At 46.2% G+C, this 113,498-nt stretch carries 94 protein-coding genes and 3 tRNA genes (1 of these 97 running past the window's edge); 65 read left to right on the forward strand and 32 right to left on the reverse strand.

Annotated features, from left to right (window positions below; all coding sequences use genetic code 11):
- Window positions 1-330 carry the 5' portion of a heavy metal-binding domain-containing protein gene (locus JW727_02670; GenBank protein MBN2094927.1) on the reverse strand. The gene continues 42 nt to the left of window position 1, outside the view, so only the first 330 of its 372 coding nucleotides appear in the window; its start codon is at window positions 328-330; the stop codon falls past the left edge of the window.
- A gap of 83 nt (window positions 331-413) precedes the next feature.
- The gene (locus JW727_02675) at window positions 414-686 is read right to left on the reverse strand and encodes a hypothetical protein (GenBank protein MBN2094928.1); all 273 of its coding nucleotides are present in this window, start codon (window positions 684-686) and stop codon (window positions 414-416) included.
- A 59-nt stretch (window positions 687-745) separates the two neighbouring features.
- Between JW727_02675 and JW727_02680 the strand changes: the two genes are divergently transcribed.
- Window positions 746-1,228, forward strand: coding sequence for a hypothetical protein (locus JW727_02680; GenBank protein ID MBN2094929.1), 483 nt, complete (start codon window positions 746-748; stop codon window positions 1,226-1,228).
- A 35-nt stretch (window positions 1,229-1,263) separates the two neighbouring features.
- Here JW727_02680 and JW727_02685 read toward each other — a convergent pair whose 3' ends face one another.
- The 3 genes from JW727_02685 to JW727_02695 all read right to left on the reverse strand — a co-directional run bounded on the left by JW727_02685 (window position 1,264) and on the right by JW727_02695 (window position 3,647).
- Window positions 1,264-2,022 (reverse strand): exosome complex protein Rrp42, encoded by a 759-nt coding sequence (locus tag JW727_02685; protein MBN2094930.1) that lies wholly within the window; start codon window positions 2,020-2,022, stop codon window positions 1,264-1,266.
- Window positions 2,023-2,089: 67 nt separating this feature from the next.
- Window positions 2,090-2,290: a hypothetical protein gene (locus JW727_02690; protein ID MBN2094931.1), complete on the reverse strand. Its 201-nt coding sequence runs from the start codon at window positions 2,288-2,290 to the stop codon at window positions 2,090-2,092.
- 187 nt (window positions 2,291-2,477) lie between these two features.
- Window positions 2,478-3,647, reverse strand: a complete 1,170-nt coding sequence (locus JW727_02695; protein ID MBN2094932.1) for a translation initiation factor IF-2 subunit gamma — start codon at window positions 3,645-3,647, stop codon at window positions 2,478-2,480.
- 56 nt (window positions 3,648-3,703) lie between these two features.
- Between JW727_02695 and JW727_02700 the strand changes: the two genes are divergently transcribed.
- The 5 genes from JW727_02700 to JW727_02720 all read left to right on the forward strand — a co-directional run bounded on the left by JW727_02700 (window position 3,704) and on the right by JW727_02720 (window position 7,229).
- Window positions 3,704-4,213, forward strand: coding sequence for a small multi-drug export protein (locus JW727_02700; protein ID MBN2094933.1), 510 nt, complete (start codon window positions 3,704-3,706; stop codon window positions 4,211-4,213).
- Window positions 4,214-4,307: 94 nt separating this feature from the next.
- Window positions 4,308-4,517 carry a hypothetical protein gene (locus JW727_02705; GenBank protein MBN2094934.1) on the forward strand — a complete coding sequence of 70 codons (210 nt, stop codon included), beginning with the start codon at window positions 4,308-4,310 and terminating at the stop codon, window positions 4,515-4,517.
- Window positions 4,518-4,572: 55 nt separating this feature from the next.
- A complete protein-coding gene (locus JW727_02710) occupies window positions 4,573-5,148 on the forward strand; it encodes a hypothetical protein (protein ID MBN2094935.1) in 576 nt (191 codons plus the stop codon).
- 13 nt (window positions 5,149-5,161) lie between these two features.
- Window positions 5,162-6,157 carry a radical SAM protein gene (locus JW727_02715; protein ID MBN2094936.1) on the forward strand — a complete coding sequence of 332 codons (996 nt, stop codon included), beginning with the start codon at window positions 5,162-5,164 and terminating at the stop codon, window positions 6,155-6,157.
- A 16-nt stretch (window positions 6,158-6,173) separates the two neighbouring features.
- The gene (locus JW727_02720) at window positions 6,174-7,229 is read left to right on the forward strand and encodes a prepilin peptidase (protein ID MBN2094937.1); all 1,056 of its coding nucleotides are present in this window, start codon (window positions 6,174-6,176) and stop codon (window positions 7,227-7,229) included.
- Here the strand turns inward: JW727_02720 and JW727_02725 are convergent.
- Together JW727_02725 and JW727_02730 are read right to left on the reverse strand one after the other, a co-directional pair.
- Entirely contained in the window at window positions 7,218-8,228 is a 1,011-nt protein-coding gene (locus tag JW727_02725) for a U32 family peptidase (GenBank protein ID MBN2094938.1), read from the reverse strand. The genes JW727_02720 and JW727_02725 overlap by 12 nt on opposite strands.
- A 26-nt stretch (window positions 8,229-8,254) precedes the next feature.
- Complete coding sequence (locus JW727_02730; protein ID MBN2094939.1) at window positions 8,255-9,793, reverse strand: radical SAM protein; 1,539 nt, start codon at window positions 9,791-9,793, stop codon at window positions 8,255-8,257.
- A 101-nt stretch (window positions 9,794-9,894) separates the two neighbouring features.
- On the opposite strand from JW727_02730, the gene JW727_02735 reads away from it, so the two are divergent.
- The 3 genes from JW727_02735 (at window position 9,895) to JW727_02745 (ending at window position 13,394) form a co-directional block, all read left to right on the forward strand.
- Complete coding sequence (locus JW727_02735) at window positions 9,895-10,824, forward strand: radical SAM protein (protein ID MBN2094940.1); 930 nt, start codon at window positions 9,895-9,897, stop codon at window positions 10,822-10,824.
- 128 nt (window positions 10,825-10,952) lie between these two features.
- Entirely contained in the window at window positions 10,953-11,783 is an 831-nt protein-coding gene (locus JW727_02740) for a hypothetical protein (protein ID MBN2094941.1), read from the forward strand.
- Between the two features lie 156 nt (window positions 11,784-11,939).
- Entirely contained in the window at window positions 11,940-13,394 is a 1,455-nt protein-coding gene (locus JW727_02745) for a radical SAM protein (protein ID MBN2094942.1), read from the forward strand.
- On the opposite strand, the gene JW727_02750 is transcribed toward JW727_02745, so the two are convergent.
- The gene (locus tag JW727_02750) at window positions 13,391-14,350 is read right to left on the reverse strand and encodes a hypothetical protein (protein MBN2094943.1); all 960 of its coding nucleotides are present in this window, start codon (window positions 14,348-14,350) and stop codon (window positions 13,391-13,393) included. The genes JW727_02745 and JW727_02750 overlap by 4 nt on opposite strands.
- A gap of 89 nt (window positions 14,351-14,439) precedes the next feature.
- Here JW727_02750 and JW727_02755 point away from each other — a divergent pair, with 89 nt between their 5' ends.
- Window positions 14,440-14,622, forward strand: coding sequence for a hypothetical protein (locus JW727_02755; protein ID MBN2094944.1), 183 nt, complete (start codon window positions 14,440-14,442; stop codon window positions 14,620-14,622).
- A gap of 155 nt (window positions 14,623-14,777) precedes the next feature.
- The gene (hxsB, locus tag JW727_02760; GenBank protein MBN2094945.1) at window positions 14,778-16,232 is read left to right on the forward strand and encodes a His-Xaa-Ser system radical SAM maturase HxsB; all 1,455 of its coding nucleotides are present in this window, start codon (window positions 14,778-14,780) and stop codon (window positions 16,230-16,232) included.
- A 290-nt stretch (window positions 16,233-16,522) separates the two neighbouring features.
- Here the strand turns inward: hxsB and JW727_02765 are convergent, their stop codons facing one another.
- Window positions 16,523-17,137, reverse strand: a complete 615-nt coding sequence (locus JW727_02765; protein MBN2094946.1) for a molybdenum cofactor guanylyltransferase — start codon at window positions 17,135-17,137, stop codon at window positions 16,523-16,525.
- Between the two features lie 22 nt (window positions 17,138-17,159).
- On the opposite strand from JW727_02765, the gene JW727_02770 reads away from it, so the two are divergent.
- A complete protein-coding gene (locus JW727_02770; protein MBN2094947.1) occupies window positions 17,160-19,238 on the forward strand; it encodes a molybdopterin-dependent oxidoreductase in 2,079 nt (692 codons plus the stop codon).
- 84 nt (window positions 19,239-19,322) lie between these two features.
- Here JW727_02770 and JW727_02775 read toward each other — a convergent pair whose 3' ends face one another.
- The 3 genes from JW727_02775 to JW727_02785 form a co-directional block, all read right to left on the reverse strand.
- Complete coding sequence (locus JW727_02775) at window positions 19,323-20,279, reverse strand: hypothetical protein (protein MBN2094948.1); 957 nt, start codon at window positions 20,277-20,279, stop codon at window positions 19,323-19,325.
- A complete protein-coding gene (locus tag JW727_02780) occupies window positions 20,239-21,219 on the reverse strand; it encodes a U32 family peptidase (GenBank protein ID MBN2094949.1) in 981 nt (326 codons plus the stop codon). The genes JW727_02775 and JW727_02780 overlap by 41 nt, the downstream gene beginning before the upstream one ends.
- A 94-nt stretch (window positions 21,220-21,313) precedes the next feature.
- A complete protein-coding gene (locus JW727_02785; GenBank protein ID MBN2094950.1) occupies window positions 21,314-22,330 on the reverse strand; it encodes a U32 family peptidase in 1,017 nt (338 codons plus the stop codon).
- A 22-nt stretch (window positions 22,331-22,352) separates the two neighbouring features.
- Between JW727_02785 and JW727_02790 the strand changes: the two genes are divergently transcribed.
- From JW727_02790 to JW727_02800, 3 genes are all read left to right on the forward strand, one after another.
- The gene (locus JW727_02790; protein ID MBN2094951.1) at window positions 22,353-23,342 is read left to right on the forward strand and encodes a radical SAM protein; all 990 of its coding nucleotides are present in this window, start codon (window positions 22,353-22,355) and stop codon (window positions 23,340-23,342) included.
- Window positions 23,343-23,372: 30 nt separating this feature from the next.
- Entirely contained in the window at window positions 23,373-24,689 is a 1,317-nt protein-coding gene (locus JW727_02795; protein ID MBN2094952.1) for a PQQ-binding-like beta-propeller repeat protein, read from the forward strand.
- Window positions 24,690-24,846: 157 nt separating this feature from the next.
- Window positions 24,847-25,770: a radical SAM protein gene (locus tag JW727_02800; GenBank protein ID MBN2094953.1), complete on the forward strand. Its 924-nt coding sequence runs from the start codon at window positions 24,847-24,849 to the stop codon at window positions 25,768-25,770.
- Window positions 25,771-25,803: 33 nt separating this feature from the next.
- On the opposite strand, the gene JW727_02805 is transcribed toward JW727_02800, so the two are convergent.
- Window positions 25,804-26,163 (reverse strand): hypothetical protein, encoded by a 360-nt coding sequence (locus JW727_02805; protein MBN2094954.1) that lies wholly within the window; start codon window positions 26,161-26,163, stop codon window positions 25,804-25,806.
- 68 nt (window positions 26,164-26,231) lie between these two features.
- Between JW727_02805 and JW727_02810 the strand changes: the two genes are divergently transcribed.
- From JW727_02810 to JW727_02860, 11 genes are all read left to right on the forward strand, one after another.
- Complete coding sequence (locus JW727_02810; protein MBN2094955.1) at window positions 26,232-29,861, forward strand: hypothetical protein; 3,630 nt, start codon at window positions 26,232-26,234, stop codon at window positions 29,859-29,861.
- A 23-nt stretch (window positions 29,862-29,884) separates the two neighbouring features.
- Window positions 29,885-30,991 carry a hypothetical protein gene (locus JW727_02815; GenBank protein MBN2094956.1) on the forward strand — a complete coding sequence of 369 codons (1,107 nt, stop codon included), beginning with the start codon at window positions 29,885-29,887 and terminating at the stop codon, window positions 30,989-30,991.
- A gap of 337 nt (window positions 30,992-31,328) precedes the next feature.
- Complete coding sequence (locus JW727_02820; protein ID MBN2094957.1) at window positions 31,329-31,556, forward strand: hypothetical protein; 228 nt, start codon at window positions 31,329-31,331, stop codon at window positions 31,554-31,556.
- Window positions 31,553-31,816: a hypothetical protein gene (locus tag JW727_02825; GenBank protein MBN2094958.1), complete on the forward strand. Its 264-nt coding sequence runs from the start codon at window positions 31,553-31,555 to the stop codon at window positions 31,814-31,816. The genes JW727_02820 and JW727_02825 overlap by 4 nt, the downstream gene beginning before the upstream one ends.
- Window positions 31,806-43,583: a DUF2341 domain-containing protein gene (locus JW727_02830; GenBank protein MBN2094959.1), complete on the forward strand. Its 11,778-nt coding sequence runs from the start codon at window positions 31,806-31,808 to the stop codon at window positions 43,581-43,583. The genes JW727_02825 and JW727_02830 overlap by 11 nt, the downstream gene beginning before the upstream one ends.
- Entirely contained in the window at window positions 43,584-44,129 is a 546-nt protein-coding gene (locus JW727_02835; GenBank protein MBN2094960.1) for a hypothetical protein, read from the forward strand. It begins immediately after the preceding gene.
- Window positions 44,130-44,141: 12 nt separating this feature from the next.
- Window positions 44,142-47,450 (forward strand): hypothetical protein, encoded by a 3,309-nt coding sequence (locus tag JW727_02840; GenBank protein ID MBN2094961.1) that lies wholly within the window; start codon window positions 44,142-44,144, stop codon window positions 47,448-47,450.
- A 36-nt stretch (window positions 47,451-47,486) separates the two neighbouring features.
- A complete protein-coding gene (locus JW727_02845; protein MBN2094962.1) occupies window positions 47,487-47,822 on the forward strand; it encodes a hypothetical protein in 336 nt (111 codons plus the stop codon).
- 2 nt (window positions 47,823-47,824) lie between these two features.
- Window positions 47,825-48,112: a hypothetical protein gene (locus JW727_02850; GenBank protein MBN2094963.1), complete on the forward strand. Its 288-nt coding sequence runs from the start codon at window positions 47,825-47,827 to the stop codon at window positions 48,110-48,112.
- A 42-nt stretch (window positions 48,113-48,154) separates the two neighbouring features.
- Entirely contained in the window at window positions 48,155-57,091 is an 8,937-nt protein-coding gene (locus tag JW727_02855; protein MBN2094964.1) for a PQQ-binding-like beta-propeller repeat protein, read from the forward strand.
- Between the two features lie 64 nt (window positions 57,092-57,155).
- Window positions 57,156-58,697 carry a hypothetical protein gene (locus JW727_02860; protein MBN2094965.1) on the forward strand — a complete coding sequence of 514 codons (1,542 nt, stop codon included), beginning with the start codon at window positions 57,156-57,158 and terminating at the stop codon, window positions 58,695-58,697.
- A 51-nt stretch (window positions 58,698-58,748) separates the two neighbouring features.
- Here JW727_02860 and JW727_02865 read toward each other — a convergent pair whose 3' ends face one another.
- On the reverse strand, window positions 58,749-61,778 hold the full coding sequence (locus JW727_02865) for a hypothetical protein (protein MBN2094966.1): 3,030 nt from the start codon (window positions 61,776-61,778) through the stop codon (window positions 58,749-58,751).
- Between the two features lie 78 nt (window positions 61,779-61,856).
- Between JW727_02865 and JW727_02870 the strand changes: the two genes are divergently transcribed.
- From JW727_02870 to JW727_02880, 3 genes are read left to right on the forward strand one after another with little or no spacing between them, the layout of a single operon-like run.
- Window positions 61,857-62,933 (forward strand): PKD domain-containing protein, encoded by a 1,077-nt coding sequence (locus tag JW727_02870; GenBank protein ID MBN2094967.1) that lies wholly within the window; start codon window positions 61,857-61,859, stop codon window positions 62,931-62,933.
- Window positions 62,930-64,672, forward strand: coding sequence for a hypothetical protein (locus tag JW727_02875; GenBank protein ID MBN2094968.1), 1,743 nt, complete (start codon window positions 62,930-62,932; stop codon window positions 64,670-64,672). Before JW727_02870 ends, JW727_02875 begins: the two co-directional genes overlap by 4 nt.
- Window positions 64,673-64,675: 3 nt before the next feature.
- On the forward strand, window positions 64,676-64,831 hold the full coding sequence (locus tag JW727_02880) for a hypothetical protein (protein MBN2094969.1): 156 nt from the start codon (window positions 64,676-64,678) through the stop codon (window positions 64,829-64,831).
- A gap of 63 nt (window positions 64,832-64,894) precedes the next feature.
- Here JW727_02880 and JW727_02885 read toward each other — a convergent pair whose 3' ends face one another.
- Window positions 64,895-67,177, reverse strand: a complete 2,283-nt coding sequence (locus JW727_02885; protein MBN2094970.1) for a type II/IV secretion system ATPase subunit — start codon at window positions 67,175-67,177, stop codon at window positions 64,895-64,897.
- 126 nt (window positions 67,178-67,303) lie between these two features.
- Here JW727_02885 and JW727_02890 point away from each other — a divergent pair, with 126 nt between their 5' ends.
- The 13 genes from JW727_02890 (at window position 67,304) to JW727_02950 (ending at window position 76,638) form a co-directional block, all read left to right on the forward strand.
- Window positions 67,304-67,708 (forward strand): hypothetical protein, encoded by a 405-nt coding sequence (locus JW727_02890; protein ID MBN2094971.1) that lies wholly within the window; start codon window positions 67,304-67,306, stop codon window positions 67,706-67,708.
- Window positions 67,686-68,555 carry a hypothetical protein gene (locus JW727_02895; GenBank protein MBN2094972.1) on the forward strand — a complete coding sequence of 290 codons (870 nt, stop codon included), beginning with the start codon at window positions 67,686-67,688 and terminating at the stop codon, window positions 68,553-68,555. The genes JW727_02890 and JW727_02895 overlap by 23 nt, the downstream gene beginning before the upstream one ends.
- Window positions 68,556-68,601: 46 nt before the next feature.
- On the forward strand, window positions 68,602-70,185 hold the full coding sequence (locus JW727_02900) for a hypothetical protein (protein MBN2094973.1): 1,584 nt from the start codon (window positions 68,602-68,604) through the stop codon (window positions 70,183-70,185).
- A gap of 2 nt (window positions 70,186-70,187) precedes the next feature.
- A complete protein-coding gene (locus JW727_02905) occupies window positions 70,188-71,984 on the forward strand; it encodes a hypothetical protein (protein ID MBN2094974.1) in 1,797 nt (598 codons plus the stop codon).
- Window positions 71,985-71,991: 7 nt separating this feature from the next.
- Window positions 71,992-72,354, forward strand: coding sequence for a peptidyl-tRNA hydrolase (locus tag JW727_02910; GenBank protein MBN2094975.1), 363 nt, complete (start codon window positions 71,992-71,994; stop codon window positions 72,352-72,354).
- A gap of 9 nt (window positions 72,355-72,363) precedes the next feature.
- Entirely contained in the window at window positions 72,364-73,080 is a 717-nt protein-coding gene (gene dph5 / locus JW727_02915; protein ID MBN2094976.1) for a diphthine synthase, read from the forward strand.
- 37 nt (window positions 73,081-73,117) lie between these two features.
- A tRNA-Glu gene (locus tag JW727_02920) sits at window positions 73,118-73,382 on the forward strand.
- Between the two features lie 41 nt (window positions 73,383-73,423).
- Window positions 73,424-73,615, forward strand: a complete 192-nt coding sequence (locus tag JW727_02925; GenBank protein MBN2094977.1) for a cold shock domain-containing protein — start codon at window positions 73,424-73,426, stop codon at window positions 73,613-73,615.
- Window positions 73,616-73,826: 211 nt separating this feature from the next.
- Window positions 73,827-74,321: a hypothetical protein gene (locus JW727_02930; protein MBN2094978.1), complete on the forward strand. Its 495-nt coding sequence runs from the start codon at window positions 73,827-73,829 to the stop codon at window positions 74,319-74,321.
- 39 nt (window positions 74,322-74,360) lie between these two features.
- A complete protein-coding gene (locus tag JW727_02935) occupies window positions 74,361-75,044 on the forward strand; it encodes a hypothetical protein (GenBank protein MBN2094979.1) in 684 nt (227 codons plus the stop codon).
- Window positions 75,045-75,089: 45 nt separating this feature from the next.
- A tRNA-Ser gene (locus JW727_02940) sits at window positions 75,090-75,364 on the forward strand.
- Between the two features lie 20 nt (window positions 75,365-75,384).
- Complete coding sequence (locus tag JW727_02945; protein ID MBN2094980.1) at window positions 75,385-75,954, forward strand: threonylcarbamoyl-AMP synthase; 570 nt, start codon at window positions 75,385-75,387, stop codon at window positions 75,952-75,954.
- Window positions 75,955-76,122: 168 nt separating this feature from the next.
- Window positions 76,123-76,638 (forward strand): peptidylprolyl isomerase, encoded by a 516-nt coding sequence (locus tag JW727_02950; protein MBN2094981.1) that lies wholly within the window; start codon window positions 76,123-76,125, stop codon window positions 76,636-76,638.
- 121 nt (window positions 76,639-76,759) lie between these two features.
- Here JW727_02950 and JW727_02955 read toward each other — a convergent pair whose 3' ends face one another.
- Entirely contained in the window at window positions 76,760-77,470 is a 711-nt protein-coding gene (locus tag JW727_02955) for a hypothetical protein (protein MBN2094982.1), read from the reverse strand.
- Window positions 77,471-77,603: 133 nt separating this feature from the next.
- Here JW727_02955 and JW727_02960 point away from each other — a divergent pair.
- Window positions 77,604-77,703: transfer RNA gene (locus JW727_02960), tRNA-Thr, on the forward strand.
- A 109-nt stretch (window positions 77,704-77,812) separates the two neighbouring features.
- Window positions 77,813-83,821, forward strand: coding sequence for a DUF2341 domain-containing protein (locus JW727_02965; protein MBN2094983.1), 6,009 nt, complete (start codon window positions 77,813-77,815; stop codon window positions 83,819-83,821).
- 86 nt (window positions 83,822-83,907) lie between these two features.
- On the opposite strand, the gene JW727_02970 is transcribed toward JW727_02965, so the two are convergent.
- From JW727_02970 to JW727_02985, 4 genes are read right to left on the reverse strand one after another with little or no spacing between them, the layout of a single operon-like run.
- Complete coding sequence (locus JW727_02970; protein ID MBN2094984.1) at window positions 83,908-84,561, reverse strand: hypothetical protein; 654 nt, start codon at window positions 84,559-84,561, stop codon at window positions 83,908-83,910.
- 22 nt (window positions 84,562-84,583) lie between these two features.
- Window positions 84,584-85,393 carry a metal ABC transporter permease gene (locus JW727_02975; GenBank protein ID MBN2094985.1) on the reverse strand — a complete coding sequence of 270 codons (810 nt, stop codon included), beginning with the start codon at window positions 85,391-85,393 and terminating at the stop codon, window positions 84,584-84,586.
- Between the two features lie 2 nt (window positions 85,394-85,395).
- Window positions 85,396-86,145: a metal ABC transporter ATP-binding protein gene (locus JW727_02980; GenBank protein MBN2094986.1), complete on the reverse strand. Its 750-nt coding sequence runs from the start codon at window positions 86,143-86,145 to the stop codon at window positions 85,396-85,398.
- Between the two features lie 6 nt (window positions 86,146-86,151).
- Entirely contained in the window at window positions 86,152-87,126 is a 975-nt protein-coding gene (locus JW727_02985) for a zinc ABC transporter substrate-binding protein (GenBank protein MBN2094987.1), read from the reverse strand.
- 48 nt (window positions 87,127-87,174) lie between these two features.
- Here JW727_02985 and JW727_02990 point away from each other — a divergent pair, with 48 nt between their 5' ends.
- Both JW727_02990 and JW727_02995 read left to right on the forward strand, forming a co-directional pair.
- On the forward strand, window positions 87,175-87,900 hold the full coding sequence (locus JW727_02990; protein ID MBN2094988.1) for a winged helix-turn-helix transcriptional regulator: 726 nt from the start codon (window positions 87,175-87,177) through the stop codon (window positions 87,898-87,900).
- Between the two features lie 174 nt (window positions 87,901-88,074).
- On the forward strand, window positions 88,075-88,671 hold the full coding sequence (locus JW727_02995) for a hypothetical protein (protein MBN2094989.1): 597 nt from the start codon (window positions 88,075-88,077) through the stop codon (window positions 88,669-88,671).
- 99 nt (window positions 88,672-88,770) lie between these two features.
- Here JW727_02995 and JW727_03000 read toward each other — a convergent pair whose 3' ends face one another.
- Window positions 88,771-89,598 carry a hypothetical protein gene (locus tag JW727_03000; protein MBN2094990.1) on the reverse strand — a complete coding sequence of 276 codons (828 nt, stop codon included), beginning with the start codon at window positions 89,596-89,598 and terminating at the stop codon, window positions 88,771-88,773.
- Between the two features lie 147 nt (window positions 89,599-89,745).
- On the opposite strand from JW727_03000, the gene JW727_03005 reads away from it, so the two are divergent.
- The 5 genes from JW727_03005 (at window position 89,746) to JW727_03025 (ending at window position 94,763) form a co-directional block, all read left to right on the forward strand.
- Window positions 89,746-90,498 carry an ABC transporter ATP-binding protein gene (locus JW727_03005; GenBank protein ID MBN2094991.1) on the forward strand — a complete coding sequence of 251 codons (753 nt, stop codon included), beginning with the start codon at window positions 89,746-89,748 and terminating at the stop codon, window positions 90,496-90,498.
- Entirely contained in the window at window positions 90,495-91,925 is a 1,431-nt protein-coding gene (locus tag JW727_03010; protein MBN2094992.1) for a COG1361 S-layer family protein, read from the forward strand. The genes JW727_03005 and JW727_03010 overlap by 4 nt, the downstream gene beginning before the upstream one ends.
- Before the next feature lie 15 nt (window positions 91,926-91,940).
- Window positions 91,941-93,188 (forward strand): ABC transporter permease, encoded by a 1,248-nt coding sequence (locus JW727_03015; protein ID MBN2094993.1) that lies wholly within the window; start codon window positions 91,941-91,943, stop codon window positions 93,186-93,188.
- A gap of 166 nt (window positions 93,189-93,354) precedes the next feature.
- The gene (locus tag JW727_03020) at window positions 93,355-94,536 is read left to right on the forward strand and encodes a hypothetical protein (GenBank protein ID MBN2094994.1); all 1,182 of its coding nucleotides are present in this window, start codon (window positions 93,355-93,357) and stop codon (window positions 94,534-94,536) included.
- Window positions 94,533-94,763 (forward strand): hypothetical protein, encoded by a 231-nt coding sequence (locus JW727_03025; GenBank protein ID MBN2094995.1) that lies wholly within the window; start codon window positions 94,533-94,535, stop codon window positions 94,761-94,763. The genes JW727_03020 and JW727_03025 overlap by 4 nt, the downstream gene beginning before the upstream one ends.
- 7 nt (window positions 94,764-94,770) lie before the next feature.
- On the opposite strand, the gene JW727_03030 is transcribed toward JW727_03025, so the two are convergent.
- On the reverse strand, window positions 94,771-95,364 hold the full coding sequence (locus JW727_03030; protein ID MBN2094996.1) for a hypothetical protein: 594 nt from the start codon (window positions 95,362-95,364) through the stop codon (window positions 94,771-94,773).
- Window positions 95,365-95,432: 68 nt separating this feature from the next.
- On the opposite strand from JW727_03030, the gene JW727_03035 reads away from it, so the two are divergent.
- A complete protein-coding gene (locus JW727_03035; protein ID MBN2094997.1) occupies window positions 95,433-95,663 on the forward strand; it encodes a hypothetical protein in 231 nt (76 codons plus the stop codon).
- 50 nt (window positions 95,664-95,713) lie between these two features.
- Here the strand turns inward: JW727_03035 and JW727_03040 are convergent, their stop codons facing one another.
- Window positions 95,714-96,211 (reverse strand): hypothetical protein, encoded by a 498-nt coding sequence (locus JW727_03040; GenBank protein ID MBN2094998.1) that lies wholly within the window; start codon window positions 96,209-96,211, stop codon window positions 95,714-95,716.
- A 99-nt stretch (window positions 96,212-96,310) separates the two neighbouring features.
- Here JW727_03040 and JW727_03045 point away from each other — a divergent pair, with 99 nt between their 5' ends.
- On the forward strand, window positions 96,311-96,616 hold the full coding sequence (locus JW727_03045; GenBank protein MBN2094999.1) for an MGMT family protein: 306 nt from the start codon (window positions 96,311-96,313) through the stop codon (window positions 96,614-96,616).
- A gap of 2 nt (window positions 96,617-96,618) precedes the next feature.
- Here the strand turns inward: JW727_03045 and JW727_03050 are convergent, their stop codons facing one another.
- Both JW727_03050 and JW727_03055 read right to left on the reverse strand, forming a co-directional pair.
- A complete protein-coding gene (locus tag JW727_03050; protein ID MBN2095000.1) occupies window positions 96,619-97,170 on the reverse strand; it encodes a hypothetical protein in 552 nt (183 codons plus the stop codon).
- Between the two features lie 67 nt (window positions 97,171-97,237).
- A complete protein-coding gene (locus JW727_03055; GenBank protein ID MBN2095001.1) occupies window positions 97,238-98,341 on the reverse strand; it encodes an inositol-3-phosphate synthase in 1,104 nt (367 codons plus the stop codon).
- Window positions 98,342-98,425: 84 nt separating this feature from the next.
- Between JW727_03055 and JW727_03060 the strand changes: the two genes are divergently transcribed.
- Entirely contained in the window at window positions 98,426-98,734 is a 309-nt protein-coding gene (locus JW727_03060) for a helix-turn-helix transcriptional regulator (GenBank protein MBN2095002.1), read from the forward strand.
- Between the two features lie 41 nt (window positions 98,735-98,775).
- Window positions 98,776-99,408, forward strand: coding sequence for a superoxide dismutase (locus tag JW727_03065; GenBank protein ID MBN2095003.1), 633 nt, complete (start codon window positions 98,776-98,778; stop codon window positions 99,406-99,408).
- A 90-nt stretch (window positions 99,409-99,498) separates the two neighbouring features.
- Here the strand turns inward: JW727_03065 and JW727_03070 are convergent, their stop codons facing one another.
- The 3 genes from JW727_03070 to JW727_03080 all read right to left on the reverse strand — a co-directional run bounded on the left by JW727_03070 (window position 99,499) and on the right by JW727_03080 (window position 100,909).
- The gene (locus JW727_03070; GenBank protein ID MBN2095004.1) at window positions 99,499-100,275 is read right to left on the reverse strand and encodes a hypothetical protein; all 777 of its coding nucleotides are present in this window, start codon (window positions 100,273-100,275) and stop codon (window positions 99,499-99,501) included.
- Window positions 100,276-100,342: 67 nt separating this feature from the next.
- On the reverse strand, window positions 100,343-100,564 hold the full coding sequence (locus JW727_03075) for a DUF167 domain-containing protein (GenBank protein MBN2095005.1): 222 nt from the start codon (window positions 100,562-100,564) through the stop codon (window positions 100,343-100,345).
- A 57-nt stretch (window positions 100,565-100,621) separates the two neighbouring features.
- Window positions 100,622-100,909, reverse strand: coding sequence for a PRC-barrel domain-containing protein (locus JW727_03080; GenBank protein MBN2095006.1), 288 nt, complete (start codon window positions 100,907-100,909; stop codon window positions 100,622-100,624).
- 133 nt (window positions 100,910-101,042) lie between these two features.
- Here JW727_03080 and JW727_03085 point away from each other — a divergent pair, with 133 nt between their 5' ends.
- The 5 genes from JW727_03085 to JW727_03105 all read left to right on the forward strand — a co-directional run bounded on the left by JW727_03085 (window position 101,043) and on the right by JW727_03105 (window position 106,628).
- Window positions 101,043-101,654, forward strand: coding sequence for a hypothetical protein (locus JW727_03085; GenBank protein MBN2095007.1), 612 nt, complete (start codon window positions 101,043-101,045; stop codon window positions 101,652-101,654).
- A 101-nt stretch (window positions 101,655-101,755) separates the two neighbouring features.
- The gene (locus tag JW727_03090; protein ID MBN2095008.1) at window positions 101,756-103,927 is read left to right on the forward strand and encodes an elongation factor EF-2; all 2,172 of its coding nucleotides are present in this window, start codon (window positions 101,756-101,758) and stop codon (window positions 103,925-103,927) included.
- A gap of 53 nt (window positions 103,928-103,980) precedes the next feature.
- Window positions 103,981-105,012: an NAD(P)-binding protein gene (locus JW727_03095; protein ID MBN2095009.1), complete on the forward strand. Its 1,032-nt coding sequence runs from the start codon at window positions 103,981-103,983 to the stop codon at window positions 105,010-105,012.
- Window positions 105,013-105,165: 153 nt separating this feature from the next.
- A complete protein-coding gene (locus tag JW727_03100; protein MBN2095010.1) occupies window positions 105,166-106,170 on the forward strand; it encodes a hypothetical protein in 1,005 nt (334 codons plus the stop codon).
- A complete protein-coding gene (locus JW727_03105) occupies window positions 106,167-106,628 on the forward strand; it encodes a hypothetical protein (GenBank protein MBN2095011.1) in 462 nt (153 codons plus the stop codon). Before JW727_03100 ends, JW727_03105 begins: the two co-directional genes overlap by 4 nt.
- A gap of 28 nt (window positions 106,629-106,656) precedes the next feature.
- Here JW727_03105 and JW727_03110 read toward each other — a convergent pair whose 3' ends face one another.
- The 3 genes from JW727_03110 to JW727_03120 all read right to left on the reverse strand — a co-directional run bounded on the left by JW727_03110 (window position 106,657) and on the right by JW727_03120 (window position 108,122).
- Entirely contained in the window at window positions 106,657-107,292 is a 636-nt protein-coding gene (locus tag JW727_03110) for a hypothetical protein (protein MBN2095012.1), read from the reverse strand.
- A gap of 72 nt (window positions 107,293-107,364) precedes the next feature.
- Window positions 107,365-107,835 (reverse strand): GNAT family N-acetyltransferase, encoded by a 471-nt coding sequence (locus JW727_03115; GenBank protein MBN2095013.1) that lies wholly within the window; start codon window positions 107,833-107,835, stop codon window positions 107,365-107,367.
- Window positions 107,832-108,122, reverse strand: a complete 291-nt coding sequence (locus JW727_03120) for a hypothetical protein (GenBank protein ID MBN2095014.1) — start codon at window positions 108,120-108,122, stop codon at window positions 107,832-107,834. Before JW727_03120 ends, JW727_03115 begins: the two co-directional genes overlap by 4 nt.
- A 23-nt stretch (window positions 108,123-108,145) precedes the next feature.
- On the opposite strand from JW727_03120, the gene JW727_03125 reads away from it, so the two are divergent.
- The 4 genes from JW727_03125 to JW727_03140 all read left to right on the forward strand — a co-directional run bounded on the left by JW727_03125 (window position 108,146) and on the right by JW727_03140 (window position 110,660).
- Window positions 108,146-108,319: a 4Fe-4S binding protein gene (locus JW727_03125; protein ID MBN2095015.1), complete on the forward strand. Its 174-nt coding sequence runs from the start codon at window positions 108,146-108,148 to the stop codon at window positions 108,317-108,319.
- Between the two features lie 40 nt (window positions 108,320-108,359).
- On the forward strand, window positions 108,360-109,535 hold the full coding sequence (locus JW727_03130) for an NAD(P)/FAD-dependent oxidoreductase (protein ID MBN2095016.1): 1,176 nt from the start codon (window positions 108,360-108,362) through the stop codon (window positions 109,533-109,535).
- Window positions 109,536-109,635: 100 nt separating this feature from the next.
- Window positions 109,636-110,328, forward strand: a complete 693-nt coding sequence (locus JW727_03135; GenBank protein ID MBN2095017.1) for a hypothetical protein — start codon at window positions 109,636-109,638, stop codon at window positions 110,326-110,328.
- A complete protein-coding gene (locus tag JW727_03140) occupies window positions 110,325-110,660 on the forward strand; it encodes a hypothetical protein (GenBank protein ID MBN2095018.1) in 336 nt (111 codons plus the stop codon). The genes JW727_03135 and JW727_03140 overlap by 4 nt, the downstream gene beginning before the upstream one ends.
- A 21-nt stretch (window positions 110,661-110,681) precedes the next feature.
- Here the strand turns inward: JW727_03140 and JW727_03145 are convergent, their stop codons facing one another.
- Window positions 110,682-112,379: an NFACT family protein gene (locus JW727_03145; GenBank protein MBN2095019.1), complete on the reverse strand. Its 1,698-nt coding sequence runs from the start codon at window positions 112,377-112,379 to the stop codon at window positions 110,682-110,684.
- Window positions 112,380-112,457: 78 nt separating this feature from the next.
- On the opposite strand from JW727_03145, the gene JW727_03150 reads away from it, so the two are divergent.
- Window positions 112,458-113,441: a hypothetical protein gene (locus tag JW727_03150; GenBank protein MBN2095020.1), complete on the forward strand. Its 984-nt coding sequence runs from the start codon at window positions 112,458-112,460 to the stop codon at window positions 113,439-113,441.
- The last annotated feature ends 57 nt before the right edge of the window (window positions 113,442-113,498 follow it).

Here is a 113,498-nt window from a genome sequence, read left to right on the forward strand (position 1 = left end):
CCTGAAAGGCGTTCCTGTGGCTTTTGCAACCATTATGTCTCCTGCAGGGCCCATTGGCTCGGTTCCAGCAGAGTAGCCGACAATTCCGTCGATGTCTCCGTACAGGGCAGAGGCCCGGCTTACCATGTCCTCCTTTGCGCCTTCTACGGCCTTTCTCACCATTTCTTTATACTCTGGGACGCCCATTCCAAATGCGCTCCTGACGTTTGCAAAGAAGTCCCTTATGAAGTCTTTTGAGGTTGCTGCATAGCCCGTTACTTCAGGCATTAATTCGATTTCCTTTCCAGGCATAGTTGGGGTCGTATATACCGGAGGATTATTTGCGTTCATTTTTATCACCTAGATATAGTTACTTTATAACTATAAATGCTTTTCAGGACCTTTTCTTAGATTAAGTATTAAGCCGTTGGGAGTTATCTCTTATTTGAGCCCCTTGCCTTTCCTGGCTGGGAGATTCTTCTGTGCCTTGCGCAGCTGGGGCATACATAGAGTCGATTCTGTGAAGTCAGAAGACCGCTTTCTGCCAAATCCCGCCTGAGACCGGGGTCGGATATGGAAAAGCCCCTCTTCTTGACAAATGTCTTGTATTTAGGCACTCTTTTGCCGCAATAGGAGCAAGGCACTGTAAGCTCATTGCCTCTCCCTTTTCCGTGCTTATGTACCCTTCTATAAGGTGCTCCTGCCATAAATTTGTATGAAACCTTTATATTTAGACCGATATCTTTAGGTTCTGTGTTTTCTAATTATGAGGGGTCAGACTTTTGTCCTTGGCGCAATTTCACTTGCGCTTTCCTTTCTCTTGCTGATGCCGGCAGTCCAAAAAGACCTTTACCTTCCGACTTTGGGCGAAGAATCGCTCCAGAATGTCGCGGGCAGCTATAATTCCTGGATTGCTTACCAGTCGCTTGAGGGCATCGGGGAGACCAGCTCTTTTGGCAGGTTCGTAAAGGGCGAATACCCGCACCTGGAAATATTTTACGTGCTTGCCGATGGAAAAACACTATCTCTCGCAAACTTCTTTGACTCAACGCGGAGCGTTTCCCTTGAAGGTGGGGAGGTTTTGCTTGACAGTGGGGAGGTCAAGAGATTTTCTTGTGGGAAAAGCGTTTCCATGACATTTGAGGGCAGGAATATATCATATGAGCCGCAAAGCGCCCTTTCCGGGGCGATTTTTATAAGCGGGGGCTTGGAAGGCGCCAGACTGGAAATCCTCAGAATCTACAAGTGAAATGAATCTGAATCTTAAAAAAATGTTTGCGTGGATTACTTCATCAAAATATTCCTTAGCTCTTCCTGCTTTTCGGACCCAATCTCGAAAATCTTTTCGAGTTCTTCCTTTGGGATTCCTGCTTCACCCTGCTTTTGCATTGCGCAAATCCTGTCCTTGTCAAGGTAGGAGATTGTGAGGGCATAGTCTATTGCCTGCTCTTCGACGCTGTTGAGGTCGATAACGTATTTCTGATCTATGCAGGAAACAGTCACCATTACAGGGATATTCCTTAAGGGTATGGGCTTGTCACCCCTGCCTACCTTTCCATCTTCTGTAAGCACAGGCATCTTCGTGTTCATAAGCGCCTTTATTGCCGCAAGGTTCAGGGCATCCATGAGATTTCCGTCATAGTTGATTACATACGCATCGATGAATACCGAAAACGCCTTCTCTTTTGGCGTTATGCAAAAATCCTCCATGTTTAGCATTTTGCTTTCCCTTATGCTCCTGTCGACAACCCTCGAAATCTCGACATCCTTGTTCTGAGGAAGTGTCTTGAAGGTTATTGGAACATAGTTAAGGGATACCATAAGCCCGCCTTCGTTTGGGCTGTCCGGGTAGGGGGTAATTACATCGAATTTTATGCCCACAATTACCTTTGTATCACCCATAGAGAGCATACAGCAGCCGTCTGCCTTTTTGAGGGCATTGACGACAAGGTCGGTTTTCCTGTACTCCAACGGCTTTCTTCCGTCAAGCCGATTGTCATTTGAAATCAATTCTTTTACCAATTCTGGAGATGTTACGTCCATAACACTTAAAGCAAGATAATTATTTGTATCCATAAAATCCAGACGGGAGTGGCTTCTTGGCAGAAAATTACTTTTCCTGGCTTTCAATGGATATTGAGGTTGAGGCCTCATCAACCCATTTTTTAATCATTTCCTCAATTACGCTCGACATTTTCATTTCCTTCAGCACGCATAGTGCCTTGAACTTAAGGAACAATTCTTTGTCGACTTCTATAGTAGTGGTAAGCTTTTCGGATACTCCCTTCTTTTCTTCACTGACTTCAGACATTATATGTATATGATAATAAGCTTAAATACTTAATATTGGTATAAATTTAGGTATTTTTATATTAAGATATGAGTTTCGCCTGAAGACTTTATTCCTTTTTGCAAGTGGGGTTCGTAGTCTTTCACAACATAGGATTGAGGTATTTGCTAGGGTCTGCTTGTGAAGATTAACATCCACGACACTATAATCATTCAATCACTCCCCAGCCGATTAATCTCCACTTGTGGTCAATGAGCTTTGAGTAGCTTATCTTGCTTCCCTTGTCGGCGCAAAGGGGGGCATTAAGCTTGCACTTGATTTGCTTCTTGTCTATGCCGCCGACGCTTCCTGTACTTCTGCTGTTTCTGCAGGTTATTAGTATCGTGTCTCCGGATTTAATCTCGTATTTTTCAAAGAGCGTGTATGTGGCCACCAACTCCTGAATGGTGGGGGGCATCTTTCCGTTTCCCGCGATGCACCCCACGAGCTTGTCTGACTTGGCAAGTGATGGGTCAAGGGAGGTCTGTATTGCAACAAGCCCGCCAGACGTCGCCTCTTCATACGCCTCTTCATCCCTCCTTATCTCCTTGATCTTGGTTTCAATTTCGATATATTTGCCACCGATAAGGACAGGCTTTAGAATAATCTTTTCGCCTTTTTTGAGCTTTCCACGTATTACGCTTCCGCCAATTACTCCTCCGGAAAGCTCCTCTGGCTCAATTCCCGGCTTGTTTGCGTCAAAAGACCGGGCAATGAGAAAAAGAGGGTCACCTTCAATTGCGGGGTGCTCCTCAAGAGACATGAGTTCTGATATCAGGAAGTCCAACCCGACTTTTTGCTGGGCGGACAGTGGAATGATGGGCGCGTTTTCTGCAATAGTTCCTTTCAAAAAGTCCTTGATTTGTTTGTGGTGCTTTTCCGCTTCCTCGCGGGTTATGAGGTCTACCTTATTTTGGACCACGATTATGTTTTTTACTTCCCCTACCTGAAGGGCTCTCAGGTGCTCCTTTGTCTGCGGCTGGGGGCAAACCTCGTTTGCAGCGATCACGAGAATGGCTGCATCAAATAGAGCTGCGCCGGAAAGGACAATCGGTATTAAGCTTTCATGGCCCGGGGCGTCAATAAGCGAGAACATCTTAATAGGTGAGCAGTCTGAAAAGCAAGCCATGCATTTTTTTGAAGTGCAGTATTTTTTGCACTTCTGGCATTGGTAGATAGTGAAATCCGTGTAGCCGAGCCGTATGGTTATGCCTCTTTTTTTCTCCTCAGAATACTTTGACACCCATTTGTCCGTAAGCGCTTCCACCAGGGTGGTCTTTCCATGGTCAACATGGCCCATAAGCCCTATGTTTATCTTGGGGTGCATTTTTTCTGCCATAACTATGGACATGTTTTTAACTTTCCTAGAATTAAACTTTCTTTTGGGTTACAGTTATGCTTTATGAAATACTGCTCTTAGTGATTGTTACTTTTATTCCTGGGCTTGAACTCCGGGCAAGCATTCCTTTTGGAATCTGGGATAGGCCACTCCAGCTTCCCTTTGGCTATGTGATTAATGGCCTTGGGATGGACCCCTTTATTGTATTCACCGCATGTGTAGTTGCAAACATATTGCTTGGCGAGCTTGTTTTTTTTGGGCTCAATTATCTCCTGCCCTACGTTTTGAAAATCGGGCTTTTGAAAAAAGTTTATGAAAAGTGCGTAAGAAGAATCCAGAGGAAGGCAAAGCCCCATATTGAAAAATATGGCCCCCTGGAGCTTGCGCTTTTTATCGGAATCCCCTTTCCGGGAACAGGTGTCTATAGCGGCGCGCTTCTGGCTTTCTTGCTTGGATTTCGAAAGCGCGATTTTTCTGTTGCAAATGTCCTGGGCGTCCTTATGGCAGGCATCACGGTAACACTGATTACAGTGGGGGCATTGGGGGCATTTTCCTTTTTGCTCTAAAGCCCTGCTCTGGGCGTTATCATTGACCCCTTTGCTTTTAAGGGGGTATTTTGGGCCAAGAACTCCTTTATTTAACTAAATAAATACTCTATTAATGAAGGAGGAAGCGCAGGTTTACCTTTTCCTTTTTATCGGCTCGCTTTGCCTGCTACTGGCAAGCTTGTTTGCAGGAAATGTCGAATGGGCACTAGGGGCAACTGCAGCATCATTTTACGGTACGATATTTCTCTCGTTTATTTTGATACTGGTTGCAGGCATATTCTGGGTGTCTGCGGCAAAGCTTTTGAGGCCTTTGAGACATTAGGGTTGCCTTTTATATGATTTCAGAGCCCCGTTGCATATATTTAAGAAGTTATATTATGTCTCAGGACGGCATAGTTGTGGAGAAAGCACAGGGCTCAGTCTTAGTGAAGATAGCTCCTAAGATATACCCTCTTCCAATAATTTATCAGGCGGCAGATGTCTTTATAGACAAAAATTATGTTTTTCTTGATGGTGACCCGGAAAAAGAAGTCTTGGTTACTATCAAGCCAAAGGATTCCTCTGCAGATTTGGAGGCGATTGCGGGGGACTTTCATAACGAGCTTCTGAACTATTCGGCCTATTTCGTAAGGGCTGCCACAAACCGGGATTTGAGGGAGCTTATTCTGAAAAGGGCTTTTTTTTCGGTAAAAATGGACGCCCAAGAAGACGAAGCATTTAGGGAAAAGCTTGATGAAAAGGAAGTCATAGATATAGGTACAAAGGTTCCAATCTTTGGGGACCTAGAACAAAATGAGCAAACTCCTTTGGCGGGGGGTTGTGGTTCTCGGTCATCGGACGCAATATGGTCAGAAGAGGATGATTTTGACTTGGACGAGATAAGCAAGCCTTGGGACGAGCAAAAAGGGAAAATGGACTCATTGCCAAAACAATTAAAAGAGAATCACAAATGATATTCCTCTAAATATGCTTGGAAAAGTGGTTACGGTGGATATAAAATTTGGCTATTCATGCAATAATAACTGTGTGCATTGTGTTATTGCCGGGCATAAGGAGAGGCTGAGAAACGAAGGAAAGCCCGTAGACAGAACAACGGATGAGATAATGGGGCATCTTACCGATGCAAAACGGCTTGGCGCAACCTCGGTAGTATTTACTGGGGGAGAAGTTACCATAAGATCGGATTATTTTGAGCTTTTGAAGTTTGCGGCAGATTTGGGACTTTTTATCAGCTTGCAAACAAATGGCAGATCTTTTTGCTTTAGGGATTTTGCAAAAAGAACGCTCATTATTTGTCCAAATATGCATTTTGAGATTGCAATTCATTCGGACAATGCGGCCCGTCATGACGCTATTACTAGGGCAAAGGGTTCTTTTGAACAAACTCTGGCAGGGATAAAGAACCTTAAGGAGGTCGGGGCTAAGAGTTTAAATTTTAAGGTGGTTATTTCAAAATTGAACTTTAGATCTTTGCCGGCTATTATTGACTTGGCAAGGATTTGCGGTGCCAAACAAGTAGATATAGCATATCCTCATGGGATGGGCAATGCGTTAAAGTACTGGCATGAAATCATCCCCCGCTATAGTGAAATCTCAGAATATCTCCTTGCGGCGGCCAGGGTTGGAATTAGCAGGGGAATAGCAGTAACCTATGAGGCAGTCCCTTTTTGTTTTTTAGCGGGATTTGAAACCTGTGTCTCAGAACTTCATTATCTGAGGGGTTATTCGAAGGGAGAAACTTCCTCTCTGAGGCAGGTCGGGGACCCTGAAATTGATTGGCAAAGAAATCGCATCTCCATAAAGGCCAAATCAAAAAACTGTACAAATTGCAAATTTTTCAATATCTGTGAGGGAGTATGGAAAGAATACCTGGAAAAATATGGTTCAGAAGAACTTAAGCCTGTTTTTGGTAGAGCTATTTTGACCTATGAAGGGCTTTTAGATTGCGTTAATAATCCTTAGTTTGGTTACAGATATTATGCTCTATCTGACTTCCTTAGATATTCTTCGAATGTTGATTTTTTCCGTCTTTGGAATATTCCTATCCTATATAGACTTCAAGGAAAAAAAAGTCTACAATCTACACCTGATTTTTATGGCTCTGGCAGGTTTGGTTCTATTCGCTTTTGGAATGTATCCCGATTTGTATGGATCCTTGCTGGTAAATTTTCTCTTTGCCTTTTTTACAGGCATCCTTTTTTGGAAGATTGGGCTCTGGGGGGCAGGCGATGGCAAACTTTTTGCAATTTGCTCATTTTACCTGCCATTTAAGATGTATTTGTCCTTTTTTTACGCTCAGGTTATATTGGTCAACGTTTTCATTTTGGCTTTTCTAATATGGTTTCTGCCATTAATATTAAAAACCAAATTTTCAGAAAAAGTTCAGGCCTTTAAACAAACCTTCACCAGGGATAATGTATTAAACTTAGGATTGCTCATCTTTGGGCTATTTTATTTTGTCGGCACTTTGCTTTCTTTACTTGATTTGGGCCTTTATACAACAGGGTATATTATTGCGTTGTTTATAGGTCTGGCGTCATATGCAGTCTTGAGAAGATTTTTTTCACGTAACCTGACCTACATTCTTTTCGTCTTATGCCTCGCAAGATTTTTTTTTGATATATCCATATTTACTATGTATTTTTGGGAATTGTTTGCACTCACCATGGCAATTTTGCTAATTGCCATGTGGTTTGGTAATTTGAGTATCTATATATCGTATGACGAAAAAAGGCTGTGTGATCTGGAGGAAGGGGATGTGCCTATCGGAGTGATCACTACCAAAGGCACGACAATTGAGCTCAAAAAATGGCTGGATAGGCATCTTGTTGCTGGTGAGCTTATCATGAAGAAAGGGTTTTCCAAAGAAGATCTTGGGCGATTTGGAGGATTGAAGGGTATAGAGGGTTTCTTGACTAAGAAGACAGTATGTTTTACCCCTCTGATAATTGTGGCAGTATTGCTGGTCGCAATCCTCAAGGTAGATATACTGACCTACCTATTGTCTGAGATACACTATCATTTACTTGAATGATTTGCTGATTTTTGAGCAGTCCTCCAAGGCCTCTATGCAATACTTGCCTCTGCAAAGGTCTTTGTCGCATTCAATGATTCTATTGAAGAATCCTAGCTTTTCCAGGCTTTTGTTGTTTATAGACCTACCGAATTTTTTATTAAAGCAGTCTAGATTGGAATCCATGATGTCGAGAAGGTTTCCTTCAAAATTTTCAGAAAGATACGCCTTTGTGGTATTTATGATCCATTCTTTTGAGTGAGATCTTCCGGTTATTTTGAAATAATTGGTGATCTTTCCATAGGTTTTTAGATTTTCTGGATTAATCCACGGGGACATTAAGATTAAGCTTGGCTCGTTTGCGGATAGTTTATGGCAATTGAAAAAGAATGCCTCTTTCGGGTCAATGCCCTCTACTGAACAATGAGATACAAGGTTAAAGTGAAATATCCGGTAGGGGCATTTATAGAGGCATCCTTCATTCACCATTAATTTAAGCTCGCATCCCGTAGAATGCCTTATGTCCTCAAGCAGTCTCAAATTCCGGTTGATGTCCCTATCTGGAGTTATGGTGGATGCTCCAAAACGCTTGAAGAGTACGGCCCTTTGGATGGAATCTATCTGGGACAGTACGGAGGCAGATATTTTAATCTTTGGGAATTCACTGCTTATTTTTTGAATCCATAGAGGGTTTGCGATGGTGACTCTTTCTAAGCCATGCTCCCGATAAAGTGTCTCTACAAGTTTGAGGACTTTTGAAACATTTGATTCGGAATACCCATTTAGACCTTCGCATGTAGAATTCAGAAGCATATTGGCTTTGATACCTTCTTTGTGACAAAATTCGGTAACCTTTGCGATGTCCTTAGGGGTGGTTTTATCCATTACTCTGCCTGAACCACAATGGTCCTGCGGTCCAGAAAAATAAATCTCCTCTATACGGTTTCCGTTTATTTCCTTTATTCTTGCCAATTCTTCCAATAAGGAAAAATCATTATTGTAGGGGACAGAGAACTTCATATTGACCATAATTAGGCATTTGACTTTTATATGGAATATACTCTTTTTTCATTTTCATGCACGATTTCAAAGTTTAAAATTTCACGGGGATTTTTTTCTCTAAATATGCCCAAAGTACAGGATGACTGAAAACAGTCCACCATGTTTTTCCTGAATTGTAGACTCCGTTTGTCAGGTGTTGCAAGGCGGTATTTTATACACCGACTTGCCATAGTTTCTATTTTTTCAGGCAATTTTGGGCCAATTATTTTTTGAGGTTCGTATGTGATGCCATATTCTTCCGGATGCATTCCCATTGGGCTATTCATGTCTAAATAATGTATGCCAAGGCATGCCTCCATACCTTCTTTAAAGCAGTAGTTCAGTCTCCTCAATATTTTCAAATTTCTGATAAACTCTGTTTCAGATTCTCCCGGATAGCCATATACCATGCCGATGCGGCATTCTATTCCGGACTGATGGGTGGCTTCCAGAGTTTTAACCATCTCCGCCACGGTTATCTTTTTATTCATATCCTCCAATATTCTTTGATTGAAGCTTTCAACTCCAAATCTAAGGGTCCTGCATCCGGAACGTTTCATTTTTTTGAGTATTTCCGGAGTTAGATTCTGTGTCCTTGCACAGGCATCCCAGACAATGTCCAGATTTTCACCAATCAAAGCATCACAAAGCCCATTCAGCCACTTAATATCTATGTTGATAGAGGTGTCGTCAAAGCTGAAGATTGCCTTTTTCTTTAGCTTCTCCTTCTGGGTTTTTATCTCTTCGATTACGCCTTCAATATTTCTTTGTCTAAAATTGATGTAGAGATTGTTGCAAAAGGAACAGCTGTAAGGGCAACCGCGGCTACCCATAATAGGCACCAGTTCATATTGGGCAAGGTCTGAGCCATTCCAATCCGGGAATGAAATCTGATCAATATTTATGAGGGGACCAGGTTTATTTTGGATCACTTTGCCCTCTTTAAAATAACTTATCTGGGGGATAAGGCCTATCTTCTTTTTGCCACAGTAGTAGTCTAACAATTCAACTATTGCTTTTTCCCCCTCACCTTGAACAATGATGTCGCACAGGCCAAGCTTCAGAAATAGTTCTTTGTAGAGGTCATAATTGCAGGTCCATCCACCAAAAACTATTGGGATTTTTTCTTCTTCTCGGATTATTTTGCTCAAAATAATGCTGAGGTATTCATTAGATTCATGCAAAGAAAATAAGAGTATATCCGGATTTTTTAACAGTATGGACTTCGAATATTTTTCTGCAAGCTTCCACATACGTTCGATAACCCTTGGCCTATTAGCCCTGCCAGGAAACAATGTGCTCAAGAGAACATTCAAATTCGGCATACCCACAGGGATACGGTCATTAAAATCATGCTTTTTTTTATCCAGTGCAAATGAAATCAGTTCTTGGTAATCTCGCGGGTTATTGTGGAATAGGTCTATATTTAGATCGTGAATCTCTGTGGTATGTCCGCAATTCTGTATGGCTGAGTTTATATACCCAATTCCCAGAGGGGCACAATCCATGTAACCTGTAGGTGCGAATACTATGCTTGCTTTCATAATACTTTTTGCCTATTCAAATACTGCCGGGTCTCTTGGCCCTAAATGCTTCTCTACCCGACATGGGCCTGCAGTATATTGTTTTTTTAAGTCTAAAGCATATGGTAAACTTAATAGTTACCGAGAAATGTAACCAGAATTGCCCTTATTGTTTCTTTGAGAGGGTGGGCGGGAAAGAGCTTTCTTGGGAGAACTTTCAAAAATTTTTGGAATGGTGTGTTAAAAATGATTTGACTAGGGTACAGCTTCTTGGGGGAGAGCCTTTTTTACACAGGGACATCTATAAGATCATTCAGGTGCTTAACAAAACAGGGATTGGTGTGGACACAATAACTAACGGGCTTGTACCTATCGATAAGGACTTGCTGTTGGGGCTTAACCCGCTTTCCTTTTTGGTGAATTATACTGCTTCAAGTACAATGGAGAACAGAGAGGAATTGCGTAAAAATCTTGACATTTTGTCTCGGATTAGCCCTTCAGCACTTACAATGGCTGTGACGTTGTACCGGTTTAATCAGGACCTTGAGGACCTATGGCGTCTTTTAGATCTCTATAGAATTAGAGCCTTAAGGGTTGATTTGGCTCAACCTTCGGCATCGAGGAATAATCTCTTTGTCCCTTTGACCCAGTACTCTGGTTTTAAGGGGCAGTTGGTGGATATTTTCAAGAAATGCAAAAGAAATAAAATCTCTTTGTTATTTGACTGTGGTTTGAGTTGCAGCATTAACCGGATATTTTCGGAGGGCGAATTGAGTCTTTTTAGAAAAAACGTTCGCATTGCGACCCGATTCTGCAAACCCGTAGTGGATATATTCCCAGATTTATCTGCTTCTTACTGTTTTCCACTACAATACATAAAGATCAAAAATTGTTTGGATTACCGGTATTCAGAGTTGGTTGGAGAGTTGCATAACGGAGTTAAGGACTACTTGGACTACGATAGACGGTATCAAGGGTGTTGTATTGCACACCTGGAAAATCTGGGGTTAAAGGCAAGCAAGCCTCTAGACAGAAATGATTCCCGCTGCTGAAACCCCCGGAGTATAGTATTCCATCTGAACAGAGGTTTGTTGCCAGTTAGGCCTCGACGAAAGGTTTTACTCCTGACCTGAATTTGGTTTGGTCAGATAGAATATGCTTGTTGAATGGCTATATACTTATGCCAGGGTACAACTTATCAGAGGTTCTTAAAACTAGCGGGATTCAGGGGGTTGTAGAGAGTATCTATGGGACTTATTATTTGAAAGATGTGGGTGTGGTGAGAGGGGATAATTCATATTTTGTTTTTGCCAAATATTCATCTTCTAACCTTGTTGATGAGGTCACCCGGGAAGAGTTTTATTTCATTTTGGAAACTAAGTTTAATTGCGATAGCAGTTATGGGGTAAACTTTAGGGGAACCTACTTTATAAATACCCATCTGCCCGAACAGAATGTGTTTACATTTAGCATGGCCAATGCCTTTAGAATTTCCTGGCGAGATAAGAACCTTTTAAATACCCTGGTTAGCTTTGATCACTGTGAAGAAGAACTGAAACGGCTGGCGTTCTCTATAATTGATGGGCGAAGAGGCGTTAATCAAGAGACCTTAGAGTTGTTTGCCCGGGTTCCGGAGACTTTTCTTGGATTGAATCTGGCTAAGCTCCAGCAATCATTATGTAGGCTGGTCATTGGGGGCAAGCAGAAAATGTTCAGGCGGCTTTCAGCAATCTACTGCAAGGAGGGTGGCGATTTAGAAATGTATTTCATGCCCGATGCATCCGCTCGGCTTAACAAAGCATTGCTTATTTGGGAATTTTTTGGGGATTTTGCAAAAGAGATTACCTTCCATAACGATAACTACTTTGATCTTGGATCTCACCCAAAAACTACCCCGGGCTACTTCTTACTTGCTAAACCCAAGAATTGCCTCCTTATTGTATGCTCAAAATCCTACCCTAAGCAAAAACTAAGGTCTATTGCCAAAATGTTTTTGGGTTGTTTAATCTGAACTCCTTATCTATCGAGCTCACCCCCAAATTTGTGGCGCGAGATGCTCTAGGCACACTGTCTGGTTAGGGTGCATTTGGAACTGAATTGCAGTATGAAGTCTACAGATACAAGGTCTCTCATTTTGTACAAATAGCTAACCTTTTAGAAAAGGATTATGGAGGTGTCGTCTTGTCAGGACCAGCGTAAACTGAGATATCTGGATAAAGTGTCTTCAATAGTACCTAAGGTTCGTGATCCTGGCTTGAAGGGGAGATTGGGGAGTTTTGAGCATGCTTTGAGTTGCTATAATGAAGTTGGACTGAGAGATGATCCTTTGCCTGCGGAGGCTGTTCCGAGGGATAAAGACTTTGTAAGGGACGCCTGGAAGGTTTGTCTGGAGAGAAGCCCAAATCATCATTTATCACTCTATATCCACATACCTTTTTGCCTTGAGTCCAGATGCAAGTATTGCCGAGAGTATTCCACCATTTTAGAAGACCGAAAAGAGTTGGTGCGGTATCTGGATTACTTGACCGAAGAGATGCAATTTTTTTCTCCGGTATTTTTGAGAAATATCTTTAGCAACCTGTATATTGGAGGGGGAACCTCTTCAATCTTCTCGTCAGAACAATTGGACATTCTCTATACGCGAATTCATAAATATCTCCAGGTAGACACAAAAAAAGAATGCACTGTCGAAATGTCCCCAAGTACTGCTACAAAAGAAAAAGTGGATTTGGTTAAAAGACACGGGTTTAATCGGATAAGCTTGGGGATACAATCTCTGGATGAGGGGGTTTTGAGAGAAAATAATCGTATATTCGTTTCACACACCCGGCTGAAAGACCTATTTGATTATATAAGGAGTAGGAATATTGGATGTTTAAGTGCTGATTTGTTGCTCGGTCTTACTGGTGACACGGAAAAAAGTCTCTTAAGGAGTATTGAGGGGCTTATCAATCTCGGACCCGATGCAATTGTGTTGATTAGGATAGTCAAAAATCCAGTTATGCCCTTCCCGATGGATCCCTTGTCCAGAGCAAATTTATTCAGGAAATTGTATCTGAATCAGAGAGAGAATGTGAATATCGGTATTAATTACCCTGTTGCAGACTATTCTATTCTGGAGGTTCACAAGAAAGCCGAATCTCTGCTGGAGAGTTGCGGATATATTAAAAAATACGGTGGGGTCGAGACAATAGAAACTCACTTTTTCAAGGAAGGTAAGGGACCCCATTTTGAGAATTATAATTTAGATCAATATAATGAACAATCTGTGCTGGGGTTGGGAATTGGCGCCGCCTCAAAAGTTGGCTACGGTCCTTATTATGCAGATATTACGAATATTAAGTCGGATTATTCTTTCAAAACTTCAGTGTACTACTGTAAATATCATGCCCCAAGAGACCAAATGAGGATGTACCTGAGAAGCAAACTCTTTTCTCAAAGCCAATTCCCATTCATCTCAATTCCCGAGTTTAGACGCAAATTCAAAACAGAGCTTCTGGAGGAGTTCGGGGAGGAAATTGATGTCCTGAAATGGCTGGGTCTTGGTGTGGTGCACAAAGATGAGCTTATTCTTTCCCCCAGAGATGATTATGATCGGGTTTTAATGACCAGAATCTTTTAGCTTCTTGCCAATCTCTCTGTTTCTCCGATAAAATTTGCCGTCTGTTTCATACAGTCATAGTCTCTAAGTTTCTCTATGGTTGCTAAAAGAAGTGCTTCCATACAGGATTCATAATCTCTGAATTCTGGGGTGGTTTCATTGTTGCCAACAGTTATGGAGTAGTTGTTCTTGGTATTAGAAAAGGCAATGTTGAAAAATGCTCCGTTGCCACTCTTCTTTATGGGAAGTCCCTTCTGGCTAATATCTGTCCCGGTCTGCTCAATGCTAATTTTGCCTTCGGACATTTTGTAGATAAACCTAAGCACCACATTGAGGTATTTTCCCGCCAGACCATAGTTCCCCTGTATGACTGAAACTAGATGATTTTCACCGTCTATATGGTGTCCTTGATATGTGGCAAATATGGTGGCCAGTTCCCAATCCCCGACTTTCGCAGGGAGATATTTTATAAAATCGAACAAGGGGAGGGAGGTTGGGGTATTTTTTTTCCTTGAGCAAAGAAGAAGGAACTCTTTGAGGGCATCATCTTTTTTTGCGTCATAAAACGAATGCAGGCCGGTCCAATCTTTGGGATTTGCCTCCTGAACGTTTTTGAGGCTGATTGCGGTAGTGACTGTAGTTTTGTGTGTGATGGATGCGAAATTATGTCCTCCTTCCGAGAGTTTTTTTGCTAGCGGAAAATCTGGGACATACCCAAACAGTACCTCCTGCCCCCCTATCCTTTCTGAGCAGAAATAATCTATCTCAGGCACATCTCTAAAACATTCTGTGAGGATTATGTAGTCTTCAGTTGTGTTCCCCCTTTCCAGAGGAGATCTGGAGTATCGACACCCGATTCTAACTGGAGCGTCTTTACTATAATTGTTGAAAAAGAAGTCTCCTGGAAAGTATATCCTTCTTAGATCCGGAAGTAGTTTGGCATATTCTGAAAACTTTTCCTTTAGCGCATCATCCATAGATTAATTTAAGGTTTGGATTTATTATGTTTCCCATTCAGAGTTCAGATAAACAGGCAAAAATACGATTTAATAGGGATTTTTACGATATGTTTCCAATAACTGAAGTCTGTGAGCGGTTTGAGAGCATAACCCGGATTCAGGTAATTTTTGTTCAGGATAAAAACTGGCTGGAAGTAGTTCTGATTCCTAAGACGGATATGGACATTGAAGAGTTGGCATTGGAGTTCTGCAACCATTGTTTGCATGAGCAGATCATGGTTTCAAGGTAGTTTGTGGTTTTGATCAGTTGGCACGGCAGTTTTGAGAGGAGGTACCATAAAAAATAAAATTGTCGGGTCCAGGCCGATTTGCCTCAACTTCGGTTGATTGCCCTGCAAGGCATCCGGATGGACAAAGGGTTAAAAGATAAAGAGTGTGCCTTATTATGGCTCAGACATTCTCAATAGATACTAAAGGATATATAGTCAATGAATATTTAACAAGGAAATTGGCGGGTGGAAAGACTCTTGTAACTACCCGACATGGTGGATGGGCGATTTTGGACGAAAAAGAATATGCTCTATTGAGGCATGGGGAGGTAGAGGCAGACATAGAGTTGTATAATCTCTTAAGGCAGGAGGGCATAATTCTCACTGAAGATACCCTTTCCGCGGTTACCACCCAGCATTGCCAAAAATTTCATCAATTATTCGGTGCGACTACGCTCCATATACTTACGCCTACACTGAGGTGCAATCAAAAGTGTGTTTATTGCTATGCAAATTCAAGACCCCTCAAGGACAAACAATGGGATATGGATAGGAAAACTGCAAAATCAATTGTCGACTTCATATTTCAGTGTCCTTCTGGACGCATAACCATAGAGTTTCAGGGGGGAGAACCTCTCCTGAATTTTCCGATTTTGCAATATGTTGTAGAGTATGCAAAAAAACTAAGTGGTCGTAATAATAAGGCTGTGAATTTCCGTGTTGTCACAAATCTAACCCTAATGAACGAAAAGATACTGGACTGGCTGGTTGAGAATAATGTGGAACTGAATACCTCCTTGGATGGACCACAATATGTTCATGATAAAAATAGATTCTACGAAAATATGGGGGGTTGCTATGCTGATGTGGTCGAACAGTTAGCGTGTATCAAAAAACGAGGGGTTCAAATAGGTTTGATGCCCACAATTACCCGAGGTTCATTGCCTTACTGGAAGGAGATAATTGACGAATATGTTCGCCAAGGCCAGCCTGGATTTTGGGCAAGGAGGATGGGTATTGGAGGATTTGCGGTTGAGCGTTGGAAGGAAATAGGATATAGCGTGGAAGAATATCTTGACTTCTGGAAAAAGTGTGTTGAATATATATTTGAGTTAAATCTTAAGGGAACTCGATTTTCTGAGGGTTATGTGGGAATTATACTGAAGAATGTCATTTTTTCAAAAAGATATAACTCATTTGTCTGTATGGCTTCGCCATGTGGTTGTGCGTGGAGTCAGGTTTCTTATGATTACCAGGGAAATATCTTTGCCTGTGACGAAGCAAGAAGTTTTGAAATATTCCGACTTGGGAATGTTAAGGATACTACCTATCCAGAATTGTATTCCAGCTGGGATATTTTAAATATAGTAGATTTAACTTCCGGAAACTCTTTTGACTGTGCAAATTGCGCCTACCATCCTTTTTGCGGACCCTGCATTGTGGACGAGTATGGCGAACATGGGTCGATAGTTAAAAAACCAGATTCGTTCAATTGCAGGGTAAAACGAGGGATGCTGGACTATGTTTTCGGTGAGGTTATTCCCAATAAGGAAAGGTTCAAAATTGCGCAGGGCTGGGTGGGTGTGGGCAGGAACGAGGCTATAAAAGATCTCCCTGAAAACAGCGCATAAAATGGGTTTTAGAAGTTTTTTGAGAGACCTACTTACTTTGTACTTGGGATACCAGGTAATAAAAAGTTACCTGTTTGGAGAGTTTTCATTCAGCATTATTCTACTTCTGGTTACAGTAGTCCTAATGGTTTTTACCCTCTGGTTTTTATTTGAAAAGCTGGGTCTTGTCTGAGAAGCGGGTCAAAACTGTGATCGCTGCCGTTCTTCCCTCACAAGTTTTCACGGGCATAACCTCTTGAAAGAAGGTTTGTTTTTCTCAGGAATTACGGATCGGCTTAAGCAACTGTAGTTCACTGTGCGGTGATGTGCTGGGTATGTAGGTTCGCTTCCAACGCCGACTGAGGTTTCACCTCTTTTAAATTTTCCACTGTGTTTATATTTAAGAAATCCGCTGGATCGCTGAACGTAATTTTTTTGGTGCAATTACAGCCATCTATTACCGAATGCATACTTTCCTCAAAATTCCGATTCTGGAATATATTTTTCCTATATACAGCACATAATGGCTCAAGACGATTTTCAAATATTGGAACGATACAATCCACACTTTCATCCAATTCAGATATAATCCTTGAAATGACCCTCTTATTGACTAAGGGCATGTCGCAAGCCACTACGAAAATAAACTTTTCCTCAACAGCGTTAAGTATTCCAGACAAGCCCGCAATTGGCGAAAATATTTCGCAATTGTCCTCAAGTATTTTTATGTGGGGATTATCGATGATTTTTTCCACTTTTAAGTGCTGTTCTTTATTTTTGACAACAACAACTGCCTTAAAAAAACATTCCTCCAGCAAATTTGCAAGTCGATTAATGACATAAGTTCCTCCTATATTTAGCAAAGCCTTATCCTTTCCAAATCTTTTTGAACGCCCGCCAGCCAAGATTACCCCACAAATCTCCATAATTGCTTATCCATATAAAATTATGGGTGTGGGGGATAAGGTCTTTAAAAGTGCCTGTGGCATGTGCCATGGTGGATGCGGAGTTTTGGTTCATACGAAAGAAGGTAGGGTAATCTCTGTGGAGGGTGATCCAGACTCTCCGTTGAGTCGGGGAAGCATGTGTTCAAAAGGCAGGGCAAGCATAGAGCATTTGTACAATGAATGTCGTTTAAAATATCCATTGCAGAGAACTGGTAGGAGGGGCGAAGGAATGTGGGAGAGGGTCTCCTGGAATAATGCGCTAGAAACAATATCTAAAAATCTGAAGGGTATCCGGGACTCATTTGGACCCCATTGCGTTGCTTTTGGCCAAGGCACTGGCAGGCATCATTATCCTTTTGTTATAGAGTTTGCACATGAGTTTGGAAGCCCAAACTGGACCGAGCCCGGGTTAGCACAATGCTTTTTGCCAAGACGGCTTGCAAGTGACTTAACCTATGGCGGTTTTGTCGTTTGTGATTATTATGGGGAGATCTTTCCAAAATGCATTCTGGTCTGGGGGCATAATCCCATAATTTCCAATCCCGATGGTGAACTGGGTTTTAGATTTTTACAGGCCTTGGATAGGGGATGTAAGGTGGTGGCAATTGATCCTAGAAAAAGTGAGAGTGCTAAGACCGCTAACCTGTGGCTGCAGTTAAGGCCAGGAACAGATTGTGCCTTGGCATTGGCAATGATAAATACTATCCTGGAAGAAGGTATGTATGATGAGGCATTTGTTAAAAAATGGACGTTTGGCTTTGATAAATTGAAGGAACATGTTGGAGACTTCACTCCGGAATGGGCTGAAGAGATAACCTGGGTGAATGCTGAGAAAATACGAGCGGCGGCTAGAATGTATGCGACTACAAAACCGGCATGCATCGAATGGGGTGTTGCTATAGAACAGACGCCAAATTCTTTACAGACCTGCCGGGCAGTTTCCATTTTGCGGGCCATAACAGGCAATCTTGATGTGCCGGGTGGAGATATATTTAGTGAGGTGGAGTTGCAAGGATTCCCCTTTTTCTGGGATTCTAGAAAGTACCTGGTGGAAAGACCCTTGGGGGGATATAAGCTATTGGGGGCGGCACATTTCCCCACCATGTTGACTGCTATTAAGTCAGGCAATCCTTATCCGATCAAGGCTTTTTTGGTGTTTGGAAATAATACTCTTGCAACCTATGCAAACTCGAAAGAAGTATATAATGCTTTAATGGGCTTGGATTTTCTAGTAGTAGCCGACCTCTATATGACACCTACTGCTGAGCTTGCAGATATTGTTTTGCCGGCGGCTACCTGGTTGGAGGTAGATCATGTTTTAGGGGTTCCTTTTGGGTCTGCTAAGGCGATATTGGCTCAACAGAAAATTGTGGAAATGCATGAGTGTAGGCAGGATGAACAAATTTTAATCGACTTGGCTAAGCTTTTGGGATTGCCATTAGGAAGACTGAGCCTGGAAACAATACATGATCACGTGCTTTCGCCGTTTTGTATGAATTTCAAAAGGTTGAAGGAATTGGGTCACTTATCGTTCACAAGCAAGTATCGGAAATATGAACCCTCCGGGTTTAATACCCCTTCAGGCAAGGTTGAGTTGTATTCCTCTCAACTGAAGAGGGAGGGGTTCAGTCCTCTTCCAAATTATGTAGAGCCACCCGAAAGTCCCATTTCCCGCCCCGACTTGATGAAAGAATATCCCCTTATTCTGACAACAGGTGGCCGAATTTTGGAATTTTTTCATTCAGAAGGAAGACAGATTCCTTCTTTGAGAAAACATCATCCAGATCCCGTAGCACAGGTTAATCCGGAAACTGCGAAAAAATATGGTGTGGTCGATGGAAGCTGGATATTTATCGAAACTTTAAGAGGAAGAATAAAACAACGGGCCAGATTGACCGAAGATATCTGTCCGGAGGTTGTGCATGTGGAGCATGGGTGGTGGTTTCCTGAAGAAAAAACCCCCTCTCATGGCATATGGAGGTCAAACGCAAATGTTCTCACCAATAATAATCCGCCCTACGACCCTGCAATTGGGACCTATCAATTGAGAGGTTTGCTTTGTAGGATTTATGCAGTATAGGCAATTCCAAATCATCTGGGATAAGGGCAGTTTCCATCTCACCCCATATTTTTAAAAATCCCCCCCCAAACTTGAACGTTTTTCTTAAAGTTGGAAGTTTGTTCTGGATTGCAGGTCTTGAGTGGTAATTTCGAAAAGCAATTCTGGTGGTTCAAACACGATTCTGTCGAAAATGGAGATATTTTCTGGCAGCTTGTTGTTGCAGTAAAATTGCGTGTTTCCTTTTAGGAATAATTTAACATTGTTGATAGAATAGCTGTATAGGGAGGTCAAGCACTCTCTATTGCATGGATTTTTACCCTTGACGAAGGGTTTTTTAAAGTAGTAGGCGGGGGACTTGCAAAATCTCGTTGTCGCAACCGGTACGAAGGGGTAGTAGAGTGACTTTTTTATGTTGAAGTCAGATTCAATACCCTGATAGACATTGTCCAATTCGATTCTTGAAATTTTATTGCAGAGTATAAAATTTTTTAGTGTCTCACTTGCATCAATTCCAGATTGCTTAAGAATGGCGGTTGAGTAAGTGTCCAGATTGAAGAACTTTTCATCAAGAATTGCTTCTATCAAACTGGGGTCCTTTTTCTGCTTAGTCAGTAAGCGACCAATTGATAGCTTAAAGTCGTATTTTTGCCTCAGGTAGTGGAATACCCCCCAATCATTAAATATGATCTCGGCATTTTTTGGCTTAATCTGCTGCCAGAGCTCAAAAATTTCCTTGAGCTTATCCAAGGCCCGGTCTGTGACGTATGGCGTAAGCAGAGACATGCTCAGTGCATTCTTATTGCAGAATCCAACGGCTTTTTTAATTTCGGCTATGTCAGGTATCATTCTTTCACAAAATTCAGACCCGAAGTATATTCTTGAAAAAAGAACCTTGCCTGTCTGATCGAGTTTCTGAAGATATCGGTTTATTTTTTTGGATTCATTCAACTTAAGGATATATTTGCCGGCGACTCTGCTAAAGCATTCTGTATTACCCACATATAGCGCATATTCCATGCTATACTCTTTCCTTTTGAAAATAACAATATCTTTTTCCATATCTTTGGCATATTATTCCGCTCTTAAGCAGGGACATTAGCTGGAAGAGTGACCTGTCATCAAGTTGGTGGGGGACATTTTTCCGTGCCAATTCGAATCCCTGCTCAATGAGCGAATCTATACTTGATGAGACCGTCTTTACGAAAGTCTCTTTTGAGCTTATTTTTTTTGACAATCTCATTAGTTCTTTAACGAGGTATAAGGAGACATAGGATGCCTCTGTAGGATATTCTCGACCAGTAATCTTCAGGGAGTCAATTCCAATTTGCTGGTAGTCGTATAGGTTACAAAGTCTGCAGGTTGAAAGGTATTCTGGAGGTATTTCTTCTTTAGCATTTATCCTGTAAAGATACTCCTTATGGCATAATGTAGGCAGTAGCGGATTGATGCCGTGTATCGAATGACAGGTACCTTCTATATTTGGGCAATTAATGAAATAGTCTATGAAGGCCTCAATTTCAATTTGGGGATTGTTATTTCTAATAGATTGCACTTCTTCCAAGTATATGCCTCTGGGAAGAATGATTCTTGTAGCACCAAGATCCCGATAGAACTTTACGGTTTCAGAATTAAATACTGCAGAAAGCATACTTATATGGATGGGCAAGTCTGGGTGGTTCTTCCTCAATTCCAAAATTAGATTCAGATCCGTGACAATTAAGCCATCCAGCTCAAGTCTGGATATTTCATTTAGTTCCTTTAGGACATATCTGAATTGAAGTCTAGTGTAGTTTTCATTTAAGGTCAGGAATATTTTTTTGTTAAGTGAATGGGCAATCTTCAAAGCAAGCTTCAGTTCACCAATGCTTCTAAAGTTGCATCTAAAACTTGCATCATCCATGCATCTGCGGTTCGTATTGAGTAACAGGGTGGATTGATTTTGTTTTTTTACGCCACAATAAAATTCATCTGCCCCAATATGCGACAAAGGCTCTATCATATCCAGGTCTCTGAGGGGCACCAACACTTTCATAATATGCTGATTAATTACATTAGGGTATGTTGGTATTTAACCTTTCTGTGCTTTGGCAATTTTAGCCATTGCCTATGTGGCTCAGGTTTTCAATTGATTTTTTTGCGATATCCCGGCAATAATGGCACACAAAGCAATTTTTATTGCAGCTGGTGACTTTTTTAAAAAAAGCTTCGTCAAAGTGGGAGCTGCTAATGTACCAATTGAATCGCCTATTGAACATCGGTATCGCACTTTCCAAGAGGTCAAGTATGTTCCCGGCATATTCTTCATGGAGATAGTCCATGACTCTCTGCAGAATCCATTTGCTTTCCATAGTCCTGCCAACGATTTTAATGTCGCGGGTTATTTTTCCGTATTTGGCAAGCCACTGGGGTAGTATCCAGTCAGAAGTTATGATTAGCTCTGGATAGAATTTTCGTAATCCTATGCACGACTCAGCGCACGGGTCAATCGAGATATTGCCTTCTTTAGAGGCATGCGAAGTAAAATTATTATGGAATTGCCTGAGTGGGCATTTCCAGATGCATCCTTCGTTTGCCATAATCCGGAGTCCTATTCCAAGTTTCTTAATTTCTTCCAGTGTCCTAAAGTCTCGATTTAACCCATTTAGTGTCAGGGTATCTGCCCCAATTTTTTTGAAGAAGCGAGCTTTTTCAAAAGAGTCAATGTCTGAAAATGCAGAAGCTGCAATACTTAAGCCGGGCAACTCTTTTTTGATTGTCTGAATATACGCCGGATTTGCAACAATCACTCCATCCAGACCATGCCCTTCATGCAGGGTTTTCAGGAACTTTAAGGTCTTGCTTACGTGCTCTATGGAATATTCCATTCTGCCTTCGCAGGTCGAATTAATCGCTAAATCCACTTTTAGTTCTTTTTTGTGGCAAAACCGAATGACCTTCATCAGCTCTCTAAGTGAAATTTCGCTGACCGTTCTGCCAGAACTGTAAATTTCCCTTGGCCCGGAGAGATATATTCCTTCGATTCGGTTGCCGTTAATGTTTTGAAGCCCAACAAGTTTCTTCAGAAGTGTGGGGTCGTTATTGTACGGAACCGAAAATCTGAAATCAGGCATAATAACTAATTCTAATTGGATTATGATTAGTAGATATGATCTCCAGGTAGGGTATTCTTGCAACAACAATTGTGTCCATTGCTTTAACCGGGATCGGGTAGAGTCTCTTAACCGAGGCAGTTGCCCTTTAGATAAGACCTTCAAAGAAATAAGTGAGATATTTGCTGAAGGTAGGCGACTTGGCATGGAAGAAATAGTGCTTACTGGAGGCGAACCTACGATAAGGCCGGATTTTTTCAAGTTGCTTGAACTTGCAGCATTCACATTCAAGAAAGTTAGATTGCAGACAAATGCTCGGATTTTTTCCTCGCAAGATTTTGCAAGGAAAACTTTGGAAATTTCCCCCGGATTGCATTTTTTAATACCCTTCCACCACACAAATAGTGGTTGCTTTGATTCAATTACCCGGGTAAGGGGTTCTCACTCTCAAACACTACAAGGCATAAAGAATTTGCTTACTTTTGGTGCGAAAGATGTTTGCCTGAAAAGAGTGCTTCTGAAGCAAAATTATGCGGATTCGGAGAACTTCGTCAGATTGGCAAAGGATTTGGGGGCAAACCGCCTGGATTTTACTTTTGTTGAAGGTGGCGGCAACGCGAGAATCAACTGGTTTAAGCTTGCACCCCGTTATTTTGAAATTGAATCGTATATTAAGAGAGCCCTCGAACTGGCAAACCGCCTGGGGATTCCAGTTTCCTGCTACGATATCCCATTTTGTTTTTTGCAGGGCTATGAGCGCCACGTTTCTGAGACTTATAACTATGTCATGCCCTATCTGAGGCACGAATTTCCCAAGAGAATAGCTGGTGAGAAAGAGGATATCATTACAGCCCTGGTTCTTGCGAGAAGGAAGAAGGCGGAGCAGTGCAAAGGATGCAGATTTTTCAAGGTTTGTGTGGGTGTTTGGAAAGAATATCTTGACTCTTATGGAGCTTCTGAATTTAAGCCAGTTTTGGGGGAACCGGTAGATTCTTTGAAGAGACTTAATGCTGCGGTCGGCGCATTTAATTGATCTAATGCATACTTCTATATGGGGGCTCGGATGATGAGAAGTATTTTTGTTTTAAGTCTGGTGTTGGTTTCTTGTATTGCCATCTTGTTTTTTTCAGTTAAGGAGGATTTGGCTTATTCTGAAACCGGGTCTTCAAACCTCTCTTGTCCCATGTTTAAGTGCAATATTTATCGTACGGGAAATGTTGACTTTGATCCTGGTAAAAACGGCATAGATTTTGGCATGGAAACAAGAGGAAGTAACGCTCCGGAACACGCAGAAAGGAAATTTATCAAAAAAACAGATGCCTTTGATTCTTCTCCCTTATTTGTTGACTTGGATTTAGACGGCAATGATGAGGTAATAACCTTTTATAAGAACACCATTTATAATATTACTTTGAAATCGAGGACGTTTACTGAGTTCATCATGGCAGTAAAGTATAAAGAAAATCTGACTGAATTGGAAAAGCTGGAATTTGGCGAGGGCTATTTGCTTTTGTGGAAATTTGATTTGCCTGCTGAGACCCACACTTCCTTCTCGGTTGGGGATTTTGATGCAGATGGACATCCAGAAATTGCTTTTGGGTGCGACGATGGCAATTTGTATGTCCTTACTTCCGAGGGAAATCTTTTGTTCAAGTTCAAAACACAAGCAGAGGTTAGGTCGACACCAGCAATTGTAGACTTGGAAGGGGACAGCAAGCAAGAAGTAGTGTTTGGGTCCAATGACGGGAATCTCTATGTCTTGGATGCGGAGGGGAACCTAAAATGGAAGTTTAGTGCGGGTGGAGAGGTGGTAAGTTCTCCAACCGTTTCTGGTGATTATGTGTCGTTTGGTTCGGACGATTCTTATCTATATATTCTGAGCCGAGAAAATTCCACTCTGCACTGCAAATTTAAAACCCGGGGGGCTGTGCGGAGTTCTCCTTTGCATTATAAGCACCGCCTATTTTTTGGATCCGATGATGGTTATATTTATGAGCTGTCTGAGGACTGTAGTTTAATCAATGCGTATGAGACGAGTGGTCGGGTCAGGGGTTCTCCTGCTGTTTTTGGAGATTATGTGGTAGTTGGGTCTGAGGACGGCTACTTATACTATCTGGGTGAGTCGGGGTTAAGGAGTATCTTTCTGGGCTCTCCAATATATTCAACTCCTTGCTCGGCTGAGGACTGGCACTTGGTTTCTGTCTCAGAAGGGCGGGTGTATGCTATTAATTTAACCTCAAAGGAGATTCGATGGGAAAACCTTCTTGCCAGGGAATTTTCTTGTTCTCCATCAATAGGAAATGGGGGTTTATTTTCTTGTTTTTATCTTCCGTACGAAGAAAATGACGAGTATGCCGGATTTTTTATCGCTGTCCGTTAGCGTAAAGACTCTGCCGTAAACTGTACGAGCAATAATTGAGTTTGGTTGGAGGGCTTGAGAGGTATGGGTGGGAAGGGTCAATGGCGCTTACGCTTAAATTTTAATTTTTAGTTAAGAGGGTCTGGCTTCAGGAAACTAGTATTTGGTTATGACTATTATGAAAAAAACAATCTCTAAGAATATCTGCTTTGGCTATGGATGCAATAACAACTGTCTTCACTGCATAATTGGATATGGGCAGAGGAAGCAATACCGAGATTTGACTACTGGTGAGGTGAAGGCTAAATTGGATCTGCTGGTATGTGAAGGGATTGGGCAGGTAATTTTTATTGGGGGTGAAGTTGCCATCCGTAACGATTTCTTCGAATTATTGGAATATGCGAAAGATAAGGGGCTAAAGGTACATATTGAAACAAATGGGCGGGTTTTCTGCAAGGAAGCATATTCCAAGAGGTTTCTGGAAATAATGCCTGAGGCAAGTATGATGATCAGCTTTCATTCTGCGACACCAAGCATTCATGATAGTATAACGCAGGTTTCAGGGTCGTTTGAGCAGAGTGTCAGGGGTATAAGGAACCTGAAAAAATATGGTTTGAAGCATCTGCAGATAAACTGTGTTGTCTCAAAGCTCAACTATTTCTGTCTGGAAGAAAACCTCAGATTATTTAAGGGTCTCGGTGCAAATGAGGTTCATTTTACATTAATGAGGGTGGGGGGAAACGCAATAGATAATCTGGACCGGGTTTTTGTTCCAATTAGGGAGATTCGACCCCATCTGATAAAGGCATTAGAACTTGGGAAAGAATTGGGTGTGAAGGTTCTCACCTATGGGTTTCCGTATTGTGTGATTCCGAAACATGAACAGTCGGTCTTTGAGAAAAATTTTCTTGAAACCTTCAGATTGGGTGCCACTTACATATTTGATGAGCCGACGGGTATCTTAGATTGGCAAAAAGAACGGATATCTATGAAGGCCAAGCCAAAAGACTGCCGGCGCTGCAAACTATTCGGCATTTGTGAAGGTGTTTGGAAGGAGTACCTGACTAAAAATCTCTTGGAAAAAGAGCTCGTGCCCCAGTAGTTCTTGGGGTTTTCGTTTGCTATATCTCAAGACTCATCCGTAATTAAGTACAATATTGTTGCCGTGTGCAGCATTTGCGTCACGGTGGCTATTGCTTCCATGAGCTGAATCATTGCAATGGCTTGAGGGTACACCGTCTGCATTGGAGTGGGAAGTGCCGCTGCCATGCCAGCCGGAATACCCCGAAGCTCCATTGCTGTGGCCACTGCTGTGTCCAGGATCACAATGGTCGTGTTTTGAGGAAATATTCGCCCCGGTCACCATATGTGAAACAACATTTAGGGCATCAAGGCCTGCAAGCATCGCCCCTAAGGAAATCAGCACCTGCTTTTGCGCCCCGCCCTTCTCTTCCAGTATGAATGACCTAAGCTCTTTTTTGATGGCTGGAATCATAATATATACTCCTCTTATTATAGTTTAGCCAAGTTCTTGCGGCACTATATTTTATCGGGAAATTATGTATGGGGGCGCTTTTGGCGGCATCCTGTTTATCCAGGTATGCCCTTTTGGAAGGAGTGCGTAAATGCCGGTTGCTGCTGGCGCTTATTTTGCTTGCTGCACTGGCATTATTTGGCTATAATGGCCTTACGGGCTATTTTTTATTTTCTCAAGCCATTCCTCCTTCTGAAGTTTCAGGCGCTATTTCCGATAAGGATTTAGTTTCTTTGCAGGACGGGGTTTTTGCAGACCTCGGCTTCGAAAACCAGACTATTTTCTCAGCAACATTTGAGGTGGCCTCTTCTGGAAACTACCTCCTTGCCCTAGGAGCTTATTGCAATGATTCTTTAGGCCTGAGAATATTTCACCATTCCGATTGCATATATGATTCCGGACTTGAAAGCAGAGTTGAGGTGCCTTTAGAGCTTTCAGAAGGAAACCATACCTTTGAGTTCTATGTTGAGCAGCATTCTCCTGAAGTTCCTAGGACCTCTCCGGCAGTTATGACGGGATTTTTTCTGGAAGGTGAAGAGAATTTGGGGGAGGAAGGAGGCGGCGAAGGCGATTCGACAGAGCCCGAAAGTGGCACCAAAGAAACTGAAAACTCGGGGCCTTCAACAGAATCAGATGCTTCTTCAGATGAATGTGCTTCTTGTGGTGATTCTTCCTCTTCTTCTGAGGTTTTGTCCTATGAAGATTCTGAACCTTCGGCAGATAAAGGATTAGAATCTGAGGATGCGCCCGTTAGCGAAGAGGAATTGGATTTAACTGAACGGGATCTGCAGGATTCCACTTCAATAGTGGATGAGGAAAGCAGCCCTCTGGAAGATGCAGAAGAGGGCTCTGAAGGGCTTCCGGTGGTTGATATCATCCCAGAGACTCCCTTGGCAGAGGACTCTTCCCCGGGGTCAGGATATGATGAGGTTAACCAGAATGCTGGCGAGACTGTATCTGAAGAGAGTGAGCCCTTGCTACAGCATGCGGCCGATTTTAATGATTCGAAGGTTTCGGGCGAGGGCGCGGAATTGGAACCCTTGAATATTTCTGAGTTAAATCTAACGGATGATGTGGGCTTTGAAGAGGAGGAAAACCTGCCAGGAGATAATATGCTGCAGAATGATACTGAGAGCAATTTGAGTGAATCTGGCGATGTGAATGGTTCTGCCTCTGGCTCTGGTGAGCTGCCAGTTGAGTTGACGGAGGAGCCCGGTGAGGAATTGGCTGGGGATTCGGGCGTATTAGACACAAACCTTTCCGAGCCGCCAGGAAATGTCTCTGGCGAAGTCGAGAGCCAGCGCATACTTTTAAGGATAGACTATATTCTGCTTTTGCCAAAACAGGAAATTCCTTCACAGGAAAACCTTACTGGGCTGGCTCCTGAGAACGATACCTTCATAAACCAGACTCTGCAAAATGAAACTCCGGAATTACTTAATGAAACTAACGAAACTTTCCTGATTAATGAAACTGCACTCCTAAATGATACTGAGTTTCCCAGTCAGGAGCCAAAGTTCATTGTTGAGTCAGAGTTGATACAGGGAGAAGTTTTATTGGGGCATCCAGTTTCCTGGAAGAAAATTATCAAGCTCTCCAATCCATCAAACCAGACCCTTTCTGAAGAGCTTCTCTTGGAAGTTCCCGCAGATGCCCTGGAGGTTAGGGTTTTCCTGAACGGGGACGAAATTCCCTATGAGGAACCAATGGGTGTTTTGGTTGTTTCCGAAGAATCTGCCTTGGTTGAGGTTGAATTTGAGACAGCACCACTGGAAGTTGAGCTTTTTGAAGATGAAATTCTGCTGTCCGAAGTTTTGCCTCCGGAGGCAGAAAATATCGAGGTCTTTGAGAGGGGACAGAGAAAGCATGTTTTTCGGACAAGGTTGGATGTTGATAAGAGGATTGTGCTCCGGGAGAAAAAGCTGCGCCTTTCACAAAAGTCCTCTCTTCCTTACCAAAATGTCTCCCTCAACATTTCGGACTTTTTTGGAGACCTTGAGGGGAAATTGGAAGTTGGCTCAGGAAATAATGCCTTTTTAGCGGATTCCGGGCCTGGAAGGGATAGGCAAATACTGATTTCGGAGATTTCCGGGATAAAGGACCTTCCGGAGCAGGCAGAGGGCAGGCCGGAGAAAAAATCTCCGGGAAGAATGAGCTCTTTTTCCGAAGACCCGGGTGAAGTTTTGCCTTCAGACCTCTTGGAGAATGGCTCTCAGGAAAATTTTACGGGAGCTGAGCTTGTTCTGGTGCCAGGAGGTGGCGAGAATGGCACGGTGGTGATTTCCTTGACTGGACAGGCCATTCAGGGTAGGGCTGCTGTGGGAGAGCCCGTGACGTGGAACCTATCCTATGAATCATTGCAGGTTTTATATGAAACTTCTGCACCTAGCACAGAGGTAAAAACTAGGTCTGGAGGAATCCTAGTGCGCGTGTTTTCCAATGTCTCAATGCACTATCAAAATGTTTCTGCTTCTGTGGCTCTCCCAAACAGTGCTTCTCAGCCCAAGATATATCACCTTCGTGATGGAGTAAGAGTGGAGGTTACCACGCAGCCAGAGTACTCGGTAGACTACCTGGACCAAAACAATGATTCTCTTTATGACCTGCTTGTGTGGGATGTTCCTCAGCTTTCGGAGCAGGAGTTTGAGATAGACCTTGTCATACTGAATGTGCAGTCTTACCCGATAGTGGGTCTTAATTGGACGGTCATGTTTAACACAACGGGTACTGCAAACCTGACCATAACCGCTGTAGATGGAACAACCTGGACCAATTTTTCTGAGCTTTCCAGCGACGAAAGCCCGGAATACGGCTATGACCTGAAGTTTTTGGAATTGAGGTGTGGCGACGAGCCAGTCGCCTATGGATGGCAAGGGGATTCTGTTTTTGTGGAGAACTATTCCTGCAATTCAACCGGATTTGAAACTTCAAAAGTCCTTAGCGCAGGAAAGCACGACATTGAGTTTAAGTTTGGGGAGGTCATTGCCTATGCTCACAACAATGCCTTGACAGAGGAGCCCTGGTGTTATGACGGCTCGGGGTATGACTGCAAAGTTAATTGTACGCACAGGGCATATGTGTGCGACAATCAGACATGGAATTCCACTTGCCGAATTGTCATGTATGATCGGAGGGGATACTGCAATGACAGCACGGCATTAGAAAGCACCATAGACATGACCTCATGCACAAACTGGGACAATCCTGAGGCCTGCCTTCAGGTAGGAACTTTACCGAACTATTTCTATGCCTGGGCACATCACCAGGACCAGGGCTCTTCCACCAGCTTATATATGAACACCACAGACAACATGAATGGCGACACCTGCCAGGGCCACTGTGAGTGCAAGGCAGGGCAAAGCAGATGGGCAATTGGCGGAGAGACGGCAAGCACGAACTGCTGCGGTGATGATGCAAGCGAGTACCGGATTGTTTCCAACTATGGCACGGGGATGGACGGCTCACCAGACAATACCGACGCCTGCTGCACGGCAAGCAACAAATGTGTGGATAATGGCAGTTGCTATAGTTCCACAGCATCTTTTGATGCAGACGGCGACGGCGACACCGATTACTGCAATGCTGGGACCTGGGTTGACTGCAACTCTGCAGCAAACTGCCCGTCAGGCATGACTTGCAGTTCCAACAACTGCGTGTAAACCTTTCCTAAATAGGTATTATTATGGTGGCTGTTCAAAGGAGGCAGATTCTGGCAGCGTTTGCGGTAGTTACAATTGGGATGGGCATTCTTTATTTTGGGGGATCAGGATTCTTGCAGGGCTTTTTCGTTGGACCAGATGAGGCCGAGCCGGTAAACCTATGGATAGTCAATCACCAGAGTTACCCAAATATTGGGGGGAACTGGACTGTCGTGTTTTTTACGAATGGCACAGCGAACCTTACGGTACGCCCAATAAACGGGACCTATTATGGAGAAGATATTAACTTCCTTGAAGTCCGCTGTATGGGGAAGCTAGTAGCGCCGACATACCTTGGCGAATATGTATTTTTTGAAAATTACTTCTGCGAAGGCGCAAGCACAGAAACTTCGCAGGTTGTAAGCTTTGGGCGGCATGATATAGAGTTTTCGTTTGGCACCATCTTGGATATCGCCCATAATGGGGCCTTATATACTCTACCCCGTAACTGCGTAGACGGCTCAGGTGAAACCTGTAGCGATTACTGCTCCCTCAGGGTTTATGTTTGCGACACGGCATCCCCCTGCACCACCCGAATAGTCATGACCGAAAAGAGAGGCAGTTGTTCTGACAGCACATGGTATGAGCAGGCGTTTGACCCCTCATCATGCACTAATTTTGACAACCCGGAGGTGTGCCTTGGAGCTGGCTCAAACCCGAACTATTTTTATATATGGGCAAGAAGCGGAGATTATGAACAAACCTCAAATATAGGCCAGCTTTATGCCTTTTCCACAAATGACCTTGATGGTGACACCTGCCAGGGCCATTGTGACTGTATAGCAGGCCAACTTCGTTGGAATATTGGGGGGGAAGTAGCATCTACAAGCTGCTGCGGCGATGATTCTGGGGAGTATCGAGTGCAACAGGTATTTGGGACGGGAATGGATGGTTTGGCAGACGAAACAGATGCCTGCTGCACGGCAAGCAATTCGTGCGTTAATTATGGCAACTGCTATTCGACGGCTTCCAGCGTTGATGCAGACGGCGACGGCGACACAGATTACTGCAATGCTGGAACCTGGGTTGACTGCAACTCTGCAGCAAACTGCCCATCAGGCATGACTTGCACTTCGAATAATTGCGTGTAATTCTTCTTATTTGGTTTTTTGCCCCATTAGCTTGATGCCCACAGCGCTTCAGAATTTTTGAGACAGAGCGGCATTTTAACATATCCTCTAAGGGACTGAAACCTTGGACCCAAAGCCATTTTCTCTGAAGGGGCATATTCTGCCAAATCTGCAGGTTATGGACTATCTTCATCGGGAGTTTTCATTTTAGTGTGATCGGTTCACGTCCAGGATTGCCTTTGGCATTGAAACGATTTGGGATCATTCCCCATCCAGCACCAGTACCGTTTAATAGGCGGTCTGGCTCTGGTTTGTCCACTTATTGCCTTTAACTATAGAATGCAAATTTAGTTATTGGATGGACATATGTGTCCAACAGACCATGGACATAGAGCATAGAATACTTGAAATATTGGAAAAAAACAGTGAAGGGGTTACCTTACTGGAGCTTGCCAGCTGGATTGAGGTGCACAGGCATACGCTGACAAAGTATGTCTACAAGCTGGAGGGTGAAAACCGGATAAAGATAAGGAAGGTGGGCATTGCCAAGCTCTGCTATCTGGCGGATAGGGGGTGCAGCAGATGAATGGAATCGAGAAGCGGATTGTAGAGCTTTTGAAAACTGAACGTGGCGGTCTTAATATTTCCTCTATTTCGAGGCGCCTTGGAGTCGAGAGAGTGACTCTCACAAACCACCTTTACCGGCTCATGGGGAGCAAAACAATAAGGATGCACCCCACAGGGAATGAAAAATTGTGTTTTCTTGAGGATACCTTGGCAAAGGACTGCCTGCAAAGAAATGTTCTGCCCTTATTATTGGCAGAGGGGTTTGAAGATGGTGACTAAGTGGGCTTTTTTTGGGATTCTGGTTCTTGTTGCAGTCTGTTCAATGCCTCTTATTGTCTGGGGGCAGGTTTGTGGCGACGGTTCAGGATCAGACTGCTCTACCAACTGCTCTAACCGAGTCTATGTTTGTGATGCCGATAGCTCCTGCTCAACTTACCAAGTGATGAATCAGGAAACGATAGCATGTTCTGACTCTACCTGGGCAGACAGCCAGTTTGACCCTTCGTCAAGCACAAACTGGGACAATACCGGAAGCTGCCTTGTAGGCAGGATTCCAAATTATTTTTATGGTTGGGCAATGGAAGATGATTATGACGATACTGGAACCCTGCGCTTATTCTCGACAAATGATATGGACGGCGACCTGTATACCCAGCACTGCAGCTGCCTGAAGGGTACTGGGTTTTGGGCTTTAGGGGGTGAATTGGCTTCCTCGTATTGTTGCGGCGATGATATTGATGAGCACAAGATTACGTCTACTGCAGGTACTGGAATGGATTTGTCTCTGCTCGACTCGACTGCCTGTTGCGACCGTTCAACAGACTGCACGTATGAGGACGTCTGCACTGGCAGGGACTCTGATAGTGATGCTGACGGCGATGATGATGAGGATGTCTGCACTTATTCTACCACAAAAACTGACACCTTTGACACCAAGAATACTTCTTTTTGGACTTTTGACGACAGTTTCCAGACCGTGCCATTTGACCTGAGCGGCGAGAACGTGCTTAAGATGTGGGGGAATGGCACGTCTTATAAAACGGTGTATCAGACAACACCTGACATTACTGACGGTGAGGAAGTGTATCTTGAATTCCAGCGGACGGCCACTAGCAGCTGGCATATCGCTGCTTTGGAACCGTCTGACAGTTCTCTTCGATGGTGCCTTCAGGAGGATAATAGTGGAAATATCCGGGTTCAGTACTATGACGGTGTCGGGTGGTACAACCCAAAGACCTTAATTTCAGGTGCTGAAACGGGAGTGTGGTATGGCGCGATTCTTGGAGTTGACGGGGGAAATGCCTACATGAAGGTATGGAAGCTCAGTAACCCTTCAGTGTATGGAGAGTATTCTCACAGGATGCATCCCGGTGTTACCTGGAGGTTTAGGGCCTGGCAATATCAAACAACAGTTGGATATATCGACAACTTCCAGATAAGGACTTCAAGCGTCTGGAAGGACTGTGCAATCGATGCACACTGCAAGATGGGGCAGTACTGCTCCTCAAATAATTGCGCGAGCGTCGCGAACCCCGAAAGCGTTCCTGATGCCAAGACAGACCAGCCTCTTAATTCAGAGCTTGGCGAAGTAAACGTTTCGCTTTCGGGAACGCTTCCTACTGGCTACAGTTACCTTCTGTCGGAAATCTATCCTTATCCCCGAAACCTCACCTTCACAACTTCTTCTTCATATGCGCACACTTCCCTCGAAGACAATTTGAATTACTGCTATCGCTCAAGGGTTCAGGATAAACTCAATGGCTATGACCATCACAGTGACTGGGATTACGGCTCCCTTTCAAGCGGGCTTGTAGGGCACTGGATTTTTGAGGAAGGGACGGGCACAACGGTGCACGACCAGTCGGGGAACAGCCGCACCGGGACTGCTGTTGGGAGCCCTACCTGGCAGAGCAATACGATTGCTGGCGATTATTGCATGGATTTTGACGGGACAGATTCATATGTCCAGGTTACGGACGCTTCTTCACTGCGGCTTACGGGCACAGATTTCTCTATTGAGTTTTTTGCCAAGCTGAACGAAACGCCTAGTGTATGGAGAGGCGTTCTTTTCAAGACTGACTATGCTGGGGGCTGGATGGTCTATCATGATGGCTCTCGCATGGCACTAAGAATCTATCAGGCCGCAAGCACAAGTGACGAGGTCAATATCCTTAATAGCGAACTTAACCTTAATGGTTGGAACCATGTGGCTTATACCTACAAATCCTCCACAAAGGAATTAAAGGCTTACCTTAATGGGAAATATCTGCGCGGTGGCACTTACCAAAATACCACTGTGGGTTCTTATACGGGAAACCTCTTCATGGGGTCTTCAGGGACAACAGCAAACTCGCAGAACTTCCCCGGAAACCTGGATGACGTGCGTATCTACACACGCATATTATCAGAAACCGAAATTGAGGCCTCAGCTATGGAGGGGCAATGGAGAAATGGCGCCTCAATGTCTGCAACGGTCTGCGACTCGACCCCCGACAGGACTGGACCCTCTACTTCCAACCTTACTGCCGAAGGTGACAACACCAATAACTTGGTGCAGCTGAACTGGACCTGGTCAGATGATGAGATAATGCCGGATGCCGACAATAACGGGCTTGTCGGCAGGTGGGACTTTGAGGAAGGAATTGGGCTTATTGCAAAGGACAATTCCGGAAACGGATATGATGGAAATCTTACTAATGGTCCTGCCTGGATTTCGGGGGTTCACGGGGACTTTGCGCTGGATTTTGATGGAGTAAATAAGTATGTTGATCTTGGCAATCCCTCATCTTTTCCGAACGGTACTTCTGCGAGGACGATGTGCGCATGGGCGAAAACGAATACTGTATCGAGCAACTACCGATGGGTTTTTGCATATGGCAGTGCTTCAGTAAGCCAAGCGATGTTTATAGGGTTGAATGGTGCGACTCTATATGGTGGAGGATACGGCGATGACGTTACCTTTTCGAATTTCTGGGAAATCAACGTATGGAAACATGTTTGCTTGGTTTACGATGGGACCTACGCAAGCCTTTATGGTAATGGTGTTCTTTTATCTGGGCCTACTGCAAAAACATGGAGCCTTATTAAAAGCAAGGCATATGTCGGAAGGCAGATAAATGATGCTGAATATTGGAATGGCACAATCGACGACATCCGAATCTACAACCGAACTCTTTCAGCAGACGAAATCAGGAACCTGATGCTTGTCGGCCAGTGGCACTTCGATGAGGGGGCTGGCTTCAATATCGCTGATGCAAGCGGCTCCAAGAATAATGCCGCCTTTTTGAACGTAACGACTTACACTCCCGACTCGAGCGGCTACATCAAAGACTGGCTTATTGTCGGGCCTTTTGACAATTATGCAAGGGACGGAAATTACAATGATGTCTATGACAACACGGGAGGTAATGATGCAGGTGACTCGGTCTGCACGGTCAGGGACATTGATGCCCTTGGCGGAGAAGCGACTGTAACACCATATTCTGGTGCCGGGCCGTACACAGGGTGCTCTGCAATTGGCGGCAACAATACCTGCTCCACTACAAATGTCTACTGGGCAAAGCAAAATGACGCTGACACCTATATAGACTTTGATGGAATCTATGCCGTAAACCAGTATGTGTTTGCCTACGGCTTTGCCTATGTCTATGCCCCGACTGCCCGGATTGCCCAGGCAAGATTCGGCTCGGACGATGGAATTCAGGTCTGGGTGAATGGCGACAAGGTGCACCAGGGGTATTACGCAAGGGGCTCGATTGCAGACAGCAACATAGAGACCGTAACTCTCCGGAGCGGCTGGAACCGTGTGATGGTAAAAGTCGATGAGGGCTGGGGCGGCTGGGGCTTTCACTTTCGATTCACCTACCCCAACGGCACGGCCATGACGGACCTCAAGATTTCGCTTGACAGGCCGGAGCCGACATGGAATTCCACTGGAATGTTTGGAGGCGCGATGACTTTTGACGGGGTTGATGATTACCAGGCAATTGATTCTACTGCGGGGAAATTCCTTGATTCTTTCACAATTGAGGCGATGATAAAGACCACCGACACGTCGGGCAGAGACACAATTGTCGGAAGGAACACAGCGGCAGGAGGCAATGTCATGATTCTTTGCACCTATAGCGGAAAACTTGACGCTTTTAACGGAACTGCAGACATCGACAGCCAGATAAGCGTTGCAGATGGAAACTGGCACCATGTCGCGCTGAGGTATAACCTTTCCAACAAGGAAGTTGCCCTTTATCTGGATGGGGAAAAGGTCAAGTCCGATATGAACGGCATGGTCGCTTTTTCAGCCACAGATAAGGTTTCAATCGGCCAGGAATGGGACACAACAACTCCTTCAGATTTTTTCCAGGGAGAGCTCGACGAAGTACGAATCTGGTCGCGGGCGCTCAGTGATGCTGAGATCCAGGGCCGGTCGAAATATGGGCTTTTCAGGACGAATGTGAGCGGCGGGAATTACACGCCGGTTTCAGGATTTTGGGATGATTTTGAGACCGACCTGAGCGGCTGGACTATATACTCTACTTCCTCCACTTCTGTAAACCGAACCACCTCAAGCAAATATCTTTCCGGCTCAAAGTCGGTGGAAGTCTATCAGACTGTGGATGACGGGGATACCTATATTCTAAAGAATTTCAGCATAGAAGGCAATTATCGGGTGGAAGGATATTTTTACGACAATACTTCCCTTACAGGCACGATTGTCGCCAGACCTGCTGATGGCGATGCGACTGCGGCCATGATGGGTGTGGCCACAGGAACCTCTTCGACGAATTATGTTTATCGAATAAGCAGCACATGGTATGTTTCTGGAGTCTCAAGAAGCACGGGTTGGCATAAGTTCACCTGGATCTCTGATGGGTCATCCACTAAAGGGTATATGGATGATATCTTCGTAAATGAATGGACTGATGTACAAAGTCTCCAGTATTTCTATTACGGTTCCTGGTGGGCAGTCAGCGGTCCTGGCTTCTATTTTGATGACCTTACGGTCACTCCTCTAGTCTTGGACAACAACCTCTCAGACACCGACGGAAATGACTCTTCTGCCCCGGACACGCAAGCTGCGCCAAATGTCACTGCGCACAGCTCCTCGCAGCTAAATGTCTCCTGGTCTTCGGTTTCTGATAACGGAAACTCGTACTATTATTATATTGAGTCCTATGATAGCGAAGGCAATGTCAAGGGGATGGGGGACGTTGCCATATTTTCTTCGACTAGTGGTACTAACTGGATGCCCGTTTCTGAAAAGAATGATGTTAGGGATTACCTTCTAAGCAATCTCGATATGGGTGCCGTGGCGTATGACTACGATGAGCAGGATGACCTAATAGATTGGATGGATGCGAGAATGACCGACTCGCATCCAGATATTCTTCTTGTGTTGGATATGGGACCTGAACAGGTCTATAATTGCGAAACCGACGGTTCTAAGATGGAAGAATGGTACGAGAATGGAAATATAATTATCTGGACAGGTGATTGGTCGTTTTATGGCCGGATAAATGCTACGGGTGATGAAGTGAATGGTTGCACAGAGGGAATAAATTATATCTCCGACAACGCTTTAGATATTATTTCAAGTTCGGATACAACCACCCGTACGAGTTCGGGGGCGACCTACACGCCTTCCATGAATTCTTCTTATTTGACTCACCGGCCGGTAGGATTGACGGATACGGCAAAAGCAAGTGAGGTTGAGGTATTTGCCTATCAGAATGTCACTTGGCGGGATTCTGCGTTATACAAGGCAAAAGGTACTGCGGGTTATGGATATTTCTTCCAGTATGGTATGGTTTACGACACTTCTCTTCCCAGAAAAGAAGTCTTGGAAGAATTTATTGAAAATTTTTTGGAGGGAAATATCTGGACGAATATTGTAAACGCAACCGTCATAACCGGCATGCACTCGACAGGACCCTACTATGTCAACGAAACCACCGACCATACCAATGCCACTGATTATGGGTGGGGAACTGCAACTTCTTATCAGGATATAGACCTTGCACCAAACACACAGTATTGCTATGCGGTAACGGCAAGGGACAATGCGCTAAATGTCGCAAGCTACTCAAGCGAAACCTGCAAGTACACTCTTGCAAATATTCCTACCAACCTGAGCGCAATAGGACTTAACCCCACTCAAATCTTTGTCCAGTGGAATGCCAATGGAAACCCTGCCGGGACATACTACAACCTCTCCAGGAACAACACTTCGGTCTATGAGGATACCGGAACCGGTACCACTGATTCATATCTTACCTGCAATACCCAATACACCTATAAGGTGATGGCCAAAAACGGGGATGGCGTATACACGGCAAACACAAGCGAAGTCTCGGCATATACTCTACCCGAAGACCCCGTTCTGAATTCGACAACGCACAATGTTTCTGAGGTCACGATGAATAATCTCATCAACTTTACAGCAACTACTTCCACTCCGGGATGCGCCAGCCACTTCCATTACCTTTGGGACACGAATCCGAGGTCGGTAGTTTCCTCAAGCGATGCCCAGTGGGACGGCTTAGAAACGCAGCTGAACGCCACCTGGGATGGAAACTGGTACCTTCATGCTATTTCTCACAATGGTGACCATGTCCAGAGCATAGGAGGCACGATTCATTTAGGTCCCTTTATAGTGAACACAACCCCAATTGAACTCAACTTTGTAGAGCCAACCCACCCAGACCAGTACAATACACAGGAAAATTATGCAGAGATAAATACGACAATACTCTACAAGGCGAACATAGATGCCTTAAAGTTCAACTGGAACGGGACAAACTATACGATTTATGATGAAGACCTGATCTTGGGGCTTAACTTCAACAATGTTTCTGAAATTGGAGAGAATGACTCCTTAGCGGTGGATGTTTCTCACTACCGAAACGACGGCACGATTTACGGCGCAAACTACACAGAAGGGAAGTACAATCTGGGATTGCAGTTTGACGGAACGGGTGACTATGTTGATTGCGGGAATGATTCGAGTCTTGGTCCTACAGGGAATCTAACCTTAATGTCGTGGTTATATCTTTCAAGTTTGCCTTCGGACTACAAAGGGATTATAGAGGGACAGCAGCCATATTATCGCTATTTATTGTACATCAGCGCATCGAACCGGCCAGAAATATTTGTCCAAACTGATGCAGGTGCCTATTACACTGATGAGGTGGGACATACAGAAACTCTGAATTTGGGTTGGAATCATATTGTTGGGGTCTACAATGGTACCGACTTAGCAGTATATCTGAATGGTGGGTTGTCCTATAATCGTTCTGCTTCAGGAAGCATACTGGCGGATGGTGGGGGTCTAAGGATTGGGCGGTATGATGCTACAGGACATTTTTTCAACGGAACAATCGACGAAGTCCGCATATACAACCGCTCCCTCAACTCAAGCGAAATCTGGCTCCTCTACCAGTCCGAGCTTGCAAAGTACGAGCCCGACAAGTACAGGTTTTACGCAAACCTTACTGACCTTGTAAACGGGACTTACACATATTACGCCTGGGGAAACGACACTGCTGGAAACCAGGATTTCACTGATGGGGCGATGTACCGGACGCTTTATGTTGGCGCGGTTTCAAAATTTTCCGTTTACCTCAACGCCCCTGCAAACGACACGAACACCAGCAACAATATGCCGGACTTCAACTTCACAGTCAATGGGTCCAAACTGACCTATTCCTGTACTCTTTTCGTGAACGAAAGCAGCTATGGAATGAATGCCTCAGTCCAGAACAACACCCCCACAATTATCACCGCAGATGACTTCCTTCCTGACGGGCTTCTTGAGTGGTATATCAACTGTACCTCTGCAGGTATTGTCAACCTTAGTGAAATAAGGCAAATCACCGTTGACAATACCACCCCGGTGACCACAGCGAGTGCAGTAAATAACGACTCAACACCTTACACTTTCAACACTTGGACAAGCTCGAACTACGTGAATGTTACGCTTAACTGCAATGACGGAAGCGGCTTTGGGTGTGACACGACGATGTTCTGCACTGATACGACGAATACCTGCACGCCTGTCTGGCTTTACGGTTCGTGGAGCTACCGGACGCCGATATCGATATCCAACACAGCGGAGAATCTGACGGATTATCAGGTCAGGATTGACCTGAACTCGTCGAATGTAGGTTTGGGGTTCAATTGGACGGAGGACATGAACGCGACAAGGTTCACTTATTATAATTCGACATCCGGCACCGAAACCGAATGCTCCTACTGGATAGAATCCTGGAACGCAACAACCCAGAATGCAACTATCTGGGTCAAGGTGCCGTTCCTTGAGAAAGACACGAGCACGACAGTATATATGTATTACAACAATAGCGGCGTGAGTACAACAAGCAGTGCGGATAGTACCTTCCTCCTGTTTGATGATTTTAACGACGCCAGTCTCGACACGGACAAGTGGCAGTCTTATTCTTGCGGTGCAGGTTCGGTATCTGAAACTGGAGGTTATCTGCGACTGGTCCAGGGAGGAAGCAATAGTGCCCGTCCATACCTGAGATCAAAGAATGAGATTTCTTATGATGACCTTATAATCGAGTATAAAGGTATGCTTGAGGATGGAGATGGATCCAATGCCGGCCAGGTGGGGTCTTTGTTGCATTGGGACGGGTTGGGGGGAGGAACGTATTGCGTTCCAAACAATGGCTTTAGAATTTATATGGATGAGGCAATAACCACGTTCCGAATGTCAAGAGATATCGGCGCATCTGAAACGGATCTGGACTATTATGGGTATTATGCGAATACCTCATGGCATGATTATTCGTTTTCCTACTTTGACGATGATTTGGAGGGCAAAATTGATGGGTCGAGTTTGATAACTGCGTCAGACAGCACCTCTTTTAGCAACCGTTATGTCGGCTTTTTAGGTAGAGAGGCACAATCAAGTTCAAGGATAGATGATGTCCGTGTCCGCAAATACGCCTCACCCGAACCATCATCCTCAGTCGGCTCGGAGGAGTCTCCGTCCAATATCCATATAAGTGACGAAGGCGTCTCATATATACGATTCCGCTCAAACGACACTTTGGGAAATGTCGAGTCGATAAAAAACGAAACCATAAGGATAGACACCATTGCGCCTGTCCTGAACTTCACTGACCCAACAGAGGACAACGCGACAATAATCAACCGAAACTGGACAGAGGCAAATATCTCAATCGAAGAGCCAAACCCCGACAATTTCGTGTTTAACTGGAACGGCACCAACCACACGTTTGACGCCGATGCAGGAAATGGATCAATTACCTATTCCGGCGACAATGAAGACCTTGTCCTGGCATTGAACTTCAACGAGGGCACAGGAAACACGACAGAGGACTTCTCAAATTACGGCAACAACGGGACTTTCAAGGGTACTGGAGAGCCTGCCTGGACGACGGATGGGAGGTTCGGTTCGGCTTTGAAGTTTGATGGTGTGGATGATTATGTTGTCGTCGGTGAGGATAAACTCGATAATTCCTCTCAAGGGACTGCTGAAGCATGGATTAAATTGGAGGGTTTGACTGCCGCAAGTTATAAAATTCTGGGTTACGGGGGGGACGCAGATAATTCGGGTGTTTTTGGTTTGGAGATAAGGAATACTGGCGGCAATTGTTATTTCGGTTTTGTCGATCGGGAGGGTCCGGCCACCGATTTGGATATAACTCGTGGCAGTACGGTTCTAACAACGGAGGTATGGTATCATGTCGTTTGGTGGTCGAACGGAACTGTCTGGAGGTTATATGTGAACGGAAAAGAAGAGACGTTAACTGATATAAATGGCGATGGTAAGAATGACGGTGATTGGTTTGCCGACGTGAATACTGTCGGTTCGCCGTCTTATACCTCAATAGGTGCCGTATTTTGGGACAGGGCCTGGCTGGATTTTATTAACGGCACAATCGACGACGTCAGAATCTACAATCGTTCCTTAACCGCAGAGGAAATAATGCTCCACTACGAATCCTCATTACAGAAATACTCTGACACTCAATGGCAGTTCTACTCAAACATAACAGGATTAACCGAGGGCACCTACACTTACTATGGCTGGGCGAATGACACTCTGGGAAGCGGAGCTTACACAATCAACTACACCGAGACAAGCCCAAGATACCTTTATGTTGATATGACTGCCCCAACTCTGCTCCTTCTAACCCTAAACGACACCTCACCCGTAGCAGCAGGAAACGTAACCTTCACACTTGACTTCTCCGAAGCCATGAACGAGACTGTAAACCCGACAGTGAAGATAAAGAACTCAAGCGAATATACGATAACCGCCCTCGGCTGGTTTAACTCCACAAGATGGGTTGGCTGGTACAACTTCACTACAGGGACAGGTGACGGAAACTACACAATCAACGTCACCGCAGCAGAAGACCTGGCAGGAAACACGATGGAGGAAGACACTAGCAACTCTTTCATTCTGGACACCACCGCCCCGACAGTCCAAATCGTTTCGCCAGAAAACACAACTTACGGAATAACTTCAGTCGACCTCAACTACACGGCAACCGATTCCGGCTCTGGAATTTCCGCCTGCTGGTACTCGCTTGATGGAGAAGCCAACCAAACCTTAACCGACTGCGCAAACACAACTCTTTCCGACCTCTCGGATGGCGAGCATAACCTAACCGTATGGGCAAACGACACTGCAGGAAACCTGGGCTTTGACACAGTATACTTCAATGTCTCTACCCTGGACCTTTACCTTTCGAAGTCTTTTGTGCCCGACCTTCTGGTATCTTATGAAGTGGAAAACCTGAATGTCACAACTACCCTGAAAATCAACAAATCCTCAACTGAGGTAAGCTTCTTCAACTTCACCGATGAAGTGCCTTGGGACTTCTCGCTTGACCAGTCGTCAATACGCCTTGTCCTGAAAAAGTACAGCCCATACTCTGAAACTAACGTGACGGAAAACGTGACGATAGATATAATTGACCTGCCGGGCGAAAACAACACCCGGATTGAGATAAACTGCTCGAACACAAGCGCATGTTTTGGCTCGTACCTCTCAGAAAACGACTCTCTTGTCCTGACTTACCTAATGAACTCCTCAGCGCTTGAGCCAGACTCCTCGCGCTCGACGATAACAACTGGAAACATCAGCAGTCCGGACGGAAGCCACGCAAACAGGACGCTTAACACCACCATCACCTGTGCGGAAGTGGTTCTCAGGGGATATAAGGACCTCACCGTAGACCTGGCAAACCCACAGAACATCTCTGCAAGAATTGTCGTGACTTCCATTGGCGGGACCGTAGGGAACATTCTGTTTTCGGATTACCTTCCAGAGGGCTCGACAATCTACGACCTGCAGGTTTACTGGTACAATGGCACTTACAATGCTCTCACTGAAAGCGACGACTACAATGTCACCGTTGATAGCGTGACTCTACCAGGCAATTACGATGGGGAGGTTTATATCTACAACTTCACGGTGGCAGGGGTTACCTGGCCGGGGCAGCTTGGAAACAACGAGTCAATAATTATCAACTACTCGTTCTGGGTGCTTGGAGGCGGGCAGTGGGACCTTCCGACAATAATCTCCGCCTATGACCCCATCTACAACAGGACTGTCAAGACGGAAATGTACGCAAACGCAAATGTGCCTTCATTTGACGTAATCCTGGAGATACTTACAAAGAAAGTCGAGCCGGGAGAGCTTGCAAAGGGGCTTCTTCGGATAATAAATGTGGGCGGGCCAAGGGCCAAGGTAGATGTCTATTCGAATTACGCAATAAAGACCTTTGAGGGGAGGACAATAAACGAGAAAAGCGAGACTCTTGCCGTCGTGGAGCAGAAGGAAAAGCTCCTTGAGCTGGAAGTGCCGGAAAGCACGGAGTCAGGAAAGTATGTCTTCGAAAGCTACGTTTCCTATGTCGGAAGGGAGGCGCTATCAACTGAAACTTTTGAAGTCATAGGCGAGGAAAAGCCGGGATTCCTTAAGGAATATGGGCTTTACATCCTTATCGGGCTTCTGGTCGCCATAAACCTTGTCGTGCTTATGAGGAAGAAATAAATGGGCGCGCACACTTTCCAGGGGGTTTTTGTAAGGGCGTTTTCGGCATTTTTGCTTTTTACAATTGTCTGCGCACAGGCCGCCTTCGCGGAAAGTATCTGCGCGCTAGAGCTTTCAAAGGAATCCTATCTTGAAGGAGACGACCTGGCCGCGATTCTCACCATAGACACGGAAAATGCAGAAAATGAATCCTCCTACTTTTTAAGCTACCGCATAGAGAAGGGGGGCGCAAAAAGCCCAATTTTCCAGAAAAGCCAGACTCTTTCAATCAAGGGCGAGCGGACGATTGTCATCGAGCAAAAGCTTGGCTTAGACTACCCGTCAGGGAAGTATTTCTTTATCGCTGACGTCAAGGGTCCGGACGGTGAAGCAACCCTTGAAAAAAGCTTTTCTATTGGAAAAGAGGGAAACAGCACACCCCTGGTTGCCATAGCTTTAGCCCTTTTGGCAGTTCTCACCGTTATTGCCTATTTAAAATCCAGAAAACCACCCACATTATCACAAGAGGCGCAAGAGGGCTTGGCACAAGGGAATATATATAAGTAGAGTAGTTGTATTATGGAGCAAAGACTCATACTCTCTTTTGCCATTCTGTTGTCATTAGCTCTTATTCTGCCACCGGCACTTGCATTTGTTGGCCCCGTTTCTTACCTTACCGAGACGGTTTATGCAGATTACTACGCGAATGGCACCGCTTCGTCTGACACATTTGCGCAGTGCAATGATAATGTAAACCCCTGTAAGTTCGGGTTTGTCGAAGTGGCGCTTCCTAACGCTAATGACACGCTCCAGACCGTCAGGGTGACTCTTTCAGGCACGACAGGGACAAACCTTGCGCAGGCAAGAGGATATCAGGGAACCGTCACTTCATATCCGACAATCTGGGGCAAGACCAAGATCTATGTAAATGATACCGTTTTCGGGGCAGACCAAAATTATTACAAGATTACTGACGGCGACCTTGCGCCTGCAATAGTGCTGAATGTTACAAGCTACACGAATGACCGTGGCGGGTATGACTTTTATGATTATGACAATATCGGTCCCGGTGGGTCGAACAATACGATGAACTTCACGATTACTGCCTACAACCCTTCAACATCCACGGGGCTTGATGCAGTCACTATACTGATTCTGTTTGACACGGACACGAATGGCGGCGCTGATTCCCTGAACATTACCTCTGCCACGCCGGGAACTGTCCAGGATTCTGACAGCGACGGGTACAATGATCGCATAAACTGGACGGGCACAATTGCTGCATCAGGCACACAGCAGTTTAATATCTCTGCAACGCTTATCGAAACAGTAAATATTGCAAATGGGGTCACAAACCTCACGCTTGACTACAACAACTCCCAAAAGGGGCTTAAGGCAATTTATAATAAGACTTCTGCCCTTACGGGCATAACAATAACCGCAGCTACTGCCCGGGGCTCCATCCGGCAGGGAATCGACATGGCCGAAAGAAGCGGCGGAGGCATATGGGATGCAAGGGGCTTTATCCACGTGCTGTCTTCGAACTCAAGCCAGGTGGGTGCAGGGACGATGCTCACATATAACATTTCCGATTGGCAGATTTACAATGTAAGTGTTACCACGGGTAACATGGACAATCTCCTCCAGAGCGGAACCTACACCCCTGCAAACTTTACTGCTAATTACGGGCGGCTTTATACCGATTCTGCTACGTTTTCCAGCAATAACTCTCGTGTCCAGATTGATGGAAATAAGCCGTACCTTGCCTCGTCATTTAACTGGAGTGTTTACTGGAATGATACTTACAAGTACTATGTTTCATACATAAACACGACTCTTGACCTTCCCACGCTTTACAAGGTCGACCAGATTCCTTCCCTTAGCTTGGGGGGATACCTGCTTGTGGGCTCTGCGACAACTGTCAATGTCACCTACATAAGCGAGTATCAGGGTGACATGGAAGCGACAATAAAGAACATGACTATCTTAAGCGTTGTGCCCAGGAACACGACACTGGGTGCGCAGAGAACCCCTCTTAACATCACGAACACCACAATTGTCGTTTCCTGGTGGAACACGACTTCCCTTGCCTGGGAAACAATAAAAACCGGAAATGGGACAAGCGACGGCGTTACCGTTACAATAACCCAGCCAAGCGGAGGGAGCAACGGTCTTGTCCAGGTCACTATTGCAAACTTCAGCCAGACCAAGATTAACAAATACCTTGCCCAGGGAGAGAAAATACAGCTCTTCTATGGGGTTGACGATTCTACGGACCTTGAAACGGGAGACTCCTTCCAGTTTAGCGCAAACTCGACCATTACCTCCCTAAGCGGTACACCTGAGACAGAAGCGCCAAGCCCCCAGACTATAGCAAGCTCCGGCAGGCAACTTGTCGGTTACAAGGACTTGTTTGTCGCAAATCCTGCTACCCCGACCCTTGTTAACGGAACTTTGGTAGTTCAGGTTTTTGGAGGGGACATATCGAATATAAAGTTTATTGATTACGTCCCTAACGGAACAAACTTCAGCTGCTCTACAAATGCGATACTTTTCTACAATTCCACAGACGGAAGCACCTGGGCAACCTCTACAGACATTTCCGTAAATGATACCGGCTACCTGACGCTTGCCGACGGCACGGTAGTCAGGTCCTGCGAGTACACAAGCGCAAATGGCCTTGGCTGGACCCTTGGAAGCAGCAAGGCGGTTAGGGTCATGTACCAGGTAAACATCACAAGCCCTGGGCTTTATGAGGTTCCAATGGGAATCGCTGGTTTCGACCCTGCCACAGGGCAAGGCATAAGCACTACCGTCTACGGTGTAGTGAGGATAAGCGTCCCTGAACCGGAAGTTCCGCCGATTATCACAGAGGGTGGCTTTTTGGTGGCCAAATCAGTCCAGGTCGGAAACCCCGTTGTCTGGGTGAAGAGCTTTGAAGTGTTCAGTCCCAACTCCAAGTTTGTTGATGCTGAATTCTCAACTGAGGTCTTTGAGGACACCACTGCAGGTTATGTTTCCTATATTGACGAAATGGGTCAGGAAAAGAAAGAGGAGGTGGCTTTTGTCACAAAGGACGGAAAGCGCCAGATGGTCTGGTCAACAAAACTCTACCCTCAAGAGACAAGGAACTATGACCTGAGGATACTTACCCCTCCGGTTCTTGAAACTGACAGGGATATTGAGGTTCTTGGGGTTATTGAGGAGAAAATGGTTGAGCTAAGGATGTCTGTCTTCATGAGGAGCATGGCGCAGGAAGAGTACACCGATGTTCAGCTTAACCTGCCAATTTCCGCTTCAAGTGTCCTGAGCATAACTGATGGTGAAGGAAACCCTATTTCTTACACCGGTGACAGCACGATAAAGGCAATTATCCCTTCCTTTGGCCCTCAGGCCATAAAGGAATTGGTTATCCGTTACAAGCAGTCCTACCCAAAAATCATTGTAACTCCTAACCGGGACAGGTATGACCCCAACTCCATAGTCAGCCTAGATATACTCGTCATTCATGGTGGCGAGGAAGTAAACTACCCTTACCTTGAAACAGAGGTTTACACTCCTGACCGGGATACAGTTTACGCAAACATACAGCAGCTTGACAAGCTTGAGCCGATAACAAAAACAAGCCTGTCCGAGAGTTTTACCGTGCCTTTAAACGCTCCTGCTGGAAGGTATATTGCAGAGAGCCGGCTTAGAAGCGACATGGCCACGCTTGCAACCGGCACAGGAAATTTTTATGTCGGGGGAGGCGGAAGCGCTGTGGGGAGCTGGATGGGTTACATTATGCTTCTTTTGGCGCTGGGCATACTCTACTTTGGCGTTAAGAGGATACGCAGCGAGACCCGCAGGGTCTCAGAGAGTAGCATTCCTGCGAGCCAGAATGCATAGAATAGTTTGGCCCAGGGAAAGTGAAATAGTGGTAAGATGATAGATATAACGGGCTACGTGGCTCTTTTTGGGATAGACCTGTTCAATATTGCGCTGAGTAAGCTGGTCCTCATAATGTGCGTGATTGTCCTTCTGTTTCTTTTCGTCCTTGAAGCGGAATTCCGCCAGATAAGGAAACTTGCAAAAAAGATGGACGATGAGGAGCTGATACTTTCAAGGGACTTGAGGGAGCTTAGAGACTCGGTTAAGGAGCTTGGGTCATTTATGAGCGAGAACTACGGCATCGAAAAGCCGCTGGGAAATTCCTCAGAAAAGACAAAATCCGAAGAAGAGCAAAAGCCGCATGAGGATGCGCATAAAGAGGGGTCATGATTATGGAAGACAACACCATAATGGTTTTTTTGGGGGTAATGTTCTGCACGCTGATATACGGCGCCTACAATGGGCTGGTTGTGCAGTATCCAAATGTTCTCCTCATACTCCTTGGGGCGGTCATAGTGTACCTTTTCCTCCTCGAAACAGAGCTAAAACAGCTTAAAAAAATCGCATTCAAGATGGATGATGAGGAATCGATGTTCACCAAGTCTGTGGGCGAGCTCAAGGCGGAAATAGAGTCCCTTAAAGAAACCGCGGTTTCCTCGAAAATGCATTCCAGGCGCTAAGAGCGGGGCTTTTGGCGATATAATTAAAAATGCATTTTTATTATGGCTAAAAGCACTACAAGTGTAATTGCTGTCTTTTTCATGTTCCTTTTGGCGGCAGTGCTCGAGGTTGGCCTCATATATTCCTTTGGGGGAGTGCAGCAATCATTTACCCTGGACCTCAACACCTCTCTATTAAACTATTCTCTAAGCAGGTTCAGCGATGCCTCCACGACGCAGGAATTTGATTTCCAGAATGAGTCAGATTACCATGCTTTCTATGTATCCCTTCCGAAAAATTCAACCGTGAGCGCATTTTCCCTGAACCTTACGGGGCTGATAACTACCGTTTACATAAGGGATGTGGTTTACCTTTCAGGCGTTGAAGTTGGGCATATGAGGGGGCTTTCAATCGGAAACGTCGTTGGTGGCTTGGAAAATGAGATTGTGTCCGGGCGGAGCACAGTGTCCCAAGCGCTTCCAAGCTTATTTGTAATCAACGGAAGCAGTGGGAGCAACATCTGGAATTACTCGCTTAGCCCTGTTTATGAGGTTGGCTCGACTGTTGTTGGAAATGTCACGGACAGTTCCGGAAACGAAGTAGTTTTTGGCTCTTCAAACAAGAAAGTGATGCTTTTGTCCTCTTCCGGCTCTCTTCTTTGGGAATACGAGACGGGAAACGAAGTTTCCTCTGTTGCAATAGATTCACTTGGCTATTCCACAAACTACGTTGTTGCAGGCTCCAAGGACGAGAAGGTTTACGTCCTTAATTCCACAGGCGGGGTTTTGTGGAACTACTCGACAAATTCCTCCATTGCTTCAATCGCAGTAGGAGACCTTACCTCAGATGAGGGCAGGGAAATCGCAGTGGGCACAGGCACAAGAATAGTTATCCTTAACCGGACCGGGAGCAGGGTCTTTGAGTACAACTGGGCAAAAAGCATAAGCGCGCTTGCAGTCGGAAATATCTCGGATGATGCTGGCGATGAGCTTGTGATTGGAGATATGGATTATCAGGTGGCGGCTTTTTCGGTAAGCGACTCAAACCTAACACTTCTCTGGAATTATACTGCGGGGGCGCAGGTAAACAGCGTTTCGATTGGCGAAGCGGTAACCGACTTTTCCGGGAATGAAGTCGTTGCAGGAACCCATGAACCGAAGGTTTATGCTTTCTCCAATAATGGGACAAAGATTTGGGAGTTTGTCACTCAGACTTTTGTTTTTACTGTTGCAATCGGAAACGTGACTGAAGATTCCGGAAACGAGGTTGGGGCTGGAGATGGCCACCTGTATATTTTCAACTTCGATTATTTCCCGACTAACCTGAAGCTTGATATCGGAAATGACTCTGTTGCGGACTGGAACTCAAGCTATGTAAAACTCCGGTCTTCAGAGATTGCAAACGGCACCTCAGTAGTATCTGCAATAAACAGCTACCTTCAGAACAACTGCTCGCCCGATGCTTCCGGAAACTGCCTTGTCCCAATGGTTTTTCACTCGGACTTTAAGGGCAAGCTTAACCTGTCGGCTCTTAACGTGGTGTACTTCTACAATACCTCCTCTCTTTTTTCAAAGCCATTCGCAAATGTCTGGTCAAGGACCAGCGGAGTTTCTTCCGGAGAGCAGGTTGGAAACAGGACATACAACCTTTCATTTTCAGGAGTCCCTGCTGAAAATGTTTCCATAAGCTACCTGGCCGTTGACCCGAACGCGACAAGGTGCGATTTTAACAGAACGGCAAGGGCAGTTACAACCGTTTCTGGAACTAAGGTGTGCGATATATCCTCGACGCCGCTTTTTTTCGCTGCAAACCAGTCGATAGACACTCCGGCAAGCACCTACTTTTTCTGGTATGAAGGTATGGGATATGGAATCCCAATAGATATCCAAAACTCGACGGGATATTATTCTACCGGAGGGGCTCCCGAAAACTATAATTGGGCAGTCAACCTCAGCGTTAACGGGACCAGCGAAGAATTTACAAACATTATACTCAACTGGACGGTAAACTATACGGGAATCAAGGGAGAAGAATTTCTGAAGGTAATGGACGCTTCCGCCTGCGACCTGACACCAAACTTCACACAGGATGACTGCGACTCGGCAAGCCCGGCATACAACTTTACGAAAAACTGCACGAATTTCAACTACACTGTTTGCAAGAAGTACCTTGGCACGGCAATGTTTTTCAAGTGGGTACAGAGTGCGCTTCCCGCCTCCAGCCAGTCAATTTATGTTGCCGGCGGCTCGTATAACCTGAGGCCAAACCTGACCAATATGTCTGTTACCCCCAACTCAACCCTGTGGGGAGGAAACCTCACCTTCTCGGTTTATGTAAACGATACAGAGTCTGATTTTGTCAATGTAACTCTATGGGTAAAGAACCTGACCAACTGGTCAAGGGTCGCATCACTTATCACTACTGGCGGGCTTTTGGAATTCAATGTTTCCTCGAACAAGAGCTGGGTTGGAAATGCGGAATACCTGTTTGAGTACTACGACTATAATTCCACAGCCCCGGAGGGAATCCACTTTCCTGCAAACTCCACTTCAGGAAACCTTACTGTTGAAAGGCATCTTGCAGAGCTGGTCTATGATTCTTTTTCGCAGGGGAACGGCACGACTCTTTTTCGAAACAGCTCCACAGAGCTAGTATTGTTTGTAAATGACACCAACCTTTCCGAAGGTGTGCCTTTCGCTTCCTGCGCACTCTGGGTGGGCGGGATGCTTTCAGGCACAAACCTTACAAACTCCAGCGGCTACTGCAGGATAGCTCTTCACCCCAATCAAAGCTTTAGCCCTGGACAGAAGAATTGGATAATGGGGATTTTAAGTGACCCTTCCTATGAGGATGCCAATTCGACAGGCCTTGACATTACGCTTCGTGGATGGATTCGGCCGAATGTAACAAACTCAGAAAACTTTTCCTATTATCGCGGGATTGCTTCGGTTTTCAGGGCCGAGTTGCTGGATGAGTTCGGCGGGATTGTTTCAACCGACCAGTACAGTTGTGCCTTTGACCTTAATGCTACAGGAATTGGGTCAAATAATACTCTGCTGGGAAACTGCTCTGTTTACTATTCTGCGGGCTGCCTTGGAATAGATTCTGCAGTTGGCCAAAAACAACTTGGCGTGCAGATTGCCCGAACCGGGGGCGAGGATTATTACAATATTTCTTCTGCAAGCGCAGGGCGAACGGTTATTCTCAGGGACCGCCTGAATCTCTCAATTGTCAGCCCAGAGGACCAGAATTATTATGTGGGGGAATTTGTTAACCTTACTGCTGTTGTGAATGACTCCTGTACAGTGCTTAGCGGGGTGTCGCTCAACTGGACGCTTGTGAGAAAGAGCGTTTTGAACGTAACCTTCTCAGACCTTAGCGGGCAGGAACGGCAGAATTACACAGTGGTCCTTCCAGGGTCGCTTTTTTCTTCAGGGGGCTACAACCTCTCGGACTGGCGGGTAAACAATACGCATCTTTTGTTTGACGGAAGCGAAGTTCCGTTTTCCATTTACCAGTGGACAACTGCTTTCAAGACAACCGAGAACAAGAGCAAGATTTACATGGATGATTACTCGGAGATTGTTTTTCGCGTGAACCTGTCTGCATGGCAGAGCAAGACTTATACTCTTAACCTGACCTGGCAGGAGCCGGTTCAGTATGGGAATCTAACTTACAATCTATTTAATGCAGATTTTGGCACAGGAAACTTTTCGGACTGGAGCCCTTCGATTTGCAACCGGATTGTTGGATGCAATGGAGAAGTTTCTTTTGACGGGAACGTAAGTTACGCGAATATTTCTGCAAATGACGGCTATACGGTGCTCAGCCAGAACCTGCCCGGATTCAACTTTTCTGAGCAGTTTTACATAAGGTACAAGGCCTGGGGGGACTTTAATTCCACGATGTACCCTGGGCAATTCTACATCCTTTTGGGGAACTATTCCTGCAACCTTACTTCGGAAATAAGGGCTCTGGCAGACGGGACTGGATATGTCTCCCTGCCTGAAAACTGGACGCTTTCCAACTGCACTGGTGCTTCAATTTCCTCTGCAAATAATGTTTCGATAGTGCTTCTCGACTTAGGCGACGGAGGTGGCGACCCGTCGAACGTCAATGCGCTTATCGACTATGTCTGCTTTGGAAACTCAAGCGGATCCTGCATCGACTTTGATGAGGGGCAGTCACTTGCTCGGTCGCTTAACACAAAGAAGGAATTGGGCCTGGCAAGCAATTACACCTTTAGTGGAATGGATGAGGTCGGAAGGAGGAAGATTCTGGCGGAAGCGACTAGGGAATATTACTTGTCTGCAACATTAGGCACGCTTTTCAACCTCACGGGATTTTCAAAGCTCCAGGCCTTTAATGTAAGCTCGATTTATTGCACTTCAGATCCCCTCAATGGCTCAAGCTTTGTGTGCATGAGCAATGCCACTGTGGACCTTGTGGCGAAGGTTGGAAACAATTTCACGGAAGAACCGATATACAACCACACAATTGTTTTTTCAAATAATTCCTCGTCCATTGGAAGCAACGCTTCCAATTTTGCCGGGCGGGCATACTTTGGCATGACACTTGGAAACGCGTCGAACTACACATTTTACGCAAACATTTCCTCACAGCCGGAAATTTTTTATAACTCAAGCAACTTGTCGGGCATGGAGATATTCATACTTATCGACAGCGGGGTGACTACTGGAAACATTACGTTGAATTCAACAAGCGCAGTTGTCCAGAGTGTGGCACTCGACAGCAACTACACGCTCCCCCTTCTCTGGGAGCTCAACAATACAGGTCTCAGCGGCATGTATGACATTCGCGTAAGCACGAATAATATTTCCGGGATAGCTGTCTCCCCGGTAGTCTGCCTTCCACTGGCATCAGGGATGAACTGCACAAGGAACGTCAATGTAACCGTAACTTACCTGACGGCTCCGGGAAATTATACCTTGGTTTTCAATGCCAGCTGGCAGAATGGGGACGCAAGCAGGTCGAACACCACGAAAGGCCTTACGCTGGCTGTTGAAACTAGCAAGAAGGTCCGCTTTGAGGAAGAAAACGCGACGCTTAACGTTCCAGTGACGACAACTGGCGCAATAAACCTTACTCTTTTGAACTATGGAAATATAAACCTCAGCAGCGTCTATTTCAACCTTTCCGGCACGGATACAGAAGCAGTTATCAACTGGAGCAGCTTTTCAGCCAACTACACTAACCTGTCGCTTGGCGGCTCGTACAACCTGACTCTTCAGTTCCAGATTCCTGCAAATGCGACTACCCGGGAATACTGGCTTAATGTTACCGCCACGATACCGGGGTGCACAGGGAACTGCTCGGCGACTCTTCCTTTCATTTTGAACGTGACGCCCCTTGACTGGAACATTGCGCCGGAAACAAACCTGTCAAAGGTAGTCGGGCTTAAGCAGGAGCTTAACAAATTTGGCGAGCTTGAGATTACAAATACCCTTAACAGCACACTTGACTTCAACCTGACAATCACGCCAAATAACGGCACTTCTATAGAATTCCTGACGCTTAACAGAAGCATTTTCCAGACTACCTCTCAGGTAACCGTTGGGCCTGTTTCTTCCAGAGTAGTGGAAATTTTTTACAACACCAGCATTTCGCCAAACACTACCGGCACATACAACTACACGCTTCTTTTGGAGAGTAATGTGGCTAACATTACTCCTGCTTCAAGGTCGCTTGGGCTTTATTTTGAGGTCATAAACTTTACCGTAGACATTTACTCTCCGACAGAGTTAAGCCCCGCGGGCCAGCCAGACCCAGTCGAAGCAAATGAAACCCTGGTGATAGATGTCGAGGCAAAGCTGGGGGCGACTCCGCTTTCGAACAATATTTCCTGGAATGTTTCCGTGGGCGGGCAGGTGTGCCAGAACACGAGTGCCCCAGAGTACAATACTTCCACAAGCAGGTGGATTCTCCGCTGCGCTTACCCAGACATCCCCCTAAATCCCATATACAATGACCTTGAGGTCACGGGAACTTATGAACTTCTTGGAGTTGACCTGTCGGACGTGGAGGAAAATGCCGTAATCTACAAGGATGTTCTTGAGCCATGGTTTTCGAATGTCAGCGCTTCTTTTGTCAATATGCTTTCTAACTTAAGCGAGGTTTCCTTTGAGGTGAACGTGACAGACAACAAAAACATTTCCTCTGTCTGGGCGGTAGTCACCCGGCCGGATGGCGTGAATATCTCGCTTGGGGCAGGAAATTATTCTGCAACCCCAAGGTCATTTGGGGATTTCGACAGCTACAAATATACATTTACAATGCACAACCCGAACCTGAACGGAGACTACGACATAACTGTCTATGCAATAGACACCGAAGCCCACCAGAACAGCACAACCGGCTGGTTTGATGTATTTATCCCTGTGCAGGTCTGGGGAAACTTTACCAATTCGAAAGGAGAAGCCATAAGCGCGAACATGAGCTTTTACAGGAGCGGATACAACCAGACACTGCCCTACCGAATGGAAAACAAAACCCTTGCAGGCGCTCCTTACAACTGGACGCTTCACAAGCGGCTTTATGACGTCAAGCTTAACATGTTTGGGCATGAGATGGTGGTGGCTGGCGCCGACTTCAACATAACGCAGAATGATACCCAAAATCCGTTTTTGTTCGACTATTTTGCAAACAAGTCCTCGGAAGACATCTCGAATATCCTTCTGCCTGACACCGCAAACCGCCAGAGCATCCTTCTTGCCTTTGCACTTGAAAGTGACCTTAACCTTACGGGCGCAAACTTCTCGGTGCGCTACGGAGATGCCCTGAATGCAGGAAGCTTCTCGGAGGACCTTCTTGAGGTTTTCGTCTGCGAGGACTGGAATTACACTGCCAGGACGTGCAACTCCGGGGAATTCTCATATCTTGCCGGGACGTCTGCACTGTCTTCCTCGAACCCGGACATTTCCGCAAATGTGTTTAACTTCTCTTCAAGCCACCTTTCGGCATACGCAATCGCAGAAAGCTCATACCCATACAAGTGGGGAGTTGCTCCGGACTCGCCATCAACCCCTCCTGCGGCATCTGGTTCCAGTAGCAGCAGCGATTCCGGGGAGGATAGCGGCCCTGTAGTCGTGTGCGGAAACGGCGTCTGTGAGCTAGGGGAAAACTCCGACAACTGCCCAGAGGACTGCTCAAAGGATTTCCCTCTTGAGGTTGACACAAACCTTGGCGATGTCCGCCTTTTCCCGGGAGAAGGAAGGCAGTATTGGATATCACTGAAAAATAATTTCGGAAAAAACCTTTCAGTTTCTCTATCCTTAAGCGAAAACCTGCTGGAGTTTGTTTCGCTGGATGTGGATTCGCTTAACGTGACCGCTCACGAAAAGAAAATACTTAACCTTTCGCTGAATGCCCCGCAAAACATAAGTGTTGGAACTTATGGAGGTTACGTAGTTCTCATGTCTGGAGAGTCGAAGCTAAGCCTTCCGGTCACCATAAGGATACTTGAGCTTCCGGCGGCTACTTTCACGGTGAACGTCAACATGAGGTCTGCCCAGATTGCTCCTGACGGAAAGCTAGAGTTCAATGTGCAGCTTACAAACCTTGGAGAGAAGGAGCTTTACCCAATAACGCTCACCTACTATGTAAAAGACCCGCAAAACAACGAAGTTTTCAGGTCCAACCGGACAAATATCACGCTTCAGACAACTGTCCTCGTGTCCGAAAGCTTTCCGATGAACCTGAGCGAAGAAGGAACTTACACGCTTGAGGTGTGGGCTAATTATTATGGAAAGAATATAGATATGGGTGTGGTGACTTTTGATGTCTTAAGGCCCCTTTTCCAGTCCCCTCTTACAGTGGGGCTTATTGTACTCGTTTTGGCGCTTATCTGCCTTGTCCTTGGAACTTACCTGTACAGATACTACCGCATGTGGAGAAAGGAGAAGGAAAAGCAGCAGAGGTACCTTTACCCTCTTGACTATAATACTATCCCAAAGGAGGGCTTCAACGTCGGAAAGTTTGCCGCAAGGGACAATGTGTTTTATTATGATCCTAGAGACCTTTCAACCCACCTGATAGCTGCAGGAGCAACGGGCTCGGGAAAGTCAGTTGCCGCTTCCCTTTTTGCCGAGGAAGCGCTTGACAAGAAGATTCCGGTAATCGTCTTTGACCCGACCAGCCAGTGGACAGGGTTTGTAAAGCCGTGCAAGGACAATAACCTTCTCAGCAGGTACCCTCGATTTGGGATGACCGAGTTTGACATAAAGTCCTATCCGGGCCTTATCTATGATGTCGAAACTCCGACTTTCAATCTGGATATAAAGAAGTTCATAAACCCGGGGGAGATTACCGTCTTCTGCCTGGGACGGCTTAAGCCTGGTGAATATGATGTTGCCGTAAACAACATAATAGCCACTCTTTTCAAGGAGAGCTGGGAGGAGAGCACTGAGCTTAAGGTCATCCTTGTCTTTGATGAGGTGCACCGGCTTTTGGAAAAGTACGGCGGCTCTGGCGGCTACGTTGCTCTTGAAAAGGCTGCAAGGGAGTTCAGGAAGTGGGGAATCGGCGTAATCATGTGTTCCCAGGTCCTGGCAGATTTCAAGGAGGCAATAGCCGGTAACGTACTCACAGAAATTCAGCTTAACACCAAATCCCTTACAGATATCGACAAGGTTAAGACAAAGTACGGTGAGAAGTATGCTGAGAGGATTGCAAGAATGGGCGTCGGGGCCGGGCTTGTGCAGCACCCGAAGTACAATAACGGAAAGCCCTTCTTTATCGAGTTCAGGCCGACAAAGCATAACCCCCACAAGATTACCGATGAGGAGCTCGCATTATACAAGAATTACACGGAGCGGCTTGACAAGCTGTCAGCGAAGATAGAGGAGATGAAGAAAAATGGAGTCTATACGGAGAACTATGAGATAGACTACAAGCTTGCCGTGGACAAGCTAAAAAGAGGAAACTTCAGGATGTCTGAAATATATATTTCGTCCCTTGAAAGGGCCCTTGAAAAAGTATGATGCCGAAATGCCGAAATAACCGCGACAACTCCTATCTTGAGTGGGTTGTTGGCGGATTTTGATTATGTCTGGAGAAGAATCTTCCGGGGGAAGCGGCGGAGACGATAACGTTATCTCCGCAGAAGAGTTCAGGGACCTTGAGTCTGATGAAAAGAAAAGCGAAAGCCAAAAGGGAGGGCTCTTTGGCATGTTTAAAAAGACCCCCCCGCCTTCAGCTTCCGTGCCTCACGTCGGAGGCGGAGATTCGGAAAAAGACCCTTTGGTTGAAGTGAGCATGAAAGTCGAGCGCCTCTCAAGTCGGTTTGAGATGCTTGAGGAGGCAAGAAAGCATACTGACGAGCGCCTGTTTGAAATGGCTGAGAAGATTGGCGAGCTTCGCTCAACAGTTGTCGAGCGAGACAGGGCGTTCAATGATATCGCCTCCAAGTTCGAAAGGATTTCTGACATTACCGAGGGCCTTGAGCCGGACAAAATCAGAAAGGACCTTGCAAAAAAAGACCAGCAGATTGAGCAGGTCAAAGCCCAGGTCGAGTCGGACTCGGAGAAAATTGCTGTTTCTCTCAAGAAAATCAAGGACATGAATGACATAATTGACCAGATAAAGGGCTTTAAGGACCTGGTGTCTGTTGCCGACGAGCTTGGAAAGAAGATAAAAATCGTGGAAGGCCTCAAGGCGGAAACCGAAAAGACCGCAGGGAAGTTTGAGAGCCGGCTTTACCAGTTTAATGAGTCCCTCAGCCGCTTACAGGGAAGCATCACTAAGGTTGAGGCAAACGACGAAACCTTGAAGGAGCTTTTGAGAACTGTCGATGCCCTTTCGCTTCGCGTCGAAAAGGCGCTTAGCAAAACAGACTTTGATTCAAGCGAGAAAGCGCTTGACAGCAAGTTTTCTGAGCTAAGGTTTGACACTGAGTCTAAGCTCCAGAAGGTCCTGGATGCTTTTAAGAAGGTGGATGAAGTGACGGGCGAAGCCGCTTACAAGGCGCTTAACAAAAAAATCGATGACTTTCAGAGGGATTACTCCCAGTACAAAAAAGACCTCGAGGCGCGGCTTTTGAAAATGCCTGCTTCCTCAAAATCCTCTGCCCAGATTGCTGCTTCCCCGGATGGCGGTTATGAAGAGGACATTCCTGACAAGAAGCTGGGCGAGGGTGGGGTTTTTGGAGACACTGAATTAATGCTTGTCGAGAAAATGAAGAAGATGATAGAGGATAACAACGAAAAACACAGCCAGCACATGGCGGACCTTGAGCTGAGGATTCTGGAGCTTTCGAAAAGCGTTTACCATAGGATAGAAAGGCGCGTGGTTAAGGAATCTAAGACTACGAGAGATGCAGTCAGAAACCTGGTAGCTTCCGGGTCTGAAGAATCTGGATTTTTTTCAAAGCGCGCTTCTATCCCGGTTCAGGCCCGCCCGGATGAGCCGATCCTGGATATGTCCTCCCTGGTAAAGGATATTTATTTCTACCTTGACTCAGGCAACTATTCCGAAGCCAAGGCAGGGTTCATAAAACTGCTCTCGATCTACGAGCGCCAAGAGTCCAGCAACCCATTTATCCTTGCAAAAATAACCGACCTTCACAAAAGGATAAAGCAGATTAGCTAAACCCGGGGGGTTTCCCTGCTTTTCTTACCCTTTTTAAACAATTCCATATCGCTATTTCCGGGATATCTTTTTTATCTCTTCATCCAGCGTTTTTCTGCGGTAAATTTTTTTGCAGGCGATTACAAGAGCGATGACAAGCAGCATCAGGAAAATTAACCAGGGCAACTCCATATTTTCCGAGCAGTTTATTTCGATTTTTTCCTCTGAGGCAAGTATTGTCTTAAAGCCGGACCTGTAGAATGCGTAAAGAGTGTAGTTTCCGGTTTCACACTTGAAGAGAGGTATCTTAAGCTCTGTTCGGGTTGGAATATTTTCAAGAGCCATAATATCTGCGTAGATGAGCCCTTTTGACTCGCCCGGGCCAACTAATTCAATCTCAAGGTAGCCGTGCGTATCCTGCGGGACAACTATCATGTTTCCGGAAATATCTTCCCTGCATTGGTAGCTTTTCCGGTCAAGATTGATTATTATCTTTGGAGGCCTTTCCCAGGTGGTGAGGTTTACGGTTACGTTCTCGCCTGCTTTGATGAGTGGTATCTGGACGGTTATCTCCCCGTTTCTGAAGGTATAGTTATAGTTACAAGCTATCACATCATCGGCATAGCTGATAAAGGTCACATTTTCGTAATCAAGCTTTGCAAAGTTTTCGAGCGTGATAAGTGTGTTGAACTTTATGCTTCCGTTTGTTATGCTTATCATCTCTGAGTCTCTTTTCACTTCGAGCACCGGGGCAGTTACTGCCTCCACGAAGTAGGTCTGCGTTTCGTTTTTTCCAATTTCGACAAGGAAGTCTATGCGCCCTTTTTCGTAGAGGTGGGCGATTTCATGAGTGCTCTGGCCTTCCGAGAGCTTTATGTGAGAGCTAAGTATTTCCGGAAGCACTTTTGTGGAGTATCCCTGCTTTACGCTTCTCTCGTTTGGGTTTTTGACTTCAATTGACTTGAGCCACTTTACCGGAACCCCCACCTGGACTCCAAACTTCTCCCAGGAACTTTCCTTTACTATCAGGTTTTTAAGTGTCCAGTGCTCGCGGCGCACGGTTGTTTGGACGTCTTCAAAGAAATAGCTGTCTTCGTAATAGTTGTAGCCATATGCCCGGGTTATGAGCGTGCTGGTTCCAAGAGGAAGTTCAGCAAAGTAGGTTATTGTGACCTTGTCGTCATGCTGCAGCGTGAATGTTTCTGTCGGAGGGGAAACAATTTCCGCAATGTACTCCCTGTAGCTTTGGTTTTCAATTCTTTTTATCCCTCCCTCACGTAGGCTTGCGTTCAGAAGGTAAAATATGTTGTTTCTTTCAAGGACAATCTTTATTTTTCTCGTGTCCAGCTCGGAATTTTCCGGGGAGTAAATGAAAAAGACCGGGCTTCTTAGGCCTTTGCTTCCGGTGTCAACTACTTTGTACGTTACATTGTTGAAAAGAAGAGATTCAGTGATGAACAAGTCCTGGGCGTCGAGCCGCATTATCTCTAGAATGGGTTTTAAGGGCATACCTGTCCCACCGCCTCCGCCTCCTGAAGAGGGCGGCTTTCCTGTACCGGGTACAAGGATTTCCCTAAGGAGTGTCTTTTTGACGGGAGTTCCGCTGAGCGTTTTTGCTGTGGCTTCTTCCGTGAAGAAGTATGTGGCTGTAGACTCCTGATTTCCTTTTGCAAGCGTATACTGCAAATAGACTACTGAGTTAAGGTCCAGGGATAGGTTTTTGACAGTTATTTCGTAATTCCCGGAGTTGATGTTGACGCTTGAGATGTTTAGTTCTGTTATGTTTGAGCCATCCCGTTTGAATGCAGCAAGGTCTGACAAATCCCACTCGCTGCTATAGGTCGTGTTGAAAATGGCTTCCCCGAGCTTTAGGTTTGCGTGTCCAATGTGCCGTATTTCGTCAGTTACACCCAACAAAACGCCGTCATCATTGTTCTGAATGAGGTTAATTCTTTTGTCGATAGCTATGTCCATCTGGTAGAGTGTTGGCATAGCCATGGCCTCTTCCACAATCCCCCGGTAAATCGAGCTGCCCCACATAACTTTCCAGTCAAAGAAGGCGGAGTAGTATATGTTTTTGCTTATGGACTCGTCGAATGCTCCTCCCGAAGGAACATCAGTGTAGTATTCGCTTGTGTACGCCGTGTCGCCAGGGACAAGGTTAGTGCTTGTCGCGCCTTCTGCTGCTGGGGTGTCCGAGCCGATCTCATAAAGGGACCAGCCGTCAACAATGTAGACTGTTCCGTATGCGATGTTTTTCATAAACCCCCTGACCGTCCAGTTCATTTTTGGCGTTATCTGCACGCCCTGCCTTATGTTTGCCCGGGAGTACCTGTTTGAAATGGTCGTTCCGCTAAAGGTCGTTCCCTGGGTATAATTTGTGCTGGTCTGGCTGGAGTCGGTATCCACGCTTAGAAGGTCTGCCTCGTAGTTATGCCCCCCGCTTATGTTTGCCACTATCGTGATGTTTGCGGACCGGTGCAGGTTTCCAAGCCACGCAGCTTTATCGTTGTAGCCGTCAAGGTCGCTGTCGGATATCTGCACGGCCCCGTTCGTGGCATTGGCTTCAAAAATGTGCATGGAGTCCGCCTGAAAATAGGTGTTTCTTCTGGCCTGAAAGGTCAGGGACACGTCGTTCATCGGGTCAGTTGCGTTCAGCATTATGAAGAAGGTAACTGTGTTCTCTCCGGGGCCAAGGTCACTTCCCCCAAGGAAGTTAGAAATGTTCATTTGCAGGGAGATGTTTTTGCTTGAGTTGAACCAGTAGCTTGTCGTGGCGTTGCTTGCATTAGTGAATACATAAAGTTTCGTCCGGTCACCCGCTAGGGGAGAAGCTGCAACGGCTGCAAAAGAAGTAGTGTTCTGAAGATTTGTGCCGTTTGTCGAAGAAAGCGTTATGACAATGTTCTGCAGGACATCCCGGTTGTTTGCAAGCTCGACTTCAACACTTCCGATATTACTTTCCGAAATGGTTGTTCCGTCATAATTCACGCTTTTTGCCACTTTTTCTATCAAGTATGAGGTGGGGTTTGCGTAAACAGTGTTAAGGGCAAGCAGCCCGACAATAAGGATAAAAACGGCTCTTAAAGCGCCATTTGCCATAATACATTTAAGTTTTTGATTAATCTATATCCGCGCATATATGCTCTCTAAGCGGTTATGTACTTTGTAAGGTTATTTATGGGCTCTATGAAGGGCGGCATGCTTGAATGGGTGATTGGCCCTCCTCTTCTGGTGTTTATAGGCATATTTATCCTCTCGATGATAGGCGCGGCGTATGTACGCACTCTGGCGGCGGGACCTCCAATAGAAGTACAGACTTATGCAGAGTACAGGTGGATGAATATTTTACCCTCTTCTGCCCTTTCCGTGCTTACCGCTAATGAGTATTCCCAGGAGGCGCTTGAGGCGCTTGCTCTTTGCAAGGAGGTAACCACGCCGCTGATACTTCCCAGAGCGCGATTTATCGAATATTTTTCGGGAAATGATGAAATAAACGCCGCTTCTTTGGGGGCGCTGGACAGGCAGCTTCAGGTTTTGGAGAGCTCTTATAACCGCGGCTCTGAGGTTAAGCGGGAATTCAAAATGATAAAGGATTCTCAGGGGCTTGTTTTGGTTTATGGCCTTGACCGGATGCTTTCTGACGCTGAATCGGGATATGGGTCGCTTGTGACAGTTTATCCGGAGGACTACCCCTACAAGTGCTCTCAGATGGGCCTTCCGGTTTTCTCGAACGAGGAGGAAAACGCAAGGGTTTCCGTGGTTGTCTGCTGCCTGGATATAAGGGGCTGCTCAGATTATTTTGCAACTCCCGGAAGGGACGAGTGCAGCCCAAAAGACCCCTGCGGCGTTGGCCCCTGCAGAATCATCCAGCCGGTTGGAGAGGAGAGAGCGTGCGTCTTCAATGCCCCGCCCAAGGTGACCTTTGCCATGCGGATTTTGGGAGATACCGCATGGAGGGAAGGGGAGAAATTTTCGCTTGAGTTTGCAAAAGGCACGGAGAAAACAGTTGAGTTTCAGGCAACAGCGCTTGAAGACTCATCCGTGAAATTTATCACTCTTGATTATGGGGATAGTGTTCCGGAATCCAGGACAGGAAACACTCCTCCGGCTGCAGGAACTCCCATAAGCCCGGAAACTTATAGCTTTTCGCACACCTACCAGAACCCCGGCACTTACACGGCAAAACTCAGGATTGAGGATGACGGCGGGAATGTAGTGGTTCGCGATATGGAGCTTGAGATTGATTCAATATGAGGGAGAGTGCTGTTTTTGGAAAATCTGGGGCCAGTTGGGCGGACAGAACCGGGAGTGGGTGGTTTTCTGGAAAGGGATGCCGCATGAAAGGGGTTGCGGTTTCAGCCCAGCTTATGCTTATCCTGACGCTGGTCTTCCTGGGAACCATGATTCTTCTTGGAACCAGCACCAGCTCTACTCCAGTTTACTACAAAAATCTTGCAGAGAGCAAGTTTGCTGACCTTCTCATGAAGTATGAGCTCATAAAATCAAACATCAGGGATTCCCTTGAGGGAGAGTCGAGCCGGATGTTTTCTGCAATGGGCGATTATCCAATAGAGTGGTCCACAGTTGAAAGCGCTGCGCCTAGTGATGACGAGTGGTCCATCCTCTATAAGGAGAAGCTTTCAAGTGCCGCTCAGGGCTACCTTAACTCAGCGTCAAACTCGGACTTCGAGTGGATAGAAATTTCGGAGAAGGAAAGCACAGTTACCTATGACTCTTCTGGCCCCAAGGTCGAATGGCACTATAAGTACAACATTAATATTCAGAACGTGATTCCGGATGAGGATATAGCCAACAAGATAAACTCCGAGGAGGAGGTTTCAATAACCTATGATGATTTTCTGAATCTTGATGGCGCGTGGCACTGCGCAAAGGATTACTTTGCCAAATCTGCCTCCAGCGAAGGGGCTTTTTACTTTACTGAAATGTCCGACTACTTTTTAAACCAGGGCCTCGGGCAAAAGCTTAACCAGATAAAGCCGGATTCCTGCAGCGGCTTTAAGACCACCATGTCTGTTTTTAATGGAATTTCCTGCCCCGGTGGAACCTGCAGGCAGAGCCAAATGAAGCCCGTAGGGATAATCCTTCTAATAGAGCCATCCGGAAGCGGCAGGGGCGCTGTTTCGTTTATTCACAGGTATTCCAATTTCGCGGCGGGAAGCCCAAGCGCTTCCGGCGCTACAGGGCAGCCGTGCTCTCTTGGCTCCGAGTGCGGTACCCTGGACTGCGTGGGAGAGGTTTGCGGCAAGTGTCTGGAGGCATTTGAAAATTCGCTTTGCTCTCCTTCGGGCACTGGCCACCCCCCGGCAACTCACCGTTGCTACCGTGTTCTTTCCGGCTCGGGCAGCTATGAATACCGCTGCCTTCAGAACAAAGCATCCATTGGGCTTACGGACGGAACAAGGTGGTTTTTGAGCGGGCAGTCAATAAAGGTGAACTGCGCCCTGGAGGACGGGAGGTTTGAGGTCGGCGTCAGCGGCGCAACGTCAGACACAATTTCCGTTTCAAAAGTTTTGTTCAATGGAGTTGAGGTTAGCAGCGGAACGCAGAAAATAGAGCTTTGCGACACGGACGAAGTGCCTCCCGTGAACGGCCGGATTGAGGTTTACCTGGAGGAGGGAGGAGATGCCTACCGCGCTTTTGAGACGGGCGTGAGGTTTGCATTAAGTGAATGCGAAGATGAGGTTTCAAGCAAGCTTGGGGAGTATGTGTACAGCTTTGGCGAATCGGACTATGAAGAACTTCGCCGTGGAATAGAAACGGCGGTGCGGGATGTTGCAAGGGGGGCTTCCTGCGAGGGATACAGGGTTTATGTGTCTGAAGTTATGTTTTCCTGCGGCTCTGATATAAGCGCCTGCTCCGGGACCACCACCTGGGACAGGGAGAAATATTCTCCTGTTACTGTGGAGTTTGAGGATGAAAGCACAGGCAATGTGGCGTTTCGGTCAACTTATATTATCTCATATTCACCTTAGATTATGGAAATGTCTGCAAAGCTTGTGGTCGAAATCGTGCTTTTCCTGATTGTGATTTCAGTAGTCCTGTATGTTTTCATAGATAAGATGATTCTTGGGGGCACGAACTCCATATTCGGCATTGGCGCGGACTGGCTCAAAAAGGTTTTTAACGTTTAGCTTGCTTAGTGAAATTTATAAGAAGGGCTGTTGGATGTTGGCTGCAGGTGCCTCTACAAGCAACTATTCAAAGGGGTTTTCAGTAAGGGGATTTACGCCATGCCCTTCAGTTTTTATATACTCCTTGAACCAGGCAAGCCACCTTTGGTAAATCTCCTTTGTGTCAAGCGTTCCGGTCTCTTTCTTTACATTCTCGCTCATGATGTGAAACATGTTGTTGGAGAGCACTACCGTGTTTGCCTCCATAAGCTCCGGGTTGTTTGTCTGGATTGCCATATCGGCAACGGTTTTCATCACGTTTGCCCTCAAGGTAATGTTTCCCCAGACAGAATCCCACTCGTTTCTCCACTCCTTTACGTTTCGGGCGATTGAGTTTATAAGCTCGCTTTCGCCTGCAAGAAGGGTCGGCGTCGGCTCAAGCTCGTCGGTCTTTGCATTGTACTCCATCAGGTTTATGAACCCTTTTTCCTTTGCGGGGTCGGACTGCCAGTGCTTTCGGACCTCGGTTATCTCGACAGTCCTCCTGAATGACCTCATCCCGTCAGCGGATTTCAGCGAGTTGTTGATTACCACCAGGTCAGTTGCCTTAAATGAAGTGGGCGGGACTTTTAGGTCGTTAACGACCCTGTCGAAGAGCCCGAATGCGCTGTCGCCGTGGATGGTTCCTGCAACGACGTTAGCCATAGCGCCGATACGCATTGCCTCGTAAAGGGCCAGGGCCTCCTTGCTTCTTACCTCACCGATAATAAGGCAGGAGTCTCCAAGACGAAGCGATACTCGAAGGGCTTCTTCTGCAGGGAGCTCTGTTTCAACCATAGTAATTACTGACCTTGATTTGAGCCGGGTGACATTGTAGCCAAGCTCCCTGAATTTGGTGAGGGGAAGCTCAAGCGTGTCCTCGACAGAGATTATCCTTTTGTTTTTCATTATCTGCGTGATGATAGCCGCCAAAAGAGAGGTTTTTCCGGCGCTTCTGGTTCCACCAACAAGTAGAGTCCTTCCGCCGTCGACAATAAACCATAATAGGCCTGCGGCAAGGGGAGTCATCATCTTCTGCGTAAGGAAAAGCGGCATTGTCCAGGGCCTTTCACGGTGCCGCCTTAGCGCAAAGCCAAGGCCCCCCGGGGATAGCGACTGCATTATCGCGCAAATCCTTGCCCGGCCGCCGGGGATGGAAAGCTCAGTGTCGAGAACAGGGTTTGCCTCATCAAGCGGCCGGCCGGAGGAAAGGCGAAGGCGGGTGGCGAGAAGCTCTGCGTCTTCGGGAGTGAGAACGATGTTTGTCCTGCATTCGCCGAACTTTCCGTGCAGAAGGTAGATTGGAGAAGTGCCTGGCGGGGCGTTTACGTAAACATCCTGCACGTTGTCGTCAGAAAGTATAAGCTCCAGTATCCCGATTCCTGCAGTGTACCTGACAAGAACCCTTGCAATAATCTTGAGGCGGTCATCTTCCAAAGTCATGTTGTCCTGTGACGCGATTTCCCTGAGCATGTCAAGCCCGATGTTGTAGAAGCTTTGCCTTACCTCTTCGGAAGCAAGCTCTTCACGCTCCATTGGGCGGTGGTTTGCCATGTACCTCCTTGCCTTGTCGAGAAGATTGTATTCGTCCTCCTCAAGCCGGAATTCTATTGGCACGAGCTGGTAAAGGCACCTCACTTCCCGGGGTATTCTATATATCTCGACTTTTGCGTCAGTTACCTTGTAGCTGTCAATAAGCTCCGACTGGTCGGGAGGCGTTGCCATGTATTTCGTGTAGGTGAACCTCGGCCTTACTGAAGGTATGAATAGCTGCCGGTAGATAGTCCTCTCGCCTACCTTGTAGCCAGGAAGAAGGTCCTGGGCTTTTCTTATGAGCTTTGTCTCCTCGAGGAGGTCTCTTAGAGGAATGAGCGCATTATTAAGGTAGTGGGCATAGCAATCTTTGCATATTCCTTTTGTCCTTTCAGAGAGGACTTTCAGATGGCGTATTTTTCGTATTAGCTTTACATAAGCGCCTACCGGGTCGGACTTCAGCTTTATCAGCACGAGGTTTCGGAGAAAATCCAGCCGCTCGGAAACGCACCTGTCGCACTTGGTTGTCACAAGGTTTCCATAAGAAGTAGTCTTGAGGTCGCGGGTCGACCTTTCGATTGCCCTTGCGATTTCGACAAGCATCTGGGTCTGCTCAAAGTCGTACTCGTATTCCCTGTCCTTTACAAGTATGATTGCATTTGCATCCTTTACTGCCATTAGGTGGTTTATTACGGCGGACATGCATTGGGGGAAGTCCTCTATGGAAGAGCTGTAGATGCACTTCATGCAGTCGATTTTAAGAATATTGTTTTTGAAAGTGTACTCGCAGGGCATAACTAGATAGATATAATTTATGATTTAGTGAACTTTATGCCTCTGCCCCACTTCAGGGGTTTTCCCGAAGGGCACACTTGTTTTGCATCTGGATAATGGATAATATATAAATGGCTAAAACATATTATGGGTGATAATGCTCAGGATGCTTTAGTTCTTCAAGAGCTTGTCCGGCGGGCCAACAGCCACACTCAGCGGCTCAGGACTCTTGACGAGCAATTCAGGACATTCAACACGAAATTCGAGACAATCGACCAGCAAAAGCTAAAGACAGAGTCTCTTGTTTCGGAGAGGTTTTCAAAGGTGGAAAAGCAACTTTCAGAAATCGAGCAAACGCTTGCCGAGTTAAAAAATGACCTCCTTAAAGTCCACGAAAAGGAAAAGCTGTTCGCAAAGAAAACTGAAGTAGAGGAGCTTTCTGAGCTGATAAATCTTTTGTCCCCGATTAAGCACGAGTTCGTGACATGGAATGAATTCAATCGGGAGATGAAAAAACTTAAAGCTGACGATGCACTTACCGTTCGGTCATAAGGGTGAAGAAACCGGGACTATCCCGATAGAGGATGTAAAGCGTCTCAAGTCCCAGGGAAAGGCAGACAGAGAGATAATAGTAGAGTTGAAAAAGCAGGGCCACTCTTTCGAGTCGATAGAAAAGGCGATGCTTCAGGTTTTAAGAAACAGCCCCGGCCAGCAGCCGCTTCAGGGCGGCATGAACCCCGGGATGAACCCGGGAATGGCTCCCCGGCCAGGAATGGGCCCTGGAGGTCCGCCTCAGCAGAGGGGGCCAATGGGGCCTCCAATGGGCGGCCAGCAGGGATTCCAGGGAGGGGGCGGACCCGGAATGGCTGGCGCAAGGCTGCCTTACCCTCAGCAGGGTATGCAGGGGGGACCGCCTCAGGGAATGGTGCAGCGTCCAATGGGCATGGCTCCCCAGCAGATGCCGCCCCAGGCGCCAAACCTTGCGACAAGGGAAACGCTGATGCCTCAGCCGAATATGAATATCCAGGTTGGTGGCGGCGTTGTCCCTTTGGAGGCAGAGGCAGGGAACCCGACAGACATAATAGAGGAGGTTGTCGAAGGAGTCGTCGAGGAAAAGTTCGAGAAGGCCGACCAGAAGTTTGAGTTTTTGAATAAGGAGCTTGGCAAGATTCGCGAGGAAAACGAGTCCCTGAAAAACCTGATGCTTTCTTCCCTTCAGAAGAGGGACAAGAATCTGGACGAGCTTAAGCAGAGCTTATCCGCAACCAAGGAGGAGCTTGAAGATATGGTCATAAAATGCAACGCGCTTGAAAAGGCATTCAAGCAGTTCCTGCCGGAGCTTGCGGAAAAGGTGCGAACGCAAAATACTGAGAAGAAGGTTGAAACGACTCCGCAATAGTTATCCCTATAGAAAGAATCAAATACAATACTTTTGAGGATATATTATGGTTGATTTTGGACGTCCTGAACTTGGCTTTAGGTTTCACCATGCTGTGGAAATACTAAATGACGCAATCAGAAACGAGCCCGCCCTTAGGAAATTCAGGGAAAAGAATTTTATCGTGAAAGACGAAACTATCCTGAATCATGACCATCAACTAAATGAGATGTGCAAGGTCTTGGGTTATTCTTATCTGCCCCATAATGCTAATAAGGTAGTTTCTGAGATATGGAATATTTACGGTGCCGTATTTGAGTTTGTAGATCACTTCGAGCGGGATGGCTACTCCAAGGCAGGGGGACCTTCAGACGTTTTATGGAAAACCGACTCGGTTAATGTACTTTCCGAACTGCGCCAGCGCCTTGCTGGAGAGGGAATTACAGAGCAGCACCTCACTGCCGCCCTTTCCGGTTTTGGGGGGCATGGCGGCGGAGGTGGAGGGGGCGCCGCTCCGGCTGGCTCGAACCCGGCAGAAGGCGCGGCGCATGAAGCAAAAAACGCAGCGGAAAAAGCTGAGGAAGCTGCGGAAAAGGTAGAGGAAGAAGAAAAGAAGCTCGAGCTTGATGAGAAGAAAATTAAGGAAGAGGAAGAAGAGCTTAAGAAAACATTTGACAGCATAGAAAAGCACAAGCTGCACAACCTCGAGCAAAAGGAGATAAAGGAAATCGAATCGGGGGGCAAGAGGTCCTTTAGGAGGTTTTCTCTAGGTACTGTCCGTTTGATGAGCAAGATTCACTTCGACGCGTTTTTGACTCTTGGAGGAATGCTTTTTGGAGGATACCTGACTGTCGGGGGCTACTTTGTGATGGGTCTTCCCGTCTTTATTGCCTCTGCGCTTATCGGGTGGAGGAACGGATACTTCCGCAACATTGTAAACTCATTTTTGAGGCCTGCAGGGGACTTTGCGATGAGCAGCATTCCGCTTTCGATACTTGTGTTTATTGCTGGCTGGTACTTCGTGAGGTTTTTCACAATGGCGGCAAATATCGAGATGTTTGACACCTTCCAGTTTTCCCTCATTGCTTTTGCTAATACCTTATTTTTGATTTACCTTTGGGTTGGAGCGACTCCCAAGGACACATTGCCAGTAATGTTGCCAAGAAAAGAGCCAGCGCCGTCGGGTTCCGGTGGAGGAACTCCTGCTTCGGCAAGCCCGGCAGATAAGAGGGGCGCCGAAGAGAAGACTGAGGATGGAGTGAATGGGGGTTCTGAAGGAGGGTCTAAGGAGGGTGGACCTCCAGTGGTCAGGAGACTTGGTGGAACCTCCAAGAGTGTGGGTTCAGATGCTTATTTGGACCAGCAGGACATATCCCCCGAAGAAAGGGCGCTTAGGGAACAGGAAATAGAGAACAAAATGCAGAGGGAGATGCGTGATTTCAATAATGAGCAGGAGAAGCGTACAGAGCAGAAAATGGAGTCTGCCTTTGCGGGTCTTGAAATGATGGAAAAACAGGCAGAGGAAGAGAAAAAGCTTGAGGAAGAGCGGCTCAAGAAGGAGCGAGAGGCATTTAGGGAAGAAAAGGAAATGGTAGACAAAACAGTTTCGGAGGCAAGGAGAGCGCAAAGGTCTCCTAACTCCGGGTGGTGACTATGGTAGACCAAACCGTTTTCATTGTGGGGGGCGTAGTTTTTGTCGTAATCTTAGTTTACCTTATTTCCATACGGGACCGGCTATATTTCAAAAAGACCGATGCTGATTCCTACTGGAGAGGCGCGGGAAGAGAGCCATATAACCGGTCGCTTCCGAACGCAACAATCTGCGGCATTATAATTTCGCTTTGCACGATGCTTTTTTTGAACTACTTCCATGACTGGAACGGGCTTGGGGGGATGGTTGTAATTGACGCAGTCCTTGTTTTGCTTGTCGCTTACCCCGCGAGAAATCCCCTTCTTGCTGTTGGCGTCTTGGCTGCTTTTGTCCTTCCTGTCGGCTACTTTGGCTACGGTACTTATGCTGAATATATAATCACGCCCCTGACAGAAGCGACGGGAGTCGAAAATTTCGATGAGCTGAAAACAATGACCTCGCACACGCTTCACTGCACACTTCTCATAATGACCGACCAGCAGGCATACGATGAGGAGTGCGTGATGAATGACCAGCAAAAGGAGGTCGAGCAGCAGCCCGAAGACCTGGGGCTTGAAGTTACCGGCAAAAGAATCTTCCCTGAAAAGGAAATCGCTGCCGGCGACCCGATTGAGATTTCCCTTGAGTTTGAAAACCAGGGCGGCTATGAGGCAAAAAACGTGGAGATTTCGGTAGACACGACTGAAGACGTGAAATTCAGGGTCTGCGAGGAAGAGGTATTCAAGGAAGTCCTAAGTAAGCCGAGCCAGAAACACGAGCTTGTAAGGCCGACCGAGAACGGCCAATACCGGCTTATTGGCAAGGTTTCTGACCCCTGGATGATTGACAACTGCACATACGCAAAAAACAAGCCGTTTATAACCGCGAAAATGAGGACCCTTTTCTCGTATGACTATGAGACTGAGGCAAAGCTGCCTCTTGAGATAATAAAGAGTTTGAATGAAACCCACCAGTATAATGTTGTTACTGCAAAGGAAGCGGCAGCTCCGATGGCAATTCTCATGCACACTACAACTCCTCTTTCCGCGGAAGACACCGACTACAATTACCGTATAATACAGGTGCGGCTCCAGAAGGACTATGACGGCGGAACGATAACTTTCAGGGGCAAGTATGACACTATGGACAGCATCTACCGGGTTGGCGATGGGGCTTTGGATACACTTTACAAAGCATATGAGGATTACCCCGAAAACCCCATTTCATCTGAGTGGAAATGGATTAAGGGTTCTGAGTATTATGACTTCTGCGTTGACAAGGCAGACCCCACAAAGAGGATTTCCGCAAAAGACGCGCTTGACTGCGCAAGTGAGCATTATCAGTCATGTCAGGATGGTGAAGACCCTGCAAAAACAATTGCCGCAACCGATGCAGAGGACTGCCACAATAAGCGGGGAACGCCGGTGATAATTACCGGAGAGCCGATTTACAAGGCAAGGGCGCAAATGGAAAGGTCCGGGACGGTTATGGATGAAGTGACAATTACTTGCGCGGGCGGCGACAACTGCCAATACCTTGCGCTAAGCTGCAATGGCCAGGCAAGCGAAGAAGAAGGAACCGGCGGCTGCATCTGCCAGGACGGGGTATGCACGATCAAGTATGTTGGCGGCAAAGGAGACCTCAGGCTGGAAAAGAAGGGCGACCCGGAAATATTATACGGGCGGCTGAAGGTTGAGGTCACTGGGTTCCCTGACGATGGCCTGTCCAATACAATCACAGTAGATCTCCGGGCAAAGGCGACGTATAATGTGCTTTACGATGACGCAACCACTATGACTATTATAAGCCCCCACCAGTAAGTATAATATGGCTGAAGATTCCGTCGAGGGCTACAAGCAGGCAATACTTGTGAGGACTGACCTGAAGATGGGAAAGGGAAAGATTGCCGCCCAGGCGTCGCACGCAAGTCTGGCTGCCTATGAAAAGGTGGATTCCAGAATAAAGCGCAAATGGAAGGCGCAGGGCTGCAAGAAGATTGTTCTTAAGGTGAATGGCGAAAAAGAGCTTTTGGCTTTTCGGCGCATGGCGGGAGAGAGGGGCCTGCCAAATGAGCTGATAATGGACGCGGGCCTGACTCAGATACCTTCTTCAACAATAACCTGCCTTGGGATAGGGCCTGCCGAGGAGGAAAGAGTTGATAAACTGGTCGGCAATTTGAAGCTATTGTAGGATAATTTTATGCTATACCTGATTGGAGCGGGGCTGTGGGATGAGGGAGACATAGCCCTCAAAGGTCTTGAAGCTGCCCGGAAGTGCAGCAGGGTTTATTTTGAGAGGTACACAAGCTTGTGGAAGGGAGACCTTGAAAAGATTGGGCTGAAGGCAGAGGATTTTGCCAGGCCTGACATGGAGGATAATATGTCAAAACTCATTGGCGAGGCAAAGGAAAAAGATGTATGTGTTCTCGTGCCGGGTGACCCCCTGATTGCCACGACGCACTCGTCAATCATTACTGAAGCCAGAAAGGAGGGCGTTAAGGTGGAAGTAATCCACTCAAGCTCCATATTTTCAGCCCTTGGCGAGACGGGCCTGCAGGTCTACAAGTTTGGCAGGACTGCCACGATTCCCCACTACGAGACCGATGCGCCATATAAGATTTTGGAGCAGAACCTGTGGATAGGGGCGCACTCTCTCTTTTTGCTGGATATTCAGGGCCAGGAGCTTATGAAGTGCTCGGAAGGGCTAAAGAAGCTTCTTGAGATGGAGGGGCGGGGCAAAAAGGGCATAATCTCCGAGGACACGGAAGTGCTTGTCTTTTGCAGGGCAGGAAGCCCCGAAAAAGCGCTGAAGTGGGGCAAAGTCCGGGATTTTCTTGATTTTGACTGCACATTATGCGTGATTATTGTCCCGGGGCCGCTTCATTTTGCTGAGAGGGAGTACTTAGAGCAGCTTTAAAGATGGGGTTTTAAGTTTATTTCCTAACCTACTTTATGCCCCTGTAGTCTAGCTCGGTCCAGGATATCGCCCTTTCGAGCAGGCCCTTCTTTGAAAAGGAGGCCTGGCGCACCCAAGAAAACATATTTCAAGGGATGGGAAAGGTTTGAGGCCGAACAGGCCGATGACAAGGAGACAGGCGGAGACCCGGGGTCATTCCTTCTTTTAGAAAAAGAAGGTCTGACAACTCCAAGAAAAGGAGGTTACCGCTTCGCGAAATTCAGACGTGAAGTGGGTAGGGAATTCAAATCCCGGCAGGGGCAAATTTCAAATTCAGTCTTTTAAACTAAATAGTGATTTATAGATGGAAGGAACAGTAAAATTCTTCAATGTAATGAAGAACTTTGGGTTCATAAGCGGTGAAGACGGAAAGGACTACTTTGTTCACTCAAGCGCGTTGAAAGAAGGCACTATGCTTGGCGAGGGAGACAAGGTTTCTTTTGAGCCGGTACGAGGCGACAAAGGAATGAAGGCAGAAAAAGTTCAGAAATTATAGTTCTAGTGCGGAAATATAGTTTTGAGACAAATGAGTTTAGTTTTGGTTTTTGCAGGTTTTTTGAAGTATTGGGTTTTGGCTCGTCCCTGAAGGACGGGGTTTTGTCAGCCCGTGGGCAAATGGTTGCCTGTCCAGTTTGCATTATCTGCCTTGAATTTTCGACAAAAAACGACATAATGCGCGTTTAAATACCCTCGGGCACGGTCTGATTATGGAAGAAAAAACTTCTGGAGGGGATTTTCCGGTTCCGGCAGCTGAAAGGCCAGAGAGCCCGAAGTACGCCTCCCAGAGTTCGGATGCTGAAGAACTTATGAAACAGATTATCGCTCTGAAGAATGAAATGGTTGACTACTGGGCTGACCGGAGGGGGGACGCTTCGGACGTAATCGGGAAGTTTTTTGGTGAAAGAGAGTACGGGTATGTTTTTACGGACAGAAGGGGATCACCTTTGGGCTATTACACCATAAAGGTCGATTCAACAGGCAGGATCGTGGGCTACCGGGACGGGATTTCCGAAAATTCGGTCATGGTAGTTGAGGTTCCTTACGACCTTACGCGGGATATTGTCGAGGACATTTATGAGGATTCCAGATTCCCGAGGGATTGGATTTCGGCGACGATGAAGAAGGCTCCAAAGGTCGTTTCGGGGCTCAGGAAGGGCAAGGTAAAGGTTCGATCCGCTTCCCACTACAAGGGCAGAATCTAGGTTGGGGGTCTGGTTTGTTAAATAGCAGCGAGTATTATTATGGCTAGGAGAATTCCGGCAATTTCTGCTAAAACGGCATTTCCTGCAATACTTGCCCTTGTTTTTATCCTGGCGGCATCCTTTTGCATCCAGATGTACAACGAAAATGCGCCTTTTCCAGGCATTTCGAAAACCCCTTCGGGCACAGATGACCTGAAAAATGGCCTTGGCAATGGAGAAACTTCTTCCAGCGGCCAGAATTCTGGAGAATCGGGTGAAGAAGGCGATGAAGATGATGAAGAGGAAGAAGAAGGAGATGATAGTAGAGGCACTGGGGGAGCTCCCGGCGGAGGCGGAGGAGCTTCGGGTGATGGCGGCGGAGGTGGCGGCGCACCTTCAGCAATAATAAACTTTACTAATATCGAAGACCCGGACCCGAAAATCAGGGTAATTTCCTCCTACAAGTGCGGCTCTGACATATGTTTTCAGGTAAAGGCCGCAGACGACAACCTTGTGGATATTTCCATGTCGGGGCTTGAAACCTATATAAACAGCGAACCGGTGTCCCCTATCGACTGGGAGGGTGGTGTAAGCGGCTCTTCGTGCATTTCAACGGAATTTCTTGAGCCGGGGCAGAGCTGTTTTGGCAAGATACTTTCCGCAGAGTGCCTTTCAACGGACATCTTCAGGGTTATTATTCCACTGGGCTTCGAGGCCTGGTCATATATATCCGAATGCGGCTGATTTTGCCCAAAAAACTAGAATTAAGAACTTTTCAATTTAAGTTATGCCGAGGTGGCGGAGCGGTTAACGCGCCTGGCTTGAGTGAAGCTTTTCTTTCCAAAGAAAAGCCCCATGCGCAAAAGAAAGGATTATTCGAAAAAGCCCCGGGCTTTTTCATAAATCCGGCGCACTTAAAGCCTAGGAAACCAGGTTCCCACAAGGAGCGCAGGTAAAGACTTTCTTTTAGAAAAAGAAAGTCCTTAACGTCAAAGAAAACCAAATTCGCATATCACCGCGAAGTTGGCTGATTGGCGGTCTGCAATCGAATCCTGCCCTCGGCGATTATATTTCTCTCTAAATTATGGACGACACAGAAAGAGCCATTGGCGTGCTAAAGCTGGGGGGAGTTATCGCTTACCCAACGGACACAGTCTACGGCCTTGGTGCAAACATCTTTGATGAGAATGCCATCAGGCGCGTTTTTGAAGTTAAAAGAAGGCCGCTTGGTAAGCCCATTTCGGTCATGGTTTCAGGCATTGAGATGCTTGAGCGGGTCGCTTACCTGTCGCCTGAAAACCGCAGTATTGCCAAAGAGCTTCTTCCGGGGCCGGTAACACTCATACTTCCTGCGACAGAATTTGTCTCGACCCTTCTGACGGGCGGCACGGGGACAATCGGGGTGCGCTGGATTGAAAGCGATACAGTAAACAAAATTATCCTTGGCGCGGGCTTTCCGATAACAGCAACTTCGGCAAACTTGGCTGGAGGGTCGGACGCAAAGACGCCTGAAGAGCTGGCCGTGGAGCCGGATTTTGTTTTAACCGGAAACTGCGGGCTTGGGCAGCCCTCGACAGTGGTTGACCTGGTCGGAAAAAGAATCCTGAGGGAAGGCGCAGGGCTTGAAAAGGTAAAGCAGGCCTTAGAAGAATAGAAGGTCTATTTTTAAATTGCAGATTAACTTATGGCGAAAAGGCGCGTTCATGCAAAGGCAGAAACAGGTACTTTGAAAGAGCAGGAGGAAAAGCCAAAAAAACCAAACAACCTGAAAATTGCCTTGTTGGGCCTGCTTGTGTTTATAATTATTTTTGGAGCATTTTTTATGGCAGGAAAAACCGCGCCTGGAAACGAAAATGCAGCCAAAAGAGTGCTTCTTGAGACTAATATGGGAAACATCACGATAGAGCTTTATTCCAATATGCCGATAACTGCCGGAAACTTCGAGAACCTTGTCAAAAATGGCACTTATGATGGGACAGTATTTCACAGGGTCATAGCCGACTTTATGATTCAGGGCGGCGACCCTACAGGAACCGGCTACGGCGACCCGAAGATTCCAAAAATCCAGGATGAGTTCGTGAACGGAAGCACAAATGTCAGGGGAACCATTTCAATGGCAAACACAGGCCAGCCGAATTCCGGCTCAAGCCAGTTTTTCATAAACCTTGTTGACAATACCTTTCTAGACTGGGACAAGCCCCCTGCATCGAGCAGGCACCCGGTTTTCGGAAAAGTCGTCGAGGGTATGGACGTCGTGGACAAAATTGGAAAAGTCCAGACCGGTCCTGGCGACAGGCCGGCAAATGAAGTCAAAATCATCCGCGCTACCGTAATTTAGCTTATTTTGGGCTTAAACGACCTCAATTGGAAAGGATGAGTGCTGGGTCTGCCAAAACTGCGCCCAATTGTAAGGGAGAAGCTAAAGGAGATAAATTTGAAGATTTAACAGGTCTGCCAGTTTAGCGAAGTACTGCTCTTAGTGGCTCTCTGTGGGAATATGTTTGGTCAAGGAGAGCTATGCCACCATTAAATTTGGAAGCTGTTTCTGGAGCGTAAATGAATGACAGTTCCTCCCCGTAAGGCCCCGGCTTTTTAACCACCTGTTCTGATAGATCTGCCAATGTACCGAAGAGGCATAAGGTCTGCAAGGCAGTTTTTCCTTTTGAATGACCGCATCTTTTTGAACTTTCTTCAGGCCTGCTTAAGGCCACCTGGTCTTTTGAGAAGTTGGAATACCCCCTACCCCCAAAACTATGCAGCATATCTAATGGAGGGGCGTATTCCTCGCTACTATTCAAGGCACCCACCAGATAGGTATTTGTACCCTTTGCAAGGAGTATGCCTTCAAGGCCAGGATAGTCTTTGTTTCTTAGGGCATCAATGCTAGGTTTCACTAGGTCCAAAACCTGTTTTTTTAGCATATCTGTGCTTCCTTCTAGCAATTCCAATACGGGCTTTCCCTCAAAGGCACTAAGGTTAACGAGTTCTCTGGGAGTAAGAAATGCTTCACAACCATAATCTTCCCAAGTAAAGGTATCGGTCAGATGTCCTCCTCCCCACTCCAGTTGTGGCTTGGAAGAATCTTTGCAAGAGAACATGCGCTCGTAAGATTCCGTCTTGGGGAAGGCGATACCAACAAACTCGTACTGAACACCCTTTGATTTCATCATAACTTAATCCTGAATGCAGGTATAAATGGTGTCTTGGATTTGTGTTTCTGGCGTAACTTTTTTGTATTTGACTTATCGTGTCGCGGGATTGGAAGGCGAACCTGTTAAATTTGAATATTCTGACTAATGTTATGCCCTAGTAGCTCAGCTGGTTGAAGCTTGCCTTCAGGCTTCCGGCAAAGAGCGCGGGTTTCGTAAACCCGAGGTCGGGGGTTCGATCCCCCCCTAGGGCTATAATGTTTATCATGAGGACATTTCACCCGTAATGCTCCCGTTATGCAATCATCTTCGAAAGTCCGAAATGATATATAACGTTTGAGGCAGTTATGATTATAGGATAAAATGTCCAAAATATTTTTCGATGGGGGCAGTATTTCAAAAATTTTCCTTGCCTTCCTATTTGCGTTTTCACTTAATATTGCCTCGGTATCTGCGGCTTCTATATCAGGCCAATTTGAAGTGTCTGACACTATTACAAACCTAGGCACTGTGGACTCAAGCAGGATTTCAAATATAATTTTGGACCGGGGGAGCGATGTGGTCTGGAGGGTATACCCTACGGGATACTGGAACTTGGGAGAATATCACTTCTATGCAAAACTGGACAAGGTTTCAGGTAAGATTTACCTCCTTGCAAATTCTTCAAGCGAAGGCTCAGCCCTGGGTGTCATGATGCCTTCCATAAATCTGCAGGATCGTTTTGGCCTTAGCCAGACCCCAGACTACACGCATTTTTGCGCTCAATATGATTCCACAAAGACTCTTTCTTATGATGTGCTTGCTCAGACGGTTACAAGCCTAGCCTCCAGTGGTGCAATAGGGTCCGGAGCAACTCTATCAAAGGCACCGGTTTACAAAAGCAACTTCACGGACGGAGTTTATGTGCTCGGGTACTACATTTCTGCTTCTGAATTCGATGCTACCTCAAACAGCTTCCACAACTGGCCTTGGGGCACTGGAAGTGACGCATGCAAGTACTCAATTCTCTTTCCGATATGCGAATATAGCGAGGGTTCTGTAAGTGTGACCTTCAATATCGATAGCAGCCCAAGAAACTACCTGGTGTATGGTAGCCTATACAATGACAACAATGAGAATACTTATTACCGGTATAATGGCGTCACATGGTTGCAGCGAAGCTACTGGGGACTGACCAATCAGGTAAGGTATGGCTCTTCTTCGGGCTATCCCCAGCAAATAGAATTGTATGCAAGCAAGACCTGGTCAACAGTACACCCTTCAACTTGGATAGTGCTCGATACTGATTCAGTCAGTGTAACTGGAACTCTGGCTGGGCAGGGCCCAACCAGTGTCAATGAAGCTGAAGCCCCAGACGTGCTTTACAAATTTAGCGTCACGAAAGCACCTCTTGATTGGCTTGAGGGCTCGGTGAGGAGAACAATAATAATAAACAACAGCGAGAGTTCCGAGGATCTTGCAAATTATCCTGTGTTGCTGCAGGTTCCTTATGATTTTTTCATGAGGCAGGATTATGGCGACCTTAGGTTTACTGACCTTGGCGAAAGCCCGTTAAATTACTGGATAGAGTCTTACAACGTAAGCTCTGCCGTTGTGTGGGTAAAGATTCCATCAATTCCTGCTGGTGGAGAGACATCCATTTATATGTATTATGGTAACTCGACTCTCACGAACATTGGCAATGGCAACTTGGTTTTCCCTTTCTTTGAGGATTTCAATGACGGAAGTCTGGATCCATACTGGACCAAAGTCAATTCAGAGGCCAATATTTTTGAGAATAATGGGTATCTGGAGACTCCGGAATGCGGGGTTCCGGGAGAGGCAGACTGCAAATATGGATATGCTTTTGTTTACATGAACGCCGCTTCCAATGGAATCAGTATTAATCAGCCATTCAGGATAAAGCTGAAGACCTGGAACAAGGAGGACAGCGCTGGCGGTGAAGGGGCAGGAACTTTCATGTTCCGGGAAGTGCCTTACGTTGGAATTAACCCTAATGCAGTCTATTTTTTGCATGGTGACCGGAATAATTATCCGGGGTTCTATGAAGGCCATGATGGGCCACTGAGTTTTGGAATTTACTCGCCGATGCAGGATAGGTGGATTTCTGAAGAATTCCTATATGACGGGAGTGGAATGGGTCTTTGGTTTGACGGGACAAAAAGAAGCACCACTGCATGGGCTTCTGCTGAGGGGTACGTTTCTCTTGGAAATTCAATAGGCAGCGATTCCTATTCGACAGACAACAATAAATGGGACGACCTATTCATGATGCAGGTGGCATCAAAAGAGCCAGTCGTGAAGCTTGGAGATATTGAAACTGGCGATGGAACAGAGGAACCCATTCAGAACATAATTTCCGCAAATATTTTGCTTTTTGATGAGGAATATAACCCACTATATTCCAGTATTGGTCAAGAAGAATCCACCGCATATTTGACTTTGAAAAAACCGCATTACTTAGATATCTTAGTCAATGGTACCGTTTCTACAGATTCGCAGATTAGTGTAGAACTTTATCAGGGGAGCACGCTTAAATTTTCGGAAGACTTGGACACAATAATACAGCAGGAGGGTTCATATGCCTATATAAAATCGGGTGAGATTTTCTCTGTTCCGGAAAGCGCAGGCATTGGCTCTGGATATAAATTAGTGGTTAAGCTGGGAGATTATGTATTGAATCAGGAGGTTTATCTTACTCCTTTTGAGGCTGTGCCGATTGATGTTTTTGGCCAGGAATATCCTGTGGCTGGAGAGGTCAGGTATTATGATATAAAGCCCTATGAGTTGAGCCATAACGGGAATGAAGTGGTGATTGCCTACCCGATTTTTGAGCAGCAATATTTCGAAAGCCTTAGTGATGAAGGATTTGGTGTTTCCGACCCGGAAAGAGTTAAAGCCTTGGTGCAAAAGCTGTCCGTGCTTGAGTTAGTGGGTTTGACGGAAGTTGCGGCAAAATATCCAAATGCCCGGTTTGTGGTTTTTAACGGGTTGAAAGGAGATGCTGAAGTAATCTCTCAGGTAGAAGGAAACATAAAGTCCGCAAGAGCATCAAACAAAAAGCCGCTCATAGTTGGTGCGATACCCCATGCAACCCAAACCTACAGCAATATAGTCACTACTAAGGCATACCGATCTTCATATATGAGTTATGCTTTGGCTTCTTCCATTAATGTTCTCAGAACCTGGGGAGGCGAAGACAGAGAAACTTTTGTTTCAAGGCATTATCGGGGTGAAGAATACTTCCTTGCTTTAAATTCGACTGGAAAGTATTCAAAAGAAAGCTTTGGTGACCGGACCGAATCTCAGCCGGCGATGCTTGTGGCAATAGACGAAAATCCACTGCTTCAGGTGTCTCCTGCGATTGGCAATGACGCTAGAGATGAGGCTGGAAAGGATAATTATGACTATTACCGAATTGGGACCTTAATTCCTCTAGGACATACCTATTACTTAGGTCTTGAAGCAGGAAAGTTCCCCCTTGCAGAGTTTAGCCTGAATCCTTCGATGGCAGGATTAAAGTTTGGAAGAACCATTTTTAACTTCGGTCTTGAATTTGGAATAAATGCCGAGAGGACAGAAGACCGTGGGAAGATTTATGCCTATTTGGATATTGGTGCCATAATTACGGGTTTCCATGAAGAGTGGGACCTTTGGAAGGGAGCTATTAATGTGAATACGATTGACCAGGATGTCCAGCAGGGGGTTGACGATATTTGCGATATAGATACAGTTGTTCTTGGAAAAGTTGGAGATATTGAAATTGAAAATACCAACCTTAGAGGCATAATGACTTCTTTCAAGGACATTGTACTCTTCCTGTTTGTCCCAGAACCTGTGATTGCCAGGAATGAATTCCTGAGGTATGGATTTGAGCCTAGCAGTGTTCATACCTTGCTGGCAGATACAACAAAGACGATGGCAACGCATAATCAGCCTGTTTCAGACACGGTTGTCTATGAGGCAGACAATTATCCTTCCAAGATGAGCCTGAATAATGCTGCAATGAATCTTGCTGCCTTTGTCATAGACCTTGTGGAGTTTGGTGAGGGTGTGCTTCCGGTTGAGATTGAGCCAAGCCTCGAGGGTAAGATGCATATGGAGAACTATCTCGGGTCTTCAGATAGCATCAATTCAATAATAGTTTCTGAAGACGTTGCTCTCACCTTGAGAGGTCTTGCCGTAGATGTTATTGAAGATCCTTGGGCAGATGTTCCTAGTGACATTAAAGATGTCGCTGGATACCTTAAAGATGAAACTTTTAAGTCCGTTGATGTCTTTGAGGAGATAACTCTTTCCGGATACGAGTATATCTCGGTAAGTATGGAGTATTTGGAATATAGCAGGTATGAAGATTTCGCAAGTGGGTTAGTGGAAGAATACCTCTACTATGAGTCCCTTGAGATGGAGTATATGGAGGTCTGGACCTCAAAAGTCAAGGTCAAGACAGGAACCATAGATTACGAGAAAATCAAGAAATACCTGAAATGGGTTAAGATTATTGCTGCAGGACTCGATGCATGGCTTCAGTACGAAGAGGCACAGAAGGTTGCAGGGTTCAATTCCAACCAGCTTTACTATATGGGTGACCCATACCTTACCGGTTATGATGACCCGGTTTACAGCTTTTCGGTGGACGCTTTGCCTGAGCAGGTGCAAATACACATAAGGTCTGAGCCAAGGTTGATGGAGGTTATGGACACAAGTATGATTTATCCAAGCGTGACCGAACTCGAGATACCAGATATGACTGCAAAAGTGCTGGTAGAAGATTATACTCCCTACACAGGAGCCCCTCAGACGCCAAGTTTCATAATCTCAATATTTCACCCCAGAAATCAGGAGATCTACAATATTTCCTATGGGCTCTTAAGTCCCCAGAATTTTGAAAATGTAGACCTTGCAATGGGGGCTCTGGTTGTCGGTGAGGAGAGCCTTCCGGGCTTGATACCAGAATATGAATACTATCCGAAAGAAAGCCTGGTTTCCAGCACGGAAGATGTTGCAAATTATGCCCATACTGTGATCATGCTGTTCCCAACTAAGTATTACTCAGACAAGCACTTGGACTACTACAAGGATGTCTGGCTTAACTTCAGTGTTATGACTCGTTCTACAGAGCTAAATACTGAGCTTCAAGTGTATCCAAATGTAGTGGTCACAGAAAGAGGTTCTGAGACTAAGGTTACTCTGCGTCTAGTCAATGATATACTTTCCGGTGAAAATACCGCAGTAAATGTTACCTTTAGGGTGCCCGAAGGGATACTGCTTGGGGGAGGCGACCTAGAGAATGTGGTGCTTGGCAATACCCCCTCTGATTACAGCAGGGACTTTTTGTATGAAGTAAGCATTCCCGCAAGCACGGAGCTAGGGGCGTATTATATAAATATGAACCTTTCTGGATATGAAGGTTCGGAAAGGATTTACAGGGACTATGCGCTTCCAGTTATTGTTACTCGCAGGGACTTGGTGGACAATAATCTGCTTGAGTGGACAGTTCCTCCCAGGATGCAGATGGGAGTCGAGAATAAAGTTTCAGTGAAGGTAAGAAACGACGGAGAAATTAAAAATGTAGCCCTTCCAGTGAGACTTTTTCTAAACGATGAGCTAATTGATACACAAACAATAGGCATTATTGGTCCTGGCGAAGTTGTTGAACTGAACTTTACCGTTGTTCCTGAGCTAACTGGTCTAAGCAACCTTACCATTGCAGTGGTTTCAGCGCCCAACGAGTTTGAGCTTGAAAACAACATTAAGTCGGCATTGGTTGAAGTGTCTGAGGATATATGCCCTCCAATGATAACTCTCGCCACACCTTCAGATGGAGCCGTTTACTTCCTCAACCAGCAGGTCCTTGCCGATTACGAATGCACCGACGCTCTCAGCGGAGTCACCTCATGCACGGGAGCGGTTGAACTCGGAAGCCTAATTGACACTGCAAGCCTTGGCATTAAGTCCTTTACGGTTGCTTCAGCAGATAATGCGGGTAACACTGCAGAAAAAACTGTCTCCTACAGCGTCCAGTATTCTTACAGCGGAATCCTCAGGCCAATTGACCCCGATGGCACAAGTGTCTTCAAGCTCGGAAGCACGGTTCCGGTAAAGTTTAAGCTAACTGACGCTAGTGGGAACTTTGTTAAGACTGCGGTTGCAAAAATTTACCTGTCTAAAATAAGCAATGGCGTTATGGGAACAGAGGTTGATGCTGTGTCTACAAGCCAGGCTTCGACGGGAAACCTGTTTAGGTATGATGAAACTGCTAACCAATACGTGTTTAATCTTGCTACAAAATCTATGACGGTTGGAACCTGGAAGATAAGAATTTTGCTGGATGATGGCACTTCCCGGTATGTAACCCTGGGCCTCAGGTAAGCATTGCGTTTTGAGTTTGTTTGGGACCATGCAGTATGTTTGATGAACCTGAAATGTCTCTCCGGGTTTTCTTTTGGGCAATATCCCTATTGCTTGAGCTCTGCCCGCCTCTGATTTTTTCTTGCAGGAAGAAAGCGCCTGAAAAAATTACGGATGTAACCGATTATAATTACCAGCGCAAGTATTCCCCAGAGGTTTGAAAGCAAAATTTCAGAAATTGCTGACAGTGCTTCGGTCTTTGGCACTGCGTTTATGACTTCGACAACTTTTGCAAATATCCAGGCGACAATTATCGTGCTTATCCCTGCCGCAATAGGTGACACCATCCACCAGCTTTTTTCATACCTTCTTGAAAGGTAATCCGTGTAGCCAAAAAACAGGGAAAATGCGAAAAACCAGTTTAAGTTTGCAGCCAGAAAGTCAGCCATTGACATCACAAAGCTGCTCTGGAGGAGCGTGTTCATTATCCGCATGATAAATATCCCGAATGCCAGGAGGACTATCCCGATTATGCTTGCAAGAAACGGCCCGATTATGCTGAGATCTCCAAACCAGTAGCACGTACCGGAAATCCCGCAATTTCTGATCCGTTTCTTTGCTCTCGCGCCGATGTCTTCGGCCTCTTCGCCAAGTTCCTTTGCCCGCCTTTCCATGACATTGCCAAACTCATCGCCCCATTCGTTCCATTCCCTTTCGGTTTTGCCAAAAACTTTTTTCGGCCGGGGAGATTTATTTTCCATCGTCCTATAATAGTATATATACTTATCTAGAGAATACCCTCCTGAGAAGGATTATGGCCAGAAATATGGAGAGGTTAACGAGGACAATGGTTCCGGATACCGCAAAGTCAAAGTAGTATGCGGCCACAAGCCCCAAAACAACGGAAAGCACGGCGATTGCAGCAGATGAGATGAGGGTATTTCTGAAGCTGAGCTTTAGCTGCAGTGCAGAGGTGGCGGGCATAATTATCAGGGCTGAAGCGAGAAGAAGTCCAACAACCCTCATTGAGCTTACGACGGTTACTGCGGTAAGAGCGATAAGGGCAGTGTTCAGGGCATCAACTTTCACGCCAGAGGTTCTTGCCGAATCTTCGTCAAAAGTAAGGTAGACAAGCTCGCGGTAGAAAAGCGCGATAACTCCGATTACGCAGGCGGAAAGAAACACTGAGAGCAGGACCTCCTCGCTTCTTATAGACAGGATGCTTCCGAAAAGGTAGCTTAGAATGTCCACGTTGAACCCGCCTGCAATGCTTGCAATGAATACGCCTATTCCAAGGCCCGCATGGCTTACCATGCCTATTGCAGCGTCCCCGTACAGCCGGGCTTTTTCCCTAAGCTTCAGGATTCCAAGTGAACCGATTACCCCGAAAATCAGGGCACCAAAAAAAGGCATTATGTTGAAAAGAAGCCCGGTTGCAATGCCTCCAAATGATATGTGAGCAATCCCGTCACCCATAAGGGCGTACCTCCTGAGGACCAGGAAAACGCCAAGAAGAGAGCAGGCAATGGCGATAACTATCCCGGTTAAAAATGCCTTTTGCATAAACCCATATCCGATAATTTCGAAAACCATATTCAGCCCCTGTGAAGGCAAAGCATATGCTCGCCTTCCGAAAGCTTGTGCCCGTGCTTTTTGTCATAGACGCAGAAGTCCTTGTGGCTTCCGTAGAACTCGAGCGTCTGGTTCAAGCTTGCAACCTTTGTGACGTGGCGTGTGATTCTTCCAATGTCATGCGATACCAGGACGATTGTTATGCCCTTGGAATTAAGTTTTCCCAAAAGCCGGTAGAAGTTTTCCTGCGACTTTATGTCAACGCCGGTCGTCGGCTCGTCGAGAAAAAGTATTTCCGGCTTCGAAACAATGGCCCTTGCGATGAACACCCTCTGCTGCTGCCCTCCTGAAAGCTCCCCTATTCTTCTTTTCGAGTAGCCGTCCATGTCGACGGTTTTAAGCGCAGCCATCAGCGTCTCTTTTTCCTGTTTGCCAAGAACCTTTGGAAAGCGCATTTTTGACAGGAGCCCCATGGCGGCAACTTCTATTACGGTTGCGGGAAAGTTAGGGTCTATGCTCGTCGCTTTCTGCGGGACGTACCCGATTTTGCTCCATCCGGAGAAGTTTGAGATGCTATCGCCAAAGAGCTTTATTGAGCCCTTTTGGAGCTTGTAGAGCCCGAGCATTAGCTTCAGGAGGGTTGTTTTTCCGGAGCCGTTCGGGCCGATAAGCCCCACAAAATCGCCCTTGTAAATCTCCAGGGAAATGTCTGACAAGACTTTAAGTTTTCCAAATTTAAAATCCACCCCCTTCACCTCAACTAATGGCCCCATATTGATTTAGCTGCACTCAAGAGCAATCCTTAGCGACTCAAGGTTTTTTTCCATAATTGATAGGAAGGTTTCTCCATTAGCCAGCTCTTCCTTGCTGATGGTCTGGCCAGGGCTTAGCACAAGGGTACTTGCGCCCATTTCCTTTGCAAGAGTCTCCGACAGCCGTGGGTCGGTGTTCTTCTCGAAAAGGACATATTCAAGCCCATTTTCCTCTGCAAGCTTTGCAATTTCCTCGATTCTTTTGGGGCTTGGCTCACTGTCCGGAGATATGCCGTAAACAGAAAATATGGTGAAGTTATACCGTTTTGCAAGGTAGGAGTATGCGTTATGCCCCCCGGTTATGATTGCCTTTTTCCGGCAGTTCCCTAGCGTAGCGGAATAATTCTGGTCAAGTGAGAGCAGCTTTTTCTTGTACTCTGCGGCATTTTCAAGGTAATATTTTGACCTTTCCGGGTTTTTTTCTGACAACTTGGCGGCTATCTCATCCACAATCCGGGCGTCGTTTTCAAAGTCCAGCCATATGTGGGGATCATACTCTCCGTGCTCGTGGTCGCTGTGTTTTTCTCCCCCCTCTTCCACGGAAGGCTCTTCTTCATGCCCGCTGGCTTCTTCAGAGGATATCAGGACTGAAACTTTGCTTGCCTCTATGGCAGTCAGGTTTGGGTTTTCAAGGCCTCCAAGAATATCTTCTGCCCAGGGTTCCATGCCAGGCCCAATGTAGATAAACAGGTCCGAATTTTCTATTTTTGCAATGTCTCCCGGGCGGGGGTCGAAGTGGTGCACGTCGGTTCCAGGAGGAAGTATAAGAGTCACCTCCAGGTCTTTCCCGCCAACCACTTTTGCAAACTCGTACAGGGGAAAAATGGTGGAGCTTGCCCTGATTTTTCCGCTTTCTTCTCCAGCGGTTTGGTAAACGCACCCCGAAAGCAGAATGGTAGCCAGCAATACTGCCAGTATATTCAGCTTTCCAAGGCGATTCATAAACATCCTTCAAAATAAGATATTAGTGATTATCGGGCGAATATTTACATGCGTAAGCCCCTTTTGCTTGCCTTTTTGCTTATTGCTGCGGCTTTTCCGGCAATGGCGGAGGACTACTATGCGGACGTCCAGATTAAGGTCTGGCATGCTGGAGAGGTCGAAATATCGGGCACGACAAACCATCCGACCCTTGCTCCCGGAGTTTACCAGAACTTCACAAGCAAGTCCGGCAGCATGTGGGTTTTGAACATAACCCTCCCGGAGACTTTTTCCGAGTATGTTTATGATGTTGAGCTTCCGCAAAAATCTCAGGTAAATTACCTGTCGGTACCCAAAAATATCCGGATGGAGACGCGTGACGGTGCGCTTCATCTTATCGGCTCGGGCATGGACCAGAAGTTTTTCGTGGTTGTGCAGTACAGCTATGATGGCACCCCTCCACCCCAACCTCCAAGCCCAGTAGTGCCTCTGGCTATTTTTGCGCTTGTAATTGCGGGAATCGTGGTGCACTACAGGTTCAAGATAAAGAAAATAAAATTGGTGCCTCCGAAAATCAGGAAGGGCTATAACCCTCTCGCGCTTACTGAGCGGCAAAAGGAAATTCTTGACTTTATCGAAAAGGCAGGAAACGCCACGACACAGGCAAAGCTTCAGGCGGGGACAAATATTCCCAAGGCATCGCTTTCCCGAAATATAGATGCGCTCGTAAAGAAGGGAATTCTGAAGCGGGAACGGAAGGGGATGACAATGGTTGTTTATTTTAGTGAGGAATAAGCATTAACCTTTTCCGGCATATTTCGCACTATTCCGCATTTTTTCAGGGAACTTATATGGGCTGTTCCGCCGAAGTGGGCTTATGCCTGCCGCCCGATGCCGGAAGCGAAAAGAAATGGGCCATAGCAAATAGCGCATATCAGGCAAGTGGGCGGAAAGGCATGTAAGAAAAATATGAAAGGAATAAGTATGTTGGGCGCAGTAGCCCTGTTGGTGGTAGGTTCAGTGCTGGTAATGGGCGTGTCGATGGCTGACGGAACTGAAAACTCTGTCGGAAACACCTGGAGAGCAGAGGCAGTGCAGGCAGTAGAAGACAATAACTTTGACGCCTGGAAAGCCGCTATGCTTGGCGGCCTGACTGTTGAGAGATTCAACGGTATTGTGCAGAGGTTCCAGGGTAGGTCTGAGATGAAGGCACAGATGCAGGAAAGGGAAACCGCTGTTCGTGAAGCCCTTGAGCAAGAAGACTACGAGGCCTGGAAGGCGGCAGTTGATTCCTTTGGAAAAGGAAGAAACGTCTCTGAAATGGTGTCCGAGGAAGAGTTTGCAACAATAGTCGAGATATACAAGGCAAGGGAAGCGGGAGACTACACGACTGCAAGAACCCTCATGGAGGAAAGCGGCCTTGGCCTGCTCCCCGGAATCGGCTCTGTTATGGGCATGAGCAGAGAGATGGGAGCTAAGGGCCAGGGAATCGGAATGGGCGGCAAGGGCGAGCGCGAAATGAAGCGAGACCGTGACTGCACTGGCCTTGGAAGGGACTTTGAGTAAGAAGCAGCTTTTCTCTAGACCGAAGCGATTTTGTTTTCTTTTTTGTTTTTATTGCAGACCTTATCTGGAGCTGATTTGTATATTTGCAATAATTAGAGGTTAACTAGTTATTACTTTGAGAGCCCATTTCGCTAATGCAAATAGAATCAATAAAACTGTGAGAATCGCGGTGATTGTTATGGCAATAAGATACACGATGGGTGTTGCGAAGGGATTATTTCCTAATTGTATTCCCCAAAAATTATTCGCAAAGTAATTGACGTATCTGCACAAGTGAGGGGATTGTGCTGATACAATTAGACCTAGAGAAGCAAAGAAGATTATTGCAGAAATAAAAGCAGAAAGAAACAATAGGATGAATGTGTGCTTGGTGATAATTTCTTCCAGGCTGCAATTATAGCGAAGATAGAGGATGATACATGCAAGGATAAGGCCCATTATGAAGGTTGGTATGGAATAAAAGATGGACAGTACCACCAATTGTGGGAAATCTAACTCAAAAAATACCTTTTTGCACATAGGCGAAACGAAGTGAGATGCATTTTGGGGGTTAATTAAATCCTCATAGATATCTGAGGCGTAAGGGGTATTTAAATGATAAATTGCAGTAAAACTTTCTGGGGTTTCATTGAAGCTACATTGAGAATAGGTTTTGTTATGTCCAAGGTACACTAAACTGAAGCACTCATAGCCATCATACTGGGTGAAGTAGATATAACCTGAACCAATACAGGTTAGGGAAAGTATGATGAATAGGTACGCAATTATACGTTCCCCGGATATGTTTGACCAGTGATTATTGGCAGAATTTTTATCTGAGGCCCTCTTGTGGCTTACCGTAAGTTCATCAGAAATACCGGTCAGAGATAAATTCAGACGATTTGGCGAGGGCTTTTTTATTCCAACATGTTTAGTTTCCTTAACCATAATTAACTTCTGCTATGAGATATACTTTCCAAAATCTGTAGGGCTCTAGGGATACAGGAAAATCGTTTCTGTAGTGTAAACTGCCCAAAATACCCGTTCCACCTTGTTCCGCCTAACCTATTTATATTGTTCCGGCCCATTTTTGGAATGGAAAAGACGGAAAAAGGGACGAGAAAATGCTTCTCCGGCGACAAAATCATTTCGCTTAAGAATGTCTGGAAGGTTTATAAGATGGGTGAAGTCCTCGTGCCTGCATTAAAGGACGTTACCGTGGATATACATGAAGGCGACTTTGTCGCAATAGTCGGCGCTTCTGGTTCCGGGAAATCGACTATGATGAATATGGTCGGCTGCCTTGACACGCCAACAAAGGGGGAAGTTTATTTAAAGTCAAAGAACATAAGCAAGATGCCTGAGTCTGAGCTTGCCTCGCTTCGGGGACGGGCAATTGGGTTTATATTTCAGCAATATAACTTAATGCCCCACATGACCGCTTACGAAAATGTAATTCTCCCACTTGAGTTTCACGGTTATGATGATGAAACTGCCCACAAAAGGGTTGTTGGGGTCTTGAACCTGGTCGGGCTTGCAGGCAAGATGTATAATCGCCCTTCGCAGATGTCGGGCGGAGAGCAGCAGAGAGTGTCGATTGCTCGCTGCCTTGTAACAGACCCTGATATAATACTTGCAGATGAGCCGACAGGAGCTCTTGACAGTGTGAGGGGAAAAGAAGTCCTTACCCTTTTGCAGAAGCTTTGGAAAGAAAAAGGAAAGACGGTTATTATGGTTACGCATGACTTGAATCTTGCGCGCATGGCTTGTTCGGTTATAGAGCTGAAAGACGGTGAGATAGTTTCGTCAGGGCCGCTCAAGGAGGCCTTGCGGAGGACTGCAGCATGAAAACTCATCCTATTTTGTTTGGCTTAATAATTGTCTTTTTGCAGTTTTGCGCGGTTTTTGCAGCCCCGACTTCGGGGGCAAGCATTGTAGATTATAATGAGAGAAGCATAATTTCAGTTAGTCTAGTCAACCAGGACCCGGACCCTGCAATATCGGGAGACATAATTGAAGTGCGTATAGGCATTGAAAATAAGGGCGGGGAAGCAGTAAATGACCTTATGGTGGAGGTAGTTCCAACTTATCCGTTTGAGCTTGTTTCAGGCGAAACCGGCCTGCTGAACGCAGGGACGATCAATGGCTACCAGCAGAATTCCGAGATGAAAATTCTCAAATACCGCCTGAGGGTTAACCGGGAGGCATCAGCCGGCTCTTATGAGCTTAAAGTAAGGTTCTATGAAGAGGGCTCTGGGCAAGTTTCGGAAAGGACCTTTTCGATTGACATTCAGAGCAGAGAAAGCGCAGAAGTAATCTATATAGATAAGACCGTCCTTATCCCGGGAAAGATGAGCACCATGACGTTTACGATAAACAATGTGGGGAGTTCGCCGCTTCGCGACCTGAACTTCAAGTGGTCGAACCCTGATAAAATAATACTTCCTGTTGGAAGCGATAATGCAAAGTATGTCCGGTACATTGATGTAGGCGAAAGCGCAGAGCTTGAGTATCAGGTCATAGCCGACACGAATGCAGATGTCGGGCTTTACGAGCTTGACTTGTGCCTTTCATATACCGACCCGCTCACAGGCAGTGAAAAGACCATCTCGACACTTGCGGGAGTGTATGTTGGTGGGGAAACCGATTTTGATGTGGCTTTTTCTGAAAGCTCAAGCGGAACAACTTCATTTAGTATTGCAAACATAGGAAATAATCCTGCATATTCGGTTTCTGTCATAGTCCCAAGCCAAAGGTCCTGGAGTGTTCAGGGCCCAAACTCGGTAATAATAGGAAACCTCAACAAGGGGGATTATACCGTTGCAAGCTTTACGCTCCAGCAGAGCGGCTCAACAATGCAGATGCCTAATGGAACAAGGGGGGTTGGAATGGCGAACGCAACGACTGACGGAATCGCTGCACAGGATAGGGACCGCAACATGACGGCTTTCCAGAACCGGACAATGCAGGCACAGTCCAGCACGATTCTCCTTCAGGTTGCCTACACAGATACTCTGGGAGAGAGGAGGATTCTTGACAAAGAGGTCCAGATGGCTTCACAAAGTAGCGGCAACACGACCTTTGCAATGGCCCGCACAGCAGGCAGGAATGGCACATACCCACAATCGCAAGGGGGTCTTGGAAACTATGTCTGGCTGATATCTGGCTTTATCGTTCTGGCAGGGGGCTTTTTTCTTTACAGGAGGCACAAGAAGAAAAAACAGGCGTCCATTGAGTTTAAGGAGGGTAATTTTCTTTCCAAAAAGAAGAAATAGCCCTTTCAAAATAAGATGAAATTCAGGAAGTGTTTCAAGCACGCTTTTAATATGGTAGTGCACAGCAAGCTTAGAAGCTGGCTAACCATAATAGGAATTGTAATTGGCGTTGGGTCTGTTGTCGCGATTCTTGCATTAAGCGAAGGAATGCAGGAGTCGATGAATGACCGGCTCGGGGCGCTTGGAGGCGACATACTTACGCTTTCTGCCGGCTACTCGAGAGGAAGCAGCATGATGGGCGGCAGGGAAGGGCCTGATGGCAGCTTTGGCGGAAGCGGAGGCGCAACGGCAACTGACGATGAGCCGGTAATCGACCGCTCGGACGTTCAGGCGCTTAAGTCAATACCGGACATCGCAATAATCAGCCCAACTATCAGGGGAAATGTCAAGGTATCCTATTTAGGAAAATCCGGGTCTGTTTCCCTTACGGGCGTTGACCAGGCAGTCTGGTCGAAGATAACCACCGCTGAGATAAGGGATGGCAGAATGCTTGACTCGGCAGACCAAAACGTCATCGTAATCGGCTCCCGGCTTGCGGACTCTTACTTCAGCCAGCCGCTTGGGATAAGCAAGTCCATAACTATCGAGGGAAGCTCTTTTAGGATTGTCGGGATTCTTGATGACGAGAGTAACAGCATCTATATGCCAATGCAGATGGCATACCAGGTTCTTGAGGACAAGGATTACGGAGTTTACGATTCGGTTACTATTAAGATAAAGGACGAGGAAACCTTGAACGAAACAATGGAGAAAATCACCAGCAAGCTTATGCTGGTCCGGCATGTTAATGAACGGACCAAGGACTTCACGCTTTCTTCAAGCAAGCAGATGCAGGCAACTCGCGCTGAGATGATGAGTTCCATGACAATTTTCCTGACAGCCATTGCGGCAGTTTCACTGATTGTCGGCGCGGTAGGGATAGCAAATACGATGTTTACCTCAGTTCTCGAAAAGACAAAGGAGATTGGGATAATGAAGGCCATAGGGGCAAGAAACTCGGACATAATGATGATTTTCGTGCTGGACTCTGCAATTATCGGCTTTGTCGGCGGGGCGCTTGGCCTGCTTCTTGGAATGGCGGCTTCGATGGCCTTTCCGACACTGATGGGCGAGACAATGATGTTTCGCTCAGGCGGCGTGGTTTCCATGAGGATAATTATTCTTGCCTTGGGGGTTTCTGTTCTTATTGGTGTTTTGTCAGGGCTTATTCCAGCTTACCAGGCGTCCAAATTAAAGCCGGTGGATGCACTGAGGTATGAGTAGCAGGGCAGGAAAATTTTTGGGCTGTTTTTCCGAATTGTTCCGGACCTTTCCGTGATATTTCAAAGAACCTATATATGCCGTTCCAGACAAGTAATTTTGTGCCTGGGTCCAAGAAAGATTTTTTGGGCAAAGGCGCAGGAAAAGAAAAATGATGCGAAGTGATAGTATGGGTACAGTGCTGTTGCTGCTGACGGGCTTATGCCTTATGCAGCTTGCAATAGCAGACGAAACACTAAACCAGACGTTGGAAAACGAAACAGATGCCAACCTCACTAATGAGGCCGGCAACGAAACAAACGAGACCGTTGACAACACGACGGTCATCACGAACGAGACTAATGAAACCAACGAGACCGCAGGCGAGTTGACGAACGAGACAAATGAAAATTCAGGCGACCTCACAAATGAAACCGAAAACCAGACCGGCGAAATGACAGACCTGAACCAGACAGATCAAAACGATACTGCTTCTAACTTGACCGAAGCTGACATTAATGAGGCAAAGTCAATATCCTGCCCATATGGTGCGGAGGTAAGGTTCCTTGAGCTTGAAAAAAGAATTGAAAGAAACCTTCTTGTCGGCTCTGTAGTAGTAGCGGCGATAACTGAAAATGACCCCGATGCGGACGTAAGCGAACTGGTTGCAATCCTGGGCGAGATGGAAGACCTTCTTGAGGTTGTAAGAAATACCGACCGCGATGGAAACAAGCTGGAGCTTGCAAAGACCTTTGTCGACCTGAAAAAGGATGCCATAATTCTTACTATGGAGTTCAGGAAGCTTGCGCATGAGTTTATGACTCCGAAAAACCGGGAGCGCGTGATGGTTCAGGCAAGAATCGCAAATGCCACGAACTTCACTGAGATTGACCAGCGGCTTAACCAGGCAAGGAAAAACTTTAATGCACACAAGACCGAAGAATTCCTTGGAGTGATGAATTCGAAAGACCAGGAGTTAATAAAGAGAATAAGAGAGGGATCAGTGAATATGTCCGAGATAAGAAACCAGATTATGGAGCGCTTCCAAAACCTTACCAGTGAGGAGCAGCAGGGCTTTGTTGGCAGGGCAAGGGAGATGTCTATAAAAAACAATATCGCAAAGAAGAACCTTGCTCTTGAGATGAAGCAGGACCGCCTTGAGCAACGGCTTGAGAGGACAGAGCAGTTGCAGGAGCGGGTTCGCGAAAAGATGCGGGAGTTTAATGCAACAGGCGTTAACCACACGGCACTGATGGAGCAGCTTCAGGAAAGGGTCAGGCAGAGTGACAACCTTGGGCATGGCATGGGAAAGCAGCAGCAAGTGATGGGCGAGATGGGCGATATGCGCGGAAACGGGGTACCTGGAAGATGAAAACAAAGCTTTTTTTGGCCCTGTTTTTGCTGGTTGCTACTGTTGCCTTTTCCGGCTGCATAGGAAGCGACACGCAGGACAATTCTGAGGTTCCTATGGAGAACAACTCCCAGCAGGTAACTATCCAGGAAGAGCCGGCCGTAGAGCAGAATGCCGAGGTCATAGAGCAGGTGGATGCAGAATTGATGGATGACATCGATGACGTGGAAATCGGCGAAATGGTTTAGTTTCGTTTTAATTTAATTTCAATTTTGTTATTTTTTCTTTTGCCAGCTTTAGCTTTCCGAATTTTTTTTCGATAAAGCCCTTTAGGTCTTCAACCCGGGAACTGGTGATTACCTCGATGCACAGGAGAGGGTTTTTGGGGTTTGGGTCAAACGTTTCTTTTTGGTTTACTGACTCAACAGTCCTCAGGAATATCTCTGAAGCATTCATGGTCTTGAGGAGCTTTTTGGTCGTGTTTATGACGAATTCAATGTCGTAAGGTGGAATCAATCTCAGGTCAAGGTAATTCCCTTTCAGTTTTCCTGAGGTTATGCTCTTCAGGAATGCGTGCTCGGTTTCGACGGTTATGTCGACTTTCACGTCTTTTGAGCCGGCATATTTCTGCAGGAGATCACTTGCGTCCTTTGAGGAGTATTTTTCGTCAATTGAGCCGGTGATTAGCACTCCGGGGGTTTTTAAGGTTTTTCCAAACCGTGTAAGTTCGCTGAAGTACCCGAAGCGGCAGTTTTTGAATTCCTTCGGCTTTGGGGAAAATGCCTTCTTTATCTCTTCGGGCTTTTTGTCCGGAAACCAGGCAAGCCCCCTGATAAGCTGCTGAACCATAATAAACCCCCTCCATATATATAGCGTTTGGCTTGTTTTGGGTATTATCTAATATATCTCACTATATTATGCCTTTGGACTGTAAGGACGGCTATGTTGGCATAGCAAAGGTAATTGGCGCAGTAGTGGTTTGCATGGTTATTTTGACCCTGCTTTTCGCTTCTGAAAACCTTGTCGTCGTCGAGAGAATCAGCGGCTACCTGGTGGTTCTTGGCATAGTTCTGGGTGTTTTCCAGTACTTTGCCCAGAAAGAAGCTTCAGAAAAGCCACAATTGCCGGGAGTTAAGAAAAGAAGATAATTTTTGCTTTTTTCGTATTTTGGCTTTTTGCTGTAGGTGTGGCGGGTTTCTTAAGCGGTGGCTTTTTGGGTGGCAAGTGAATGGAAGTAGTGGTTTGCCCTTTCAAGGTATTCCAGGACGGGGCACTTGGAGCCGTTTTTGGAGGCGTAATCTGCCGCCAGGTAAGAAGCGCCGGCGTCAACTGCAAGGTCCTGGGCAGTGTTTGAGGTAAGGCCTGTTTCTGCCACGCTCAGAATCCCGCCTGAGGCAAGGTAGTGCTCGAGGATTTCCCAGCCGATTCCAAGCGCCAGGACCCCCGCCGCCACTTCCGCCTTGCTTACGGGAACTTCAAGGTTTTCGGCGGCCTTTACTCCAGTGTAGCCGAGGGCAGCGGCTGTTGTTCCGTGCATAAGCACATCGTAATGTGGAACTTCCTGAAAGTATCCGCCAAGCCCGTCCAGCTCGAAAAGCCCCAGGTAGTTTGCAAGCACTGCTGCAGCCCCAAGGCCCAGAACATATTTGTCGCTAAGCGTCTTTTCTGCCGCCCCCCTTATCTTTTGCCAGTCCATATTCAGCACTACTAGTTAGTTAAATATGTTTTTATGTCCGATTTTAAACAAAATTTGGCTTACCTTACGGGTTCTTAACTGCTTCCATCAGTTTCATTTATGAGACGAGCGGTTTTCGCCATTGTTTCAAAAATTCCGCCCGGAAAAGTCGCCACCTACGGCCAGATTGCAGACGCTCTTGGGACAAGTCCAAGAGCAGTTGGCCGAATTTTGAACAGTAATGAAAAGCTGGTCGAGATTCCCTGCCACAGGGTCGTGATGTCTGATGGGCGAATCGGCGGGTACAAGTGTGGAGTCGAGAGGAAGATTGAATTGCTTGAAAGTGAGGGCGTTGAGGTCAAAAACGGGAGGGTGGATTTGGAGCGGTTTTTGCTGGCGCTGGAAGTAAACCCGAAATACGACTAGGATTAAAGATTCCAATATAATGCTCTTTCTTCAGTGGTTCTATCTCCCGGAAGCTTGGCCTGCACCGAAAGAGGTGGCTCTATGCAGTGAGCAGGATCGGCGCGGGCTGTCATTCTTAAAAGTTCAGTTAGGCCTTCAGAACTTAATGTTCCGCGGCTTATAGTTCTTTTTCCATCCTCGATGGTCTCGATTGTCACGGGACCCGAATAACTCTTGAAGAGATTTTTGAAATTTCTGGAGTCACCCTTTTCGATTATTTGAGACCTACTCTCAAATTTTGCAATGGCTGAATCTGGACCTGAAAGACCTACACAAGAGATACCTCCATCTCCATCATAAAGTGCTTCAGTTTCCCGGATTATTACTCTAGGTCCTCCACCATAAACGCCTGAAGGCAATTCAATTCCAAGCGTATGTTCTTGTTTTTTTGTATCAAAGCTTGTTTCGACAGTTAGTCCATTATTTCTTGCATAATGGATAAGCTCTTCAGCACCCTCAAAATACTCTTTTTGGCTGTCTGGGACTTTTATTCCTTCTGGTAATCCTGCTAACATAGTTACTATAATATAATAATTACTATAACTTTAAATACTTATTGAAGATATTGAACTTAGCTTACTTTCACCGTTCCCTCTCCCCCGCAATAAACTCCTCTACTCTGTCTCTCGCCTCTGAATCCGAATACTGCTCAATTGGGTGCTTCATGGTGTAAGAGGAGATTGACTTTAATGGCCCTGCAATTTTCCGGTCAAGCCCCAGCTTGCAGCACCTAATCGCATCAATTGCAACTCCTGCGCTGTTTGGCGAGTCCTCGACTGCGAGCCGTAGCTCCACTGTTGTCGGGACATCTCCGAATTTTCTTCCCTCCATCCGGAGGTAGCAGATTTTCTCGTCTTTCTGGAAAGGCACATAATCTGACGGCCCGATGTGGATGTTTCCTTCAGGCATTGGAGTTGGAAGCTGGGACTGCACTGCTTCAGTCTTGCTCACCTTCTTACTTACAAGCCGAGCTCTTTCAAGCATGTTCAAAAAGTCAGTATTCCCCCCAAAGTTTAATTGGTAAGTCCGGTCTAATTTTACGCCCCGGTCAGCCCAGAGCTTTGCGAGAACCCGGTGGGTAATGGTTGCTCCAACTTGCGCCTTTATGTCGTCCCCCACACAAGGTATTTTTTTCTCCTCAAACCTTTTCGCCCAAATTGGGTTTGAGGCGATAAAGACCGGCATGCAGTTAACAAAGCCGATTCCCGCTTCAAGAGCGCAATTGGCGTAAAACTCAACGGCTTTTTGAGAGCCGACTGGAAGGTAATTTACAAGAATCTCAGCGCCCGAATCCTGAAGGGCTTTTACTACATTACAGGGCTCGGCGTCCGCCACACGGAATGCCTCGTCTTCAGGGTAGTTCATCATGTGCGGGGCAACCCCATCCAAAACAGGCCCCATTCTGACAGGCACCTTCAGATTGGGCACATTTTTGCAAAATGTCTTGGTGTTGTTTGGCTTTGAAAAAATCGCTTCAGACAAGTCAAGCCCAACTTTTCTTTTGTCAATGTCAAAAGCTGCAACTGGCCTGACATCAGAAATTCTGTAGCCGCCAAGAACATTATGCATTAGCCCCGGCACAAGCTCGGAGTTCGAGTCGACATTTTTGTAGTAGTAGAGCCCCTGTATTAAGCTCGAGCAGCAGTTCCCGATTCCGGAAATAGCGATTTTGATTTCCTTGCCCATATAATAACTAGCGGAAGTATTTATATATTTTACCAGCGTAAAACTTTATCCCGGTAAGCCAATATATTCTGCGCCCTACTAATTATGGAAAAGCCCCTTAAGCGCCTGGCAGACCTTAACACAAAAGACTGCCTGTGGATTTACCTCCTGAGGATCCTGAAGGACGGCCCACGCCACGGCTACATATTAAGGGAAGAGGTAAACAAGCGCTTTGGCTTTATGCCGGGCACAGTCACTTCCTACAGGGTTCTGTATTCCCTGAAAGCTGATGGCTTTGTCCAGAAAAAGCCGGACGGGAGAAAAGAGATATACACTATCACTCCAAAAGGTCTTGAAATCCTTAAAAAAGCGGTCAACTTTTACGAAAACCTCGGAAAGCTCCTGAAGAGCTAACCCCCAAATTCGGAATATATATCAAAAATCAAGCTTAGTGTATGGAGGATAAGTTCTACAAGCTGCCCGTTCTTCATTACGAGTATGGTGCCCTTGAGCCGCACATTTCAAAAGACCAGCTAAAGCTTCACCACACAAAGCACCACCAGGCGTACGTCGATAACGCCAATGCGATTTTGAGGAAGATTGATTTGGCAAGGTCAGAAGACCAAAAGCTCGATATGAAGCATGTTTGCCGGGACTTGTCGTTCAATGTCGGGGGGCACATCCTGCACAAGCTTTTCTGGGATAACCTTGCCCCGCCAAATCACCGGGCCGAAAATCCGGTCGGGCTTATCAAGACCCTGATTGACCTTGAGTTTGGGGGTCTTGAGAGGTTCAGGAAGGAGTTTACCCAGGCAGCGCTTTCAGTGGAAGGTTCCGGCTGGGCGGTTCTCGCTTATTGCAGGGCTACAAAAAGGCCTGTGATACTCCAGGCCGAAAAGCACAACGTAAACCTTATTGCGGGCTTTCCCATTTTGTTGGTGCTCGATGTCTGGGAGCACGCGTACTACCTGGATTATGAAAATGAGAGGGGCAAGTATGTGGAGTCTTTTTGGAACCTGGTCAACTGGGATGAGGTCGCAAAACGGCTTGACGTGGTTTTGGAGGGCCAAAATGCGTGGCAGAATTAGGTTTTTGATTCTTGTTTTATCCCTCGTAATCGCCGCTCTGATTTCATGATGCCTAAAGGGGCGGTCGGGAGAAATTACTGGCAGAATGATTTAGTTTTTGAGTCCCAGATGCTCTGATATCCTATTGGGGAATTCACTAAAATATATCTTTTCGAGGCATATTTTTGCCTTATTGGGAATTACCTGTTGAGTATTTGCCACCAAGGTTCCTCTATAGATTCTCTTGGTGTCCTGTTCAACCAAATGCGGTATCCCCAAGCCCAAACTAATCTCGTAAAGTTTGGCTGCGGGAGCATATTTTCCCTCTGTGAGAATCTCTCTACCAAGTACTAATTTTTGGGTTTTCTGGTCTATGGAAAAATCGGTCCAATGGGCATGGTATCGCCTATGAGTGCTTGTTAAGCACCCGTCTGGATTTGCCTCAACATAGCCCAATTCAACTCCCCAAGGGATTCGGACCTTGGGCTGGGAGGATTTCTTCCTAAAAGGCAATCTTGATTCTGAGTTTCTGTCTAAGTAGACGTCGATACCATCAGGTTTGCTTAAAAGAACGCCCATACTGATGCTTTTGCCTTCTTTCATTGCAGCTTCAACTGCAGAAAATTCTTTATATGACCCAGAATCTGGTGTCAGCATTAACCCTCCAATAGTTTCCATATCGGGCATTATAAGATATTCTGGTATAACTTCTCCAATTGTGCCCTCTAGCCAAATGCCTCTGCCTTCCTCAAAAGAGTGAGTTATCTTTCTTCCCTTAGGCGAATAGTCACTAGGGCATTTAGACTTCAGCGGGCTACTTTGGCTAAATACTTGGGCAGAATTTCCCTTCCCAAGATCTAACTCCACCAGTTCAAAGTCAGGTTCCATATTTTACCTCATAGATATACGATATAGGTATTTAAATAAATACTACTTCTAGGTTGTCTCACTATTTTTAGGATATCACCTGAATTACCTTCTCCCTCCCCTTCTCCCCCCGAACAATCTCTATCCTGCTTTTACGAACCCCAAAGTGCTTTGCCAAAATTTCAATTACTGCCTTGTTTGCCTTCCCGTCAATGGCTTTTGCCCGGGTTCTTACCTTCAAAAAACCTACCTCTTCAAGAACTTCATCATTTGAGCTGTTTGGGACTACGCGGATAGTGATGCGCTTCATAAATAGTGCCTAGATTATACGGCTATTAGATTTACGTAAATCAAAAAATCTGTTAAACTATTCAGGCCTCTGCTCTATTTTCGCGTTGACGCCCCTGAAAATGTTTCTGATAAGCACGATGTCCTCTATTCCCTCTACAGCCGAGTATGGAATCACTACGCCCTTCTTTTCGCCTCCAAGAATCTCTGAAAGGAAGGTTCCCCTCAAAGCTTCGACAATTATTGAGGTCACCCTGAATTTTCCCAGTTCGACCCGGAAATCCTTTACTTTGCCGCAATATTTTCCGTCAGTGGTGAAAACATCTTTTCCTACTACTTCAGAGAAAGATTTTACATTAACTGCCATATATTACTAACACAGTATTTATATATTTGGTCCCTGTAACCGGAAAACACTACGCAATGGCTTAAAATCAGGTTTTAGGCAGTTTTAGCCCTATTCCTGCAAGGAAACTAAATCTAGTTTTAAGAGGGAAATTATGTGTGCGGATGATGGGCTTGGGATTATAAGGGCTTCTAGAAAATCGGGGACGGAAAGATTCACTTTTAAAGGCCAGGAACTTGGGTTTGGGTTGCTTGAGTTTTGGCAGTGGAACTCTTCAGACCTGGTGAGCAATGCGCTGAGGGGTCAGATTGCAGAGTTTATAGTTGCAAGCGCCCTGGGCGTGTCCGGAGGAGTAAGGGGTATTTGGGACTCTTATGACCTTGATTTTGGCCCCCTGAAGATAGAGGTAAAGTCTGCCGCATATATTCAGTCCTGGAGCCAGAAAAGGCATTCAGATATAAGGTTTGTAATAAGCCCTACTAAGGCATGGTCTGCTGAAACAAACGAGTCCGAAAAAGACTCGAGACGGCAGGCGGACTTATACATTTTTTGCCTGTTAAAGCATAAGGACAAGGAAACAATAGACCCTCTGAACCTGGACCAGTGGGATTTTTATATAGTGCCTACAAAAGCGCTAAACAGATGTTTTCCTCTTCAAAAGAGCATCTCCCTGCAGTCGCTTCTGAAGTGCAAACCCATTAAGTCCGGCTTTTCGGGCCTGAGAAATGCTGTTGAGGATTTTTCCAAAGCAAGTGGCCTAGCATGAAGCAAAAGCCAGGCAATCCGCATCTAATTGCCGCTTAAGCGCAGGTTTGCTTTTAAGCCCCTCTGGCCTGCCATTTAAATTCTTTTTCTCGAAAAAGACTTATGACACTGGACGAGGATGTTGTGAAGCTGATGAGGCATCAGGACCATATTCGAAATATCGGCATTATTGCCCATATTGACCATGGAAAAACCACCACTACAGACAACCTTCTTGCGGGAGCCGGGATGATCAGCGAGGAATTGGCGGGGAAGCAGGTTTTCATGGACTTTGACAAGCAGGAGCAGGAGAGGGGAATCACTATTTTTGCAGCTAACGCTTCCATGATTCACACCTTCAATAATGAGCAATATCTTGTCAACCTTATAGACACCCCCGGCCATGTTGACTTTGGGGCAGACGTAACAAGGGCAATGAGGGCGGTCGACGGGGCGGTTGTTGTCGTTTGCGCAGTTGAGGGGCCAATGCCCCAAACCGAGACCGTTCTCCGGCAGGCGCTTCGGGAAAGAGTAAGGCCCACACTTTTTATAAACAAGACCGATCGGCTCATACGGGAGCTTAAGCTAGGCCCTGAGGAAATGATGAAGCGGCTCCAAAGCCACATAAACAATGTCAATTCTCTTATAATGAAATATGCCGAGCCGCAGTACAGGGATAAGTGGCTGGTGAACGTTATGGACGGAACTGTTGCTTTTGGCTCTGCTTATAAGAACTGGGCGATGTCAGTTCCTTACATGAAAAAGACGGGGGTTTCATTCAAGGAAATCATAGACATGACAAATGCTGACCAGGATAAAGAGCTTGCAAAGAAGTGCCCGCTGTCCCAGGTTCTTTTGGATATGATTGTTACTCACTTGCCAGACCCTAACCAGGCGCAGAAATACCGTGTTGAGAAGATCTGGAGCGGGGATGTAACTACTCCAATTGGCGCCGATATGACGGGGTGCAATGCAAAAGGAAAGCTTGGCGCAATCGTAACCAAGGTTGTGCCAGACCCGCACGCGGGAGTCATCTGCACCGCACGGCTTTTTTCAGGCACATTAAAGGCAGGAGAGGAGGTTTACCTTGTAGGCCAGAGGAAGAGGCAGAGAGTGCAGCAGGTTTCAATTTACAGGGGCCCCAGAAGGGTTACCATTGAAGAGGCACTGGCTGGAAACATAATTGGCATTGTTGGTTTGGGAGAAGCATTTTCCGGTGAAACCATATGCGGCCCTGAGGAGCCAATCCCACCGTTTGAATCGATCAAGCACATCTTTGAGCCGGTTGTAACAAAATCAGTTGAGCCAAAGGATGTCAGGGACCTTCCAAAGCTAATAGATTACTTAAAGCAGGTAAACAGGGAAGACCCTTCAATTGAGATTAAGATTAACGAGGAAACCGGAGAGTATTTGGTTTCAGGCCTTGGTGAGCTTCACATTGACGCAAAGATTGAAAGGCCACTCAGGGAAAGGGGAATTGACATAAAGAGCTCAACACCGATAGTCGTTTACAGGGAAACCATCGAGGGAGTTACACCTCGGCCGGTAGAAGGAAAGAGCCCAAACAAGCATAACAAGTTCTATGTCATCGTTGAGCCGTTGGAGGAGGGAGTTTTTGAGCTTCTAAGCTCCGGCGCAATACCAGAAGACCGGCTCAAGAAGCTAAAGCAGGAGGATATAGAGCTCTTCGTAAAGGCAGGAATGGACAGGGAAGACATAAAGAAGTACCTTGACATTTACAACAAGAACATTTTGATTAACGCAACAAAGGGAATACAGTACCTTAACGAGACTTTCGAGCACATGAAAAACGCGTTCAGGGATGTGTGCAACGAAGGCCCTCTTGCAAGGGAGCCATGCCTTAAAGTAAAGGTAAAGGTGGTTGATGCTGACCTTCACGAAGACGCCATCCACAGGGGCCCTGCACAGGTTATTCCTGCAGTAAGGCAGGCGATAAAAGAGGCAATGCTTCAGTCCAAGCCAAGGGTCCTGGAGCCGCTTCAGGACATCAGGATTGACTCACCTGAGGAAACCACAGGCCCTGCAATGAATGAAATCCAGAACAGGCGCGGCCAGGTCGATGACGTTTCAACTGAGCTTGGGGCTTCAATAATCAGGACAAGGGTTCCTGTAGCTGAAATGTTCGGCTTTGAAGGGGCTCTAAAATCGGCAACTCAGGGCAAGGGCTTTTACTCTCTTATCAATGTTTACTTCGAGAAGCTTCCAATGTCCCTTCAGGAGGGAGTAATTTCAAAGATACGTCAGAGGAAGGGACTGTCTCCTGAACAGGCCTAGGAGAAGATATTTCTAGCTGAAAGTTATTGTTTTTTGCTTAGCAAGGGTCATTTATGTTAGGGGAAATTTCTGAGGTGGGCATCCTGGGTGCGGGGCTTGGCGGACTTGCAGCGGCCATTAAGCTTGCTGATGGAGGCGTTAAGGTCAATGTTTTTGAACGAAAGGCTTCCGTGGGCTCTGGCTTTGGCTATCATGTCAATGCGCTTAGGGATTACGGAATGGGAGCGCTTTATGAATTGCATGAGTTAGGCCTGGATCTGGAGCCCTGCTCCAGGATTCAGAAAGTTTTCAGACTTGCTCCGGGGGTTCGTTCCGAAACGCAAGGGTCTTCCTACGTTCTTTTTGAAAGGGGAAATGGGGAAAACTCGCTTGAGAACCAACTCTACAGGCTATGCCTTGAGAAAGGAGTGAACTTTAAGTTTAATGCAAAGATTCCATTTGATGCTGATGAGGTAAAAGTGGTTGCTACCGGAGCACCAAGAGATAAGCGAAACATTCTTGGGGTGGGCTATGCCTACCCCATGGAAGAAATCTCTCTGTTGGGGGATGAACTTGCTATGGTTTATGATAATGGCTTGGCTCCTCAGGGGTACGTCTGCCTTTTGCCGGGGTCTAAGGAGGCCATGCTTCTCTCTGTTTCTTTTACTGAATTGAACCGCTCTGAACTGAAGAAAAAACTTGACCTGGGGCTTGAGGGTGGTTTGCTTGGCCCTTTCTTGGGAAGCGCTTCTCCCAGGAAAAGTATATTCGGCTACGGCTACGTTCAGGAAGACCCGATTTCTTCTGCTGAGCAATATGGAAAGCTTTTTGTGGGGGAGTCCTGCGGTTTTCAGGATGCCCGAAGGGGATTTGGAATAAGCTACGCCCTGGATACAGGAATCACTGCGGCGCAAAGCATACTCTTGGAAGTTCCTTACAATCAGCTCTTGAGAGACAGATTTGGCACTGAATTTCAGAATCTGTGGGCAGCCAGGCAAAGGCAGAATGGCTTTACAAATGAAGATTATGTCCATATGCTAACTGGGCTTGGTGAAGTTATTAAAGTGAATTCATATGTTGACTGGAAAAGTGAGGCGGGCAGGTAAGTTTTTGATTTTTCATCTTTTGTTTGTTTTTACCGTTCAATGCCCTGAAAAATTAAGACTCTATTTTCGTTCCAATCCTATCTGTTCGGCTTCTGGCTACAAATTTCTCCAGAAAAACTTCTTGAAACAATATATACCTATCTGTATAATATTATGAAGCAACAAGCATATAATAATGCTACTAGCGGTGATTCAAAGATTGGTTATGTGAAGGATGCGGGGGTGACTGCAATCAGTTATGCAAGCAGCCTTGCAAACAGGGTTGGCGGAGCTACAAAGTCAGGTGCATCAAGAGCAACTGGCTACGCAAAGTCAAAGCCAAAAACAACGGCAGCTTTGGTTGGAGCAGCAGGCCTTGCAGCAACTTACACTGCAATAGCGCTTGGCCACTTGGACGCAAGCGCGGCAGACGAGGCAATAAGAAACCTTGACAATGCAACGATACACAAGATTCCCGAGGCGATTGGCGGCGGGGAAGGTGGAGTGCTTGATAACTCAGCCCACAGGGTTTACGATGCCCTTGCCCGTCTTGACGATGCTCTCAAGGGATACATAACTGCAGTTACTGCAAATGTGTCCAAGGAGCAGGCACTCGTCGACTACTGGGTGGACCAAGGATACTCTCGTGAGGAGGCAATGGATCATATAGAGCGGCTGAAGGGCGTTTCGAACACCCAAGATGCTGTTCAGAGCGTATACGATAAACATGTTGAAGCAGGGAATATAAATGGCACGGTTCAGGATCGGGTTTCTGACGGCATTCGTGACCTTCTGGGCAGGTCCCAAGACAAGATGTCTTCTACAGTTGATGCTGTGAAGGATAAGGTGTCTTATGGTGATTCAGATGTTCAGACAACTGCAGTTCAGGAGAAATTCTTCTCAAATACATCACCTCATCCTTCTGTTGATGTATCCGATATGACTCCTGAGAAAGTGCTGGTCTTTAATGAAGGTTCATTCACAAATGCTCCATTTGGCACATCCCCTTCACCTGCTTCGGTGGAACAGGCAATAAGTCAGACTGACGCAAGCCCTGGAATAAAGCAGCAGCTTAGCGATGCCCTGGCAGGATTCCCTGGAGGGCAGACCGGTGCAGCAGTTGCAGGAGCAGGACTCGTTGGAGGAGGCGCTTACGCAAAGAAGAAAGGTGTAATATGACAGCAAAAAAGAAATCTTCGGTAAAGGTAGCTAAAAAAGCAGTGAAAAGAGTGGCAAAGCCGGCTAAGACTGTAAAGAAGACCATAAAGAAAACCGTAGTGAAGCCAATCGCAACCAAAGGCGCAAAGGCAAGAACTGACTTCAGCAAAATACTTCAGCAGGCCGAGAGGAAATATGACCGTGAGGTCACAGTCCTCTTGAGGTCGATTGACACAGCTGAAAGAATAGGAAACACAAAGACGCTGATGGTCGCAAGGCAGATAGCCAAGAACTGGATAGAGTACTTCATAGCGCTAAGGCAGGTAATACAGAAAACCTGCAGCCCAAAGGACCAAAGCACAAAGGCCTCAGTCGCATTCATAGACGACCAGATCAAGTTCTTCCAGATATTGGTCAAGGAGCTTGAACGAAAGCTTGGCGAGATGAGGGTAAAAACCCTTCGGCAATCCCTAAGGTAAATTTTTGATTTTTCATCTTTTGTTTGTTTTATTTGTTAGTCTCTGGGCTCTTTCCTTCAGTTTCCGTTTTTCCATTGGGGTCGTTAAGAAACACTACGTTGCACCCGGACATTTTTTTGTAGAAATCCCTGTCGCTTCTTATTTTCTTTGGCTCGAATATCGCCTGCTCGAGGCCTTCCCAGAAGAAAAACCAGCCGCCGGGCTCAAGGAGAATTATGAGAAAGTTTGTGATGAAATTCCTCTCGTCGTGGGTAAGTATTATGTAAGTTGCGGCAAGCATCATTACCACTCCCGCCACTATCATCAGGGCGCTCTTTTTGATTATGGAATTGTATTCTTGGGTCATTCGTTTGTTTCTTCTGCAGAAATATTCGCATAGCCGCTTTTTGATAATACCTTCCTCCGTTTCGTTTCTTTCGCTTTCTGGCACATAGACTTTTACTTCAAGAGGGTCGGGGGACTTTGCAAGGCAGGCCTTTTTGAGTTCGGAGATGAAATCTTCAGATAGCCCCCTCTTTGAGTTTGGCCGGGGGTCGAAATCGGAAAATATGTCTTCGTAGCTGTCAAGCCAGATTGCAATCTCGTGCAGGTGGTTGTCGCAGCAACTGCCTTCTTCGGGCTGCTTTTCCGGCTCTACAGGAACAGGCAAATTTGCTTCTGCCACAAATAAATATATTTTGAATAACTATATTGTTTTATCTGCTTTCCATATAATAGGGGGCCATATTGCGCTTAATCATAGCGGCTTTCTCTTTCTCATGCTTGTGGTTTTAAATCCCTGGCTGTCCCAGAATGCAAGGCCTTCCTTATTGTGGGCAGATACGCTTATTTCAGCATTGGGGGCTTTATTTTCTTTCATCCACTGGCAGGCCACATCAAGAAGCTTTTTTGCAAGACCTTGTCCTCTGCTTTTTCTCTCAACGTATATGCTGAAGATTTTTCCGGCAAGATTTTCCTGGAAGATTTTAGGACGGCACTCCAGGCATGCAGTAAGATAACCTACAACAGTGCTTTCTTCTTCTGCAACAAGCACTAAGCAGTTTTTGTCTGCAAGCAGCATTTCAAGGTAATGTTTGGTCTCCTTTTCGACAACGTCATTTTCTGCAAGGGTGTAAGCACTGTCCAGGGTTTCGTGCGTTCTGCTTAGCTTATTCTCAATTACAGACAAGGTTTCGATATCTCTGGATTCTGCCTTCCTGATTTTCATCTTCTCGTAATTTTTGTCTCCCTCTTCACGGTCAGCGCCTTAAGAAGCTCCTTTAGCTTTTCATCGGGGATGGGGCTGGTTATCTGGCCCTGCTGGTATGCCTGAAGCAGGTACATTTCCACCTGCTCTGCCAGGACGGGATTTCCAATCCTGACATTGGCCAGCCGTTCCCTTGCCTCTTTAGTCAGGCATTCCATAAGAAGGCGCCTTTTGAGTTCTTCAAGCTGCTCTTTTTGCTGCTGGAGTTTCATCTGTTCGAGGTACCGCGGGTCTATATTTTCATCCATAAATTTGTTTATAGGGTACTTTAATAATGGTTGTTTGGAATAAGGAGAAATGCCTTCGATGCGGCGGGTGTGTTGGCGTCTGCCCAAAGGCGGCTTTGGGCCTTAAGGAGAGCGGTCTTCTGGTGGATGTACAGAAATGCGTGAATTGCGGCATCTGCGCTTCATTTTGCCCCGTTAGAGCGCTTAAATTGGAATGAGGAAGTATTATTCTTTTTTTAAGGAATACCTTTATAGAGGATGGCAGATGTAATCGTCGTTGGAGGCGGCCCTGGAGGGGCAACTGTTGCAAAGGAAATTGCAAAGAATGGCTTTAGCGTGGCCCTTTACGAGAAGCGCCAGGAGATAGGCGCGCCCAAGAGGTGTGCTGAAGGGGTTGCACTTATTGACTTAAAAAACCTTGGTTTGGAAGTTCCCCAAAACTGCATTCGCCAGGGCATAAATGGCTCGGTTGCTTACGCCCCAAATGGAAATTCAATTGAGATGGCTTTTGATGAGATTGGAGGATACATCCTTGAAAGAAAAGTTTTTGACAAGTGGCTTTGCGAGGAGGCAGCAAGAGCGGGGGCGAAAATCCAGGCAAAAACAGACATAACCGAAGTAATTAAGGAAAATGGAAAGGTGTGTGGAGTAAAAGGCACATTTATGGGAGAGCCTTTTGAGGAGAGGTGCAAGGTACTAGTTGCAGCCGATGGGATTGAAAGCAGGGTTTCGAGAATGGCTGGACTTGACACTACCTGCAGCCCTCTTTTGACTGATTCCGGAGTCCAATTTGAGATGGCGGGTATAAAGATTAGCGACCCAAATAAGCTTCACCTGTTTTTTGGCACAAAAGTTGCCCCGAGAGGGTATGTGTGGATTTTCCCTAAAGGCAAAGATGTTGCAAATGTTGGTATTGGCATAATTGGCAGAAGCGATGTTCCTGCAATTGATTACCTGAAGCGGTTTATCGAGCAAAATGAGGGCCTGAAAAACGGGTCCATCCTTGAGGTAAATGCTGGCGGAATTCCAGTTGGGGGCCTACTGAAGAAGATGAACCTTGACAATTTTCTTGTTGTTGGCGACGCCGCCCATCAGGTAAGCCCTATTCATGGGGGAGGGATAGTTGAGGCCCAATATGCAGGAAGGATTGCGGGGGAAGTAATAATCGAAGCCCTGAAGAAAAATGACACCTCTGAAGAATCTCTTGAGTCCTATAACGCCCGATGGTGGGCTGAGCGGGGAAATGACCTGAAAAATATGGAAAAGATAAGGGAGCTTCTTGAAGTAATGTCTGATTGTGATCTGGACTTTTTGGCAGATAATCTCACACCAGAACACCTGCTGGAAATATCTATGGGAAAGGGGCTTGGCTTTCTTGCAAAAATTGTCATAAAGAGGCCTCAGCTTATGAAGTATATAGGCAAGCTGATTTAATCGTTATGCCCCGATGCTTGCATCGGTTGGATATTTCATTTAGTGGCTATAGCTGGTAACCGAAGAGTTAGTCTTGCTAATTACTATATATAGATATATTATGGCAGATCAGATTGCTTATGGCAATGAATCGAGCTCAATTTTGAAGAACACCTACAGCAATGCGGGAAAGGGATTTAGCGGCGCAGCGGCTTATGCAAGCCGGCTAGGAACAAAAAAGAAGATTGCTCTTGGAATCGGGGCGGCTGGAGCGGGCCTTGTGCTTGCTTATGCTATCCATAACCTTACGGGCTGGGACCCTACAGGTGCAATTGAAGGTCTTCCGGGAGGAGAAACGGTGGCCGAAGGAATGAGGACAGTTCACGACAAGATGGACCAGGCATACCTTGGAATAAAATCGGCGATTCCTGGCGGCCCGGAAGAAGCGGCAGCCCAGTCAGTTTCTGGAGTTGCAGACGCACCTTTGTCGCCAGAGGAGCATGAAAGGGTATTAAGGGCGCTTTCCGTTTCTTCAGGTAATGTGCCTGGTGCGGGGAAACTAGACACTGGCTTATACCAGGGGCTTTCCGGTTCGGAAAAGGTCTTGGATGGAATGTCTGATGAGATGCTGACTGCACACATTCAGGACACCTATGTAGGAGGGCATTCCATAACGGGGCTTGGAAACTATATGGTGCTTCACCCTGAAAGAGCGGATTTGATTATGGACAGCATGTTCCCTGAAGACCGTGAAGGCTTGATGAAGGCATATGAACTTAGCCTTGCCAAGGCAGGAGCAGAGAGCGCACTATGAAACGGCAGAACTTTAATGGGGCGGAATTTCTAAGGCAGGTTGGAATGGAGTACGACCACAAGGTCACGGTTTTGCTCAAGGCAATAGACCTTGCAGAAGAAACAAAAGATGTCCAGCGGCTTGTGGGCCTGAGAAGCGTAGCACTGTCCTGGGTCAGCTACTTCGAGTACCTTAGGGAAAAAATAGACAGGAACCGCACAGCCAAGGACCCTTCCACAAAAGAGACGCTTGAGTTCATCGGAGAGCAGATAAGATTTTTTAGCCTGCTTGCCCAGGAAGTCAAAAAGAAAATATATGAGCTCAATATAAAGAATAATCTCCGCCTTGCGTGAATTCTTATTTTGTCTGTATTTTTAATTTGTTTTTTTGGCCAGTTGGCCCTTTCCATAGGGAACAATCTTTAGGAATTCTTCTGGATTTATGGTCTTTATTGCTTCCTTGTCGCCTTTTGCTGCCTGATTGATCAATTCTTCTTTTATCGCTTCTCCAAGCTCTTTTCCTTCAAGGGATCCGGGTACAATCTCCACGAAATATTTTGCATTTCTTTCAACAGATTTTTTGACCCCCCTCAGCACATTGAGGTTTTCATCTAAGCCAAGCGCAATACCCAGGTCAACTCTCAGGAAGTTTCTCTTTCCGTAAATCATGAACGAGCCCTTTGTGAGGTACTCTCCTGGCCGGGGAGTTTTTGAGACTTGGTCAGGCGTAACCCAGTATATGTCTGCGACGCCGAGCCGCGAAATCCAGAACCGGGAATTGCTTGCAGTAAACTGTGCCGCTTCAGCGATTGCCTCTTTGCTCACAGTTCTGCCTTCACTTCGGATTACCCCGAATGGCGAGCCGGGAATATGTGCGTGAAGGACAATGTCTGACTTCTTGCAGTATTTTTTTATCAAAAGCTCGTTGGTTGTTGCATCCTTTCCGATGATTACGAGAAAGCCGTCAGAAGTCGTGAAGTTCTTGAACTGGTCGAACCATTCCTGCTTTTTTGCCTGCTTAAATCGTGCGGGGGCTTTTGCACTTTGGGTTTTTTCCATCCAGTCGCGCGTCTTTGATATCTTTTCTCTGGCTTTTTTTGACTTCTGGAAATATTCGTCCATTGTTTTTTTCGCGCCCTTTGAGACATTTATCCGAAATGAGACACCTTCTGTCTGGAATTCCGCTTCTCCGGATTTTTCGTTTACCCTGACAAGCGGCACAGTTATCTTTTTTTCACTCTTCCACACAGACAGGGCTTTTTCAATTTCAGAGATGTTTTCGAATATGGCTTTCGCGCTTTTTGCGTATTCTTCAGTTTCTCTTTCGTGTTTTTTCAGGGATTTATCCCTGCCGGATTTTATGACTTCCTCTTTTGTAAGGTTCTTCTCGCGGTAAGCTTCTTCGATTGCTCTTGACAGCGTGGGATATTTTGAGCAGTTTTCGCCATCCGCCCGGAGCTCTATTGGCGACACCAAGGGCTCTTTTCCAAGGTATATCCTGGGCGAGAGCTTTCTTTCAAGCAGGGCCCTGATGCAGGTTTTGGTTTCAGAGAGTTCCCTTGCGTAATCTTTTCCGATATGAAGGCCTGAGGCGAGCGTTTTCTCGTCGAAAATTCCTTCAAAATCCTCGAGGTTCGGGGACGGCGGAAAAATGTATTTTTCTTTTGGCAGAACCTTACGGTCACGAAACTCCCTTGTATTTAGCGCAGTTATTATCGTGAAGACCTTGTCGCAGAGAATTATGTTTCCTTTTCCAATGAATTCCAGAACAAGCTCGTAGCCGGGAAGCGAGAGAATTAGGATTTTGTTGAATCGGTCCTGCCGGACTCCAAGGAGAGTGAGGTTTTTTATTTTTTGCATCAGGAAATTGCAGAAGCCATCCGGCTCTCCCAGGCAGGCATGTTGCGTAAGGTAGCAAAATGATTTTCCTACCACCAGATTTTCCTGCGCTTTGCCTTTGGACTTAAACTCTATGCAGATGTTCTCACTTCTTTTTATGTCCTTGATGCTTGAGCCCTCCAAAACCTTAAGCTCGAGCGCCAGGTAATGGAAATCAATTGGAGTAAGTCCCATAATTCATTCTACCGGTATTTTATTGCTCAGCCCTCCAGGCAATTATAGTATATCCTATATTTTCTAAGCGATTTAATTATGGTTTCTCCAGAATCTGGCTCAAGCTCTTCGGGAAGGCACCGGCTTTATTCGGCAGACATTCTTGAAAAGGCGCCTACAGTGAGGGCAAGGACATTTGAGCTCGCAGGGCTCTACACTCTCAAGGAAACTTACCTTAATGCTGGAATACAGGATTCCACTCTTGACAGGACTCTCTCGGACCTCGAAAAGCAGCTTAGGGGCTACTCGGTTCCGGGTGGGCCTGACCTTGTTGCAATAGCCAAAGATATGCACTTTTACGGAATTATTGAGCCAGAAAAGCCAAAAGTGGTTTCGGGCAATTTTTCGGAAGCTGAAGCTTCAGTTCCCGAAGAAAAAAAGCTCTGGGAGAATTACCAGTCCCGGTACAAGGGCGCGATGCTGCCTAAGGAAGAGCGGCTTATTGCAAGGCAGGAAGAGCTTCTGGCAAGAGCTAGGAGTAGCCCCGACATACAGGCATACATACTTCTCGAGACGCAGCTAAATGCGCTTCAAAGCCAGGGCAAGGGCTTTGGCGCTGACAACCTGCCCCTAAGCGAGGAGGCAAAGATTGTTGCTTCAAGATTTGGAGAATTTATAAGAAATATCGAAAGCTCTGACCCTGAAGGAAAGCGTTCAGGAGCGCTAAAGCAGTTCCTGTACGAAAAGGATGCGCTTGCAAAGGACTGGGAAACGTACGGCCAGGCAAAGGTTGAGCTTGCAAAGCATTATGGCTTTGACAGCATTGGAAAGCTCGCTGAAATGGAGGCAAGGTATGGAAATGACTCAGAGATGCTCCAGAAGATGGGCGCGCTAAGGGGGCGCTTGCAGGCGATGGTAGAAGGGCCCAATCCGGCTCCAGAATCCGTCCCCACACCCCCTCAGCCACCAGCACCAATTCAGCAGATGCCTGCCGCCAGCGCGCCAAGAGAAGCCCCACCTGCCCAGCAGTTGGCTTACCAGAGCAATTTCCAGAAGAGGATGGAGGGGGGCTTGCAAAAATAGCCTAACTGAAGAAGTGGGTGGAGAGATGAAGATAATCCTTCAGAAGCGAAAATGGAG

This window comes from Candidatus Aenigmatarchaeota archaeon (genome assembly GCA_016932615.1).
Taxonomy (GTDB): Archaea; Aenigmatarchaeota; Aenigmatarchaeia; order QMZS01; family QMZS01; genus JAFGCN01.

Bases quoted from the DNA above. Each gene is read 5' to 3' on its own strand.
- JW727_02675 (MBN2094928.1), bottom strand. From the start codon at position 686: ATGGCAGGAGCACCTTATAGAAGGGTACATAAGCACGGAAAAGGGAGA.
- JW727_02680 (MBN2094929.1), top strand. From the start codon at position 746: ATGAGGGGTCAGACTTTTGTCCTTGGCGCAATTTCACTTGCGCTTTCC.
- JW727_02685 (MBN2094930.1), bottom strand. From the start codon at position 2,022: ATGGACGTAACATCTCCAGAATTGGTAAAAGAATTGATTTCAAATGAC.
- JW727_02690 (MBN2094931.1), bottom strand. From the start codon at position 2,290: ATGTCTGAAGTCAGTGAAGAAAAGAAGGGAGTATCCGAAAAGCTTACC.
- JW727_02695 (MBN2094932.1), bottom strand. From the start codon at position 3,647: ATGGCAGAAAAAATGCACCCCAAGATAAACATAGGGCTTATGGGCCAT.
- JW727_02700 (MBN2094933.1), top strand. From the start codon at position 3,704: ATGCTTTATGAAATACTGCTCTTAGTGATTGTTACTTTTATTCCTGGG.
- JW727_02705 (MBN2094934.1), top strand. From the start codon at position 4,308: ATGAAGGAGGAAGCGCAGGTTTACCTTTTCCTTTTTATCGGCTCGCTT.
- JW727_02710 (MBN2094935.1), top strand. From the start codon at position 4,573: ATGTCTCAGGACGGCATAGTTGTGGAGAAAGCACAGGGCTCAGTCTTA.
- JW727_02715 (MBN2094936.1), top strand. From the start codon at position 5,162: ATGCTTGGAAAAGTGGTTACGGTGGATATAAAATTTGGCTATTCATGC.
- JW727_02720 (MBN2094937.1), top strand. From the start codon at position 6,174: ATGCTCTATCTGACTTCCTTAGATATTCTTCGAATGTTGATTTTTTCC.
- JW727_02725 (MBN2094938.1), bottom strand. From the start codon at position 8,228: ATGAAGTTCTCTGTCCCCTACAATAATGATTTTTCCTTATTGGAAGAA.
- JW727_02730 (MBN2094939.1), bottom strand. From the start codon at position 9,793: ATGAAAGCAAGCATAGTATTCGCACCTACAGGTTACATGGATTGTGCC.
- JW727_02735 (MBN2094940.1), top strand. From the start codon at position 9,895: ATGGTAAACTTAATAGTTACCGAGAAATGTAACCAGAATTGCCCTTAT.
- JW727_02740 (MBN2094941.1), top strand. From the start codon at position 10,953: ATGCCAGGGTACAACTTATCAGAGGTTCTTAAAACTAGCGGGATTCAG.
- JW727_02745 (MBN2094942.1), top strand. From the start codon at position 11,940: ATGGAGGTGTCGTCTTGTCAGGACCAGCGTAAACTGAGATATCTGGAT.
- JW727_02750 (MBN2094943.1), bottom strand. From the start codon at position 14,350: ATGGATGATGCGCTAAAGGAAAAGTTTTCAGAATATGCCAAACTACTT.
- JW727_02755 (MBN2094944.1), top strand. From the start codon at position 14,440: ATGTTTCCAATAACTGAAGTCTGTGAGCGGTTTGAGAGCATAACCCGG.
- hxsB (MBN2094945.1), top strand. From the start codon at position 14,778: ATGGCTCAGACATTCTCAATAGATACTAAAGGATATATAGTCAATGAA.
- JW727_02765 (MBN2094946.1), bottom strand. From the start codon at position 17,137: ATGGAGATTTGTGGGGTAATCTTGGCTGGCGGGCGTTCAAAAAGATTT.
- JW727_02770 (MBN2094947.1), top strand. From the start codon at position 17,160: ATGGGTGTGGGGGATAAGGTCTTTAAAAGTGCCTGTGGCATGTGCCAT.
- JW727_02775 (MBN2094948.1), bottom strand. From the start codon at position 20,279: ATGGAAAAAGATATTGTTATTTTCAAAAGGAAAGAGTATAGCATGGAA.
- JW727_02780 (MBN2094949.1), bottom strand. From the start codon at position 21,219: ATGATAGAGCCTTTGTCGCATATTGGGGCAGATGAATTTTATTGTGGC.
- JW727_02785 (MBN2094950.1), bottom strand. From the start codon at position 22,330: ATGCCTGATTTCAGATTTTCGGTTCCGTACAATAACGACCCCACACTT.
- JW727_02790 (MBN2094951.1), top strand. From the start codon at position 22,353: ATGATTAGTAGATATGATCTCCAGGTAGGGTATTCTTGCAACAACAAT.
- JW727_02795 (MBN2094952.1), top strand. From the start codon at position 23,373: ATGATGAGAAGTATTTTTGTTTTAAGTCTGGTGTTGGTTTCTTGTATT.
- JW727_02800 (MBN2094953.1), top strand. From the start codon at position 24,847: ATGAAAAAAACAATCTCTAAGAATATCTGCTTTGGCTATGGATGCAAT.
- JW727_02805 (MBN2094954.1), bottom strand. From the start codon at position 26,163: ATGATTCCAGCCATCAAAAAAGAGCTTAGGTCATTCATACTGGAAGAG.
- JW727_02810 (MBN2094955.1), top strand. From the start codon at position 26,232: ATGGGGGCGCTTTTGGCGGCATCCTGTTTATCCAGGTATGCCCTTTTG.
- JW727_02815 (MBN2094956.1), top strand. From the start codon at position 29,885: ATGGTGGCTGTTCAAAGGAGGCAGATTCTGGCAGCGTTTGCGGTAGTT.
- JW727_02820 (MBN2094957.1), top strand. From the start codon at position 31,329: ATGGACATATGTGTCCAACAGACCATGGACATAGAGCATAGAATACTT.
- JW727_02825 (MBN2094958.1), top strand. From the start codon at position 31,553: ATGAATGGAATCGAGAAGCGGATTGTAGAGCTTTTGAAAACTGAACGT.
- JW727_02830 (MBN2094959.1), top strand. From the start codon at position 31,806: ATGGTGACTAAGTGGGCTTTTTTTGGGATTCTGGTTCTTGTTGCAGTC.
- JW727_02835 (MBN2094960.1), top strand. From the start codon at position 43,584: ATGGGCGCGCACACTTTCCAGGGGGTTTTTGTAAGGGCGTTTTCGGCA.
- JW727_02840 (MBN2094961.1), top strand. From the start codon at position 44,142: ATGGAGCAAAGACTCATACTCTCTTTTGCCATTCTGTTGTCATTAGCT.
- JW727_02845 (MBN2094962.1), top strand. From the start codon at position 47,487: ATGATAGATATAACGGGCTACGTGGCTCTTTTTGGGATAGACCTGTTC.
- JW727_02850 (MBN2094963.1), top strand. From the start codon at position 47,825: ATGGAAGACAACACCATAATGGTTTTTTTGGGGGTAATGTTCTGCACG.
- JW727_02855 (MBN2094964.1), top strand. From the start codon at position 48,155: ATGGCTAAAAGCACTACAAGTGTAATTGCTGTCTTTTTCATGTTCCTT.
- JW727_02860 (MBN2094965.1), top strand. From the start codon at position 57,156: ATGTCTGGAGAAGAATCTTCCGGGGGAAGCGGCGGAGACGATAACGTT.
- JW727_02865 (MBN2094966.1), bottom strand. From the start codon at position 61,778: ATGGCAAATGGCGCTTTAAGAGCCGTTTTTATCCTTATTGTCGGGCTG.
- JW727_02870 (MBN2094967.1), top strand. From the start codon at position 61,857: ATGGGCTCTATGAAGGGCGGCATGCTTGAATGGGTGATTGGCCCTCCT.
- JW727_02875 (MBN2094968.1), top strand. From the start codon at position 62,930: ATGAGGGAGAGTGCTGTTTTTGGAAAATCTGGGGCCAGTTGGGCGGAC.
- JW727_02880 (MBN2094969.1), top strand. From the start codon at position 64,676: ATGGAAATGTCTGCAAAGCTTGTGGTCGAAATCGTGCTTTTCCTGATT.
- JW727_02885 (MBN2094970.1), bottom strand. From the start codon at position 67,177: ATGCCCTGCGAGTACACTTTCAAAAACAATATTCTTAAAATCGACTGC.
- JW727_02890 (MBN2094971.1), top strand. From the start codon at position 67,304: ATGGGTGATAATGCTCAGGATGCTTTAGTTCTTCAAGAGCTTGTCCGG.
- JW727_02895 (MBN2094972.1), top strand. From the start codon at position 67,686: ATGCACTTACCGTTCGGTCATAAGGGTGAAGAAACCGGGACTATCCCG.
- JW727_02900 (MBN2094973.1), top strand. From the start codon at position 68,602: ATGGTTGATTTTGGACGTCCTGAACTTGGCTTTAGGTTTCACCATGCT.
- JW727_02905 (MBN2094974.1), top strand. From the start codon at position 70,188: ATGGTAGACCAAACCGTTTTCATTGTGGGGGGCGTAGTTTTTGTCGTA.
- JW727_02910 (MBN2094975.1), top strand. From the start codon at position 71,992: ATGGCTGAAGATTCCGTCGAGGGCTACAAGCAGGCAATACTTGTGAGG.
- dph5 (MBN2094976.1), top strand. From the start codon at position 72,364: ATGCTATACCTGATTGGAGCGGGGCTGTGGGATGAGGGAGACATAGCC.
- JW727_02925 (MBN2094977.1), top strand. From the start codon at position 73,424: ATGGAAGGAACAGTAAAATTCTTCAATGTAATGAAGAACTTTGGGTTC.
- JW727_02930 (MBN2094978.1), top strand. From the start codon at position 73,827: ATGGAAGAAAAAACTTCTGGAGGGGATTTTCCGGTTCCGGCAGCTGAA.
- JW727_02935 (MBN2094979.1), top strand. From the start codon at position 74,361: ATGGCTAGGAGAATTCCGGCAATTTCTGCTAAAACGGCATTTCCTGCA.
- JW727_02945 (MBN2094980.1), top strand. From the start codon at position 75,385: ATGGACGACACAGAAAGAGCCATTGGCGTGCTAAAGCTGGGGGGAGTT.
- JW727_02950 (MBN2094981.1), top strand. From the start codon at position 76,123: ATGGCAGGAAAAACCGCGCCTGGAAACGAAAATGCAGCCAAAAGAGTG.
- JW727_02955 (MBN2094982.1), bottom strand. From the start codon at position 77,470: ATGATGAAATCAAAGGGTGTTCAGTACGAGTTTGTTGGTATCGCCTTC.
- JW727_02965 (MBN2094983.1), top strand. From the start codon at position 77,813: ATGTCCAAAATATTTTTCGATGGGGGCAGTATTTCAAAAATTTTCCTT.
- JW727_02970 (MBN2094984.1), bottom strand. From the start codon at position 84,561: ATGGAAAATAAATCTCCCCGGCCGAAAAAAGTTTTTGGCAAAACCGAA.
- JW727_02975 (MBN2094985.1), bottom strand. From the start codon at position 85,393: ATGGTTTTCGAAATTATCGGATATGGGTTTATGCAAAAGGCATTTTTA.
- JW727_02980 (MBN2094986.1), bottom strand. From the start codon at position 86,145: ATGGGGCCATTAGTTGAGGTGAAGGGGGTGGATTTTAAATTTGGAAAA.
- JW727_02985 (MBN2094987.1), bottom strand. From the start codon at position 87,126: ATGAATCGCCTTGGAAAGCTGAATATACTGGCAGTATTGCTGGCTACC.
- JW727_02990 (MBN2094988.1), top strand. From the start codon at position 87,175: ATGCGTAAGCCCCTTTTGCTTGCCTTTTTGCTTATTGCTGCGGCTTTT.
- JW727_02995 (MBN2094989.1), top strand. From the start codon at position 88,075: ATGAAAGGAATAAGTATGTTGGGCGCAGTAGCCCTGTTGGTGGTAGGT.
- JW727_03000 (MBN2094990.1), bottom strand. From the start codon at position 89,598: ATGGTTAAGGAAACTAAACATGTTGGAATAAAAAAGCCCTCGCCAAAT.
- JW727_03005 (MBN2094991.1), top strand. From the start codon at position 89,746: ATGGAAAAGACGGAAAAAGGGACGAGAAAATGCTTCTCCGGCGACAAA.
- JW727_03010 (MBN2094992.1), top strand. From the start codon at position 90,495: ATGAAAACTCATCCTATTTTGTTTGGCTTAATAATTGTCTTTTTGCAG.
- JW727_03015 (MBN2094993.1), top strand. From the start codon at position 91,941: ATGAAATTCAGGAAGTGTTTCAAGCACGCTTTTAATATGGTAGTGCAC.
- JW727_03020 (MBN2094994.1), top strand. From the start codon at position 93,355: ATGGGTACAGTGCTGTTGCTGCTGACGGGCTTATGCCTTATGCAGCTT.
- JW727_03025 (MBN2094995.1), top strand. From the start codon at position 94,533: ATGAAAACAAAGCTTTTTTTGGCCCTGTTTTTGCTGGTTGCTACTGTT.
- JW727_03030 (MBN2094996.1), bottom strand. From the start codon at position 95,364: ATGGTTCAGCAGCTTATCAGGGGGCTTGCCTGGTTTCCGGACAAAAAG.
- JW727_03035 (MBN2094997.1), top strand. From the start codon at position 95,433: ATGCCTTTGGACTGTAAGGACGGCTATGTTGGCATAGCAAAGGTAATT.
- JW727_03040 (MBN2094998.1), bottom strand. From the start codon at position 96,211: ATGGACTGGCAAAAGATAAGGGGGGCGGCAGAAAAGACGCTTAGCGAC.
- JW727_03045 (MBN2094999.1), top strand. From the start codon at position 96,311: ATGAGACGAGCGGTTTTCGCCATTGTTTCAAAAATTCCGCCCGGAAAA.
- JW727_03050 (MBN2095000.1), bottom strand. From the start codon at position 97,170: ATGTTAGCAGGATTACCAGAAGGAATAAAAGTCCCAGACAGCCAAAAA.
- JW727_03055 (MBN2095001.1), bottom strand. From the start codon at position 98,341: ATGGGCAAGGAAATCAAAATCGCTATTTCCGGAATCGGGAACTGCTGC.
- JW727_03060 (MBN2095002.1), top strand. From the start codon at position 98,426: ATGGAAAAGCCCCTTAAGCGCCTGGCAGACCTTAACACAAAAGACTGC.
- JW727_03065 (MBN2095003.1), top strand. From the start codon at position 98,776: ATGGAGGATAAGTTCTACAAGCTGCCCGTTCTTCATTACGAGTATGGT.
- JW727_03070 (MBN2095004.1), bottom strand. From the start codon at position 100,275: ATGGAACCTGACTTTGAACTGGTGGAGTTAGATCTTGGGAAGGGAAAT.
- JW727_03075 (MBN2095005.1), bottom strand. From the start codon at position 100,564: ATGAAGCGCATCACTATCCGCGTAGTCCCAAACAGCTCAAATGATGAA.
- JW727_03080 (MBN2095006.1), bottom strand. From the start codon at position 100,909: ATGGCAGTTAATGTAAAATCTTTCTCTGAAGTAGTAGGAAAAGATGTT.
- JW727_03085 (MBN2095007.1), top strand. From the start codon at position 101,043: ATGTGTGCGGATGATGGGCTTGGGATTATAAGGGCTTCTAGAAAATCG.
- JW727_03090 (MBN2095008.1), top strand. From the start codon at position 101,756: ATGACACTGGACGAGGATGTTGTGAAGCTGATGAGGCATCAGGACCAT.
- JW727_03095 (MBN2095009.1), top strand. From the start codon at position 103,981: ATGTTAGGGGAAATTTCTGAGGTGGGCATCCTGGGTGCGGGGCTTGGC.
- JW727_03100 (MBN2095010.1), top strand. From the start codon at position 105,166: ATGAAGCAACAAGCATATAATAATGCTACTAGCGGTGATTCAAAGATT.
- JW727_03105 (MBN2095011.1), top strand. From the start codon at position 106,167: ATGACAGCAAAAAAGAAATCTTCGGTAAAGGTAGCTAAAAAAGCAGTG.
- JW727_03115 (MBN2095013.1), bottom strand. From the start codon at position 107,835: ATGAAAATCAGGAAGGCAGAATCCAGAGATATCGAAACCTTGTCTGTA.
- JW727_03120 (MBN2095014.1), bottom strand. From the start codon at position 108,122: ATGGATGAAAATATAGACCCGCGGTACCTCGAACAGATGAAACTCCAG.
- JW727_03130 (MBN2095016.1), top strand. From the start codon at position 108,360: ATGGCAGATGTAATCGTCGTTGGAGGCGGCCCTGGAGGGGCAACTGTT.
- JW727_03135 (MBN2095017.1), top strand. From the start codon at position 109,636: ATGGCAGATCAGATTGCTTATGGCAATGAATCGAGCTCAATTTTGAAG.
- JW727_03140 (MBN2095018.1), top strand. From the start codon at position 110,325: ATGAAACGGCAGAACTTTAATGGGGCGGAATTTCTAAGGCAGGTTGGA.
- JW727_03145 (MBN2095019.1), bottom strand. From the start codon at position 112,379: ATGGGACTTACTCCAATTGATTTCCATTACCTGGCGCTCGAGCTTAAG.
- JW727_03150 (MBN2095020.1), top strand. From the start codon at position 112,458: ATGGTTTCTCCAGAATCTGGCTCAAGCTCTTCGGGAAGGCACCGGCTT.